95 protein-coding genes, 4 tRNA genes, 2 pseudogenes and 1 riboswitch are annotated in these 104,810 nt (G+C 56.9%); of the genes and pseudogenes, 57 read left to right on the top strand and 44 right to left on the bottom strand.

Going from position 1 to position 104,810, the window contains the following annotated elements; all coding sequences use genetic code 11:
* The 4 genes from rpmA to ACIQYF_RS12410 form a co-directional block, all read left to right on the top strand.
* Positions 1–270, top strand: a 270-nt coding sequence (gene rpmA, locus ACIQYF_RS12425) for a 50S ribosomal protein L27 (RefSeq protein WP_402861621.1), incomplete at its 5' end; no start/stop codon positions are given.
* Positions 271–467: 197 nt separating this feature from the next.
* A complete protein-coding gene (cgtA, locus tag ACIQYF_RS12420) occupies positions 468–1,694 on the top strand; it encodes an Obg family GTPase CgtA (protein ID WP_402861618.1) in 1,227 nt (408 codons plus the stop codon).
* A gap of 124 nt (positions 1,695–1,818) precedes the next feature.
* Entirely contained in the window at positions 1,819–2,937 is a 1,119-nt protein-coding gene (proB, locus tag ACIQYF_RS12415) for a glutamate 5-kinase (RefSeq protein WP_402861952.1), read from the top strand.
* A 14-nt stretch (positions 2,938–2,951) separates the two neighbouring features.
* Complete coding sequence (locus tag ACIQYF_RS12410) at positions 2,952–3,413, top strand: CreA family protein (RefSeq protein WP_402861615.1); 462 nt, start codon at positions 2,952–2,954, stop codon at positions 3,411–3,413.
* A gap of 174 nt (positions 3,414–3,587) precedes the next feature.
* Here the strand turns inward: ACIQYF_RS12410 and rpsT are convergent, their stop codons facing one another.
* Positions 3,588–3,866, bottom strand: coding sequence for a 30S ribosomal protein S20 (gene rpsT / locus ACIQYF_RS12405; protein ID WP_003443902.1), 279 nt, complete (start codon positions 3,864–3,866; stop codon positions 3,588–3,590).
* A gap of 250 nt (positions 3,867–4,116) precedes the next feature.
* Between rpsT and murJ the strand changes: the two genes are divergently transcribed.
* The 6 genes from murJ (at position 4,117) to ispH (ending at position 11,506) form a co-directional block, all read left to right on the top strand.
* The gene (gene murJ, locus ACIQYF_RS12400) at positions 4,117–5,655 is read left to right on the top strand and encodes a murein biosynthesis integral membrane protein MurJ (protein ID WP_402861611.1); all 1,539 of its coding nucleotides are present in this window, start codon (positions 4,117–4,119) and stop codon (positions 5,653–5,655) included.
* Between the two features lie 118 nt (positions 5,656–5,773).
* Complete coding sequence (ribF, locus tag ACIQYF_RS12395; RefSeq protein WP_402861608.1) at positions 5,774–6,724, top strand: bifunctional riboflavin kinase/FAD synthetase; 951 nt, start codon at positions 5,774–5,776, stop codon at positions 6,722–6,724.
* Positions 6,721–9,552, top strand: a complete 2,832-nt coding sequence (gene ileS / locus ACIQYF_RS12390; protein WP_402861605.1) for an isoleucine--tRNA ligase — start codon at positions 6,721–6,723, stop codon at positions 9,550–9,552. The genes ribF and ileS overlap by 4 nt, the downstream gene beginning before the upstream one ends.
* The gene (gene lspA, locus ACIQYF_RS12385; RefSeq protein WP_402861602.1) at positions 9,545–10,063 is read left to right on the top strand and encodes a signal peptidase II; all 519 of its coding nucleotides are present in this window, start codon (positions 9,545–9,547) and stop codon (positions 10,061–10,063) included. The genes ileS and lspA overlap by 8 nt, the downstream gene beginning before the upstream one ends.
* Entirely contained in the window at positions 10,056–10,493 is a 438-nt protein-coding gene (gene fkpB / locus ACIQYF_RS12380; protein WP_402861599.1) for an FKBP-type peptidyl-prolyl cis-trans isomerase, read from the top strand. Before lspA ends, fkpB begins: the two co-directional genes overlap by 8 nt.
* A gap of 65 nt (positions 10,494–10,558) precedes the next feature.
* The gene (gene ispH / locus ACIQYF_RS12375; RefSeq protein ID WP_402861596.1) at positions 10,559–11,506 is read left to right on the top strand and encodes a 4-hydroxy-3-methylbut-2-enyl diphosphate reductase; all 948 of its coding nucleotides are present in this window, start codon (positions 10,559–10,561) and stop codon (positions 11,504–11,506) included.
* Here ispH and ACIQYF_RS12370 read toward each other — a convergent pair.
* Positions 11,503–12,048 (bottom strand): GspH/FimT family pseudopilin, encoded by a 546-nt coding sequence (locus ACIQYF_RS12370; protein WP_402861593.1) that lies wholly within the window; start codon positions 12,046–12,048, stop codon positions 11,503–11,505. The genes ispH and ACIQYF_RS12370 overlap by 4 nt on opposite strands.
* Positions 12,049–12,275: 227 nt before the next feature.
* Here ACIQYF_RS12370 and pilV point away from each other — a divergent pair, with 227 nt between their 5' ends.
* The 5 genes and pseudogenes from pilV (at position 12,276) to thiO (ending at position 15,512) form a co-directional block, all read left to right on the top strand.
* Positions 12,276–12,728 carry a type IV pilus modification protein PilV gene (gene pilV, locus ACIQYF_RS12365; RefSeq protein ID WP_402861590.1) on the top strand — a complete coding sequence of 151 codons (453 nt, stop codon included), beginning with the start codon at positions 12,276–12,278 and terminating at the stop codon, positions 12,726–12,728.
* Complete coding sequence (locus ACIQYF_RS12360) at positions 12,725–13,420, top strand: PilW family protein (RefSeq protein ID WP_402861587.1); 696 nt, start codon at positions 12,725–12,727, stop codon at positions 13,418–13,420. Before pilV ends, ACIQYF_RS12360 begins: the two co-directional genes overlap by 4 nt.
* A gap of 7 nt (positions 13,421–13,427) precedes the next feature.
* A complete protein-coding gene (locus ACIQYF_RS12355; RefSeq protein WP_402861584.1) occupies positions 13,428–13,967 on the top strand; it encodes a PilX N-terminal domain-containing pilus assembly protein in 540 nt (179 codons plus the stop codon).
* Positions 13,968–13,977: 10 nt separating this feature from the next.
* Positions 13,978–14,378 (top strand): annotated as a pseudogene (locus ACIQYF_RS12350) (type IV pilin protein).
* 33 nt (positions 14,379–14,411) lie between these two features.
* Complete coding sequence (gene thiO / locus ACIQYF_RS12345) at positions 14,412–15,512, top strand: glycine oxidase ThiO (protein WP_402861581.1); 1,101 nt, start codon at positions 14,412–14,414, stop codon at positions 15,510–15,512.
* 221 nt (positions 15,513–15,733) lie between these two features.
* Here the strand turns inward: thiO and ACIQYF_RS12340 are convergent, their stop codons facing one another.
* Both ACIQYF_RS12340 and ACIQYF_RS12335 read right to left on the bottom strand, forming a co-directional pair.
* Positions 15,734–15,964, bottom strand: a complete 231-nt coding sequence (locus ACIQYF_RS12340) for a PP0621 family protein (RefSeq protein ID WP_402861578.1) — start codon at positions 15,962–15,964, stop codon at positions 15,734–15,736.
* Between the two features lie 118 nt (positions 15,965–16,082).
* Positions 16,083–17,096, bottom strand: a complete 1,014-nt coding sequence (locus ACIQYF_RS12335) for an outer membrane protein assembly factor BamD (RefSeq protein WP_402861575.1) — start codon at positions 17,094–17,096, stop codon at positions 16,083–16,085.
* 148 nt (positions 17,097–17,244) lie between these two features.
* Here ACIQYF_RS12335 and rluD point away from each other — a divergent pair, with 148 nt between their 5' ends.
* The 7 genes from rluD to ACIQYF_RS12300 all read left to right on the top strand — a co-directional run bounded on the left by rluD (position 17,245) and on the right by ACIQYF_RS12300 (position 22,346).
* Complete coding sequence (gene rluD / locus ACIQYF_RS12330; RefSeq protein WP_402861571.1) at positions 17,245–18,207, top strand: 23S rRNA pseudouridine(1911/1915/1917) synthase RluD; 963 nt, start codon at positions 17,245–17,247, stop codon at positions 18,205–18,207.
* Positions 18,204–18,938, top strand: a complete 735-nt coding sequence (gene pgeF, locus ACIQYF_RS12325; RefSeq protein WP_402861568.1) for a peptidoglycan editing factor PgeF — start codon at positions 18,204–18,206, stop codon at positions 18,936–18,938. The genes rluD and pgeF overlap by 4 nt, the downstream gene beginning before the upstream one ends.
* 120 nt (positions 18,939–19,058) lie before the next feature.
* Complete coding sequence (clpB, locus tag ACIQYF_RS12320) at positions 19,059–21,626, top strand: ATP-dependent chaperone ClpB (RefSeq protein ID WP_402861565.1); 2,568 nt, start codon at positions 19,059–19,061, stop codon at positions 21,624–21,626.
* A gap of 307 nt (positions 21,627–21,933) precedes the next feature.
* Positions 21,934–22,009, top strand: a tRNA-Asn gene (locus ACIQYF_RS12315).
* A 9-nt stretch (positions 22,010–22,018) separates the two neighbouring features.
* Positions 22,019–22,095, top strand: a tRNA-Pro gene (locus ACIQYF_RS12310).
* Between the two features lie 5 nt (positions 22,096–22,100).
* A tRNA-Lys gene (locus tag ACIQYF_RS12305) sits at positions 22,101–22,176 on the top strand.
* 93 nt (positions 22,177–22,269) lie between these two features.
* A tRNA-Pro gene (locus ACIQYF_RS12300) sits at positions 22,270–22,346 on the top strand.
* 134 nt (positions 22,347–22,480) lie between these two features.
* On the opposite strand, the gene ACIQYF_RS12295 is transcribed toward ACIQYF_RS12300, so the two are convergent.
* Complete coding sequence (locus ACIQYF_RS12295) at positions 22,481–24,010, bottom strand: amino acid permease (protein WP_402861562.1); 1,530 nt, start codon at positions 24,008–24,010, stop codon at positions 22,481–22,483.
* 24 nt (positions 24,011–24,034) lie between these two features.
* A complete protein-coding gene (gene glsA / locus ACIQYF_RS12290) occupies positions 24,035–24,979 on the bottom strand; it encodes a glutaminase A (RefSeq protein ID WP_402861559.1) in 945 nt (314 codons plus the stop codon).
* 173 nt (positions 24,980–25,152) lie between these two features.
* On the opposite strand from glsA, the gene ACIQYF_RS12285 reads away from it, so the two are divergent.
* On the top strand, positions 25,153–26,550 hold the full coding sequence (locus ACIQYF_RS12285) for a glutamate decarboxylase (protein ID WP_402861556.1): 1,398 nt from the start codon (positions 25,153–25,155) through the stop codon (positions 26,548–26,550).
* A 34-nt stretch (positions 26,551–26,584) separates the two neighbouring features.
* Here ACIQYF_RS12285 and ACIQYF_RS12280 read toward each other — a convergent pair whose 3' ends face one another.
* From ACIQYF_RS12280 to ACIQYF_RS12265, 4 genes are all read right to left on the bottom strand, one after another.
* The gene (locus ACIQYF_RS12280) at positions 26,585–27,886 is read right to left on the bottom strand and encodes an NAD(P)/FAD-dependent oxidoreductase (RefSeq protein WP_402861553.1); all 1,302 of its coding nucleotides are present in this window, start codon (positions 27,884–27,886) and stop codon (positions 26,585–26,587) included.
* A gap of 286 nt (positions 27,887–28,172) precedes the next feature.
* A complete protein-coding gene (locus ACIQYF_RS12275) occupies positions 28,173–28,802 on the bottom strand; it encodes a DUF1780 domain-containing protein (protein WP_402861550.1) in 630 nt (209 codons plus the stop codon).
* A gap of 67 nt (positions 28,803–28,869) precedes the next feature.
* Positions 28,870–29,850 carry a Bug family tripartite tricarboxylate transporter substrate binding protein gene (locus ACIQYF_RS12270; RefSeq protein ID WP_402861547.1) on the bottom strand — a complete coding sequence of 327 codons (981 nt, stop codon included), beginning with the start codon at positions 29,848–29,850 and terminating at the stop codon, positions 28,870–28,872.
* Positions 29,851–29,899: 49 nt separating this feature from the next.
* Positions 29,900–31,183 carry an OprD family porin gene (locus ACIQYF_RS12265; RefSeq protein WP_402861544.1) on the bottom strand — a complete coding sequence of 428 codons (1,284 nt, stop codon included), beginning with the start codon at positions 31,181–31,183 and terminating at the stop codon, positions 29,900–29,902.
* Between the two features lie 249 nt (positions 31,184–31,432).
* On the opposite strand from ACIQYF_RS12265, the gene ACIQYF_RS12260 reads away from it, so the two are divergent.
* Positions 31,433–31,558 (top strand): hypothetical protein, encoded by a 126-nt coding sequence (locus ACIQYF_RS12260; RefSeq protein WP_402861541.1) that lies wholly within the window; start codon positions 31,433–31,435, stop codon positions 31,556–31,558.
* A 125-nt stretch (positions 31,559–31,683) separates the two neighbouring features.
* Here ACIQYF_RS12260 and yacG read toward each other — a convergent pair whose 3' ends face one another.
* From yacG to ACIQYF_RS12240, 4 genes are read right to left on the bottom strand one after another with little or no spacing between them, the layout of a single operon-like run.
* The gene (gene yacG, locus ACIQYF_RS12255; RefSeq protein WP_402861538.1) at positions 31,684–31,887 is read right to left on the bottom strand and encodes a DNA gyrase inhibitor YacG; all 204 of its coding nucleotides are present in this window, start codon (positions 31,885–31,887) and stop codon (positions 31,684–31,686) included.
* Positions 31,884–32,507, bottom strand: a complete 624-nt coding sequence (gene coaE, locus ACIQYF_RS12250; protein ID WP_402861535.1) for a dephospho-CoA kinase — start codon at positions 32,505–32,507, stop codon at positions 31,884–31,886. Before coaE ends, yacG begins: the two co-directional genes overlap by 4 nt.
* Before the next feature lies 1 nt (position 32,508).
* Entirely contained in the window at positions 32,509–33,369 is an 861-nt protein-coding gene (locus tag ACIQYF_RS12245; protein ID WP_402861532.1) for a prepilin peptidase, read from the bottom strand.
* A 2-nt stretch (positions 33,370–33,371) separates the two neighbouring features.
* Positions 33,372–34,589, bottom strand: a complete 1,218-nt coding sequence (locus ACIQYF_RS12240; RefSeq protein WP_402861529.1) for a type II secretion system F family protein — start codon at positions 34,587–34,589, stop codon at positions 33,372–33,374.
* Between the two features lie 221 nt (positions 34,590–34,810).
* Here ACIQYF_RS12240 and ACIQYF_RS12235 point away from each other — a divergent pair, with 221 nt between their 5' ends.
* The 3 genes from ACIQYF_RS12235 to ACIQYF_RS12225 all read left to right on the top strand — a co-directional run bounded on the left by ACIQYF_RS12235 (position 34,811) and on the right by ACIQYF_RS12225 (position 37,328).
* Positions 34,811–35,215, top strand: a complete 405-nt coding sequence (locus ACIQYF_RS12235; protein ID WP_402861526.1) for a prepilin-type N-terminal cleavage/methylation domain-containing protein — start codon at positions 34,811–34,813, stop codon at positions 35,213–35,215.
* Positions 35,216–35,346: 131 nt separating this feature from the next.
* Positions 35,347–36,843, top strand: coding sequence for an AlkA N-terminal domain-containing protein (locus ACIQYF_RS12230; RefSeq protein WP_402861523.1), 1,497 nt, complete (start codon positions 35,347–35,349; stop codon positions 36,841–36,843).
* A complete protein-coding gene (locus tag ACIQYF_RS12225) occupies positions 36,840–37,328 on the top strand; it encodes a methylated-DNA--[protein]-cysteine S-methyltransferase (RefSeq protein WP_402861520.1) in 489 nt (162 codons plus the stop codon). Before ACIQYF_RS12230 ends, ACIQYF_RS12225 begins: the two co-directional genes overlap by 4 nt.
* Here ACIQYF_RS12225 and nadC read toward each other — a convergent pair.
* Entirely contained in the window at positions 37,325–38,173 is an 849-nt protein-coding gene (nadC, locus tag ACIQYF_RS12220; RefSeq protein ID WP_402861517.1) for a carboxylating nicotinate-nucleotide diphosphorylase, read from the bottom strand. The genes ACIQYF_RS12225 and nadC overlap by 4 nt on opposite strands.
* A gap of 352 nt (positions 38,174–38,525) precedes the next feature.
* Between nadC and ACIQYF_RS12215 the strand changes: the two genes are divergently transcribed.
* From ACIQYF_RS12215 to ampE, 3 genes are all read left to right on the top strand, one after another.
* Positions 38,526–40,016, top strand: coding sequence for a DUF1631 family protein (locus ACIQYF_RS12215; RefSeq protein ID WP_402861514.1), 1,491 nt, complete (start codon positions 38,526–38,528; stop codon positions 40,014–40,016).
* 93 nt (positions 40,017–40,109) lie between these two features.
* Positions 40,110–40,673, top strand: coding sequence for a 1,6-anhydro-N-acetylmuramyl-L-alanine amidase AmpD (gene ampD / locus ACIQYF_RS12210; RefSeq protein WP_402861511.1), 564 nt, complete (start codon positions 40,110–40,112; stop codon positions 40,671–40,673).
* Positions 40,670–41,506, top strand: a complete 837-nt coding sequence (ampE, locus tag ACIQYF_RS12205) for a regulatory signaling modulator protein AmpE (RefSeq protein ID WP_402861508.1) — start codon at positions 40,670–40,672, stop codon at positions 41,504–41,506. The genes ampD and ampE overlap by 4 nt, the downstream gene beginning before the upstream one ends.
* 45 nt (positions 41,507–41,551) lie before the next feature.
* Here the strand turns inward: ampE and ACIQYF_RS12200 are convergent, their stop codons facing one another.
* Together ACIQYF_RS12200 and cra are read right to left on the bottom strand one after the other, a co-directional pair.
* Complete coding sequence (locus ACIQYF_RS12200) at positions 41,552–42,337, bottom strand: TatD family hydrolase (RefSeq protein ID WP_402861505.1); 786 nt, start codon at positions 42,335–42,337, stop codon at positions 41,552–41,554.
* 2 nt (positions 42,338–42,339) lie between these two features.
* Positions 42,340–43,338: a catabolite repressor/activator gene (gene cra / locus ACIQYF_RS12195; protein ID WP_402861502.1), complete on the bottom strand. Its 999-nt coding sequence runs from the start codon at positions 43,336–43,338 to the stop codon at positions 42,340–42,342.
* Positions 43,339–43,678: 340 nt separating this feature from the next.
* Between cra and ptsP the strand changes: the two genes are divergently transcribed.
* From ptsP to ACIQYF_RS12180, 3 genes are read left to right on the top strand one after another with little or no spacing between them, the layout of a single operon-like run.
* On the top strand, positions 43,679–46,543 hold the full coding sequence (gene ptsP, locus ACIQYF_RS12190) for a phosphoenolpyruvate--protein phosphotransferase (RefSeq protein ID WP_402861499.1): 2,865 nt from the start codon (positions 43,679–43,681) through the stop codon (positions 46,541–46,543).
* On the top strand, positions 46,543–47,487 hold the full coding sequence (gene pfkB, locus ACIQYF_RS12185; protein ID WP_402861496.1) for a 1-phosphofructokinase: 945 nt from the start codon (positions 46,543–46,545) through the stop codon (positions 47,485–47,487). The genes ptsP and pfkB overlap by 1 nt, the downstream gene beginning before the upstream one ends.
* An 11-nt stretch (positions 47,488–47,498) precedes the next feature.
* Positions 47,499–49,235, top strand: coding sequence for a PTS fructose-like transporter subunit IIB (locus ACIQYF_RS12180; protein ID WP_402861493.1), 1,737 nt, complete (start codon positions 47,499–47,501; stop codon positions 49,233–49,235).
* Between the two features lie 135 nt (positions 49,236–49,370).
* On the opposite strand, the gene ACIQYF_RS12175 is transcribed toward ACIQYF_RS12180, so the two are convergent.
* Positions 49,371–51,908: a PepSY domain-containing protein gene (locus tag ACIQYF_RS12175; protein WP_402861490.1), complete on the bottom strand. Its 2,538-nt coding sequence runs from the start codon at positions 51,906–51,908 to the stop codon at positions 49,371–49,373.
* A 208-nt stretch (positions 51,909–52,116) separates the two neighbouring features.
* Complete coding sequence (locus ACIQYF_RS12170; RefSeq protein WP_402861487.1) at positions 52,117–54,402, bottom strand: TonB-dependent receptor; 2,286 nt, start codon at positions 54,400–54,402, stop codon at positions 52,117–52,119.
* A 219-nt stretch (positions 54,403–54,621) separates the two neighbouring features.
* Here ACIQYF_RS12170 and ACIQYF_RS12165 point away from each other — a divergent pair, with 219 nt between their 5' ends.
* From ACIQYF_RS12165 to ACIQYF_RS12150, 4 genes are all read left to right on the top strand, one after another.
* Positions 54,622–55,302, top strand: a complete 681-nt coding sequence (locus ACIQYF_RS12165; protein WP_402861484.1) for a Fe2+-dependent dioxygenase — start codon at positions 54,622–54,624, stop codon at positions 55,300–55,302.
* 3 nt (positions 55,303–55,305) lie between these two features.
* Complete coding sequence (locus ACIQYF_RS12160; protein ID WP_402861481.1) at positions 55,306–56,067, top strand: tetratricopeptide repeat protein; 762 nt, start codon at positions 55,306–55,308, stop codon at positions 56,065–56,067.
* Between the two features lie 181 nt (positions 56,068–56,248).
* Complete coding sequence (locus ACIQYF_RS12155; protein ID WP_402861478.1) at positions 56,249–57,466, top strand: alpha-xenorhabdolysin family binary toxin subunit A; 1,218 nt, start codon at positions 56,249–56,251, stop codon at positions 57,464–57,466.
* Positions 57,467–57,484: 18 nt separating this feature from the next.
* The gene (locus tag ACIQYF_RS12150; RefSeq protein WP_402861475.1) at positions 57,485–58,396 is read left to right on the top strand and encodes an alpha-xenorhabdolysin family binary toxin subunit B; all 912 of its coding nucleotides are present in this window, start codon (positions 57,485–57,487) and stop codon (positions 58,394–58,396) included.
* Positions 58,397–58,591: 195 nt separating this feature from the next.
* On the opposite strand, the gene ACIQYF_RS12145 is transcribed toward ACIQYF_RS12150, so the two are convergent.
* From ACIQYF_RS12145 to ACIQYF_RS12125, 5 genes are all read right to left on the bottom strand, one after another.
* On the bottom strand, positions 58,592–59,755 hold the full coding sequence (locus tag ACIQYF_RS12145; RefSeq protein WP_402861472.1) for a type III PLP-dependent enzyme: 1,164 nt from the start codon (positions 59,753–59,755) through the stop codon (positions 58,592–58,594).
* A 521-nt stretch (positions 59,756–60,276) separates the two neighbouring features.
* Positions 60,277–61,434 (bottom strand): betaine/proline/choline family ABC transporter ATP-binding protein, encoded by a 1,158-nt coding sequence (locus ACIQYF_RS12140; protein WP_019823916.1) that lies wholly within the window; start codon positions 61,432–61,434, stop codon positions 60,277–60,279.
* The gene (locus ACIQYF_RS12135; RefSeq protein WP_402861468.1) at positions 61,431–62,084 is read right to left on the bottom strand and encodes an ABC transporter permease; all 654 of its coding nucleotides are present in this window, start codon (positions 62,082–62,084) and stop codon (positions 61,431–61,433) included. Before ACIQYF_RS12135 ends, ACIQYF_RS12140 begins: the two co-directional genes overlap by 4 nt.
* Before the next feature lie 9 nt (positions 62,085–62,093).
* Positions 62,094–62,987, bottom strand: coding sequence for a glycine betaine ABC transporter substrate-binding protein (locus tag ACIQYF_RS12130; RefSeq protein ID WP_402861465.1), 894 nt, complete (start codon positions 62,985–62,987; stop codon positions 62,094–62,096).
* A gap of 24 nt (positions 62,988–63,011) precedes the next feature.
* A complete protein-coding gene (locus tag ACIQYF_RS12125; RefSeq protein WP_402861462.1) occupies positions 63,012–63,728 on the bottom strand; it encodes an ABC transporter permease in 717 nt (238 codons plus the stop codon).
* Positions 63,729–64,065: 337 nt separating this feature from the next.
* Between ACIQYF_RS12125 and ACIQYF_RS12120 the strand changes: the two genes are divergently transcribed.
* Positions 64,066–65,649: a peptide chain release factor 3 gene (locus ACIQYF_RS12120; protein WP_402861459.1), complete on the top strand. Its 1,584-nt coding sequence runs from the start codon at positions 64,066–64,068 to the stop codon at positions 65,647–65,649.
* A 204-nt stretch (positions 65,650–65,853) separates the two neighbouring features.
* Positions 65,854–66,126 (top strand): hypothetical protein, encoded by a 273-nt coding sequence (locus tag ACIQYF_RS12115; RefSeq protein WP_402861456.1) that lies wholly within the window; start codon positions 65,854–65,856, stop codon positions 66,124–66,126.
* Between the two features lie 64 nt (positions 66,127–66,190).
* On the opposite strand, the gene ACIQYF_RS12110 is transcribed toward ACIQYF_RS12115, so the two are convergent.
* From ACIQYF_RS12110 to ACIQYF_RS12070, 9 genes are all read right to left on the bottom strand, one after another.
* Positions 66,191–67,165 (bottom strand): peptide ABC transporter ATP-binding protein, encoded by a 975-nt coding sequence (locus ACIQYF_RS12110; protein WP_402861453.1) that lies wholly within the window; start codon positions 67,163–67,165, stop codon positions 66,191–66,193.
* Positions 67,165–68,133 carry an ABC transporter ATP-binding protein gene (locus ACIQYF_RS12105; protein WP_402861450.1) on the bottom strand — a complete coding sequence of 323 codons (969 nt, stop codon included), beginning with the start codon at positions 68,131–68,133 and terminating at the stop codon, positions 67,165–67,167. Before ACIQYF_RS12105 ends, ACIQYF_RS12110 begins: the two co-directional genes overlap by 1 nt.
* Positions 68,134–68,143: 10 nt before the next feature.
* Positions 68,144–69,055, bottom strand: a complete 912-nt coding sequence (locus tag ACIQYF_RS12100; RefSeq protein WP_402861447.1) for an ABC transporter permease subunit — start codon at positions 69,053–69,055, stop codon at positions 68,144–68,146.
* Positions 69,056–69,065: 10 nt separating this feature from the next.
* Positions 69,066–70,076 carry an ABC transporter permease subunit gene (locus ACIQYF_RS12095; protein ID WP_402861444.1) on the bottom strand — a complete coding sequence of 337 codons (1,011 nt, stop codon included), beginning with the start codon at positions 70,074–70,076 and terminating at the stop codon, positions 69,066–69,068.
* 75 nt (positions 70,077–70,151) lie between these two features.
* Positions 70,152–71,747, bottom strand: coding sequence for an ABC transporter substrate-binding protein (locus ACIQYF_RS12090; RefSeq protein WP_402861441.1), 1,596 nt, complete (start codon positions 71,745–71,747; stop codon positions 70,152–70,154).
* An 88-nt stretch (positions 71,748–71,835) separates the two neighbouring features.
* A complete protein-coding gene (locus tag ACIQYF_RS12085) occupies positions 71,836–73,203 on the bottom strand; it encodes an OprD family porin (protein WP_402861438.1) in 1,368 nt (455 codons plus the stop codon).
* A gap of 148 nt (positions 73,204–73,351) precedes the next feature.
* Positions 73,352–74,950, bottom strand: a complete 1,599-nt coding sequence (locus ACIQYF_RS12080; RefSeq protein ID WP_402861435.1) for an ABC transporter substrate-binding protein — start codon at positions 74,948–74,950, stop codon at positions 73,352–73,354.
* Positions 74,951–75,242: 292 nt separating this feature from the next.
* Positions 75,243–76,868 carry an ABC transporter substrate-binding protein gene (locus ACIQYF_RS12075; RefSeq protein WP_402861432.1) on the bottom strand — a complete coding sequence of 542 codons (1,626 nt, stop codon included), beginning with the start codon at positions 76,866–76,868 and terminating at the stop codon, positions 75,243–75,245.
* 381 nt (positions 76,869–77,249) lie between these two features.
* Positions 77,250–77,966: an SIMPL domain-containing protein gene (locus ACIQYF_RS12070; protein ID WP_402861429.1), complete on the bottom strand. Its 717-nt coding sequence runs from the start codon at positions 77,964–77,966 to the stop codon at positions 77,250–77,252.
* Positions 77,967–78,292: 326 nt separating this feature from the next.
* On the opposite strand from ACIQYF_RS12070, the gene ACIQYF_RS12065 reads away from it, so the two are divergent.
* The 3 genes from ACIQYF_RS12065 to ACIQYF_RS12055 all read left to right on the top strand — a co-directional run bounded on the left by ACIQYF_RS12065 (position 78,293) and on the right by ACIQYF_RS12055 (position 81,964).
* Positions 78,293–79,555: an ATP-binding protein gene (locus ACIQYF_RS12065; RefSeq protein ID WP_402861426.1), complete on the top strand. Its 1,263-nt coding sequence runs from the start codon at positions 78,293–78,295 to the stop codon at positions 79,553–79,555.
* A complete protein-coding gene (locus tag ACIQYF_RS12060) occupies positions 79,548–80,108 on the top strand; it encodes a response regulator transcription factor (RefSeq protein WP_402861423.1) in 561 nt (186 codons plus the stop codon). The genes ACIQYF_RS12065 and ACIQYF_RS12060 overlap by 8 nt, the downstream gene beginning before the upstream one ends.
* 140 nt (positions 80,109–80,248) lie before the next feature.
* Positions 80,249–81,964, top strand: coding sequence for an ABC transporter ATP-binding protein/permease (locus tag ACIQYF_RS12055; RefSeq protein WP_402861420.1), 1,716 nt, complete (start codon positions 80,249–80,251; stop codon positions 81,962–81,964).
* 41 nt (positions 81,965–82,005) lie between these two features.
* Here ACIQYF_RS12055 and ACIQYF_RS12050 read toward each other — a convergent pair whose 3' ends face one another.
* Positions 82,006–82,419 carry a hypothetical protein gene (locus ACIQYF_RS12050; protein ID WP_402861417.1) on the bottom strand — a complete coding sequence of 138 codons (414 nt, stop codon included), beginning with the start codon at positions 82,417–82,419 and terminating at the stop codon, positions 82,006–82,008.
* Between the two features lie 485 nt (positions 82,420–82,904).
* Here ACIQYF_RS12050 and ACIQYF_RS12045 point away from each other — a divergent pair, with 485 nt between their 5' ends.
* The 3 genes from ACIQYF_RS12045 to ACIQYF_RS12035 all read left to right on the top strand — a co-directional run bounded on the left by ACIQYF_RS12045 (position 82,905) and on the right by ACIQYF_RS12035 (position 84,370).
* On the top strand, positions 82,905–83,399 hold the full coding sequence (locus ACIQYF_RS12045; protein ID WP_402861414.1) for a hypothetical protein: 495 nt from the start codon (positions 82,905–82,907) through the stop codon (positions 83,397–83,399).
* A 51-nt stretch (positions 83,400–83,450) separates the two neighbouring features.
* Positions 83,451–83,738, top strand: a complete 288-nt coding sequence (locus ACIQYF_RS12040) for a PA4642 family protein (RefSeq protein WP_402861411.1) — start codon at positions 83,451–83,453, stop codon at positions 83,736–83,738.
* Between the two features lie 179 nt (positions 83,739–83,917).
* On the top strand, positions 83,918–84,370 hold the full coding sequence (locus tag ACIQYF_RS12035; RefSeq protein WP_402861408.1) for a hypothetical protein: 453 nt from the start codon (positions 83,918–83,920) through the stop codon (positions 84,368–84,370).
* Positions 84,371–84,452: 82 nt separating this feature from the next.
* On the opposite strand, the gene mqo is transcribed toward ACIQYF_RS12035, so the two are convergent.
* Positions 84,453–85,961, bottom strand: a complete 1,509-nt coding sequence (mqo, locus tag ACIQYF_RS12030) for a malate dehydrogenase (quinone) (protein WP_402861405.1) — start codon at positions 85,959–85,961, stop codon at positions 84,453–84,455.
* A 704-nt stretch (positions 85,962–86,665) separates the two neighbouring features.
* Positions 86,666–86,899 (bottom strand): hypothetical protein, encoded by a 234-nt coding sequence (locus ACIQYF_RS12025; RefSeq protein ID WP_402861402.1) that lies wholly within the window; start codon positions 86,897–86,899, stop codon positions 86,666–86,668.
* A 158-nt stretch (positions 86,900–87,057) separates the two neighbouring features.
* Between ACIQYF_RS12025 and ACIQYF_RS12020 the strand changes: the two genes are divergently transcribed.
* Positions 87,058–87,642 (top strand): YajG family lipoprotein, encoded by a 585-nt coding sequence (locus tag ACIQYF_RS12020; RefSeq protein ID WP_402861399.1) that lies wholly within the window; start codon positions 87,058–87,060, stop codon positions 87,640–87,642.
* A 60-nt stretch (positions 87,643–87,702) separates the two neighbouring features.
* On the opposite strand, the gene ACIQYF_RS12015 is transcribed toward ACIQYF_RS12020, so the two are convergent.
* Positions 87,703–87,909, bottom strand: coding sequence for a hypothetical protein (locus tag ACIQYF_RS12015; protein ID WP_019408559.1), 207 nt, complete (start codon positions 87,907–87,909; stop codon positions 87,703–87,705).
* A gap of 110 nt (positions 87,910–88,019) precedes the next feature.
* Complete coding sequence (locus tag ACIQYF_RS12010) at positions 88,020–89,186, bottom strand: 1-acyl-sn-glycerol-3-phosphate acyltransferase (protein WP_402861395.1); 1,167 nt, start codon at positions 89,184–89,186, stop codon at positions 88,020–88,022.
* A 103-nt stretch (positions 89,187–89,289) separates the two neighbouring features.
* On the opposite strand from ACIQYF_RS12010, the gene ACIQYF_RS12005 reads away from it, so the two are divergent.
* Genes ACIQYF_RS12005 through ACIQYF_RS11990 form a run of 4 tightly spaced genes read left to right on the top strand, consistent with a single transcriptional unit; the run spans position 89,290 to position 91,276 of the window.
* Positions 89,290–89,472: a CPXCG motif-containing cysteine-rich protein gene (locus tag ACIQYF_RS12005; RefSeq protein ID WP_402861392.1), complete on the top strand. Its 183-nt coding sequence runs from the start codon at positions 89,290–89,292 to the stop codon at positions 89,470–89,472.
* Positions 89,473–89,484: 12 nt separating this feature from the next.
* Positions 89,485–89,745 (top strand): putative signal transducing protein, encoded by a 261-nt coding sequence (locus ACIQYF_RS12000; protein ID WP_402861389.1) that lies wholly within the window; start codon positions 89,485–89,487, stop codon positions 89,743–89,745.
* Positions 89,746–89,793: 48 nt separating this feature from the next.
* The gene (locus tag ACIQYF_RS11995) at positions 89,794–90,420 is read left to right on the top strand and encodes an SOS response-associated peptidase (protein WP_402861386.1); all 627 of its coding nucleotides are present in this window, start codon (positions 89,794–89,796) and stop codon (positions 90,418–90,420) included.
* 34 nt (positions 90,421–90,454) lie between these two features.
* Positions 90,455–91,276 carry a M48 family metallopeptidase gene (locus ACIQYF_RS11990; RefSeq protein ID WP_402861383.1) on the top strand — a complete coding sequence of 274 codons (822 nt, stop codon included), beginning with the start codon at positions 90,455–90,457 and terminating at the stop codon, positions 91,274–91,276.
* Positions 91,277–91,338: 62 nt separating this feature from the next.
* Here the strand turns inward: ACIQYF_RS11990 and ACIQYF_RS11985 are convergent, their stop codons facing one another.
* The 3 genes from ACIQYF_RS11985 to ACIQYF_RS11975 all read right to left on the bottom strand — a co-directional run bounded on the left by ACIQYF_RS11985 (position 91,339) and on the right by ACIQYF_RS11975 (position 94,180).
* The gene (locus ACIQYF_RS11985) at positions 91,339–91,923 is read right to left on the bottom strand and encodes a TMEM165/GDT1 family protein (RefSeq protein ID WP_402861949.1); all 585 of its coding nucleotides are present in this window, start codon (positions 91,921–91,923) and stop codon (positions 91,339–91,341) included.
* 92 nt (positions 91,924–92,015) lie between these two features.
* Positions 92,016–92,135: riboswitch (yybP-ykoY riboswitch) on the bottom strand.
* A gap of 50 nt (positions 92,136–92,185) precedes the next feature.
* The gene (locus ACIQYF_RS11980) at positions 92,186–93,184 is read right to left on the bottom strand and encodes a methyltransferase (RefSeq protein ID WP_402861380.1); all 999 of its coding nucleotides are present in this window, start codon (positions 93,182–93,184) and stop codon (positions 92,186–92,188) included.
* Positions 93,185–93,214: 30 nt separating this feature from the next.
* Positions 93,215–94,180, bottom strand: a complete 966-nt coding sequence (locus ACIQYF_RS11975; protein ID WP_402861377.1) for a 2-hydroxyacid dehydrogenase — start codon at positions 94,178–94,180, stop codon at positions 93,215–93,217.
* An 80-nt stretch (positions 94,181–94,260) separates the two neighbouring features.
* On the opposite strand from ACIQYF_RS11975, the gene ACIQYF_RS11970 reads away from it, so the two are divergent.
* From ACIQYF_RS11970 to ACIQYF_RS11960, 3 genes are all read left to right on the top strand, one after another.
* Entirely contained in the window at positions 94,261–94,890 is a 630-nt protein-coding gene (locus ACIQYF_RS11970) for a LysE family translocator (RefSeq protein WP_402861374.1), read from the top strand.
* A gap of 156 nt (positions 94,891–95,046) precedes the next feature.
* Positions 95,047–96,813 (top strand): DUF1302 domain-containing protein, encoded by a 1,767-nt coding sequence (locus tag ACIQYF_RS11965; RefSeq protein ID WP_402861371.1) that lies wholly within the window; start codon positions 95,047–95,049, stop codon positions 96,811–96,813.
* A 282-nt stretch (positions 96,814–97,095) separates the two neighbouring features.
* A complete protein-coding gene (locus ACIQYF_RS11960) occupies positions 97,096–97,812 on the top strand; it encodes an OmpA family protein (RefSeq protein ID WP_402861368.1) in 717 nt (238 codons plus the stop codon).
* A gap of 101 nt (positions 97,813–97,913) precedes the next feature.
* On the opposite strand, the gene ACIQYF_RS11955 is transcribed toward ACIQYF_RS11960, so the two are convergent.
* A complete protein-coding gene (locus ACIQYF_RS11955; RefSeq protein WP_402861365.1) occupies positions 97,914–98,348 on the bottom strand; it encodes a YhcB family protein in 435 nt (144 codons plus the stop codon).
* A gap of 139 nt (positions 98,349–98,487) precedes the next feature.
* On the opposite strand from ACIQYF_RS11955, the gene ACIQYF_RS11950 reads away from it, so the two are divergent.
* From ACIQYF_RS11950 to zapE, 3 genes are all read left to right on the top strand, one after another.
* Complete coding sequence (locus tag ACIQYF_RS11950) at positions 98,488–99,123, top strand: alpha/beta hydrolase (protein ID WP_402861362.1); 636 nt, start codon at positions 98,488–98,490, stop codon at positions 99,121–99,123.
* A gap of 24 nt (positions 99,124–99,147) precedes the next feature.
* Positions 99,148–100,503: a tryptophan--tRNA ligase gene (locus ACIQYF_RS11945; RefSeq protein WP_402861359.1), complete on the top strand. Its 1,356-nt coding sequence runs from the start codon at positions 99,148–99,150 to the stop codon at positions 100,501–100,503.
* Positions 100,504–100,594: 91 nt separating this feature from the next.
* Positions 100,595–101,689 (top strand): cell division protein ZapE, encoded by a 1,095-nt coding sequence (gene zapE / locus ACIQYF_RS11940; RefSeq protein WP_402861356.1) that lies wholly within the window; start codon positions 100,595–100,597, stop codon positions 101,687–101,689.
* A 110-nt stretch (positions 101,690–101,799) separates the two neighbouring features.
* On the opposite strand, the gene ACIQYF_RS11935 is transcribed toward zapE, so the two are convergent.
* Together ACIQYF_RS11935 and ACIQYF_RS11930 are read right to left on the bottom strand one after the other, a co-directional pair.
* The gene (locus ACIQYF_RS11935; protein WP_402861946.1) at positions 101,800–102,696 is read right to left on the bottom strand and encodes a GlxA family transcriptional regulator; all 897 of its coding nucleotides are present in this window, start codon (positions 102,694–102,696) and stop codon (positions 101,800–101,802) included.
* 441 nt (positions 102,697–103,137) lie between these two features.
* On the bottom strand, positions 103,138–104,178 hold the full coding sequence (locus ACIQYF_RS11930; protein WP_402861353.1) for an NADP(H)-dependent aldo-keto reductase: 1,041 nt from the start codon (positions 104,176–104,178) through the stop codon (positions 103,138–103,140).
* A 246-nt stretch (positions 104,179–104,424) separates the two neighbouring features.
* On the opposite strand from ACIQYF_RS11930, the pseudogene rplM reads away from it, so the two are divergent.
* Positions 104,425–104,739: pseudogene (rplM, locus tag ACIQYF_RS11925) on the top strand (50S ribosomal protein L13); the annotation flags it as partial.
* Positions 104,740–104,810: the final 71 nt, after the last annotated feature.

Raw genomic sequence — 104,810 nt, 5'->3', positions numbered from 1 at the left:
CACAAAAAAGCTGGTGGTAGTACCCGTAACGGTCGCGACTCAGAAGCCAAACGCCTTGGCGTGAAGATGTATGGCGGCCAGGCTATCATTCCGGGCAACATCATCGTGCGTCAGCGCGGCACCCAATTCCACGCTGGCTACGGCGTTGGTATGGGCAAGGATCACACCCTGTTCGCGAAAGTGGAAGGCGTGATCAAGTTCCAGGTTAAGGGCGCCTTCGGTCGCCGCTACGTAAGCATCGTTCCGAAGACTGAAGTCGTCGCAGCGTAAAAGCTTGGTAGCTGGAAGAGCCCTGTCTTGCGACGGGGCTTTTTCGTTTGTGGGGTGAGTCTCTTGCAAAACTGTTTGTATGGGCTGTTGGCGCTGGATTTAACGGTCGTTGATTGAGGTCGCTGCGCTCATTTTTGCAAGAGTCTTATGTCTTGGTTTTTATCGGCTCGTCCTGATGACGAGAGGCGTGTTTTGTTATGAAGTTTGTAGATGAAGTATCGATCAAAGTAAAAGCAGGCGACGGTGGTAACGGTTGCATGAGTTTCCGTCGTGAGAAGTTCATCGAAAATGGTGGTCCGAACGGTGGTGATGGTGGTGATGGCGGCTCGATCTACATGATCGCCGACGAAAACCTCAATACCCTGGTTGATTACCGCTACACCCGTCACTTTGACGCGCAGCGTGGTTCTAACGGTGGCAGCACTGATTGCACGGGTCGCAAGGGTGAAGACCTGGTTCTGCGTGTGCCGGTCGGCACCACGGTGATTGACGCCGGTACGCAAGAAGTCATTGGTGACCTGACGAAAGCGGGCCAGCGTTTGCTGGTGGTGCATGGCGGCTGGCACGGCTTGGGTAACACTCGCTTCAAATCCAGCACCAACCGTGCTCCACGCCAGACCACTCCGGGCAAGCCGGGTGAGCAGCGTGATCTCAAGCTGGAATTGAAAGTGCTGGCAGACGTGGGTCTGCTGGGCTTGCCGAACGCAGGCAAAAGTACCTTTATTCGTGCGGTATCTGCAGCCAAGCCAAAAGTGGCGGATTACCCGTTCACGACCTTGGTGCCAAACCTGGGTGTAGTCAGTGTCGACCGCTGGAAGAGCTTCGTGATTGCCGACATTCCGGGCTTGATCGAAGGTGCTTCGGATGGCGCGGGTCTGGGGATTCGCTTCCTCAAGCACTTGGCGCGTACTCGCTTGCTGTTGCACCTCGTGGACATGGCGCCTGTTGAGGGCACTGACAGCGCTGCTGATACCGCTGAAGTCATCGTTAACGAACTGACCAAATTCAGTCCTGCATTGGCTGAGCGTGATCGTTGGTTGGTGCTGAACAAGTGCGATTCGTTGCCGCAGGAAGAGCACGACGCTCGCGTTAAGGAAGTGGTTGATCGTCTTGAGTGGACCGGTCCTGTGTACGTGATTTCGGCGATTGCCAAAATCGGTACCGACAAGCTGTGCCACGACATCATGCGCTATCTTGAAGATCGTGCTGACCGTCTGGCCAATGACCCGGCTTATAAAGAAGAGTTGGCCGAGCTTGATCAGCGTATCGAAGACGAAGCGCGTGCACAGCTGCAAGCGCTGGATGATCAGCGTGCCCTGCGTCGCAGCGGCGTGAAGAGCGTCCACGACATCGGTGATGATGATTGGGACGAAGAAGATGTTGATGACGAAGATGGTCCGGAAATCATTTACGTCCGCGACTGATTCGTTGCAGTAAACTACAGCGCCGCTCAATTGAGCGGCGTTTTGGTATCTGTGAAACGGTAATCAAGAATAAATCCATGGGTGGCGCTCGGTCGCGCTGCTCTCAGGCATAGGTTGGATGATGATGCGGAGCAAGGTGACAGGTGCGCAGCGTTGGGTCGTTAAGATCGGCAGTGCATTGCTGACGGCGGATGGCAAGGGCCTGGATCGAGCAGCAATGGGTGTTTGGGTTGAGCAGATGGTGGCCTTGCATGAGGCGGGCGTCGAGTTGGTGCTGGTGTCTTCGGGGGCAGTTGCCGCCGGGATGAGTCGCTTGGGCTGGTCGGTTCGGCCCAGTGCGATGCACGAACTGCAAGCGGCGGCTGCCATCGGTCAGATGGGCTTGGTGCAGGCCTGGGAGTCGAGCTTTGCTGAGCACTCGCGGCACACGGCGCAGATTCTGCTGACTCATGATGACCTGTCTGATCGCAAGCGTTACCTCAATGCCCGTAGCACCTTGCGTACTCTGGTTGAGCTGGGTGTGATCCCTGTTATCAATGAGAATGACACTGTGGTCACCGATGAAATTCGTTTTGGTGATAACGATACGTTGGCGGCGCTGGTGGCTAACCTGGTCGAGGCTGACTTGTTGGTGATCCTGACTGACCGCGACGGCATGTTTGATGCTGACCCGCGTAACAACCCCGATGCCAGGATGATCTACGAAGCGCGTGCTGATGATCCGGCGCTGGATGCGGTCGCGGGCGGGACGGGCGGTGCGCTCGGTCGTGGCGGCATGCAGACCAAGTTGCGTGCGGCGCGCCTGGCTGCGCGTTCAGGGGCGCATACAATTATCGTCGGCGGTCGTCTGGAGCGTGTGCTGGATCGCCTGAAGGCGGGTGAGCGTCTTGGGACGTTGCTGTCGCCTGAGCGTGGCATGTTGGCAGCGCGCAAGCAGTGGCTGGCTGGGCACTTGCAGACTCGCGGCACCTTGGTGCTGGATGATGGCGCCGTGACTGCGTTGTCTCAAGGGCACAAAAGCTTGTTGCCCGTTGGTGTCAAGTCGGTGCAAGGCGGCTTCCGTCGTGGCGAGATGGTGGTGTGTGTGGCACCGGACGGGCGGGAAATTGCCCGTGGCCTGGCCAACTACAGTGCTGCTGAGGCGCAAAAAATCATTGGGCAATCGTCAGAAGCGATTGTCAGTTTGCTGGGTTACATGGCGGAGCCTGAACTGGTTCATCGCGATAACCTGATTCTGGTTTGAAACTGAGGTGTTGCATGCGCTTGATAAGCGGTCTGTTGGGTTTGATCTTGGCGGTGCCATTGCTGGCCTCTGCCGAGGAAATTGGCACGGTCTCGACCGTGTTCAAATTTGTTGGGCCGAACGACCGCATTGTGGTCGAGGCGTTTGATGATCCTAAGGTTGAAGGCGTGACCTGTTACTTGTCGCGTGCCAAGACTGGCGGCATGAAAGGTGGCTTGGGTTTGGCTGAAGATCGCGCGGAGGCTTCTCTGGCGTGCCGCCAGACCGGCCCGATCACGTTTAAGGGTGACTTGAAGGATGGTGAGGAGGTGTTCAAGGAGCGTACCTCGTTGGTCTTCAAAACCATGCAGGTTGTACGATTCCTCGACAAGAAGCGCAATACGCTGGTGTACCTGGTGTATAGCGACCGCCTGATCGAAGGCGGCCCGCAGAATGCGGTGACCGCCATTCCGATTCTGCCGTGGCCGCAGCAGTAATAGGGCTTAATAAAAAGCTGCGACGGGCTCGTCCCGATCGCAGCTTTTTTATGCGTGTGGGGTAGTGCTTTTGTAGTCGTTGCTTCGGAGCGGCTGCGGCTGTTGTTGTGTTGTCATTAAATCGCAGGCAATAAAAAACCGACCCTGAGGTCGGTTTTTTAAAAAGCTTATCGCTTAAGCAGCAGTCGCAAGGTTCAACGCCTTGACGTGGCCATTCAGGCGGCTCTTATGACGAGCGGCTTTGTTCTTGTGGATGATGCCTTTATCGGCCATACGGTCGATAACAGGAACAGCCAGAACATAAGCAGCTTGAGCTTTAGCAGCGTCTTTTGCGTCGATGGCTTTTACTACATTCTTGATGTAGGTACGAACCATGGAACGCAGGCTGGCGTTGTGGCTGCGACGCTTCTCAGCCTGTTTTGCACGTTTTTTGGCGGAAGGTGTGTTGGCCACCGTCGAGCTCCTCGAAAGACTTTTGGGAATTAACAAACAAAATAGGCCGCGAATCATGCCGATGACGACAACTCTTGTCAAGGGCGATTGATACGATCCGCTGAGTGGTTGATCGAGGGAGACGGGAGATTTATTTCCGGCGCTTGACCTGTAAACTCGCGAGCTTGGCTCTGTGCTGTTGCGGCGCGCAGTATCGCATAAGTGGGCGCTTTGTACGCCTGCTCTTTCTCTTAAGGCAAAAACTCTTTCAATGAATTTGCTCAAATCGTTAGCTGCCGTCAGCTCTATCACCATGATTTCAAGGGTTTTGGGCTTTGTACGCGACACCATTATTGCGCGCACGTTTGGCGCCGGAATGGCTACGGATGCGTTCTTTATTGCGTTTAAATTACCCAATCTGCTGCGTCGTATTTTCGCCGAGGGCGCGTTTTCTCAAGCTTTTGTACCGATTTTAGCTGAATACAAAAGCCAGCAAGGTGAAGAGGCAACGCGCACATTTGTGGCTTACGTCGCCGGCTTGCTGACCTTGGTGCTGGCAATCGTAACGATTCTGGGGATGCTTGCCGCGCCTTGGGTGATCTGGGCCACAGCGCCGGGGTTTGCCACCACCCCGGAGAAATTCCAGCTCACCTCCGGCATGTTGCGGGTGACCTTTCCTTATATATTGCTGATCTCCTTGTCATCGCTGGCGGGGGCCATCCTCAATACCTGGAACCGCTTCTCGGTGCCAGCGTTTGTGCCGACGTTACTTAACGTCAGCATGATCATTTTTACCCTGTTCCTGACCCCCTACTTTGACCCGCCTGTCATGGCGTTGGGTTGGGCGGTGCTGGCCGGTGGCTTGGCGCAATTGCTGTTTCAACTGCCGCACCTGAAAAAAATCGGGATGCTGGTGCTGCCGCGCCTCAATCTGCGTGATACAGGCGTTTGGCGAGTGATGAAACAGATGCTGCCAGCCATTCTGGGGGTCTCGGTCAGTCAGATTTCCCTGATCATCAACACGATTTTTGCCTCTTTTCTGGTGGCCGGATCGGTGTCATGGATGTACTACGCAGACCGTTTGATGGAGTTGCCGTCGGGCGTGCTGGGCGTGGCGTTGGGCACAATCCTGCTGCCGACGCTGTCCAAGACCTACGCCAGTAAAGACCGCCAGGAGTACTCAAGGATTCTCGATTGGGGGCTGCGCCTGTGCTTTGTGCTGGTGTTGCCGTGTGCACTGGCCTTGGCGATTCTGGCTGAGCCGCTGACCGTGTCGCTGTTTCAGTACGGTGAGTTCAGTGCGCTGGATGCGGCCATGACCCAGCGCGCGCTGGTGGCGTACTCGGTGGGGTTGCTCGGGCTGATTCTGATCAAAGTGCTGGCGCCCGGTTTTTATGCCCAGCAAAACATCCGCACGCCCGTAAAAATTGCAGTGTTCACCTTGGTAGTCACGCAATTGCTCAACCTGGTTTTTATTGTGCCGTTGCAGCATGCGGGCCTGGCCTTGGCCATTAGCGTCGGCGCGTGTATCAACGCCGGTCTGTTGTTCTGGCAGTTGCACAAGCAGAAGCTGTATATCCCCCAGCCGGGCTGGACCCCGTACCTGTTCAAGTTGGTGCTGGCGGTCGCCGTGATGTCGGCGGTATTGATTGGGTTGATGCAGCTGATGCCAGCGTGGGATCACGGCCATATGCTTGAGCGCTTTATGCGTCTGGGTGGTTTGGTTGTCGCGGGGGTGCTGGCTTATTTCGGCATGTTATTGCTGTTGGGCTTGCGTTTGAAGGATTTCGCCCGCAAGTCTCTGATGTAAGGAAAATTGCGGTCAAACGTCGATTTTGTCGATTTGACCTGATTTGCCTTGCGCTGTTGCCTGTCGTCACGGGCTGGGTGTGGTTATAATCGGCCACTTTATGATCAAGAAGCGCGTTATGCAGCTGGTTCGAGGCCTTCACAATCTGCGGCCCCAACATCGGGGCTGTGTCGCCACTATTGGCAACTTTGACGGTGTACACCGTGGTCACCAGGCAATTCTGGAGCGACTGCGTGAACGTGCACTGGAGTTGGGCGTGCCCAGCTGCGTGGTGATTTTTGAGCCGCAGCCGCGCGAATTCTTTGCCCCCGAGACCGCCCCGGCGCGTCTGGCTCGCCTGCGCGACAAGCTGCAGCTGTTGGCTGACGCAGGGGTTGATCGGGTGCTGTGCCTGGCGTTCAATCAACGCTTGTGCAAACTCAGCGCTGCCGAATTCGTCGACACGATTCTGGTCGACGGCCTCGGTGTGAAACACCTGGAGGTCGGTGACGATTTCCGTTTTGGTTGCGACCGGGTGGGTGATTTTGACTTCCTGCAACAAGCGGGCGTCATGCAGGACTTTACCGTCGAAGCTGCGCAAACCGTTGAGCTTGATGGCGTTCGCATCAGCAGCACGAAGGTGCGTGATGCCTTGGCCAGCGCTGATTTCTCCTTGGCAGAACGTTTGCTGGGGCGTCCGTTTCAAATCGCGGGCCGGGTATTGCACGGCCAAAAACTGGCGCGCCAGTTGGGCACGCCAACGGCCAATATCCAGCTGAAGCGACGTCGTGTTCCGTTGACGGGTGTGTACCTGGTCAGCGTTGAGATTGACGGAAAAACCTGGCCCGGTGTCGCTAATATTGGCGTCCGGCCGACCGTAGCAGGAGATGGCAACGCCCATCTTGAAGTACATCTATTGGATTTCGCTGGCGATTTGTACGGCCAGCGTTTGACCGTGGCATTCCACCACAAGCTGCGTGATGAGCAGCGTTTTGCCTCTCTGGAGGCGCTCAAGACGGCGATCAATGCGGACGTCGCCGCCGCCCGAGCCTTTTGGCTGGGTCAACCGCTTAAAAAGAGCCTGAAATGACCGACTACAAAGCCACGCTAAACCTTCCGGACACAGCCTTCCCAATGAAGGCCGGCCTGCCACAGCGCGAACCGCAAATTTTGCAGCGCTGGGACAGCATTGGCCTGTACGGGAAGTTGCGCGAGATTGGCAAGGATCGTCCGAAGTTCGTACTTCACGACGGTCCTCCATACGCCAACGGCACGATTCACATCGGTCATGCGCTCAACAAAATCCTGAAAGACATGATCGTGCGTTCGAAAACCCTGTCGGGTTTCGATGCGCCGTACGTGCCGGGCTGGGACTGCCACGGCCTGCCGATTGAGCACAAGGTTGAAGTGACTCACGGTAAAAACCTGCCAGCGGATAAAACCCGCGAGCTGTGCCGTGCGTACGCAACCGAGCAGATCGAAGGCCAGAAGTCCGAGTTCATCCGTCTGGGTGTACTGGGCGACTTTGCCAACCCGTACAAAACCATGGACTTCAAAAACGAAGCCGGTGAAATCCGCGCTTTGGCTGAAATCGTCAAAGGCGGTTTCGTGTTTAAAGGCTTGAAGCCTGTGAACTGGTGTTTCGACTGCGGTTCGGCCCTGGCTGAAGCAGAAGTCGAGTATCAGGACAAAAAGTCTGCGGCCATCGACGTTGCCTTCCCGGTTGCAGATGAAGCCAAGCTGGCCGAAGCCTTTGGCCTGGCAGCGCTGAGCAAACCGGCATCGATCGTGATCTGGACCACCACCCCGTGGACCATCCCGGCTAACCAGGCGCTTAACGTGCACCCGGAATTCACCTACGCGCTGGTCGACGTGGGCGACAAACTGTTGGTGCTGGCAGAAGAGCTGGTCGAATCCAGTCTGGCCCGTTACAACCTGCAAGGTTCAGTGATCGCGACCACCACCGGTTCGGCACTGGAACTGATCAACTTCCGTCATCCGTTCTACGATCGTCTGTCGCCTGTGTATCTGGCTGAGTACGTTGAACTGGGCGCGGGCACTGGCGTGGTTCACTCCGCACCGGCTTACGGCGTTGACGACTTCGTGACATGCAAAGCCTATGGCATGGTCAACGACGACATTATCAACCCGGTTCAAAGCAACGGTGTGTATGTGCCGTCATTGGAATTCTTCGGTGGCCAGTTCATCTGGAAGGCCAACCAGAGCATCATCGACAAGCTGATCGAAGTCGGCGCGCTGATGTTCACCGAAACCATCAACCACAGCTACATGCACTGCTGGCGCCACAAAACGCCGCTGATCTACCGTGCTACCGCGCAGTGGTTTATCGGCATGGATAAAGAGCCGACGACTGGCGACACCTTGCGGACTCGCGCACTTCAGGCGATCGAAGACACTCAGTTCGTTCCGGCCTGGGGCCAGGCGCGCCTGCACTCGATGATCGCCAACCGTCCTGACTGGTGCATCTCGCGTCAGCGTAACTGGGGCGTGCCAATTCCGTTCTTCCTGCACAAGGAAAGCGGTGAGCTGCACCCTCGTACCGTCGAGATGATGGAAGAAGTGGCCAAGCGCGTTGAAGTCGATGGCATCGAAGCTTGGTTCAAAATGGACGCTGCCGAGTTGCTGGGCGACGAAGCTCCGCTGTACGACAAAATTAGCGACACCCTGGACGTGTGGTTCGACTCCGGTACGACGCATTGGCACGTGCTGCGCGGTTCGCACCCGATGGGTCACGAGACCGGCCCGCGCGCCGATCTGTACCTCGAGGGTTCCGACCAGCACCGTGGCTGGTTCCACTCTTCGTTGCTGACCGGCTGCGCCATTGACAACCACGCGCCGTACCGCGAACTGCTGACTCACGGTTTCACCGTGGATGAAGCTGGTCGCAAAATGTCCAAATCGTTGGGCAACGTGATTGCACCGCAAAAGGTCAACGACACTCTGGGCGCTGACATCATGCGTCTGTGGGTGGCTTCGACCGACTACTCGGGCGAAATCGCGGTGTCTGACCAGATCCTGCAACGCAGTGCAGACGCCTATCGGCGTATCCGTAACACCGCGCGCTTCCTGCTTTCCAACCTGACCGGTTTCAACCCGGCCACTGACCTGCTGCCTGCCGATGAAATGCTGGCACTGGACCGTTGGGCTGTAGACCGTGCATTGCTGCTGCAACGTGAGCTGGAACTGCATTACGGCGAATACCGCTTCTGGAACGTGTACTCCAAAGTGCACAACTTCTGCGTGCAGGAGCTGGGTGGTTTCTACCTCGACATCATCAAGGACCGTCAGTACACCACTGGCGCCGACAGCAAGGCCCGTCGTTCGTGCCAGACCGCGCTGTTCCATATCTGCGAAGCACTGGTGCGCTGGATCGCTCCGATCCTGGCTTTCACCGCCGACGAACTGTGGCAATACCTGCCGGGCGAGCGTAACGAATCTGTCATGCTCAACACCTGGTATGAAGGCCTGAGCGAGTTGCCGGAAGGCACCGAGCTGGACCGCGCCTACTGGGAGCGGATCATGGCGGTCAAGGTTGCGGTTAACAAAGAGATGGAAAACCTGCGCGCGGCCAAAGCCATTGGCGGCAACTTGCAGGCTGAAGTCACCTTGTTTGCCGAAGATGACCTGGCAACCGATCTGTCCAAGCTGAGCAACGAACTGCGCTTTGTACTGATTACCTCGACCGCCAGCGTCGCGCCATTTGCGCAAGCGCCGGCTGATGCCGTGGTCACTGAAGTCGCTGGCCTCAAGCTCAAAGTGGTCAAGTCGGCCTACGCCAAGTGCGCACGCTGCTGGCATTGCCGTGAAGACGTCGGCGTGAACCCGGAGCATCCGCAAATCTGCGGTCGTTGCGTCGACAACATCAGCGGCACCGGCGAGGTACGTCACTATGCCTAATACCAGCACTGCCGGGCGCTTCGGGCGCCTGGGCTGGCTCTGGTTGACTGTGCTGGTCCTGGTCATTGACCTGACCAGCAAGGTCTATTTCGACAACGCGTTGCAGATGTACCAGCAGATCGTGATCATCCCCGATCTGTTCAGCTGGACGCTGGCTTACAACACGGGCGCAGCCTTCAGTTTTTTGGCTGACAGTGCTGGCTGGCAACGTTGGCTTTTCGCCGTGATCGCGATAGTGGTCAGTACGGTGTTGATTGTCTGGCTCAAGCGCCTTGGACGTAATGACACGTGGTTGGCAATTGCGCTGGCGCTGATTTTGGGCGGTGCATTGGGCAACCTGTATGACCGCATTGTTTATGGTCATGTCGTTGATTTCATTCTGGTGCATTGGCAAAACCGCTGGTATTTCCCTGCCTTCAACTTCGCCGACAGCGCGATTTGTGTTGGTGCTGTGATGCTGGCACTGGATATGTTTAAAAGTAAAAAGTCTGGAGAACCGGCTCATGACTGAGCAACGTATTGGCCAGAACACGGAAGTCACTCTGCATTTCGCTTTGCGCCTGGAGAATGGCGACACCGTCGACAGCACGTTCGACAAATCCCCGGCCACCTTCAAGGTGGGTGATGGCAGCCTGTTGCCTGGTTTTGAAGCCGCTTTGTTCGGCTTCAAGGCGGGCGACAAACGCACGCTGGAGATCCTTCCAGAAAACGCGTTCGGCCAGCCTAACCCGCAAAACGTGCAGATTATTGCTCGTTCGCAGTTCAAAGACATGGACTTGTCCGAAGGCTTGCTGGTGATCTTCAATGACGCGGCCAACACCGAGCTGCCGGGTGTGGTCAAAGCGTTTGACGACGAACAAGTGACCATCGATTTCAACCATCCATTGTCAGGTAAAACCCTGACCTTCGACGTAGAAATCAAAGACGTTAAAGCGCTGTAGTTCAGTGCCCGGCGCGTGCCGGGCCTGATTGGCACTATTTTTCTGCACGACCCACGAGGCCTAGCATGCATATCAAACTCGCCAACCCCCGTGGCTTCTGCGCTGGGGTGGACCGAGCGATTGAAATCGTCAATCGCGCTCTGGAAGTCTTCGGTCCGCCTATCTATGTTCGCCACGAAGTGGTGCACAACAAATTTGTCGTTGAAGACCTGCGCTCCCGTGGCGCGATCTTTGTCGAAGAGCTTGATCAAGTACCGGATGATGTCATTGTTATTTTCAGTGCTCATGGCGTGTCCCAGGCTGTGCGTACCGAAGCAGCGGGCCGCGGGCTTAAAGTGTTCGATGCCACCTGTCCGCTGGTGACCAAGGTGCACATCGAAGTCGCGCGTTACAGCCGTGACGGTCGTGAGTGCATCCTGATTGGCCACGCCGGTCACCCGGAAGTGGAAGGCACCATGGGCCAGTACGACGGCAGTAATGGTGGTGCTATTTACTTGGTCGAAGACGAAAAAGATGTCGCCAATCTGCGCGTCAACAACCCGGAAAAACTGGCGTTTGTGACCCAGACCACGTTGTCGATGGACGACACCAGCCGTGTGATCGACGCGCTGCGCTCGCGCTTCCCGGCCATTGGCGGCCCGCGCAAGGATGACATCTGCTACGCCACGCAAAACCGTCAGGACGCGGTCAAGCAACTGGCCGACGAGTCCGATGTGGTATTGGTCGTGGGCAGTCCGAACAGCTCCAACTCCAACCGTTTGCGTGAGCTGGCCGAGCGCATGGCCACGCCTGCCTACCTGATCGATGGTGCCGAAGACCTGCAAAAAAGCTGGTTCGACGGTGTCGAGCGCATTGGTATCACGGCAGGGGCTTCGGCGCCTGAAGTGCTGGTGCGTGGAGTGATTCAGCAGTTGCACGCTTGGGGTGCCACCGGCGCAGACGAGCTGGCTGGTCGCGAAGAGAACATTACGTTCTCCATGCCTAAAGAACTGCGCGTTCGCTCTCTGATTTAAGCCAGGCCGCACAGCGCCTGCGCAGCCTGATCGCTGCGCAGGCTAATGCGGCCACTCTTGGCGAGCACCACCTGGTAGTGGCTCAGCGCGGTTTCGGTTTGGCAAATATGCAGTGTCCCCGCCTGAAATGCCCCCGCGCTTAATAACGGTTCACCCAGCGGGTTAAACCGAACGTAATGTTTGACCGGCGTATTACCGGCAATCGGTATATGCGTGTTGCCTTGCTTTTCGGCCAATACCGGGTTGCTCTGATCGAGATGGCCCTTGCCACTCACGTCCAGAATAATCCGCCAGCCTTTTCCCCAGTCTTCGCCCAGTGCATGCACCACCACATACTGATGCCGTATCAATGCCTCAGTCCGCGCGTTGCGCAGACTGTTGGTTAATTGCTCGGCCGTTACCTGGCGTCGCTGCTGCTCAACCAAAGCGTTGTAAGCCGGGCCTGCAAATTGAGCGGTAATTGCAACAATCGCTAGCGTAAACAGCAACTGGATAAGGCCTATACCTTGTTGATACACGGCGTCCTCCCTGGACGTATCCATGCGCAATCCTTGCGCTTCAAGAGGTATAGCGCATCTGTCGGGTGGTCATCCCCGGCAACTGTTTCATCCTATTTAGGCCGTAATGCGAGGTTTTAGCGCACTCAGGCAAGTGAAGAATCCATCCGTTTTACCAGCCTGTTCCTACAGGTGGGGCGTGCCTGCAGCGCTAGGCTTTTGGCATGTCGGCACAGGACGTGCCGTTGAATGAATGCCAGGGAGAGGCGCACATGATTCGATCCGATAAAAACCTGCAGAACGGAATGACCTTGATCGAGGTGCTGGTCGCGGCGGTCATTCTGGCGAGTGGATTGTTAGGCGCAGCAGCGGTACAGCTGAATGCACTCAAACACACCGACAGTGCATTGATGACCACACAGGCCAGCTTTATTGCCTACGCCATGCTGGACCGGATTCGCGCCAATGCCGCCGCCGATTACAGCTTCTCCGGCAGTGGCGGTATAGGCCTGAGCAGTGCGCTGGGCCAGGACTTGAGTGATTTCAAGCGCGACATTCGTCAGTTCGGGGGGGAAAGTGCCAATGGCCGCATCGCTATCAGCGGGCGTCAGGTTGCTATCACCCTGGAGTGGGACGACTCGCGCGCCAGCAAGGAAGCGGGCTTTCTTCAAACCTTCACTCTGACCAGCCAGCTTTCGGCTGATGCCACGCAAGGGGCGTCATGAAACACTCGAATGCTGGATTTGGCCTGACAGAACTCATGCTCGCGTTGGCGTTAGGGGTGTTATTGGTGTTGGGTGCCACTCAGGTGTTCTTGGGCGCGCGCCAGACTTACCTCGCGCAGTATTCCGCTGCGGTTGCGCAAGAAGACGCGCGTTTTGTATTGAGCAAAATCGCCCAGGAAATTCGAATGGTGGGCATGTTCGGCTGCATTGCGCCCGACAGCATTATCGATGCGCCCTTGGTTTTTACAACGCCCATCTCCTGGCAAGGGGCGGCAGGCTCAAGGTCGTGGAGGTTTATCAGTGCGGATGTTGGGCCGCAGGGGACAAAGCCCGATTGGACCGTGGTGTCTGACTGCACACGCTCTGCGCAGGCTTATGCAGGGCAGCATCTGCCTTTGGCGCCTGGCGAGACAGGCTTTGCACTGCGGCGCATCATTTACTGGTTTGAAAATGGGCAGTTGAAAACAGGGACTGGCAAAACGGTACTGCTGGACAACGTAGCGGCGTTTGACGTGAGTTTTGGTATGGCCAGTTCAGCTGCAGGGCAGTCGGTTCAACGTTACGAGGAGAGCCCTGTCAGTTTGGCCAGTATTCGCAGCGTGAAAATTGCACTGACGTTGCAAGACCCCAAGGCGCGAATCAGGGATCAGTCTTACCACGTGGTTGTCGCACTGCGTAATCGTCTGGGGTAGGTGACTGATGAGTAGTTTTGCGCGCAAGCAATCAGGCATGGCGCTAGTGGTTTGCCTGACCTTTCTGTTGTTACTCAGCCTGATCGGACTTTCTTCTCTACAGAGTGCCGTTCAACAAGAAAAAATGGCCGGCAGCGTCTGGCTGGCCAACCAGTCATTGCAAGCGGGCGAAACAGGGCTGCGGCTGGGCGAATCTCAGGTACAGGTTGAGTGGTCGGGACTATTTGCCTGCAACACCGTTGCTCGGTGCATGCCGCCGTTATCTGCCCGCACTCAAATTTCGCCTGGGCTTGACCCGGTCTCTGGAGTGCTCTGGCGTGGGGGCACTGATGGGTTGTACGGCCTCCAGAGTTTGGGGGTCGGCCTAACGCCCGCTCACTTGCCGGGTATTGCGTCTGCCCATTTATACCGAATTACCGCCGTTGGTCTGCGCGGGCCATCGCGTACTGTGCTTGAGAGCATTTATGCGCGCTACCCGCCGCTGGGCAACGAAGAGGAACCCATACGCCAGCAGTTTCGAAGAATCATGTGGCGGCAAATACAGTGAGGATGGCTGAATGTATCGATTTGGAGCAGGTTTCACGTTGCTGGAGCTCATGATCGTGGTTTCGATCATCGGTTTCCTTGGCGCTTTCGTGTATCCGATGTATAGCGACTCGATGAAGCGCAGCCATCGCGCTCAAATCGTTATGTTGTTGTCGGAGCAATCCCAAAGTCTTGAGCGTTTTTATACAAAAAAGGTTTATACAGGGGGGCGGAAAATATCAGCCGGGGTAATCAGCACTACCTGATTACCCATGCGCTCGCCGATCAGGCCTTTTTGCTAACGGCCACACGTAAAGAAGGCTCGACAATGGCCGGCGACGCCTGTGGCAACTACACGTTGAGCCACACAGGCCTGGCAGCCAATACAGATGCCGCTCCGGACCTGACAGTGCAGCAGTGTTGGGGGCGCTAACGATTAATTTTCATTTTTGAGCTGAGTTGATAGATGGCTAAGCAACAACGAGTGGTAATTGTAGGCGGTGGTGTTATTGGGTTGCTGACGGCATTTAACCTCGCGGCAGAGGTTGAACATGTGGTGTTGCTGGATCGCAGCGGCGTTGGGCAGGAGTCCTCATGGGCGGGTGGCGGGATTGTTTCGCCACTCTACCCTTGGCGTTACAGTCCAGCAGTCACCGCGCTGGCCCATTGGTCGCAGGATTTTTATCCACAGTTGGCTGAGCAACTGTTTACCACTACCCATGTGGATCCAGAGGTACACACCACCGGTTTGTACTGGTTAGACCTTGAAGACGAAGAGCAAGCGCTGGCGTGGGCTCAGCGCGAAGGTCGACCACTGAGTTCTGTTGAAATTTCGGCCGTTGAACGGGCTGTACCGGTATTGGGCGGTGGCTACTCGCAGGCGATCTATATGGCTGATGTGGCCAACGTGCGTAATCCGCGCCTCGTAAAATCGTTGAAAGCCGCGCTGCAAGCCATGCCGAATGTCACGATCCATGAGCAATGCGAAGTTCAGGGGTTTGTCCGCGAGGGTAATAAAATTGCCGGTGTAAATACTGCACAAGGTGAGATTCGCGGTCATCACGTGGTGTTGTCGGCTGGCGCGTGGAGTGGTGAGTTGCTGGCTGGGCTGGGAATTGAACTGCCGGTGGCGCCTGTTAAAGGGCAGATGATTTTGTACAAGTGTGCGTCTGATTTCTTGTCGTGCATGGTCTTGGCAAAAGGCCGCTATGCGATTCCGCGCCGCGACGGGCATATCTTGATTGGCAGCACACTTGAGCACGAAGGCTTCGACAAATCCCCGACAGATGTCGCCCTGGAGAGCCTTAAAGCTTCGGCAATAGAACTTATCCCGGCCTTGGCAGATGCTGAAGTGGTGGGGCATTGGGCGGGCTTGCGGCCTGGCTCCCCGGAAGGTATTCCGTACATTGGCCGGGTTTCAGGCTATGACGGATTGTGGCTCAACTGCGGGCACTACCGTAACGGTCTGGTACTGGCTCCGGCGTCTTGCCAGTTGTTCGCTGACTTGCTGCTGGGGCGTGAACCGATCATTGACCCGGCGCCTTATGCGCCCGCGGGACGGATTTGATTGCCAGGGTAGAAAGTCATCTTTAACGCTGGCTTAAAGGTGCGCGAACACTTGAAGCCTGTATGAGCGAGCCTGCCTCTCGATCTTTTAACGATCAAAAGATCGCGAGGCAAGCTCGCTCCTACAAGATCCGCTTTCACTTAAATGAACAGCATTGCGCTCTTGTAAGGGGGCATGTTCGCTTAAATAGGGCGTCGAGCATCTATCTGGCCACAGAGACGCTAAGCCCGAGGCTTTGGCCCTTGCTCCAAGTGCTCTTGGCTGCAAAACCAATCTTGTTGTCTGCTGAGTGCGCGATCACGCGGTAAATGGACGCCACAATGGACGCAACGCACCATTGGCTGCGCGCCAGGATCAACCGGTTTTTTGGTTGCCTGAATGCTGGCTTTGTATTTGCGCCAAAACCACACGCCCGCAGCAATCAGTGCAGCCCAGATCAGTAAACGAAGCATGGTTATCCGCTATTCAAGAAAAGATGAGCCAGTTTAGCCAAGGACTTGGCGGGCGCACAGCAACAAATCACAGACCAAAAAAAGAGCTCCGAAGAGCTCTTTTTGCAGGGCTGAACAATCAGTCGAACAAGCCCAGGGTCATGTAGCTGAACCAGGAGCGGCTTTTGCCTTCTGCCTCAGGTGCTTCGATGATGTTGCCATCAGCATCTTTAGGCTTGAGCTCTGCCGGAATGGCATCCTTGGCATCTTGATATTGCTTCTGGATGTCCAGGTTGGCGCGGGTTTCGCCCGGTGGCAGCGGTGTGCTGGACTCGATCAGGCCCAGGGTGGCCTTGCTCAGCCACGAGCGGTTGTCCGCATCGGAAACCTGTGGCACGAACTGACCATCAACCAGGCTAGGGTGGTTCGGGTAGTTGGTTTTCAACACTTCGAGGCTGGTTTCGGCCAGTTGGTCGAGGTGCATGCGCTGGTAGGCCTCAACCATTACCGCCAGGCCGTCACCGACCGAAGGGGTTTCCTGGAAGTTTTCAACCACATAACGACCACGGTTGGCCGCCGCTACGTAAGCCTGACGGGTCAGGTAGTAATCGGCTACATGGATTTCATACGATGCCAGCAGGTTGCGCAGGTAAATCATGCGTTGCTTGGCATCAGGTGCGTAACGGCTATTAGGGAAGCGGCTGGTGAGCTGGGCGAACTCGTTATACGAGTCACGTGCAGCGCCAGGGTCGCGCTTGGTCATGTCCAGCGGCAGGAAGCGCGCCAACAGGCCAACGTCCTGGTCAAACGAGGTCAGGCCCTTGAGGTAATAGGCGTAGTCGACGTTTGGATGCTGCGGGTGCAGACGAATGAAGCGCTCGGCTGCGGACTTGGCAGCCTCTGGTTCAGAGTTCTTGTAGTTGGCGTAGATCAGTTCGAGCTGGGCCTGGTCGGCATAGCGACCGAACGGATAGCGCGACTCTAGAGCCTTCAGTTTGGCGGTAGCACTGGTATAGCTGTGGTTATCCAGGTCGGCCTGCGCCTGCTGGTACAGCTCGACTTCGCTCAAGTTTTCGTCAACGACTTCTTTTGTCGACGAGCAAGCGGCGGTCAATGCGAGGATGGCGATCAGCAGCAGGTGTCTCACTTGCATGGCGGCTTGCGTCCCTATGACGGCCGCTGTCTTGGGCGGGTCCGTCCTGTTATGATGAGCGCCCCGTGAAAAGCCTCGGGGCAAAAGACGCCGTATTTAACCACAAGCGCGCAGCCGAAACCAAAGGCTTGGCGCGGTCCTGATGAGCATGTCCGAGAAAATTCAACTTCGCGAAGAGGTGCCGTCCGAACTGGGTGGCCAACGCCTCGATCAAGTCGCTGCACAATTATTCGCTGAGCACTCGCGCTCGCGCCTTTCCGCCTGGATCAAAGACGGCCGCCTGACAGTGGACGGAGCCGTTATCCGCCCCCGTGACATCGTGCACGGTGGTGCCATCCTGGAGCTGACTGCAGAGCAGGAAGCCCAGGGTGAATGGGTCGCCCAAGACATTCCCCTGGATATCGTTTACGAAGACGATGACATCCTGGTGATCAACAAGCCCGCGGGCCTGGTGGTTCATCCGGCTGCCGGGCATGCTGACGGTACTTTGCTCAATGCCTTGCTGCACCACGTGCCGGACATCGTCAATGTGCCGCGTGCGGGGATCGTGCATCGCCTCGATAAAGACACCACTGGTCTGATGGTGGTCGCCAAGACCATCCAGGCGCAGACACAACTGGTTACTCAGTTGCAGAGTCGCAGTGTCAGCCGTATCTATGAATGCATTGTGATCGGTGTCGTTACCGCCGGGGGCAAGATCAACGCGCCCATCGGCCGTCACGGCCAGCAGCGCCAGCGCATGGCGGTCATGGAAGGCGGCAAGCAGGCGGTGAGTCATTACCGCGTGCTTGAACGTTTCCGTTCCCACACCCATGTGCGGGTCAAGCTGGAAACCGGGCGAACGCACCAGATTCGTGTGCATATGTCGCACATTAACTTCCCGTTGGTCGGAGACCCTGCCTACGGCGGTCGCTTCCGTATCCCGCCGGCGGCCAGTGTGACCATGATCGAATCCCTTAAAAACTTCCCGCGTCAGGCTTTGCATGCGCGCTTCCTCGAGTTGGACCATCCGACGACCGGTAAGCGCATGAGCTGGGAATCGCCACTTCCGGACGATTTTGTCTGGTTGCTGACGCTACTCAAGCAAGACCGTGAGGCTTTCATCGGATGAACACCTTCCTGATTCCTGACTGGCCTGCGCCGGCAGGCGTCAGGGCCTGTGTGACCACCCGTGCGGGCGGCGTCAGTCTGGCGCCGTTCGACAGCTTCAATCTGGGCGACCATGTGGGCGACGACCGCCTCGCCGTTGCACATAACCGCCAACGCTTGACCCATATTTTTGACGTGCAACCCGCTTGGCTCAGCCAGGTTCACGGGGTTGTGGTCGCACCTGCCAATCCTCAACACATCGGCGAAGCTGACGCGAGCTGGACGGCAACGCCCGGCATTGCCTGCACGGTGATGACGGCCGACTGTTTGCCAGCGCTGTTCTGTGATCGTGCGGGCACGCGTGTCGCGGCAGCCCATGCCGGTTGGCGCGGGCTGGCGGCTGGCGTGCTTGAAGCGGCCGCGCAAAGCCTCAATGTTGAGCCTCAAGACATCCTGGTCTGGCTTGGCCCGGCCATTGGCCCCAAGGCCTTCGAAGTCGGGCGTGAGGTACGGGGCGTCTTTGTAGACGATCTACCCCAGGCGGCTGCGGCATTTGTTCCCAGCGTCAATGAAGGCCGCTATATGGCCGATATCTATGAACTGGCGCGCCTGCGCCTGGCCCGTTTCGGCATCACTGCGGTTTATGGCGGTGGCTTTTGCACCGTCACCGATCCGCGGTTCTTCTCCTACCGGCGCAGTCCTCGTACTGGCCGTTTCGCATCACTGATCTGGATCGAACCCCCGGCCAGTTGACTTGCATCATTTTCTCTACGCTTGAAACTTTCGAAGTCGCCCGCATCTACTAAGGTATCTGGCAGGTTTCTTCATTCAGGAGTTTCCATCCCTCCGGCCTGCTCATAAGGAAGGTGACTAATGCGTATAGATAGATTAACCAGCAAGTTGCAATTGGCGTTGTCCGATGCTCAGTCATTGGCCGTCGGTCTTGACCATCCGGCCATTGAACCGGCGCACTTGATGCAGGCATTGCTGGAACAGCAGGGCGGTTCGATCAAGCCACTGCTGATGCAAGTGGGTTTTGATGTAAATAGCCTGCGTAAAGAACTGACCAAAGAGCTGGACCAGCTGCCTAAAATTCAGAATCCGACCGGCGACGTGAATATGTCGCAGGATTTGGCGCGTCTGTTGAATCAGGCGGATCGTTTGGCGCAGCAAAAAGGCGACCAGTACATCACCAGTGAAGTGGTCTTGCTGGCCGCGATGGACGATAACAGCAAGCTGGGCAAATTGTTGCTGGGGCAGGGCGTGAGCAAAAAAGCCCTGGAAAATGCCATCAATAACTTGCGCGGTGGCGAAGCGGTCAATGACCCCAACGTCGAAGAGTCGCGTCAGGCGCTGGATAAATACACCATCGACCTGACCAAGCGCGCCGAAGAAGGCAAGCTCGACCCGGTGATTGGGCGTGACGATGAAATTCGTCGCACCATTCAGGTCTTGCAGCGCCGCACCAAAAACAACCCGGTACTGATCGGTGAGCCTGGTGTGGGTAAAACGGCGATTGCCGAAGGTCTGGCGCAACGGATCATTAATGGCGAAGTGCCGGATGGTCTGAAAGGCAAGCGCTTGCTGTCGCTGGACATTGGTGCGCTGATTGCGGGTGCCAAGTTCCGGGGTGAGTTCGAAGAGCGTCTGAAAGCGGTGCTTAACGAGCTGTCGAAACAGGAAGGGCAAGTGATCCTGTTTATCGACGAACTGCACGTTATGGTCGGTGCCGGTAAAGGTGAGGGCGCCATGGATGCGGGCAACATGCTCAAACCAGCTCTGGCCCGAGGCGAGCTGCATTGTGTCGGTGCGACCACGCTCAACGAATACCGCCAATATATAGAGAAGGACGCAGCGCTTGAGCGCCGTTTCCAGAAAGTGCTGGTCGATGAGCCGAGCGAAGAAGACACCATTGCGATTTTGCGAGGGTTGAAAGAGCGTTATGAAGTGCACCACAAGGTGGCGATCACCGACGGTGCGATCATTGCGGCGGTCAAACTCAGCCATCGCTACATCACCGATCGGCAGTTGCCTGACAAGGCGATCGACCTGATGGACGAAGCGGCCAGCCGCATCCGTATGGAGATCGATTCCAAGCCGGAAGTACTGGATCGTCTTGAGCGCCGCTTGATTCAACTGAAGGTTGAAGCCCAGGCGCTGAAGAAAGAAGAAGATGAGGCGGCGAAAAAACGTCTCGAGAAATTGCAGGAAGAAATCGAGCGCCATGAGCGCGAGTATTCCGACCTGGAAGAAATCTGGACCTCGGAAAAAGCCGAAGTGCAGGGTTCTGCCCAGATCCAGCAAAAGATCGAGCAGGCTCGCCAAGAACTTGAAGTGGCACGCCGCAGCGGCAACCTCAACCGCATGGCCGAGTTGCAGTATGGGGTGATTCCCGATCTGGAGCGCAGCCTGCAAATGGTCGACGAGCACAGCAACAAAACTGAGAACCAGTTGTTGCGCAGCAAAGTGACCGAAGAGGAGATCGCCGAAGTCGTTTCGAAGTGGACCGGTATTCCGGTGTCGAAAATGCTCGAAGGCGAGCGCGACAAGCTGATGAAGATGGAAAGCTTGCTGCATGAACGCGTCATTGGTCAGGACGAGGCCGTGGTGGCCGTGTCCAACGCCGTCCGCCGTTCTCGTGCAGGCTTGAGTGACCCGAATCGCCCAAGCGGCTCGTTCATGTTCCTGGGCCCAACCGGTGTGGGTAAAACCGAGTTGTGCAAGGCGCTGGCCGAGTTCCTCTTTGATACTGAAGAGGCGATGGTACGGATCGACATGTCCGAGTTCATGGAGAAACATTCCGTGGCTCGACTGATTGGTGCGCCACCAGGCTATGTGGGCTACGAAGAAGGCGGTTACTTGACCGAAGCAGTACGGCGTAAGCCTTACTCGGTGATTCTGCTGGATGAAGTCGAGAAGGCTCATCCGGATGTGTTCAACGTGTTGCTGCAAGTGCTTGAAGACGGTCGTTTGACTGACAGCCATGGCCGCACAGTGGACTTCCGCAACACAGTGATTGTGATGACCTCCAACCTGGGCTCTGCACAGATCCAGGAACTGGTAGGCGATCGCGAAGCACAACGCGCTGCGGTGATGGATGCGGTGAGTACGCACTTCCGTCCGGAGTTTGTGAACCGGATTGATGAAGTCGTGATCTTCGAACCTCTGGCTCGTGATCAGATCGCTGGCATTGCCGAGATCCAATTGGGCCGTCTGCGCAGCCGTCTGGCTGAGCGTGACCTGAGCCTTGAACTGAGTCAGGAGGCGTTGGACAAGTTGATCGCTGTGGGTTACGACCCGGTATATGGCGCACGGCCACTCAAACGTGCGATCCAGCGCTGGATCGAAAACCCTCTGGCACAACTGATTCTGTCGGGTCAGTTCTTGCCGGGCACAACGGTTGTAGCCACCGTGAAAGACGACGAAATCGTCTTCGCATAAGGCTCAAGTACCGTGTTTTAAGGAAGGCCTCGCTTTGCGAGGCCTTTTTTTATTTAGGGTGTTGATCTATAAGGAAAACGCTTGTAAGATGCGCCCCGCAGTAAGTCACCCGCAACGGCAACTTGGCCCAAACCAAGAAGCCCGCTAGAAGAGCTAAATCATTGTCTTCTAACGAAAAATAAGGGTTGACAAGGGTTTGAAAGGTTGTAAAATGGCCCGCCTCAGAGACGCCAACGCAGCGATGCGATGAAGTCAAAGAGTATTGCAAAGATGTAAAGCAACATTGTTTCAGATTGAAATATGTAGTTCCGCGATAGCTCAGTTGGTAGAGCAAATGACTGTTAATCATTGGGTCCCTGGTTCGAGTCCAGGTCGTGGAGCCATTTTCAAGCCGGGGTATAGCGCAGTCCGGTAGCGCGCCTGCTTTGGGAGCAGGATGTCAGGAGTTCGAATCCCCTTACCCCGACCATTTTTGGGTCGTTAGCTCAGTTGGTAGAGCAGTTGGCTTTTAACCAATTGGTCGTAGGTTCGAATCCCACACGACCCACCATTTTTGGCTCCAGTTCGCTGGGGTTAGATCTTAAGATCAGAGGCCAAAAGCGCTGATCGCAGAAGGCGCCTCTTGAAGGTGTCTTTTTTTTACCGGGGTATAGCGCAGTCCGGTAGCGCGCCTGCTTTGGGAGCAGGATGTCAGGAGTTCGAATCCCCTTACCCCGACCATTTTCTGCCCAGCAGTAATGGGTGTGAAAATTAGGCACTGATGACAATTGCATCAGAGGCCATTAAAAAAAGCGTCCTTCGGGACGCTTTTTTTATGCCTGTTGAAAACCTCACTCACCGCGACTACATACCCATCAAGCCTTCGCTGCCTTGGCGTCTGCGTCCTGTAGATCCTGCAACGCTGCTGAATATTGATCGGCCTGCGCTTTAGGCACCATCTGCCATGATGGTTTGCGCACTGCATAGAAGATGAAAGGCGGTACGCCCGCAATCACCAGTCCGAGCAGCAAAGTCCCCGCATATTCAAAAAAAGGCATGCTGCTGAAGTTGTTTGGCGGGATAAAACCAAAGATCAGCGCCACGCAGGTCGAGAACAGCCCCAAGAAACACCATCCATGCAGGCCTTTGAGTACATAGCCGCGTTTTACGTCGGGCTGGGTTTTACGCAGCTTCATGGCGGCCAGGAACATAAAGACGTAAATGATCAGGTACATCAGCGCAGCCATCGCGCTGATCATCCAGAAAGCATCCGAGACGTTGTCGATGAAGATGTAAATCGTCGAGAGCAAGGTGACGATAATGGCCTGCAAATACAGAATGTTTTTCTGCACGCCTTTGCTGTTCACTTCTTGCAGCACCGGTGGAAGCATCCCGGCCTTGCCGACAAATAACAGGCCTGTAGATGGCCCTGCCGTCCAGGCCAGCACTCCACCCAGAGCGCCGATGATTAACAAAATAGCCATGATCGACGTTGCCCACGGCATATTGAAACCTTCAAAGAAGGCCGCATACGCCTGAATGACCCCTGCGGTGAGGCTGGTCGAGTCCGCCGGTACCACCAGCGAAATCGCCACGGTTGGTGGAATAAACACCAGCAGAATCATGAAAAAGGCCAAGAGAATCGCGCGCGGCATTTCTTTTTGCGGGTTGCGCAATTCGCGGGCGTGAATGGCGTTCATTTCGATACCGGCAAACGCCAGAAAGTTACTCACAATCAACACCAGGCCGGTAATGACCCCGGTAAATTCCCGCCACATGTCCGAGTGCAGGTTATGCGGGCCCGCTTTAACGGTGGAGTGGGTATCGAAAATAGCCGGAATCAAGGCATCCAGAGTCAATGGCGCGGCGGATTTGTGCCCCAATACTAGCCAGGCCACACCCAGCAGTACCAGCAGCGCAGCCGGTAATGCGGTCCCTAGCAGCATGAACCATGACGTCAGTTTTGACAGTGCACTGAGTCCGTTAAGCGCGACAAACGTTGATAGCCAATACAGGACGATGATCACTGCTGCCGTAAAGACACCGCTTTTGGCCAGTTCAGGGTTGATCAGATACGCCATGGTGCTCGCCGCAAACCCTAGAACAATGGGGTACCACACCACGACTTGTACCCACATGAACCACATGATGAAAAAGCCGGGGCGATCTCCGTAGGCTTGCCTTACCCAGCCATAGATCCCACCGTTCCAGCCTGTGCCCAGTTCAGAGGCAACCAGCGAAACCGGAATGAAAAACAACAGTGCCGGGATCACATACAAAAAAATCGAACCCAGGCCATAAACAGCCATGGTCGGCAGTGAACGAATACTGGCCACAGCGGCAACCATCATGAAACAGATAGTGAGCCATGACATGTAAGTTTTAGCTTTGCTGGTGGTAGCCATAAGCGCCTCCCTTAATCTTCCTGATTAGTGCAGCAGGCTCAAATTGAGCGTGCGGCTGAGGTGTTCGGCGGCTAATTGGCCACGAACACTATTACCTGCCACATCCAGTGGCGGAGCGAAGGCGGCGATGGCGCACACGCCTGGGACGACGGCGAGAATACCGCCACCGACCCCGCTTTTGCCGGGCAAGCCGACTTTGTAATACCAGTCACCTGTGGTGTCATAAAGTCCGTTTAATGTCATTTCGGCCAAAATAGGTGCCACGTTTTTAGCCTGTACCACGCGTTTTCCGGTGACAGGGTTTACGCCGCCGTTGGCCAGCGTCACCCCCATGGTCACTAAGTCTTGGCAGGTAATCGACACCGAGCATTGGCGCGTGTAAACGGCGCACACCTCCATGGGGTCGGCGTACATGTAGCCATAGCTCTGCAACAACCAGGCAATGCCGCGGTTGTGTTGATTACTGGACGCTTCGGACTTGTACACCTCTTCGTTAACGCCCAATTCGCGCCCGGCAAAAGCGTTATAAGTCGATTGGATTTGTTCCCAGCGTGTTTGCGCGTTCTCGGCTGCCAGCAGGCTCACGGTGGCCATTGCCCCAGCGTTTACAAACGGATTGAGCGGTCGACCCTTGTGCAATTCCAGGGCGACCACTGAATTGAAGGGTTCCCCGGTTGGGTCGCAACCAATCTTGCTGCGCAGCACCTGCGGGCCGATTTCATCGAGCACATGGGCCAGGGTAAAAACTTTGGAAATCGACTCGATGGCAAAGGCGTAGTCGGTGTCTCCCACCTCGGCATGGGTGCCATCGCAAAACATGATGCTAATGCCGAATAAATGGGAAGGCACCGAGGCCAAATAGGGGATGTAGCTGGCGTTTTTGCCGTGCTGATTGTTGGCGAAACGTTGCAGTGCTTCGTCCAGCGCCTGTTTCACACTGTCATCGACAGTCGTGGGTTTTCGCTTCATTACGCTCGCTCCATGAGTGCTGTGTAGGAATGGAGACTATAGATCGTAAAAATAACGCTGAACGAAAATCGCACAGCAAACCTCAACGGGTTGTCTATGCTCGCTGGGTTGAAGTCGAGCCAGCAGGAGGCGGTCGGCTTGGCTGTGTTGTTCATTACTCAAGGAGAGCTCTCATGGCACTGCATCGCATTAAGCGTCACGGCGCAACCGACCCGGTCTTTGGTTCATCCGCCCTGGATCACGCCGCAGCGACCAAGTTATTCCCCCAGGCCGAGCAGTCGGCACGTGAGGTTTACCAGTTGGTTCACGACGAACTGTATCTGGACGGCAACTCGCGCCAGAACCTCGCCACCTTCTGCCAGACTTGGGCGGAAGACGAGGTTCACAAGCTGATGGACCTGTCGATCGACAAGAACATGATCGACAAAGATGAGTACCCACAATCAGCAGAGCTGGAAAATCGTTGCGTGCATATGCTGGCGGACTTGTGGCATTCCCCGGATGCGGCGAGCACATTGGGCACGTCCACGGTGGGGTCCAGCGAAGCGTGCATGCTGGGTGGCTTGGCAGCGCTCTGGCGCTGGCGTGCCGTGCGAAAAGCCGCCGGCAAATCGACATCAACCCCAAACATGGTGTGTGGTCCCGTGCAGGTGTGCTGGCATAAATTCGCCCGCTATTGGGATGTCGAAATTCGTGAAGTGCCGATGTCGCAAGGGCATTGGTTCATGACCCCGGAAGACCTCGACGGCCGGGTCGATGAGAACACCATCGTGGTGGTGCCGACCTTTGGCCAAACCTTCACTGGTTTGTATGAAACCGTAAAACCGCTGTCAGACGCACTCGATGAGCTGGAAAAACGCACGGGCCTGAGCGTGGATATTCATGTCGACGGTGCAAGCGGTGCATTTCTGGCGCCTTTTTGCGCGCCCGATGTGCTGTGGGACTTCCGTGTTGATCGGGTCAAATCCATCAGCACGTCCGGTCACAAATTCGGCTTGGCACCCTTGGGTGCTGGCTGGGTGATATGGCGTGATGCGAAAGAACTGCCAGAAGGACTGATTTTCCACGTGAACTACCTGGGCGGCGATATGCCAACTTTCGCCCTGAACTTTTCGCGTCCGGCGGGGCAGATTATTTCCCAGTACTACAACTTTTTGCGTCTGGGGCGTGAGGGATATGAGCGTATTCACTCGCAGTGCTACGAAACTGCGCAGTTCTTAGCGCGTGAACTGGTCAAGATCGGCCCGTTTGAAATGCTCTTCAATGGTGATCCGCAATTGGGCATTCCGGCGCTGACCTGGCGTTTGAAACCAGATGCGAAAACCAATTACTCGCTCTATGACCTGGCTGATCGTCTGCGTATCCGCGGCTGGCTGGTACCGGCCTATAGCCTGCCTGCGAATGTTGAAAACGTAGTGGTTCAGCGGATTTTGGTGAAGCAGGGCATGTCGATCGACATGGCGAAGTTGCTGCTTGAAGATTTCGCGCGGGACATCAAATTCCTCGAAGAACATCAGCCCCACGGCTTCAAAGGCCGCGAGGCTGAGGCGGGGAATCACGCCGGGCGTTAAGCTTGCGCCAACTGCTACAAGGTGCGCCCAGGGGTTAGTGCAGTTTCAGACGCGGCTCGGTGCCGCGTCCGATCCTGCTGCCGAGCATCAGCATCAGCGTGCGGAATGTTCCGTACAGCGCCATCTGGTGCATGCGGTACAGCGAAATGTAGAACATCCGCGCCAACCACCCTTCCAGCATGACGGTGCCCATCAGACTGCCCATCAAGTTACCCACAGCCGAAAAGCTCGACAGCGAAATCAGCGAGCCGTAATCGCGGTAGTGGTAGTCAGGTAACTGCGATTGGCCTTCAAGTCGCAATTTAAGCGATTTGGCCAGTAACGAAGCTTGTTGGTGAGCTGCTTGTGCACGAGGGGGAACCATTTTGTCTGTGCCAGGTTGCGGGCATGCTGCGCAATCGCCAAAGGCAAAAATGTTTTCGTCGCGGGTGCTTTGCAGGCTAGGGCGTACCACCAATTGGTTGATGCGGTTGGTTTCCAGCCCTGCCAGATCCTTAAGGAACCCCGGCGCACGTATCCCGGCGGCCCATACTTTCAAGCTGGCCGGGATCACTTTGCCGTCGGCGGTGATCAAGCTGTCGGCCGTGACTTCACTGACTGCGGAGTTGGTCAGCACCGTCACCCCAAGCTTCTCCAGGGTTTTATGCACAGGCCCGCCAATACGCTCAGGCAAGGCAGGCAGCACCCTAGGCCCCGCTTCGATCAGCGTGATGTGCATATTTTCAGGCTTGATGCGGTCAAGGCCGTAAGCGGCGAGTTCGTGAGCGGCGTTGTGCAATTCGGCGGCCAGCTCGACACCGGTCGCACCGGCCCCCACGATTGCCACGCTAATGGTCTCGACTGCATCGGTTTGCCCAGCATGCGCACGCAGGTAGTGGTTGAGCAATTGTTGATGAAAACGCTCAGCCTGTTTGCGGGTGTCCAGAAACAGGCAATGCTCAGCCGCGCCCTTGGTGCCGAAATCATTGGTCGTACTGCCCACCGCAATGACTAGCGTGTCGTAGCTCAGCTCGCGCGCAGGCACCAGCTCTTGCCCATTTTCGTCGAGGGTTGCCGACAGTGAGATCTTTTTCAGCTCACGGTCCAATCCGCTCATGCGCCCCAGCTGGAATTCGAAGTGATTCCATTTGGCCTGAGCGACATAATTGAGCTCGTCTTCCGACGAGTTCAGCGAGCCGGCTGCGACTTCATGCAACAGCGGTTTCCAGATGTGGGTCAAGTTGGCGTCGACCAGCGTGACGCTGGCTTTAGCGCGTTTGCCCAGGGTTTTGCCCAGGCGGGTCGCCAACTCCAAACCGCCAGCGCCGCCGCCGACGATCACAATACGATGGGTCATAGGTATCACTCACAAGGCTTAAAAAAATCAGTGCATGAGTTACCCGAGCGAGCGCAAGGCAGCTCAAAGCGTCGGATAACTTAGAAATTGGCATGCTGCTCATCATCTGGTTTCAGGTGGCAGGGCATAGAATTGTTGCCTCGTCAGATAGACGTAGCAGGATGAGTGAAAGCTACAGCATTAGATCCATCGGAATCAAAGCCAGAATAACGCTTGAGGCCCAAAGCTTCGACGCGCAGTTTGTCGGGTAGACGAACGAGGTCGTTTTCAATTAACCCCTCTGGCTTCACAGGCTGATGCCCACATCGAAAATAATGCTGCGGCCCAGGTTGTTGCGCAGAAAGTCCGGCGCATCTGGCTGTGCAAACAAGACGCGGGCAAAAGTCGGCCCCACCAGTGACAACGAGCGCCAGCCTTGACGTAAATATTCGGTTGGCGGTGGGAAATGGCTGTTCAGGTCCAGCACTTCACGTTTAAGGCTGGAAAAAGCAATGATGTCCAGTTGCCCCAAATCGATGTCGCGCTCTTGGTAGTTCTTGGTCTTCTTATGTAGCGTGGGGCCCAGGCGTTGCAGCAGTTTGCTGGCCGGAATCCGTTTGGGCCGTGCTTCGCGGCGCACCAGTTGGCTCAGCGAATAGGCGCTGCGACGGCGCTGGAGTTCTTCTCGCCACTCATCATTCAGGCGCCGTCCTTCATCCAGCACAAAAAAAACTTCAAAGCGCGCATCGCCAAACAATACGTCGGGCGGCTCCTGACTGGCCTGCATGAAGTCTTCGGTGTGATATGGGATGTTTAAACCCTGAAGCAGGCGCTGGCATACCCAACGTTCCCGCTCCCATTTGCGGGCATTGGATAGAAAGGCATTGGCTTGTTCGGCCTGTATCGTGAGCAGGCGCAGGTAATCAGAGTCATCCATGTACGCAGCTTAGGCGTGCGTCAGCGCTCGCGCGACTTCAATTCGCTGATTTCAAGGTCGAGTTGAATCAGTTGGGGCGGTTGAGATCCTTTATCAGCCGTTTGTAATTCGCCACATTTTGCTTCACATACGTATCCAAGGCTTCGCCGGTGAGGGCAAAAGGCAGCAACTTGCGTTCGGCTCGAAGGGTGGTGAAGGCTGGCGAAGCCAGTTGCTTATCGAACGTCTCTTTCCACCAGATGTAATCTTCTTCGCTCACGCCGGGGCCAAGGTAGAAACCCCGGACCACCGGGCAGACGATGTCGTAGCCCTGTTCTCTGGCGGTAGGGATGTCTTTCATTTCGGGGGCGTTCAGCCGGTTTTCAGAGAACACTGCGAGCAGGCGCATTTGACCATTGAGCACATAGGGCATGGATTCGAAAACGTCGGTGCTGCTGACCTGAATGTACTCACCGAGCAAGGCGGTGGCGATTTCACCACCGCCTTCCAAAGCGATGTTGCGCAAGTCTTGTATCTGGATGCCGGCGGCCTTGGCAATTAATGCTGCCTGTAACCAGTCGTGGCTGCCAGCGGTGCCACTGGTGCCAAACAAGACTTGGCGCGGGTTCTTTTTCAGTGCGTTGACCAGGTCATCGAGGTTTTTGTACGGCGAGTCGCTTTTGACCGCAATTGCGCCATAACTTTTGCCCACCGCCGCGACCCAGCGCACCGCGCTTTCATCAAAGCGTCCAAACTTGCCTTGCGCGAGGCTCAATAAAGAGCCGCTTGACCAGGCGACCAGCGTGCCGGGCTCGGCATTGCGCTGCGCAACGATCGTGTTGTAGGTGACTGCTCCGACCCCGCCGGGCAGGTAGGTCACCCGCATCGGTTCGCTCAACACCTGACTGTCAGCTAGAGCACTCTTGACCAACTGGCACGTCAAGTCGCCGCCACCCCCAGGAGCGCCCGGAACAATGCATTCCGGATGAGAAGGGGCGGCGGCGAACACGGGTGTTGCCATCAACATACCAATGGCCGCTTGAGCGAAACGATGTGGGGACAAAAACATGGCGGTCTCTCTTAAGCATTATGTTTTTCAGGCACACCGCTTTTCATCATCACCAGATGCGAAGCGTGTAACTCACCAGCAACCTGACTTCATCGGCATCACGGGCAAAGTCTGAGCGATACGTGGCATTACGCAGTCTTAGCGCAACGTTTTTCAACGCTCCGCTCTGAACCACGTACTTGATTTCACTGTTGCGCTCCCACTCTTTGCCGGTGCTGCCATTTTTTAGCTTCACATGGTCGCCACTTACATAACGGCTCATGAAGCTCAGTCCAGGAATGCCCTGCGCGGCGAAATCGTAGTCGTAGCGTGCTTGCCACGATCGTTCCTGAGCGCCCGCAAAGTCATTGATCTGCACGAAGTTGACCAGATAAGGGTCGCTGCCATCGACATAAGGGAATGCCGTGTCACCGGACATGTGCTGGTAAGCCGCGCTGAGCTTATGGCCATTGAGGCCAAAACCAATCATGCCGTTGAGCGAGGTGTTATCGATTTTTCCGCCGCGTGCCTGGCCTTGATCATCACTGAAGGCGGCTCGCAGATCACTGGTGAACGTGCCTGGGCCCAGTTTTTGCGCCGAGGTCAACCCCACAAAATGCTGGCGGTAAACGTCGTCGAGTTGGGCAAAGTAGTAGCTGGCGAGGGTTTTTGCGCCGAGTGTGTAGCTCAGGCCCGCTGTGTCGAAATGCTTGCCAGCTGCGTTACCGAGAAAGCGACTGTTCTTGTTGTTCAGGGCGATGTCTTCCCAGTGGGTAGAATCGCGATCCTTGACCTTGTCCAGGCGTGCGCCGGTGAGCGTCAGGTCCTTGACCTCCGTTGATGTCAGCAGGCCACCCTCAAACGTTTGCGGCAGGATGCGTCCGTCGTTGGGTTTGAGAGTGGGCAATTGCGGGATCAATGTGCCGACTTTTAACTCGGTCGCAGAGACCTTTACCTTGGCGCTTACACCCAGTTTTGAATACTCGTTCACTGCGCGACCGTCATGACCTGTCGGTAAAAGGCCCGTACCCGTGCGGTCCGGGCTAGAGTCAAGCTTCACCCCGAGCATGCCCAAGGCATCGACGCCAAATCCGACGACACCGTCGGTATAGCCCGACTCAACGTTGAGCATGAAACCTTGCGCCCACTCGTCTCGTCGCGACTGCTGCGCGCTGGTGCCATCGCGAAAATCGCGGTTGAAATACATGTTGCGCGTTTCGAGGGTTGCGCTGCTGTCTTCGAAGAAAGCGGCGTAGCCACAAGGGGTGAATCCAACGAGTGCACTGGCAAGCGCTGTGGATTTCAGGCGCAGGGTACGGGCAGGCGCAATGGCCTGAGGGAGCATGAGTGGCATCTTAGGGATCCAATATTGTTCTTATAATTGCCGAAAACACAGCGAGGTGTTTTTCGGTGGTGCTGCAGGGTGTGTGGTTCACCACATCGGCCCTTAGGCGATGCTAAGACCCTGACCTTTCGATAACCTTTCAATATGTTTCATTATCGATACGGCTTCATCTGGGCTGATACTTTCAGGCGTTAAGCTTTCTGGGTGTTTGCCTGAGCAGCCACGCGGTCCCAAACGGGTGACAAGGAGGGTTGGCATATGATCGGCGCCCAGGTGTTATCGGCGCACACGTTGCTGATTGGCTGGCTGCTGTATGTGCCTGCGGTACTGTGGACCATCTGGCGAATGCTGTGCACGTATGGTCGAACGGGCACAGCCGCATAACCCCTTTGTGTACAGGGTAGCCGTTGCCAAAGGCTGCGATCAGGGGCGAAGGCCTTGGCTTTTGAAAAAGCCCGACCTTAGCGGGCTCAATCGCAGCCTGCGGCAGCGGCTACAGGAGGTTGTGGTTAATGCCGAGTGTCTGGCAACTCGCCTGAAAACAAATCATCTTCAGCGTCCGGGCTGACCGGAATTTTGTGTTCTTCGCTGGCCCAGGCGCCCAAGTCAATCAGCTTGCAACGGTCCGAGCAGAAAGGCCGGAACGTGCTGGTTGCACTCCATTCCACTGCGTCGCCACAGGTGGGGCAGTCTACGATCATCGGTTTGCTCATGGTTGGCCTCCGCACAACGTTAAATAAAAGTGATGCAGACGCTCAACTTCGGTTTTAAGCGTCTTTAAGTCGGTGTCGTTTACCAGCACGTCATCAGCATGGCGCAGACGTTCTTCTCGGCTGGCCTGGGCGTTGAGGATAGCCTGCACTTGCGCTTCACTGGTGTTGTCACGCAGCAGTGTTCGCTGCACTTGCAAGGCTTGCGGCGCATCGATTACCAGCACTCGCCGGGTTGTCGCGTATTGGCCGGACTCGATCAGCAATGGTGATACCAAAATGGCGTAGGGCGATTGAGCCTGAGCCAGATTGTGAGCGATCTCCTCGCGGATCAGCGGGTGCAGCAACGCTTCAAGCCAGCGGCGCTGTTGCGGGTCACTGAAGATCAGGCTACGCAACGCGCCACGATCAAGTTGCCCGTCGGCCTGGAGCACGCCATCGCCGAAGTGTTGCGCGATTTTGGCCAGCGCCGGGCGCCCCGGTTCAACTACCCAGCGCGCTGCATGATCGGCGTCCACTACGTGAACACCCAAGGTGGCAAAGTGCTCGGCAGCGGCACTTTTGCCGCTGCCGATACCGCCGGTCAGGCCGAGAATCCAGGGTTTGGAAGATGAGGTATTCATTTCAAACCGAAAGCTGCCAATAGAAGTCGGTTATTTGACCACCCCAGAGCAATGCAATCCAGCCAGCAATTGCCAGATAGGGTGCAAAGGGGATGGGCGTTGAGGTCTGCGCCCGGCGCAAGCCCAAGAGGCTCAACCCCACAAGGGCGCCCAGCAGTGATGAGAGGACGACGGTCAACGGCAAAATCGCGACGCCGCCCCATGCCCCGAGCATGGCCAGCAGCTTGAAGTCGCCGTAGCCCATGCCGTCCTTGCCGGTGAACAGTTTGAACAGCCAGAAAATGCCCCACAGGCAGGCATAGCCAAGCGCTGCGCCCCACACGGCTTGGGGCAGGCTGGTGAACGTATCGACACTGTTGAGCAGCAACCCCAGCCAGAGCAACGGCAGCACCAACACATCGGGCACGATTTGATGTTTAAGGTCGATCAGGCAAATGCCGAGCAATCCCCAGGTCAGCACCAGCATCCAGCCCGCCTGTGCGCTAAAGCCCAAATCCCAGGCAATAAACGCCGACAGCAACCCGCACGTCAGTTCGGTGGCGGGGTAACCCGCACTAATAGCGGTTTTGCAGTGCGAGCACTTGCCGCGCAGCAGCAGATAGCTCAGTAACGGAATGTTCTCCCAAGGCCGCAATTGATGCTGACAATGCGGGCAATGGGAGCGGGGCAGCATCAAGTTATACACAGGGCCCTGGGTCGGAGCGGGCAGTTCAAGCAGTTCACGGGCCTGTGCCTGCCAGTCCTGTTCGAGCATCCTGGGCAGGCGCCACGCCAGCACATTGATAAAGCTGCCCACCAGCAGGCCAAGCACCAGGGCGCAGGCGATAAGGGCGCCGGGCTGAAGGGTTAAAAAATCAATCATGCTCAAATCACTTGGCCCAGTTTGAATATCGGTAAATACATGGCAATCACCAGCCCACCCACCATGACGCCCAGAACGGCCATGATTGCCGGTTCCATTAACGTTGTCAGGTTGTCGACCAGGTTGTCGACCTCGTTCTCATAATAGGTGGCAACGTGATTTAGCATGTCGTCCAATGTGCCGGATTCTTCGCCAATTGCTGTCATCTGAATCGCCATGCCCGGAAACACCCCGGCGGCGCTCATCGCGACATGGATCTGGCTACCGGTTGCCACGTGTTGCCTGAGCTGTTGCACGGCCTCTCTGTACACGTTATTGCCCGTAGCACCGGCCACGGCATTCAAGGCGTCGAGCAACGGAACCCCGGCGGCAATCGTTGTGGATAACGTGCGGGCAAATCGGGCGATGGCTGACAAGTGCAGCAGCAGGCCGATTAACGGCAGTTTCAGCAGCCAGCGATCGAGGCGATGACGCAGGGATTGAGAATGTTTATAGCGCTGTCGAAAGCTGATAAACATCAGGCAAACACCGCCGAACATCCACAAGCCGTATTGCGTCAGCCATTCGGACAAGGCAATCACGCCTAAGGTGAACACCGGCAGTTGGGCGTCAAATGAGCTGAAAATACCCTGGAATTGCGGCACCACTTCAATCAGCAAAATAGCGCTGACCAGCAGTGCTACCAGCAATACGGCCACGGGGTAGGTCATGGCCTTTTTGATTTTCTTTTTCAGCACTTCGGTTTTTTCTGTGTAGGTCGCTACTCGTTGTAGCAACACATCCAGAGCCCCGGCCTGTTCGCCGGCTTCGATGAGGTTGCAAAACAGCGCGTCGAAGTGAGCCGGTTTTTTACGCAGTGCCGACGCCAGGTTGATGCCAGCACTGATGTCTTGTTTAAGCTCGGTCACCAATTGGCGCATCGCGGGATGCTCGAAGCCATTGGCTATCACCTCAAGGGCTTGTAGCAATGGGATTCCGGCTTTGATCAAGGTCGCCAGCTGGCGAGTAAACAGTGAGATTTCCAGCGCTTTGACCGATTTCCCCGGGCGTGGCTCGCGGCCATCACACCGCTGGATTTTACCTGCGGTAATACCTTGGCGACGCAGTTGAACCCGGATCATGGCGTGGCTGTCGGCGGTGAGCTCACCCCTGACATGAGCGCCGTTGAAGTCAGTGCCTTCCCAGCGATAAATACTGGTTTTAAAGGTCTGTGTTGCCATGCTTTTGTCCTTGAAGAGCCGAGCACTCTGTTGTGCTTTGGGCTCCAAAGCGTAGATGCCATGCCCCATGAACTGCTTACCGGAAGGTTTCCAAAGGTGTCCACTGTGCAGTTGTGGAGCATCCGCCCGCTAACCTTGATAGCCTGTGCGCACTTTTTGGCCGCTCAGCATGGTTTTGGCGTCTGGCCGCTGGGCCACGTCCCACTTTTTGGAGACTTCACGTGAAACAACAACACGGCTTCACCCTGATCGAAATGATGATCGTGGTTGCGATCATTGGCTTGATCGCCTCGTTCGCACTCCCGGCGTATCACGAGCACACCATGAAGGTCCGTTTTGCCGAGCTGAACACCCTCAGTAGCCCCTACAAAACGGCGGTAGCCCTGTGCTACAGCGAGAGCAATGATTTGAGCGTCTGCGATGCCGGTACCCACGGTATTGCGGCCCCGGCCGAGCCTACCGACAATCTGGCGGGCATGACGGTGATCGATGGTGTGATCAGCATGACCGGCACCGAGGCAGCGGGTGGTTGGACCAGCGTCTTGACCCCGGCGTTGGGCGGCTCGGGCAGCACGCTGGTGTGGACGCAAACCGGTACCTGCCTGGAAAGCGGGGCCTGTAAATAACTGTATTGACGCCAACATTGTGTAGCCGCAGCCCATCGCAGCCTGCGGCAGCGGCTACAGGTTCATCTGCGCCGACATTGACGTCCGAAAATGGCGAGAACTGGCAAAAGTGCGGTGCTATTCTCGGCCCCATGAGCACCCATGACAGCCTCTTCTCGCCCAGCACCGCCGCCTGCGAAATCGCCCGTTTAAGCCGCGATGCGCGGTTTGACGGGGTGTTTTTTACCGCCGTTCTCAGTACGCGAATCTACTGCCGGCCCGTATGCCCGGCGCGCCCGCCCAAAGCCGAGAACGTGGTGTATTACCCCAGCGCAGCTGCCGCTCAAGCCCAAGGCTTCCGGCCCTGCTTGCGTTGTCGGCCCGAGTTGGCGCCAGGCAATCAGCTGTGGTTGCACGGTGAGCATTTGGTATCGCGGGCGCTGAAGCTTATTAATGAAGGTTATCTGGCCGATCATTCACTTGAGGAACTGGCCGAGCGCATGCACATCGGTGCCCGGCAGTTGCGCCGCTTGTTCGTCCAGCACCTGGGTGCACCGCCCATCGCGGTGCATGCCACCCAGCGCTTACTGTTTGCCAAACAGTTGCTGACCGAAACAGACCTGTCGATCACCGAAGTGGCAATGGCGTCAGGCTTTCGCAGCTTGCGGCGTTTCAATTCGGCGTTTGCCGAGGCCAATCATGCTGAGCCTCGGGCTTTCAGACGCAGCCCCAAAGCGCGGGCGAACAAGGCGCTGGTACTGCGTTTGGGGTATCGCCCGCCGTATGACTTCAAGGCGCTGCTGGGTTTTTTGCAGACTCGGGCCTTGCCCGGTATCGAACAGGTTGACGCTCATGGCTATCAGCGGGTGTTTGGCGACCCGGTGGCACCCGCATGGCTGCGGGTCAGCGAGTGGCCGGGCGAGCAGCACGCGCTGCAACTGGAATTGTTAAATGTGCCTCCGAGCCAAATGCTCAGCGTAGTCACACGGATTCGGCGGATGTTTGATCTGGATGCCGACCCGCTGGCCATCGCTCAGACCTTAAGTGTCAGCCCGTTACTGGCGCCTGTCATCGAACGCTATCCGGGCCTGCGTCTTCCGGGTGGCTGGGACGGCTTTGAAGTTGCTGTGCGTGCGGTGCTGGGTCAGCAAGTCAGCGTTGCAGCGGCGCGCACCCTGGCCAGTCGCATCGTGCAGCGCCATGGCATTGCGATTGAGCCGGTTGCAGGCCAGGGTTTGAATCGGTTGTTCCCCGGCCCCGAGCAATTGGCTGGCGCGGACATGGGGCAAATGGGCATCACTCAGGCTCGGATCGACACCCTTCAAGGCATTGCCCGTGCTTTGCTTGACGGGCGTGTGGATTTTGCCCTCGAACAACCGCTGCAAACCTTTATCAGTCGTTGGGTGCTGTTGCCGGGAATCGGTGACTGGACTGCGCATTACATCGCCATGCGCGTACTCAAACACCCTGATGCTTTTCCGGCAGCCGATTTGATTCTGCGCCGCGCAGCCAACCCCCTCGGTATGCCAATGACCACCAAGGCCCTGCAAACACTGGCCCAAAGCTGGCGCCCGTGGCGAGCCTATTCCGTGATGTATTTATGGCGTGCAGCCAGCGACTCGGCGGCTGCACGCAAGGAGTCGACATGATGCAGATTTACTACGACCAAATGCCATCACCCATTGGCCCGCTGTTTTTGGTGGCCGATGATGAAGGCTTGCGCGAAATACGTTTCGAGCTGGAGCGTCGTAAACATGCTCCGCTCGAAGGCTGGGAGCATTCGCCGCAAAAGCTGGCGCCTGTACGCCGTCAGCTTGAAGAGTATTTTGCGGGCGTTCGCCAGACGTTTGACCTGCCGCTCAAGCCGTTGGGCACCGAGTTTCAGCGATCGGTATGGCAAGCACTGACGACCATTCCCTATGCGGTCACCACGAGCTACGGCCAGTTATCGCAACAGATCGAGCGACCCAAGGCCTCGCGTGCGGTAGGCGCTGCGAATGGACGCAACCCGATCCCGATTATCATCCCGTGCCATCGGGTGATCGGCAGCAATGGCACCCTGACCGGTTTTGCAGGCGGCCTGGCAGCCAAGCAATGGCTGTTGGCGATGGAGGCAGCTTGCAGCGCTAGCTAGATACTTAAGCGCATCGACAAATCCACCGCTCTGACATCTTTGGTCATGGCGCCAATCGATATGTAGTCCACACCGGTTTCGGCAATCGGGCGCAAGGTGGATTCGTTGATCCCGCCGCTGGCTTCCAGCTTGGCTTTGCCAGCGTTGAGACGCACCGCTTCGCGCATGTCGTCCATGCTCAACTCGTCGAGCATGATGATGTCTGCGCCCGCATCCAGCGCTTCCTTTAGTTCACTCAGGCTTTCGACTTCGACCTCCACCGGCTTGCCGGGGGCGATCTTGTGCGCGGCACTGATGGCTTGGGCGATACCGCCGCAGGCCGCGATATGGTTTTCCTTGATCAAAAACGCATCGTACAAACCAATGCGGTGGTTATGGCAACCGCCACAGGTCACGGCATATTTTTGCGCCAAACGCAGACCCGGTAGGGTTTTGCGGGTATCGAGCAACTTGACCTGAGTGTCTGCGACTTTGTCGGCCAGCGACTGTGCGTGCGTCGCAACGCCAGACAACATTTGCAAGAAGTTGAGGGCGCTGCGTTCACCGCTGAGCAGCGAGCGAGCCGGGCCTTCAAGGTGAAACAGTATTTGGTTGGGGCTCACGCGCTCACCATCGACGACTTGCCAGTGCACGGCAACCCGAGGGTCCAACTGGCGGAAGACTGCATCGACCCACGCGGTACCGCTGATCACGGCAGCCTCGCGAGTGATGATTGTGGCTTTGGCCAGACGTTCGGCCGGAATCAGTCGTGCAGTGATGTCGCCGCTGCCAATGTCTTCGGCTAACGCGCGGCGCACGTTGGCTTCGATTTCGGCAGTGAGGTCGGCCAGATGTAAATTCGGCATAACGCGCTCCACAAACAAAGTGCAGCGATTATATGTCTATGCCGCCGCCGAACCCAAGGTGCGCCTTGCAGTGCCAGTAAATGCCCTAACTGTGCGGCTTTTGGCACTTTCAGTATTAAATGGTCCACTCATTCAATGAAATGGAGAGTGCGACTGGTACAAACGACATCTTTTAAAAGATAATCCGCCTTCTATTTGGCGTCATAGCTTTGACGCATGAGTGATGTTCTGATTTCGAACCGCTGGCGAGTGTGCACAACACTTGCCAGTTGCTGTGGGTGAACGCCGGATATGACTGCTTGGTCACGCGTTGCTCAGTTACCAGCGAAGAAAACCATTACGGGAGGCCAGGATGCAAAACGACGGGAAAGGGGGGGCTGGACACAAGGCCTCTACAGAGTTGGCGTTACACTCGCCGCTCACCCGCCTGCCTGTCATCCTGTTGCAGGTGCATGACAAAGCTGCGCAAAAGCTCAAGAGCGACTTGCACGTATTGTTCGACAACGCTGATGAAACGTTGTTTGAAATGGCCGACAAGGCCCAGAGCAACGCCGAGCAAAGCCTGTTTTTCGAAGCCATGCGTGATGTGCGGCTCAAGCGTAAAAACATTGAGCGCGGGTTTCTTGAGCGACTGTTTCACGCCTTTCTCAACTTGACCCAACCCGATTCCAGCGAACGCTCACTGCCTGGCTGTGCACCTGTCCAGAATACGTTTTCGCTGATGAGCATTGATTTTGAGCGCGATCAAGTGATTAACGCGATGGTGGCTCAAGTGCTGTCACGTGACCAGCTGGCCCTCTGCCAATTGAGCACTCGCCTCAACACCTTGAGCTGGGTGGCCCTTGATGAGCACAACAACCCGCTGGGCCCGGCGATGCTTTGTGAGTACTTTTTGCAGATTGAGCGTGATCAGGGCGTCGACCTCAAGGTCAAACTGATCATGTTGCAACTGTTCGAGAAATACCTGCTCAGCCAAACCTCGCAACTGTATGCCGAGGCCAACCAATTGTTAATGGCAACAGGTGTGCTGCCCAACCTGTCGAACATGATCTCGTGCTGTCACTCAAACACCGCGGCCCGTGTACAGGCATCAGGCGTGGCGGGCGAAGACGCGAGCCATCTGGTCGGGCAGTTATTTGACTACATCGGAGGGGACCATAACCTTGCGCCTGCGCTGAAGTTGCTGATCGCACAGTTGCAAGAGCCGATGCTCAAAATTGCTCAGCTAGACCCTAACTTCTTCAGTAGCGACAGCCATCCTGCCCGCTGCTTGTTGAACGTTATTGCCGATGCCGCTATTGGCTGGGACGACAGCATCGATGTTCACAGCGACCCGGTCTATCAACAGATTGAGGGGGTGGTGCAGCAACTGGTGCGTTGTGCATGTACCAACACTCCAGAGTGGCTGGAAGACCTGTTGCATGACTTCTTGCGATTTACCCACGCCGAGCGGGGGCGTATCGAGCAGTTCGAGCATCGCACCCGAGCCCGCGAGCAACTGCGCGCGAATAAGGCGCGCGCTCTGCAGGCCGGGCAACAGGCGTTGGTGGATGAGCAAGACCACTTGGGGTTGCTGCTGGTCAGTCAGTTGCGTATCGGTACCTGGATCGAACTCAAGGAAGACCAGACATGCAAGCTGCGTTGCAAGCTGATTGCGATTTTTGAGCCAGAAGGTCGGCATATTTTTGTTAACCGAGATGGGCTTAAAGTCGTCGAAAAGAGCCGATCTGACTTGATTGGTCAACTGCGCAGCGGGACGATTCTGCTGCTTGATGACCGCTTGCTGTTCGACCGTGCCCTGGCGTCGGTGATCGGCAGCATGGGCCAATACAACGCACATTGAGCCAGTTGATCGCCCGACCGGGCAGATAGCTCCCCAAGGTTGTGCTCGGCGCGGCATACTGGCCCCTTTCGATCGAGCCGTTGAGGAGGCTGAATGCAACTGGACCCCGCAAACGGCTGGTGCCAAGGCGTGCGCCATCGCCCTTCACCCAACTTCAATACGCGCCCTGATGGCGAAATATCCCTGTTGGTTATCCATAACATCAGCTTGCCTCCCGGCCAGTTTGGTACCGGCAAGGTGCAGGCTTTTTTCCAGAACACGCTCGATGCCTCAGAACATCCTTACTTCGAAGGCATCCGTGAGCTAAAGGTCAGTGCGCACTTTCTGATTGAACGTGACGGCGAAATCACTCAATTTGTCTCCTGTCTTGACCGCGCCTGGCATGCGGGAGTTTCGAGTTTTGAGGGCCGCGAGACGTGTAATGATTTTTCGCTGGGCATAGAACTTGAAGGCACCGATGAACTGCCGTTCAGCGATGCGCAGTATCAGTCGCTGATTGCCTTGACCCGGCAATTGCAGGCGGCTTACCCGTCGATTACGCCACACAGGATCTGCGGTCATAGCGACATCGCGCCGGGGCGCAAGACGGATCCGGGCCCGGCTTTTGACTGGATGCGTTTTCGTGACGCATTGCAGCACACAGGAGATAAGCAATGAGTTTTGTGGTGTTACTGCTGGCGCTTCTGGTCGAGAAATTTTCGGCCTTCCGCCAGCGTCTTCAGTGTGATGGCGGTTGGTTGCGTGAACTTCACAAACTGGAAAGCAGCCCCAAGCTAGGAAGCAAACCATGGTGGGTGTTGACCCTCCTGATTGTGTTTCCGGTGGCCGTTCTCGGTTTGTTGCTGTGGGTGCTGGAGCCGGTGGCGTATGGCCTGCTGGTATTGCCCGTGCACCTGCTGGTAGTGATTTACAGCTTGGGCCGGGGTGATCTGCTTGCCGGGCTTGGGCCGATTCGTGATGCCTGGCGCCGTGGAGACCTGCAGGCCGGTGCGCATGTGGCTGAACGTGACATTGGTGTGAGCGCTGACAGTGGCGAACAACTGCTTGAGAGGGTGCAAAGCCATTTGTTGTGGCAGGCCTATCAGAGTTTCTTTGCGGTGATCTTTTGGTACTTCCTGCTGGGTCCGGTTGCAGCCTTGAGCTATCGCTTGCTGGCGCTGGCCGCAGAACAGGGTAAAAACCCGGAATTGGTCGAACGAGCGCAGCAACTGCGGCATGCCTTTGACTGGTTACCGGTGCGCTTGCTGGCGGCAAGCTTTGCGTTTGTGGGCAACTTTGCGGCGGTCAGCCGGGTGATGCTGCACGAACTGTTGAGCTGGGACATCAGCGCCGAACAGCTCATCAATAAAGCCGGGTGTGCGGCGGCAGAAATTCCGCCACCGCAGGTCGGTCCGCAAGGTGTTGTCAGCTTGGACACCCTGTGGGCATTGCTGCTGCGCGCGGCAGTGCTGTGGTACGCCGGGTTTGCAGTGTGGACGTTGTTGCTGTAACCCACGCCGGCGCTGCAGGAGCGAGGCAAGTTCGTTCCTGCAGGCTCATGGGTTTTTCCAGCCAAACAACTCACACGCATTCGCCGTGCTGGCCTTGGCCAAATCCTCGGGACTTATCCCCATCACCTGCGCCAACGCTTCGCCAATCGCCGGCAAATGCTCCGGACTGTTGCGCTGGTTGGGGTACATGAACGGCGCCATGTCAGGCGAGTCGGTTTCCAGCACGAGGGTGTCCAGCGGCAACTCGGCAATTACCTTGCGCAAGCGCAATGCCTGCGGCCAGGTCGCCGCCCCTCCAAGACCCAGTTTGAATCCCAACTTTATATATTCGCGAGCCTCTTCCCGGCTGCCCGCAAATGCATGAACGATCCCGCCGCGCTGTAGCCGAAAACGCTTCAACGTGGCAATCACTGGCGCATGGCTGCGTCGAACATGGAGCAAGGCGGGGAGGTTAGCCTCGGCTGCCAGTTTCAGCTGAGCTTCAAACACCTGCTGTTGGCTTTCACGGTCCAGCTCCGGCAAAAAGTAGTCGAGGCCGATTTCGCCTACCGCGCACAGTTGCGGATGGCCAGCCAGACGGTCCAGCCATTGCCCCAGTTCAACCACGTGTTCAGCACGATGCTGATCAAGGTACACCGGGTGTAATCCGAAAGCGGCATAGAGCTGGCTGTCTGTCTGGACCAGATCCCACAGTCGCTGCCAATTAGGCTGATACACCCCCAGCACCACCATCTGCTTGACCCCCAGCGCCCGACTGCGCGCCAGTAATGCGCGGCGGTCTGGGTCAAAGTCCGGGAAGTCGAGGTGGGTATGGGTGTCTATCAGGTGCATTTTCAGGTGGCCTGATGAATGCGCTGTTTAAAGGTTCGGGCGATCGCCTGGATACCCGGCTCGTAGCGCTGTTCTTCAATGGCCGCCAAGGCCAGGTCCAGCGCCTTTTCGGCGATTAACTGATGCTGCTGGCCCATGGCATTCACCGGCAACGGCAAAAAGTCTAGCAACTGGGTGTCACCAAACGTGGCCAAGCGCCGAGGCGGCGTCTGATCCGGGTGATCCAGCAACGCATCAAACATGCCTTGCAGCAACACGTAGGAGGTGGTGACCAGCGCTTCAGGAAAATGCCCCAGGCGTGCCAGCAACTCATCAATGATGCGTCGGCCACATTCGCGGCTGAAGGCGGCACCGTGCTCGATCAGGACGTCGCCCTCAAAACCTTCGAGTGCCTGCTTGAAGCCTGCGGCCCGTGCCTGGCTGACGCTCAGCTCCGGGCGGGCGCCGATCAGGGCAATTTGCTGCGGCAGTGGCTGCAACAGGCTGCGGGTCAGTTGCAGACTGGCTTCGCAGTCATCGCTGATAACCGAGCAAAAACGGGTAGGCTCCAGGGTCCGGTCAATCGCAATGATCGGCATGCCCAGGTCTTGCAACTGGCGGTAGCTGTCATCTTCAGGCGGCAAGCAACTGGCCACAAACAACGCATCGCAACGGCGTGCACGAAACAGCTTGAGTAACTGGCGCTCGCTGTCTGGTGCGTCATCAGAGCTGGCGATCAGCAGTTGATAGCCGCGGGCGCGAGCCCCTTGTTCGAGTTGCTTGGCGATGCGCGCATAACTGGGGTTTTCGAGGTCCGGCAGGATAAACCCCAGCGTGCGGGTGTGCCGGCTGCGTAGCCCGGCGGCTTGCGGGTTGGGGGTAAAACCATGTTCCTCGACGACAGCGCGTACGCGCTCGACCGTGCGGCTGCTGATGCGCTGCTGCTCGGCCTTGCCATTGATGACATAGCTGGCGGTTGTCACCGAAACACCGGCCAGTTGTGCAATATCACTGAGCTTCACGCCGAAAATTCCTTATTTTTTGTAGTACATGTCGACATTCTGGCCAATCCTAACCGATAAAGGCAGTGGATCATCGTCTGCCTTGTAGTCACTGTATTTTTTTGCAACATCGCCCACTTGACATCGATCAAAGCGACCGGTTGGGCTTCAAGCGCGAGCGATTATGCAGTAACGTGCCGTTCATACTTGATTAAACGTTTCAGCTTACGTGTTTTAAGGAGCTTTCCTACGACAGCATGTGCTTGCCACACCTCTGCTGTTCCACTTCGTGGGGAGCGACCTAAGCTGACTTAATTCAAAACAATACCGAACGCCCTTGAGCGTCGGAAAAGGAGAACGCATGCTCGAGCTCACCATAGAGCAGATATCCATGGGCCAAACGGCTGTGGATAAATCTGCAGCGTTGCAACTGCTGGCCGACAAACTGGTTGCCGATGGCTTGGTGGCCGAAGGTTATCTGAATGGCTTGCAAGCGCGTGAGGCTCAGGGTTCAACCTTTTTGGGTCAAGGTATTGCCATTCCTCATGGCACCCCAGAAACCCGGGACTTGGTGTACGCCACGGGTGTGCGCTTGTTGCAATTTCCGCAAGGCGTGGACTGGGGCGATGGCCAAATCGTGTACTTGGCGATTGGCATCGCGGCCAAGTCCGACGAGCACCTGCGTTTATTGCAGCTGCTGACCCGTGCACTGGGTGAAACCGATCTGGGCGAAGCCCTGCGGCGTGCCAGTTCGGCCGAGGCCTTGCTCAAACTGCTGCAAGGCGCACCGCAAGAATTGGCGCTGGACGCTCAGATGATTGGTCTTGGCGTGTCAGCTGATGACTTCGAAGAGCTGGTTTGGCGAGGTGCGCGCCTGTTGCGTCAGGCTGACTGCGTGAGCAACGGCTTTGCCGCCGTACTGCAACAAGTGGAAGCACTGCCGCTGGGCGATGGCCTGTGGTGGCTGCACAGCGAACAAACGGTCAAGCGTCCGGGGCTGGCGTTTGTCACGCCCGACAAACCGATTCGTTATTTGGGCCAGCCGCTCAGCGGTTTGTTCTGTCTGGCCAGTCTGGGCGAAGCCCATCAAGCCCTGCTCGAACGCTTGTGCGCACTGTTGATTGAAGGGCGCGGCCAAGAGTTAGGGCGTGCCACCAGCCGACGTGCGGTGCTTGAAGCACTGGGTGGCGAATTACCGGCAGACTGGCCGAGTGCGCGCATTACTTTGGCTAATGCCCACGGTTTGCACGCACGTCCGGCGAAAATTCTCGCGCAATTGGCCAAACGTTTTGACGGCGACATTCGCGTCAGAATCCTCGACGGCCAAGAGTCGAGCGCGGTGTCGGCCAAGAGCTTGAGCAAACTGCTCAGCCTGGGCGTGCGTCGTGGCCAGGTGCTGGAATTTGTCGCCGAGCCGACGATTGCCAATGACGCTTTGCCAGCGATTCTGGCCGCCGTCGAACAAGGCCTGGGCGAAGAAGTCGAGCCGTTGCCACTCGTGGTCGAGGCGGCACCTGAAGTGGCAGAAATTGCCACTGTGTTGACTGCCCCGGCGGCGGGTAGTGTGCTTCAAGCGATCCCGGCGGCGCCCGGCATCGCCATCGGCCCGGCGCATATTCAAGTGCTGCAAGTGTTCGACTACCCGCTGCGTGGCGAGTCTTCGGCGGTCGAGCGTGAGCGTCTGCAACAAGCTGTGGGTGAGGTGCGACAGGACATCGAAGGGCTGATCCGGCGCAGTCAGTCCAAGGCCATCCGCGAGATTTTTATCACCCACCAGGAAATGCTCGACGACCCGGAGTTGACCGACGAAGTCGATTCGCGCCTTAAGCAGGGCGAGAGCGCAGAAGCCGCGTGGATGGCGGTCATCGAAGCCGCTGCCCGTCAGCAGGAATCGTTGCAGGACGCCTTGCTGGCCGAACGTGCGGCGGACCTGCGTGACATCGGTCGACGGGTGCTGGCGCAGTTGTGCGGCGTCCAAACGCTGGCCGAACCTGACCAGCCTTACGTGCTGGTGATGGACGAAGTGGGCCCCTCTGATGTGGCGCGTCTGGACCCGGCACGGGTCGCGGGCATCCTGACGGCACGGGGCGGGGCGACCGCTCACAGTGCCATCGTCGCCCGCGCCTTGGGTATTCCGGCCTTGGTCGGTGCCGGGGATGGTGTGCTGTTGCTGGCCCCGGGTACTCCATTGCTGATCGACGGCCAGCGCGGCCGTTTGCACGTGGCGCCTGATGCGCAGGCCTTGCAGCACGCGACTGACGAACGCGATAGCCGTGAAAAGCGCTTATTGGCTGCCTCCGAGTTGCGCCATCAACCCGCCGTGACCCTGGACGGGCATGCGGTTGAAGTGTTCGCCAATATCGGGGAAAGCAAAGGCGTAGCGGCTGCGGTCGAACAGGGGGCGCAAGGTATTGGCCTGCTGCGCACCGAGCTGATCTTCATGGCCCACTCCCAGGCACCGGACGAAGCCACTCAGGAAGCCGAGTACCGTCGCGTACTCAACGGTCTGCAGGGACGGCCTTTGGTGGTGCGCACGCTGGACGTGGGCGGCGACAAACCATTGCCATACTGGCCGATCGAGAAAGAAGAAAACCCGTTTCTCGGTGTACGCGGCATTCGCCTGACGTTGCAACGCCCGCACGTGATGGAAAGCCAGTTGCGGGCCTTGCTGCGCTCGGCTGACAACCGTCCGCTGCGCATCATGTTCCCGATGGTGGGCAGCGTAGCCGAGTGGCGTGCTGCGCGGGACATGACCGAACGGCTGCGTCTGGAAATTCCGGTGGCTGACTTGCAACTGGGGATCATGATCGAAGTGCCGTCCGCCGCCTTGCTGGCGCCGGTGCTGGCCAGGGAAGTCGACTTTTTCAGCGTCGGCACCAACGATTTGACCCAATACACGCTGGCGATCGACCGTGGCCACCCGACCCTGTCGGCTCAGGCAGACGGCCTGCACCCGGCAGTCTTGCAACTGATCGACATCACCGTGCGCGCGGCCCATGCCCACGGCAAATGGGTCGGTGTGTGCGGCGAGCTGGCGGCAGATCCGCTGGCTGTGCCGGTTCTGGTAGGCCTTGGCGTGGATGAACTCAGCGTTTCGGCACGCAGCATTCCCGAGGTCAAGGCACGGGTGCGCGAGCTCAGCATGGAGCGTCTAAAAACCCTGGCCGAACAGGCCCTGAGCGTCGGCAGCCCAGACGAAGTTCGTGCATTGGTGGAGGCGCTCTAATGGCCAAGATTTTAACGATTACCCTAAACCCGGCCTTGGACTTGACCGTGCGCTTGCCGCAGTTGGAGCCCGGTGAAGTCAATCGCAGCCAAGCGTTGCAGACCCATGCGGCCGGCAAGGGCGTGAACGTTGCCCAGGTGCTGGCTGACCTGGGGCACAAGGTGACGGTGAGTGGATTTTTGGGGCAAGACAATCAACAAGCGTTTAACGCCTTGTTTGCGCGACGTGGTTTTGCCGATGCGTTTATTCGCGTGCCCGGCGAAACCCGCAGCAACATCAAACTTGCAGAAGATGACGGTCGAGTCACTGACATCAACGGTCCGGGGCCGCATGTCAGTGATCTGGCGCAACAGGCGCTACTCGACAAACTCGATCAAATTGCCGCCAGCCATGACGCGGTCGTGGTGGCAGGCAGCTTGCCGCGAGGCATCAGTGCGCAGTGGTTGCGCGAATTGGTGCTGCGCCTCAAGGCCCTCGGCCTGAAAGTGATTCTGGACACCAGCGGTGAGGCCTTGAAAGAAGGCCTGAGCGCTGGACCGTGGTTGGTCAAGCCGAATGCCGAAGAGCTCAGCGAAGCGCTGGGTAGCCCTGTGGACAGTGTGGCGTCCCAAGTAGCCGCGGCCACTCACTTACAGACCCTAGGGATTTCCCATGTCGTGGTTTCTCACGGTGCTGACGGCGTGAACTGGTTCAGTCGTGGGGCTCAAACCTTACAGGCACAGCCGCCCAGAGTGCGCGTGGCAAGCACCGTCGGGGCAGGGGATTCGCTGCTGGCCGGCATGGTGCATGGCTTGATCAGCGGTCACAGCCCGGAACAGACCTTGCGCACCGCGACCGCTATTGCGGCAATGGCGGTCACCCAAATCGGCTTTGGCATCAGTGACGCCATACAGTTAACGACGCTTGAAAACGGCGTCGACGTACGCGCCCTGACAAAAGAATAAGAGGGATACACATGAAATTAGCCATTGTGACGGGCTGCCCTAACGGCATGGTGACCAGCATACTGTGTGCCCGCTTACTTGATGCTGCCGCGCAGCGTCAGGGTTGGAGCACCAGCGTTGAAGTGCACGACCCCAACCACCCGGAACGTCAGTTGTCCAAGGCAACTATCGATGAAGCCGAATGGGTGCTGCTGGTCAGCAGCACGCCGCTGGACATGCAGCGCTTTATCGGCAAACGGGTTTTTCAGAGCACCCCGGCCCAAGCCCTGCAAGACGTCGAAGCAGTATTGCTGCGGGGAGTGAAAGAGGCCCAGGTGTATACCGCGCCCAGCGTTTCAGCTGAGGTCGCAGCGGCCGGGCATGTGCCAAAAATCGTTGCGATCACGGCGTGTCCGACAGGCGTGGCGCACACCTTTATGGCGGCCGAAGCCTTGCAGCAGGCGGCCAAGCGGTTGGGTTACCTGTTGCAGGTCGAAACCCAGGGCTCTGTCGGCGCGCGCAACCCGTTGAGCGCGCAGGCTATCAGCGAGGCTGATGTTGTGCTGTTGGCCGCCGATATTGAAGTACCGACCGAACGTTTTGCAGGCAAGAAGATATACCGCTGCGGCACCGGCATTGCGCTCAAGCAGGCTGAAGCCACCTTGAAAAAGGCCTTGAGTGAAGGCCGGCAAGAGTCGGCGGCATCAGGCGGCCCGGCCCCGGCCAGGCAAGAAAAAACCGGCGTGTATAAACACTTGCTGACGGGCGTGTCGTTCATGCTGCCGATGGTGGTGGCCGGTGGTTTGCTGATTGCCTTGTCCTTTGTGTTTGGCATTACCGCCTATAAAGAGCCGGGCACCTTGGCCGCCGCCCTGATGCAAATCGGTGGCGATGCGGCGTTCAAATTGATGGTGCCGTTGCTGGCGGGTTACATCGCTTACTCGATTGCCGACCGTCCGGGACTGGCGCCTGGGATGATTGGCGGCTTGCTGGCGAGCACCTTGGGGGCCGGGTTTATTGGCGGGATCATTGCCGGCTTTATTGCCGGTTACTGTGCCAAAGCGATCAATCGTTACGCGCGGTTGCCGCAAAGCCTTGAAGCGTTGAAACCGATTCTGATCATCCCGTTGTTTGCCAGCCTGTTTACCGGGCTGGTCATGATCTATGTGGTCGGCAAGCCTGTGGCCGGGATGCTCGAAGGCCTGACCCACTTCCTTGACAGCATGGGCACCACCAACGCGATTTTGCTGGGTGTGTTGCTGGGCGGCATGATGTGCGTCGACCTGGGCGGACCGATCAACAAAGCGGCTTATGCGTTTTCGGTGGGTTTGCTGGCTTCGCAAAGTTATGCACCGATGGCCGCGACCATGGCAGCGGGCATGGTGCCGCCGATTGGGCTGGGCATTGCGACGTTGATTGCGCGGCGCAAATTCGCCCAGACCGAGCGTGAGGCGGGTAAAGCTGCGTTGGTGCTGGGGCTGTGTTTTATTTCCGAAGGCGCGATTCCGTTTGCGGCCAAAGACCCGTTGCGGGTGATCCCGGCGAGCATCGTCGGTGGCGCGCTGACCGGTGCATTGTCGATGTACTTTGGCTGCAAACTGATGGCGCCGCACGGTGGGTTGTTTGTGCTGTTGATTCCGAATGCCATCAACCATGCGCTGTTGTACTTGCTGGCGATTGTGGCGGGCAGTGTGTTGACGGCGGTGGTCTATGCCGTGATCAAACGCCCGGAGCCGGTGGATATGGCGCTGGAAACAGCCAAGGCTTAAAACGCTGCTCTCACCCTTCGGGAGAGGGGCGGGGTGAGGGCGCTTCTAACGTGTGAAGGGGTGATGGGCCGGATTCAGGATAGTGGCTGCGGCCAGTAAGGCCGCAGTTGAAGCGTTAAGCGATTTGCCTGGCCCCTAATACACATCCCGGCGATAACGCCCTTGCTCAATCAGCCGTTCCACTGCCTCAGCACCGAGCATTTCAATCAGCACCTGATCCACACCCGACGCCATGCCTTTCAAGCTGCCGCAGATATAGATAGCCGCGCCGTCGGCCAGCCAGCGTTGTACTTCATCCGCCGATTCACGCAGGCGATCCTGAACATAAACCTTGTGCGCCTGATCCCGTGAAAACGCCAGGTCCAGCCGTGTCAAATCGCCACTGGCCAACCAGCCTTGTAGTTCATCGCGGCAATAGAAGTCGTGCTCAGCATTGCGTTCGCCAAAGAACAACCAGTTTGGCTGTTGGCCTTGGGCAATTCGCGCCTTGAGCAAGCTGCGCAAACCCGCGAGCCCTGTGCCATTGCCCAGCAAAATCAACGGGCAAGGCTCGGCTGGCAGGTGGAAGCCGCTGTTGCGCCGCACACGCAAGCTGATAGCGGCACCCAGCGGCGCATGCTCCGTCAGCCAGCCCGAACCCAGGCCCAGGCTGCCGTCGGGATGACGCTCTTGGCGCACGATCAGTTGCAGCACGCCGTCTTGGGGGAGGGAGGCGATGGAGTATTCGCGCATGTTCAGCGGGATCAAGGCATCGACCAGCGCTTGGGCGTGCAAGCCCACCAGATGCCCGCGATTCTCTGGCAACTGGCGGCTGTCCAGGGCCTGAGCGAGGGTTTCTTGCAGGCCATCAAGGTGGACGAGGGTATCTGCCGATAACCCCAATCCATCAAGCACGTGTTCGACCGCCCACGCCGATTGCCTTGGCATGACTTCAACCAGATCACCGGCCTGCCAGGTGTGGCTGGTATCGGGCGCGCTGAGTCCCAGCAGGTAAACCCCGGAACCGCTGCTGCCAGGGTTTAGCAGTTGGCGCTGTTCGAGGGTCCAGTTGTTGTAGCTCGGGGCTTGCCAGTTGGCGCTGGGTACACCCCCCGTGAGTTGGCTCAGTTGTTGTTGCCAATGATGCAGCGCTTCAGGGTCGCCGCTGTCGACGTGTACCGGGGCAAACAACGACTGTGCGCCGCGCTCGCTCAGCCATTGTTGGATGCGGGTCGCAAAGCCGCAAAAATGCGGGTATTGGCGATCGCCCAAGGCCAGAACCGAGTATTTGAGCGTGTGCAAGCCCAGCGGTTGGCCAAGTATTTTGCGTTCAAAGCCCCTTGCACTGTCAGGCGCTTCGCCGTCACCAAAGGTGCTGACCACAAACAAGGCATGGTTGGCCTGCTGCAAATCGTCTTCGCTGACGGCTGCCAGCGGCTGGACTCGCACTGGCAAGCCAGCTGCCTGCAATTGCCCGGCGGTTTGCCAGGCCAGTTGTTCGGCAAAACCACTTTGGCTGGCAAAGCCGATCAACCAGGACGGTGCATCGCTGCTGGCTGCGGTAAAGCGCTGGCGCGCCTGTTTGGCGTGACGCTTTTTACGTCGGCGGTCTAGGTACAGTAGCCAGCCCGTAATAAAGAACAACGGCATGGTCAGGCTGGCGATGGTCACCACAACACGCCCGGTAATACCCCAGTAGCTGCCGGTGTGCAGGGCGTAGATACTGGTCAGCAATTGTGCCTTGTAGCTCTTGTCGTTATAGCGTTCGACCTTTTTTACAGCGCCGGTAGCCGGGTCGAGCATGATCTGGTTGAAAGCGCGCTCGTGAGGTGAGCTTTTCAATAGATAGAAGACGGTCGCAGGCTGGCCGGCAGCCGGCGGCATGCGCACGTTGTACATGCTCAGGTCTGGCCCGGCAGTTTTTTGGATACTGGCCCAGATCGCATCATAGTCAGCGACTGGCGCTGCACCTGCAGCACCCGGCGCGCCGCCGCGTCCGCCCTTGCGTTGCTCTGCTCGTGGGTTGTCCGAGAAGAGTTTTTGCAGGCCCTGGTTGTACCACTCGTATGACCAGGACAAGCCCGTCAGTGCCGACATCAGATAGACGATCAGGCACCAGGTGCCTGCCACTGAGTGCAGGTCCCAATTAAAGCTGCGGCCTTTTTTCGCCCAGTCCAGGGTCAACCAGACGCGCCAGTTCAGCGCGTTGCGCGGCCAGCGCAGGTACAGACCCGAGAGGCAGAAAAACAGCAGCATCAGGGTACAAGCCCCGGTGATCTGGCGGCCGGTGTCGCCGATGGCCAGAAAACGGTGCAGTTGCAGCATCAGATTAAAGAAGCCCAATCCACTGACGTCGCCCTGATAGTCTCCGGTGTACGGGTCGACATAACGCAACTGGCCGCGCCGCTCACCGGGTGGCGGGGTGAAAAAAACCCGTGAGGCGCTGTCACTGTCGACGCCGACCCAGAGCATGGCCACTCGTTTGCCTTCAGTGGCTTCGACCTTGCGTACCAGTTCAGCAGGGGGCAGTACGCCACTGTCGCTTTTCTCGACCTTGAGTACGGTGGGGTTGAGCAAGTCGAGCAACTCGTCCTGAAAGGACACGGTCGCGCCAGTTATCCCCATCAAGGCCAGGATCAACCCTGCGGTTATCCCGAAAAACCAGTGCAGCTGGAACAGGGTTTTCTTAAACACGACGACCGCCTTGCTCGCTCAGTTGAATGCTTCGCGGCGCATTATGCCGCGTACGTCTTTTTTACACACAAAAGCCCCGGCCACTGAATGGTCGGGGCTCTGTCGTCAATTGTGGGAGCTGACTTGCCAGCGATACCCGCCGCGCGCTTACCGCGAAACCGCACGGATGTAATCGTTAGCAAGCCAACACCCACAGCTGACCTTCGTTTTAGAAATGGAAGCTGGTGGTCAACAAGGCTGTACGACCCGCCGCCTGGCTGGCGAAGTGCGAGGCGTAGGCTTTGTCGTAGTAGGTTTTGTCGGTCAGGTTTTGCACGTTCAGTTGCAGGTCGATGTTTTTGGTCAGCTTGTAGCTGGCCATCGCGTCGTAGCGAGTGTAAGACGGCACATAAACCGTGTTAGCCGTGTCGCCATACACTTTGTCCACATAGTACGCACCGCCGCCGATGGTCAGCTTTGGCATCACCTCATAGGTGGTCCACAGGCTGAAGCTGTTTTTCGGGGTGTTGGGCATTTCGTTGCCTTTGTCCGAACCTGCGCTCACCACACCGTTGCGACCTTTGAGGCCCGAATCCACCAGCTCGCTTTTCAGGTAGCTGTAGCCTGCAAACACTTGCCACTTGTCAGTGATTTTTCCGCTGGCAGACAGCTCGATACCGTCTACGCGGGACTCACCGGCGTTTTGGTAGGTGAAAGCGTCAGTCAGCACGCGGGTGTTTTTCTTCTCGGTACGGAATACAGCAGCGGTCAAGGACAGACGCTCATTAAACACGTCCCACTTGGTGCCCAGTTCGTAGTTAACGGTTTCTTCAGGCTTGAGGTCGCTAACGCTGTTGGTAGTCACCAGCGGGTTACCTTCTGCGCCTTCGCCTACCAGTGCACCTGGCGGCGTCGCCGAGGTGGCGTAAGAGAGGTAAACGCTACCGTTATCTAATGGCTTCCATACCAGGCCAGCCTGCCAGTTGAAGAAGTTGCTGTTGTTTTCAGCTTTGCTTCTGCCGGACGCAGCGTTGGTGTTGGCGGTTACATCAAACTGGTCGTAGCGCAGGCCAGCATTCAACAACCACTTGGGATCGAGCTCGATGGTATCGAACACGTAGGCAGCTTTGGTCACGCCAATCGTGTTGGTGCCGTTGTAGTTGCGATCAGTGGTGCCGATCCACTGGTCACTTGGGTTCGGGTTGGACAGCGAGGTGCACTGGCCGCCGCTGTTGCCAACTTTGTCCGGGGTGCAATTGGGATTGCTGTTCGGGGTCACGGTATAGCCGCTGGCGCGGGTTTCTTCGCGAGTGAACTCAATACCCGTGGAGTAGGTGTTTTTGAAACCCATCACGTTGAAGTTGCCAAACAGGTCGGTCTGGTTGGTAGTGGTTTCGGTGGTCGAGACACGGGTGTTGGCGCGGCGCCATACGGTGCCGTACTGGTTGACGTTGTGTTGGCTGTCGTCCGGCTGGGTGAGGATGTAGTCCTGACCGGTGTTGCCATGACGAAAGGTGTTCTTCACCGTCATCGAGTCGCTCAGATCGTGTTCGAACGAAATGGTGCTGATGTCGGCGCGTGTTTTGCGGAAGTCACGGTCTTTGAGGCCGTAGAAGTTGCTGCTGTTGCCGCCATCATCTGGCTTGTCGTGTTCGTGAACCGCTGTTTTAGAGCTGTTGCTGTAGCCGTATGGAATGCCCGAGTCCGGTAGGTCGTTGCTTTCCAGATGGTAGTAGCTGAGGTTCAGGCGGGTTTCAGTGCCCAGGCCGAAAGTCAGCGACGGCGCAACGCCCCAGCGGTCGTAGTTGATCGATTGGCGACCGGCAACGTTTTGCTCATGGCTCATCAGGTTCAACCGGAACGCTGCGGTGTCCAGGAACTGACGGTTAATGTCCACGGTGTAGCGGCGGGTCTGGTCCGAGCCGTAAGTGAACCCGCCGTTGAGGAAGTCACCCAGCTTTGGGGTCTTGCTCACCAGGTTCAAGCTACCGCCCGCCGAACCACGGCCACCGAAGGACGAATTCGGGCCTTTACTGACCTCGATGGATTCAATGTCGAAAATTTCGCGGGTCTGGCCGCCCGCATCGCGCACGCCATCCAGGTAGGTGTCGCCCTGGGCGTCAAAGCCACGGATGAAAGGACGGTCGCCTTGCGGGTTGCCGCCTTCGCCAGCGCCGAATGTCACGCCCGGAACAGTGCGCAGTGCGTCCTGCAGCGAAGTGGCTGCGGTGTCTTGCAGCACTTGTTGAGGGATCACGGTCACGGAGCGCGGGGTGTCGACCAGTGGTGCAGTGTACTTTTGCGAGCTGCCTTTGTCGGTCTGATAAGACTGCTGGGTTTGCTCGCCTGAGACCGTGGTCGCGCCAAGAGAAATACTGTTGCCCTGCGCTTTGCTTTCAGTGCTTTCGGCGGCTTGAGCCAGATGCCCAGCCGAAGTTGCAGTCATTGCAACACCGATGGCCGAAGCCAGCAAACGCGGTGAACTGACCGGTATTTTTATGAGTTGGCGCGACATTTGAAAATTCCTTCCCCCAGAATTTGAGCCGCGAAATATAGTGCAAACAATTCTGTGTATCAATTGAGAGGGATTACTATTCGCGCGAAATTTACAATCTTTACAATTTGGTTTTACGGTTTTTTCACCGTCGTTCGTCTCCGGGGTTCTTAACAAGGTTTTACATAACCAATAAGAATCAATACCATCGGCATCCTTTTCCTAATCAGGTATCGCGCCATGCTGCTGCATATTCCCGGCTTGTTCTCCCGTGAAGAAGTGCAGCGCATTCGCGAGGCGCTGACGCAGACGCAATGGGCCGACGGCAAAATCACTGCCGGGTTCCAGTCCGCCAAGGCCAAGCACAACCTGCAATTGCCCGAAGGCCATCCGCTCGCCAAAGAGATTGGCGCGGCGATGATTGACCGGCTGTGGAAAAACCCGCTGTTCATGTCGGCCGCCTTGCCGCACAAAGTCTTCCCGCCGTTGGTGAACTGCTACACCGGGGGCGGCAGTTTCGATTTTCATATCGACAATGCCGTGCGCCAGCCCAAAGGCAGTCAGGAGCGAGTGCGAACGGATTTGTCAGCGACCCTGTTTTTCAGCGATCCCGAGGACTATGACGGCGGCGAATTAGTGATTCAGGACACGTACGGCGTGCAGCAGGTCAAGTTCCCGGCGGGCGATATGGTGCTGTACCCCGGCACCAGTTTGCACAAGGTCAACGCCGTCACCCGTGGTGCCCGTTTTGCGTCGTTCTTCTGGACCCAAAGCCTGGTGCGTGAAGACAGCCAGCGTACCTTGCTGTTTGAGATGGACAGCGCGATTCAGCAACTGACCCGCGACGTGCCCGATCATCCCGCACTGGTGCAACTCACGGGCACCTATCACAACCTGTTGCGTCGCTGGGTTGAGGTGTAAGTCATGAGCTTCCAGTTACGACGTGAAGAAGTGCTCGATGGCGAGCAACTCAAAGCCATGCTCGCGCAAAACCCGGCGCGTGCAGCACAGGCCATTTTGATGGCCGCCAAGCACGGCATCGTTGAAGGCCAAGCGTTACTGGGGCAGATTCTGCTCGATGGACGGGGCATTGAGCGCGATGTTGCGTTGGCCTTTCGCTGGTTTGGCATCGCGGCCGAGGGCGGCCATCTAATGGCGCGCAATATGCTGGGGCGTTGCCTTGAACATGGCTGGGGTTGCACGGCTGACGCGCGGGCGGCAGCGACCCATTACCGGCTTGCTGCAGAGGCCGGGCTGGATTGGGGGCTCTACAACTACGCCAACTTGCTGGCCACGGGGCGCGGTGTCGAACAGGATCATGGCGCAGCCTTCAGCCTCTATTTAGCAGCCGCGCAGAGCGGGCACGCCAAATCGATGAATCTGGTGGGGCGTTATCTGGAAGTGGGCGTGCATTGTGCTCGCGATTATGAAGCGGCCTGCCTCTGGTATAAGCGCTCGGCGCAGGGTGGCGATTTCCGCGGTCAGTTCAGTTACGCATCGGTTCTGCTTGAGGCGGGTAACGTTGACCTGGCTGTGCAGTGGTTTCGACGCGCCCTCCACGAAGGGAACCTGAATTTCTTGCGCGTGGGTTATCAAACATTACTGCATGCCCAGCCGGTGGAAGTGCGTGAACTTAGCACTGAATATAAAAAACGCATCGATGAGTTGTCAGTGAATGTGACTTGAAAGAGTCAGTGTGTGCCGTGTTTGTGTTTTTTTGATAGCGCGAGAGCGCTTTTTGTTGTTAGGGTGATTTCCTTTTTTGTACTGCTGATTTCTTACGAGCTTGAATCTTTTTTCCGGTTGAGTTAATTATTTTAAAGGCTAGCCTGTTAAAGGTGAGTTAAACATAAATAAGGAGCTAAGCATGGATGCTTTGACATTAAAAAGTACAGCAGGAAGTGTTGATGATTTAAGTGTGCGTGATGCGGCGCGTGATGTGCCATTGAGTTATTTTGGTATTATTTCGGGTGTAGAAGAAACCGCCATCGACCGCACGGATTTAGGTTTTTTGATTCGTGCTGAAGATATTCATAATGTGCGGCGTTATGTGAGGGAGTCCAAAGTGTTGGCCCTCACCCTGGCCAATGTCAGGAAATACCTAGGTTATAACAAAATCAACATTCCTGAATTGGAGCCCGAGAGTATTTTAGATTTTAACAAGCGTGTGAAAGTGCATGCGGATAAGTGGGAAGGAGTCGAAGATACCACTAAAGAATTAGCCAGAAAGCTAGACGTTTTTTCCACAGACTTTATAACCGTTGGTGACACTATTCTTCGGCTGGTGAGTGATATAAAAATTGGCCGAAGATTGACCGGTACGTTGCGTGATCTTACGGAGCAAGAGCGAATAAGCATGCGGGGCATGTTGTTGGGTGACGACCGGGCTGGTGTGGTTGAAGCGTTGAACCATTACCTCAATGCGGCACTTGAAAAAACCAATTCATTTATTGTTGCGGTGAGAGAAGTTGAAGGGCGGGCAGCCGATTTTGAACATGAATTGACAGATTATCTAATTCCGATGCTTAGCGTGAAACTCCAGGCGCATAAGCAGTCGGGTCGTAAAGACCAGCGAGATAATTTGATTGATGATATACGGGTGTTGGATGAGCAAATCACTTCTCTGGCAGAGGCTTATAAACAACAAGTAGGGCACGCTTTTACCGGGATGATTTTTGGGGTGTTTGGACTGGTTGTGACAGGCGGCATATTTGGCGCTCAGGCTGAAAATACCCGTAAGGAGAAAAACAAGTTAGTGGCTCAAAGAAATGAGCTGAGAATAAAGGTAAAAGATTTCGACCGCATGGCCCTTCTCCTGGATACCTTTCAGCAGCAATTTTCTGACTTGCATGGTCGCATGCTGTCCGCTGAGGTTGGCGCCAAACAGTTAGCGCAAGTATGGGGCTATATCCATAGCTATCTCGAAGAGGCCAAAACCGAGCTTCAAAGCATCGACACGATGGAAAAGCTGCACATATTTGCGTTGGATTTTTCGTTGGTATTAAATCCCTGGCGAGAAATTAAAGGGTATTCGGCGCAAATTTCGAATGCGTTCAATAAATTAATACAAGCTAATAAAAATTGATGAATAAGGAGCTGTCTTGTGAATGGAATTACTCGGTTGAGCCTCTATCCGTTTGTCGATAGCGGCGTTATTAAAAAATCATTGCGATCGTTCGATCAAGCCGCGCTAGGGAACCAGTTTTCGTTTATTCCGAATTTTCAGGAGCGTGTGGTCAGTGCCAGGACACTTCTTAGGAAGAATGCCCGTACTGTGGCCTCGGAAATAGTAGCGATCGAGGTGGCGCTGTCAAATTTTGGTTTGAATGATATTGCTGCACAGTGGGAAGAAATCTGCCATTCCACTTCACTGGCCGAACCCATAAGAAAAAATGCGTTGGCAGCCCTGATAGACGTCTGCAAAAAGCGCTTAATCAATATTATGACGAAGGTGGAGAGAGTACAGCTCTCGGTCAAACTTCTGAATGATGAGATAAGGGCACTGACACTTGAGCATTTTTCCAATGCGCTTGTGGAGTACGACGCCAGCAGGCTTGAGGGATTTTTACTGCGAGATAGCCGGCTGGTGAGCGAACGAGATGAATTGCTGCTGGATAAGCAAGCGCTTGAAGAAGCGAGTGTCTTGCTAGGGACTCACTTCTGGATTGATCAGGCGAAAGACTTATTGCCCACGCCTGCTGAGCTTGAAGTGTTGGTATCGACGGCAGTTGTTCCTAAAGTCGATGCACAGCTGATTGGTGTGGTCCTCGGGCGTTTGAGTAAATACGTTGACTTGTTCGGGAGCGTAGCCAAGCGCGCCTCCCTCACACAGGCAATTGTTAATGTGTCGATTAAAATTGCGGACAATGCCCAAGCGCGCAAAGACAATAACAGCAAGGTTCAGGAGCTGAAGGAACGAAAGGAAAAAATGGATGCTTACGAAGGGCTATTGCTTGCCAAAACCAATTGGTTGAGCAACTCACTCTTGTTTCAGAATGCCTGGCAATCTTCTTGAAAAACTCTGCTCTTGTGATGTCCCCCGTAGGTGGGGATATAGAGAGTTTCAGGTCTCATATTGTTGGTTTTAAAGAAATTACTCGACGCATGAGTGCGTAAATGTCCACGTGAATACAGCATTTAAATAGCGTGTTGTTACGTTAACGGTTGCGCCCAGTAGCAAATCTACCGGGCGCAATTGTCAAGGGCTGTATTACAGGTAGAACGATTTCAACGGCGGGAAGCCATTGAACTCAACGGCGCTGTAGCTGGTGGTGTAGGCACCGGTCGACAACCAGTACAGACGATCACCGATGGCCAGGTTCAGTGGCAGGCCGTACTTGTAGTTCTCGTACATGATGTCGGCGCTGTCACAGGTCGGGCCGGCGATGACCACTTCTTCCATCTCGCCTTTCTTTTCAGTCCAGATCGGGAACTTGATGGCTTCGTCCATGGTTTCGATCAGGCCAGAGAATTTGCCCACATCGGTATACACCCAACGCTCGACGGCGGTGCGTGATTTACGTGCGACCAACACCACTTCACTGACCAGGATCCCGGCGTTGGCGATCAATGAACGGCCCGGTTCCAGAATGATTTCTGGCAGGTCGTCACCAAAGTCTTCTTTCAGGAAACGAATGATTTCTTCGGCGTAGGTTTCCAGGCTGTTGGTGCGGGTAATGTAGTTGGCTGGGAAGCCGCCGCCCATGTTGATCAGCTTGAGGACGATGCCGTCTTCTTCTTTGAGGCGCTCGAAGATCACTTTGACTTTGGCGATGGCAGCGTCCCACACGCTGATGTCACGTTGCTGCGAACCCACGTGGAACGAGATGCCGTAAGGCACCAGGCCCAGGTCGCGGGCCAGAATCAGCAGGTCCATGGCCATGTCGGTCTGGCAGCCGAATTTACGGGACAGAGGCCAGTCAGCCGTGGTCGAGCCTTCGGTCAGAATCCGCACGTAGATTTTCGCGCCCGGTGCCGCCTTGGCGATGTTGCGCAGGTCAGCTTCGGAGTCGGTGGAGAACAGGCGCACGCCTTTCTCGTAGAAGTAGCGAATGTCTTTGGATTTTTTGATGGTGTTGCCGTAGCTGATGCGATCCGGGCTAACGCCTTGGGCCATCACTTTGTCCAGCTCGTAGATCGAGGCGATGTCGAAGCTCGAGCCTTTGTCGCGCAGCAGGTTGATGATTTCGACGGCCGGGTTGGCCTTGACCGCGTAATACACCTTGGCGAATTCGAAGCCAGCACGCAGGTCGTCGTAAGCCTTGCTGATCATGGCGGTGTCGATCACCACGAACGGGGTTTCCTGGGTGTCAGCGAACGCTTTCATTTTTTGAAAGGTTTCGCGCGCGTAATAGTCTTCGATCTGAATCGACATGCGTAGGGACTCCTAGTGGCAAACGTCATAAATAAATGGGCGCAACTGAACATCCTCCGTATCCCCACTTTGGTTCGCCTACTTCCCAAGGCATGTCCGCCGAAAGCAAATAAGGTAAATGGACCTTGCTGTCTCGTCGTCAGTACTTGAGCCGGATGGATCGTTTCCAGCATGGATGTTCGGCGCGAACTTTAGGGTGTGAGTGCGTTGAGATCAACAAAAAATGTCGCGTTTTTGTACGCGTTCGTCGTGGGCACATCGACAGCTATTTAAGTAACCGACCTTTGTGACACTGAGGCGTTCGCGCGCAGGGCATTTGCGGGGGAGGTAAGGGGGGCAAGCAGTACAACCGAGTCGCCAGTATCGCGATAAAGCCGACTTCCACAGGGGCTTTTGCCTGGCTTGAATTGAATGACATCACACAGACCTTGTGGGAGCGTGACTTGCCCGCGATAGCCTCTACGCGGGCAAGCAGCACGCCCGAGTTACACGCATCGCGAGCAAGCCCGCTCTCAGAGCCGTTACGCCAAGGCGATATCCGCCGGCGATACAATGCTGGTCTTGGCCCCGCGGGAGCGGCCCGAGCTCAGGTATGCAGCAATCGACTCTTGCGTCACTTCACCCTGGAACACACGCTCGGGGTCCATGACCGGCAACCACGAACGGTTGAACTCATACATGCGCGACAGCAGGATGCGCAAATGTTCATCCGAGGCAGCAGTGGCGGTGAACTCGCGCAGGTACTGGCCGCACGTACCGGTCTGGCGGTGCAAGTCGCGACGACGCACATAGCCCAGGGCCTTGTTATCGGCGCATGTTACGACGACATACCGACGGTCGAGTTCGTCCATCAGTTCCAGTGCTTCAGCCACCGGCGTTTCAGGGCTAACCGACGGCGCGTTGTCCGCGGCGTCTTCTGCCTTAACCAGCAGCAGGCGCTTGAGCGTGCTGTCCTGGCCCACGAAGTTGCTGACAAAGTCGTCGGCCGGGTGGGCGAGCAGGGTGTCCGGATGATCCATCTGCAACAACTTGCCGCCACGGAAGATCGCAATCTTGTCGCCCAGCTTGATGGCTTCGTCGATGTCGTGGCTGACCATGATCACGGTCTTGTTCAGTGCCCGCTGCATCTCGAAGAATTCGTTCTGGATCATCTCGCGGTTGATCGGGTCAACGGCGCCAAAGGGTTCGTCCATTAATAGCAACGGTGCGTCAGCGGCCAAGGCACGAATCACGCCGATCCGTTGTTGCTGACCGCCCGATAACTCTCGCGGATAACGGTTGAGATACTGCTTGGGCTCAAGCTTGATCATGCTCATCAGTTCGCGGGCGCGGTCATGGCACTTTTGCTTGTCCCAGCCCAACAGACGTGGAACGACGGTGATGTTCTCCTCGATGGTCATGTTCGGGAACAGACCGATCTGCTGGATCACATAACCGATATTGCGACGCAGGGTGACCGGGTCGAGGTCAGTGGTGTCTTCGCCGTTGATCAAAATCTTGCCGGAGGTCGGCTTGATCAGGCGGTTGATCATTTTCAGCGTGGTGCTTTTGCCGCAACCCGAAGGCCCGAGGAACACACAGATTTCGCCTTCATTGACGGTCAGGCTCACCGAGTCCACGGCCTTTACGTCTTTGCCGTTACTTTGGAACGTTTTGCTGAGGTTTTGAAGTTCGATCATTTGAGCAGTCCTTTTGGAGTCAGCGAGCGTTGCAGCCATTGCAGAAGCAGGTCAGCGATGATGGCCAGAATACTGACCAACACGGCGCCAACGATCAGCATCGACATGTCGCTACGGCTGATTGCAGCAAGAATAAGTACACCCAGACCGCCAGCACCGATGGTGGCGGCGATGGTCATGACGCCGATGTTCATCACGACGGCTGTGCGCACGCCGGCGAGAATCACAGGCACCGCGATGGGCAGTTCAACCATGCGCAGGCGCTGGCTGAAGGTCATGCCGATGCCGCGTGCCGCTTCGCGAATACCCGGTTCCACGCCGGTGAGGGCGAGGAAGGTGTTGCGCATGATGGGCAGCAGTGAATAAAGGAACACTGCAGTGATGGCGGGCATCGGGCCCAGGCCTTGGCCGAATTTGGAGTAAAACGGCAGCAGCAGGCCAAACAGGGCAATGGACGGAATGGTCAGCAGCACGGTGGCGCTGGCTTGCAGCGGGCCGGCCAGTGACGGGAAGCGTGTCATCAGTACACCCAACGGCACGCCGATCAGGATCGCCAGAATCACGGCGATGCCGACCAGGCTGATGTGTTGCAGGGTCAGATGTAAGACTAGCGACCAGTCCATATGGGAAAAGGCGTTTAAAAATTCCATGTCTTTTCCTTAGTTAAGTGGATGCTGGCGCAGGAAATCTGCGGCCACCGTGGAGGGGCTTTCGTGGTCGACGTCGACCCGTGCGTTGAGTTGGCGCATGGTTTCGTCGTCAAACAGATCGGCCAGCGGCTTGAGCAGGCCTTCGAGGTTCGGGTGCTGATCCAGATAGGCTTTACGTACCACCGGGGCTGCGGTGTAGTCCGGGAAGTACTGCTTGTCGTCTTCCAGCAGCTTGAGGTTGAAAGCGTTCATGCGTCCGTCAGTGGTGTACACCAGACCGGCAAACACCTGGCCATTTTTCAGTGCGGTATAGACCAGCCCTGCGTCCATCTGGCGAATGTTATTGCGGGTCAGGTCCATGTCGTACAGCTTGACCATGCCCTGCAAGCCGTCGGAGCGATTGGCGAATTCGGTGTCCAGTGCCACCAGCGCCCCTTTGTTTTTCGGGTCACGCAGCGCCTTGTCCAGGTCGCTGATGCTGTTGATGTCCGGAAACGCCTGCGCCACGTTTTGTGGCAGTGCCAGCGCATAGGTGTTGCTGAACTTGGACGGGTGCAGCCAGATCAGGCCCTGTTTCGCGTCGACTTCCTTGACGCGGTCGTAGGCGTGATCTTTGTCGAGCTTCTCCGTGATGTGGTTGTAGGCCACCAGCGAGACACCGGTGTACTCCCACACCATGTCCAGTTGCCCGGACCCCTGCGCGGAACGTGCCAGGCTGCTGCCCAGCCCGCCTGTAACCTGAGCGTTGTAGCCCTTGCTATTGAGGTATTGCGAGGTGATTTCAGCGAGCAGGGTTTGCTCGGTAAACACGCGCGCCCCGATGCGGATCAAGGGTTTTTCAGCGGCTTGGGCAATTCCCGCGCACAGCAGGATGCAGCCTAATAAAAAGCTAATTTTCTTCATGGTTATTCCTTTGCTCAGCCGGACCTATGCAGGTCGCAGACCGCGTTCCAGCCAGCGGCGGCTGATGAGTATCACCAGACCGTCGAGCAGCAATGCCAATAGCGCGGTGCACGCTGCGCCAAGGATTAATTGCGGCTGATTGTTAAGGGCGATGCCAGGGAAAATCAGGCTGCCCAGACTGTTGGCGCCGATCAGGAACGCCAGCGGTGCAGTACCGACGTTGATCGCCAGAGCCACTCGCACACCGCCCATGATGATGGGCACGGCATTGGGCAGTTCGACCCGCCAAAGTACCTGGCGCGGGGTCATGCCGATGCCGACGGCGGCTTCCTTGAGTGAACCCTGAACGTTTTTCAGGCCTTCGTAGGTGTTGCGCACAATGGGCAGCAACGAGGCGAGAAACAGGGCGAAGATGGCAGGCCCGCTGCCGATCCCCAGAAAGCCCAGGGCAATGGCCAGTACCGCCAGCGGTGGCACGGTGTTACCGACGTTGAAGACCTGCATGAAGCGTTCCGCACGTCCGGCCATATTCGGTCGGCTGAGGAAAATGCCAGCGGGTATCCCTACAAGGAGGGCGGCAAGCATTGAAGCGAGTACGAGGTACAGGTGGGCTTGCAGGTAGAACAACAAATCATCTTGATAGTGTTCGATAGTGCTGATGCCGATCCAATGGACCAACAGGGCCAGGAGGGCGGCAACAGCCACGCATCCTACAAGCCCTTTTCCATAGCGATTTGCCACAGACGGACTCCTTTTTTTCAGTCGGCGGACACATTCGCGTGTAGCAAGGCCATTTCTGGCTGCCGGCAATGTGTTCGCGAAGAGCAACAAGTGGGTGCGAAAAACGCCTCCATCACCTGTCATTAGCGCAGCCTCGTCAGGCTAACTTGCTGATATTTCAGCCCCTGACGGTTTGTCGTATCAGGAGAGTGGACGCCTCCACTGCGCAAAAGGTTCACATTTTTTACGGCACATTGCCACCCTTGTCCGACGAGCCAGGGTACCAACGGTGGCTGTACAGCCCTGATTTGGGCTATAATCCGCGCCCTTTTTTGAATCAATCGTCAGGCGATTTCCCATGACCCAACAGGCCGCCGAAGTCGCGAAACGCCGCACTTTCGCAATTATTTCCCACCCCGATGCGGGTAAGACCACCATCACCGAAAAGCTCTTGCTGATGGGTAAGGCGATTGCTGTCGCCGGTACGGTGAAATCGCGAAAGTCCGACCGCCATGCCACCTCCGACTGGATGGAAATGGAGAAACAACGGGGTATTTCGATTACCACGTCGGTCATGCAGTTCCCGTATCGCGACCACATGATCAACCTGCTCGACACCCCGGGCCACGAAGACTTCTCGGAAGATACCTACCGCACATTGACTGCGGTCGACTCGGCCCTGATGGTGCTCGATGGCGGTAAAGGGGTTGAGCCGCGGACCATCGCTCTGATGGACGTGTGCCGTCTGCGTGACACGCCTATCGTCAGCTTCATCAACAAACTCGACCGCGATATTCGCGACCCGATCGAATTGCTGGACGAAATCGAAGCGGTCCTCAAGATCAAGGCAGCGCCGATCACCTGGCCGATTGGCTGCTACCGCGACTTCAAGGGTGTTTATCACCTGGCTGACGACTACATCATCGTCTATACCGCGGGTCACGGTCATGAACGTACTGACGTCAAAATCATCGAAAAACTCGATTCTGACGAAGCCCGCGCCCACTTGGGTGACGAGTACGATCGCTTTGTCGATCAGCTGGAACTGGTTCAAGGCGCCTGCCACGAGTTCAACCAGCAGGAATTCCTTGATGGCCAACTGACTCCGGTGTTCTTCGGTACGGCGCTGGGCAACTTTGGGGTCGATCACGTGCTCGATGCCGTGGTCAATTGGGCGCCCAAGCCGTTGGCCCGCGTGGCCAATGAGCGAACGGTTGAGCCGGTAGAAGAGAAGTTCAGCGGTTTCGTGTTCAAGATCCAGGCGAACATGGACCCTAAACACCGCGACCGTATTGCCTTTATGCGCATTTGCTCGGGCAAGTACGAAAAGGGCATGAAAATGCGCCACGTCCGTACCGGCAAAGACGTGCGTATCGGCGATGCGCTGACGTTCTTCTCCTCCGAGCGTGAGCAGCTTGAAGAAGCCTTTGCGGGCGACATCATCGGTTTGCATAACCATGGCACCATCCAGATCGGTGACACGTTCACTGAAGGTGAGAGCCTGAGCTTCACCGGTATCCCGCACTTCGCCCCGGAACTGTTCCGTCGCGTGCGTCTGCGCGACCCGCTCAAGTCCAAGCAACTGCGTCAGGGCTTGCAGCAACTGGCCGAAGAAGGCGCCACACAGGTGTTCTTCCCGGAGCGCAGCAACGACATCATCCTGGGTGCTGTGGGTGTTCTCCAATTCGACGTTGTCGCGAGTCGCCTGAAAGAAGAATACAAAGTGGAATGCTCCTACGAGCCGATCACCGTGTATTCGGCGCGCTGGATTGACTGCGACGATAAAAAGAAGATGGAAGATTTCCGCGTCAAAGCGGTGGAAAACCTGGCCGTGGACGGCGGCGGTCACTTGACCTACCTGGCCCCGACTCGCGTCAACCTCGCACTGATGGAAGAGCGCTGGCCAGACGTGAGCTTCCGCGCTACGCGTGAGCATCACTAAGGGCACAGGCCTGACGTACAAAAAAGCGAAGCCCTTGGGCTTCGCTTTTTTTTGCGTTGCACCTGCTGTGGTTGCTTGCGAATGCAAAGTTTGGTCGGTGGATTAGTCCAAAAGGGTCTATGGCAGCCTGCAGGTTTGTGGAAAAAGTGCCCCGGGCGGGCTAGCGTTAAATCGTCTCTTTCTCAGCACAGGATGGAATTTGCCATGAGGATTTTTCAACGCATTGTGTTGTTTCTGAAGGTGCTGGTGCTGCTGACGGTGAGTGCGTCAACGGCATGGGCAAGTAGTGCGCCGACGAATGCCGGGGCTGGGGTTGCGGCCACGGGGCCATTTGGGTCAGCCACGCATGGGGTTTACCTGTTGGCAGCCGAGAAATCGGGTGATGACAGTGGTTCTGGCGGTGATGATGACGGCGGCGCGGACGGTGGCGGCGATGACAGCGGCGATGACGGTGACGAAGGCGATAGCCAGACGTAGTCATTGAATAAAATGCCAAACCTGTGGGAGCTGCCGCAGCCTGCGGCAGCTCCCACAGGGAGGGTTAGCTCTGCAAGAATTGCTCGGCGTGATGGCAAGCCACTTGACGGTTATCGAGCAGGCGCAAGTCCGGCTCGTGGGTGATGCACAGCTCGGTCGCATACGGGCAGCGCTTGTGGAAGGCGCAACCTGAGGGCGGGTTCAGCGGGTTGGGCAACTCGCCGACAATTTTGATTTTCGGCTTGAGCGGGTCCGGGTGGATGGTCGGGGTCGCTGACAATAGCGCCTGGGTGTAGGGGTGCAGCGGTCGGGTGTAGATCTCTTCTTTTGGGCCCATTTCCACCGGGCGGCCCAGGTACATCACCAGCACGTCATCAGCCACGTGCCGCACTACCGCCAGGTTGTGTGAGATGAAGACGTAGGCGGTGTTGAATTCCTGCTGCATGTCCATGAACAGATTGAGCACCTGCGCTTGAATCGACACGTCGAGCGCGGAAGTCGGTTCGTCCGCCACCAGCACTTTGGGTTGCAGCATCATCGCCCGTGCCAGGGCGATGCGTTGACGTTGCCCCCCCGAGAACATGTGCGGGTAGCGGTGGTAATGCTCCGGGCGCAAGCCGACCTGTTTCATCATGGCCTGGACTTTTTCGCGGCGTTCGCTGGCGCTCAGCTGGGTGTTGATCAGCAGCGGCTCTGCCAACTGATCCCCGACCTTTTGCCGAGGATTGAGCGAGGCGTAAGGGCTCTGGAAGACCATCTGCACGTCTTTGCGCAGTTGTTTGCGCTCAGTTTTGTTGGCCCCTGCGACTTCTTGCCCGGCGATTTTCAATGAGCCGGACGAAGGCTCTTCGATCAGGGTCAGGGCGCGGGCCAAGGTGGATTTGCCACAGCCTGATTCGCCCACCACGGCCAGGGTTTTTCCGGCTTGCAGTTCAAACGATACGCCGTTGAGGGCGCGCACCAGTGCGTGACCCTTGAACAGGCCGCGGGACACTTCGTAATGACGGGTTAGGTCGCGGGCAGTAAGAACAACAGTCATTACGCCACCTCCTGATTCAAGGGGAAGAAGCAGCGCACCTGGCTATGGGCTTTGGGGAAAAGGGCCGGGCGTTCTTGGCGGCAGCTGTCTTGCACGTACGGGCAGCGCGGTGACAGCAGGCAACCTTGCGGGCGGTCGTAACGGCCCGGCACGATGCCGGGCAAGGTCGCCAGACGCGCAGCACCCATGCTGTGTTCCGGGATTGCGGCCAGTAGCGCTTCGCTATAGGGGTGAGCGGGCACATCGAACAGTTCGGGCACCTGGCCCACTTCGACCGCCTGGCCGGCATACATCACGCATACCCGCTGTGCGGTTTCAGCCACCACGGCCAAATCGTGGGTGATAAGCACCAGCCCCATGTTCTGTTCGCGTTGCAGGTTGAGCAGCAAGTCCATGATCTGGGCTTGAATGGTCACGTCCAGTGCGGTGGTCGGTTCGTCGGCGATCAGCAGTTTGGGTTCGCCGGCAATCGCCATGGCAATTGCCACACGCTGGCTCATGCCGCCCGACAGTTGGTGCGGATAGGCCTCTATGCGACTGGCGGCGCCGGGGATTTCTACTATTTCCAGCAGTTCGATGGCGCGTTTGCGAGCGTCTTTTTTTGACATGTTGAGGTGCAGGCGCAGCACTTCTTCAATCTGGAAGCCCACGGTGTAACTGGGGTTCAGCGCGGTCATCGGGTCTTGAAAGACCATCGCCATGTCTTTGCCAACAATTTGTCGACGTTGGCGCGGGCTAAGGGTGAGCATGTTTTTACCGTCAAAATTCAGCGCGTCGGCGGTGACGATGCCGGGGTGCTCGACCAGGCCCATCAACGCCATCATGGTCACGGATTTGCCGGACCCCGATTCGCCGACGATGGCCAGCACTTCGCCTTTATCCACAGACAGGCTCAAACCATCGACCACCGGCACGGCATTGGCGTCGCCAAAACGAACGTTGAGATTCTTGATTTCTAGCAGTGACATGGGAATCTCCTCAGGCGGCGTTCTTGAGTTTCGGGTCCAGCGCATCGCGCAGCCCGTCACCCATCAGGTTGATTGCCAGCACGCTGAGCAAAATGGTCAAGCCGGGCAGGCTCACGACCCACCACGCACGTTCAATGTAGTCCCGGGCCGAGGCCAGCATGGTGCCCCATTCAGGCGTTGGCGGTTGTACGCCCAAGCCTAGAAAGCCCAGGGCGGCCGCGTCGAGAATCGCCGAGGAAAAGCTCAGCGTGGCCTGTACGATCAACGGCGCCATGCAGTTGGGCAGCACGGTGATGAACATCAGGCGCGGCAAGCTGGCACCGGCCAAGCGAGCAGCCGTGACGTAGTCGCGGTTCAGTTCGCCCATCACCGCCGCGCGGGTCAGGCGTACGTAGGACGGAAGCGAGACCACGGCAATCGCGATCACGGTGTTGATCAGGCCAGGGCCCAGGATGGCGACAATCGCCACCGCCAGCAGCAGCGATGGCAGGGCCAGCATGATGTCCATTAAGCGCATGATGCCGGGGCCAAGGAGGCGCGGGAAAAACCCGGCAAACAGCCCCAGAATCACGCCCGGGATCAACGAAATAACCACGGATGACAAGCCGATCAGCATCGACAGGCGCGAACCTGCAATCAGCCGCGACAGCATGTCCCGGCCCAACTCGTCGGTGCCCAGCAGAAACTGCCAATTGCCGCCTTCAAGCCAAACCGGCGGGGTCAGCAGGAAGTCGCGGTATTGCTCGCTCGGGTTATGCGGTGCGACCCAGGGGGCAAAAATCGCGCAGAACACGATGATGCTCATGAAGATCAGGCCGGCCACTGCGCCTTTGTTTTTGGCGAAGGCCTGCCAGAACTCTTTGTACGGGGATGGATAAAGCAGGCTTTGATCCACTTCAGTCGCGTTGGTAGATGTGCTCATGGTCAGGATCTCAGCGCTGGTGACGGATGCGTGGGTTGGCAAGGCCGTAGAGGATGTCCACCACGAAGTTGACCAGAATCACCAGGCAGGCGATTAGCAGGATGCCGTTTTGCACCACGGGATAGTCCCGGGCGCCAATGGCTTCGATCAGCCATTTACCAATTCCAGGCCACGAGAAGATGGTTTCGGTGAGTACGGCCCCCCCAAGCAGGGTGCCGACTTGTAGGCCGATCACCGTTAGCACCGGGATCAGCGCATTGCGCAGGCCGTGCACGAAGACCACGCGTGCTGGCGACAGGCCTTTGGCTCGGGCGGTGCGGATGTAGTCTTCGCGCAGCACTTCGAGCATGGATGAACGGGTCATCCGGGCAATCACCGCCAGCGGGATGGTGCCGAGCACGATGGCTGGAAGAATCATGTGGTGCAGCGCGTCCCAAAAGGCCTCGGGCTGGTCGCTGAGCAGGGTATCAATGAGCATGAAGCCGGTCTTGGGCTCGATGTCGTAGAGCAGGTCGATACGTCCGGTCACCGGGGTCCAGCCCAGTCCGACGGAGAAGAACATGATCAGGATCAGAGCCCACCAGAAGATCGGCATGGAGTAACCCGCGAGCGATAACCCCATAACCCCGTGGTCAAACAATGAGCCTCGCTTGAGCGCCGCAATAACCCCGGCCAGCAGCCCGAGAATGCCTGCAAACAACAGGGCGAACATTGCCAGTTCAAGGGTGGCTGGGAACAGCACGGTAAACTCGCGCCACACGCTCTCACGTGTGCGCAACGACTCTCCCAGGTCGCCGTGGGCAAGCTTGCCGATGTAGTCAAAATACTGCTCGTACAGCGGTTTGTTCAGGCCCAGGCGCTCCATGGCCTGGGCGTGCATTTCAGGGTCTACCCGACGCTCACCCATCATGACTTCGACCGGATCGCCGGGGATCATGCGAATCAGGGCGAAGGTCAGCAAGGTGATGCCGAAGAAAGTGGGGATCAACAACCCCACTCGGCGGGCAATAAAACTAAACATCGTGTGGTGTACCTCATCAGCCGTTTAGGCAAGTCCGCCATTGCCCGGGTGAGCGCTGGCGGGTTTCTTATTTTTCTACTTCACCTGGGTAGTGGCGAAATTGTTATTGGTCAAAGGGCTTAGGGTGTAGCCCTCGACGTTTTTGCGCATGGCTGTAAAGAGCATAGGGTGTGCGACGTTTATCCAGGGTTGTTCGTTATGGAATATCACCTGTGCTTGTTCATAGAGTGCAGCCCGTTCTTTGGGTTCACTGATGTTACGGGCTTTGGTGATCAAGTCTTCGAAGGCTTTGTTGCACCAGCGTGCATAGTTCTCGCCGTTTTTGGCGGCGTCACAACTCAGCAGCGGGGTCAGGAAGTTGTCCGGGTCGCCGTTGTCGCCGCCCCAACCGGTGGACACCAGGTCATGCTCGCCGGCTTTGGAGCGCTTAAGCATTTCACCCCACTCCATGACCCTGATGTCGAGTTTGAGCCCGATTTTTGCCAGGTCCGATTGCAGTAACTGAGCCCCTAGCATCGGGTTGGGGTTGGTCGGGCCGCCGCCGTTGCGGGTGAACAAGGTGAAAGTCGTGCCTTCGGGTACACCGGCTTCCTTGAGCAGGTCGCGTGCTTTGTTTAGATCTCGTGGCGGACTTTGCAGTGTTGTGTTGTACCCCAGCATAGTCGGCGGGTAGGGATTGATGGCCAACAAGGCATTGCCTTCGCCGTGCACGCTGTTCAGGTACGTTTGTTTGTCAAAGGCGATGTCGATGGCCTGCCGCACTCGCACATCGCTGAGGTATTTGTGGCTCGTGTTCATGGCGATGTAGCTGGTCATCAGGGCGGCCAGTTCATCGACCTTGAGGTTGGGGTCTTTACGAATGTTGGAGACTTCATCGGGTTTTGGGTACAGCGCGACCTGGCATTCGTTGGCCCTGAGCTTTTGCAGGCGTACGTTGCTGTCGGTGGTCACGGCGAAAATCAGGTTGTCAGTCGGCGGCTTACCACGGAAATAGTCCGGGTTGGCTTTGAAGCGCACCTGGGCGTCTTTGTTGTAACGCACGAAAATGAACGGGCCGGTGCCAATCGGCTGGCTGTTCAGCTCGGCCGTTTTGCCGGCCTTGAGCAGTTGATCCGCGTACTCGGCGGAGTAAATCGAAGTAAACGGCATGGCCACATCGCGCAAAAATGGCGATTCGGCGTGGTTGAGCGTGATTTTGACGGTCATGTCGTCAACTTTTTCAACGCTCTTGAGCAGGTCTTTGAAGCCCATGCTTTCAAAATAAGGAAAACCGACCAGCGAGAGAGCGTGCCATGGGTGATTCGGGTCCAGTTGGCGCTGAAAGCTCCAGACCACATCGTCCGCGTTAAGGGGGCGGGTCGGTTTGAAGTAATCGGTGGTGTGAAACTTGACCCCGGGGCGCAGGTAAAACGTGTATTGGAGGCCATCGGGGCTGATGTCCCAGCGTTCAGCCAGGGCGGGCTCAACATCGGTGGTGCCCGGCTTGAAGTCGACGAGGCGGTTAAGGATGGTTTCGGCCGAAGCGTCGGCCGTCACAGCGGTGGTGTATTGAACAATGTCGAACCCTTCAGGGCTGGCTTCAGTGCAAACCACCAGGTTTTTGGCGTTAACACTCACGGCAGCACTGAGCAGTGCTGCGGCAAGGGCGGTGCGCAGTAGGTTTGGTTTCATGGCTACCCTCTCCTGATTGGTTGAGTCTTGGAAGCACTGCGGTAGGCGCATAGAACCTGCCGCAGTACTGTTGAGTATTAAGAGTCGCTTACAGAATATTGAACGGTATGGTCGTTACCAGACGGAACTCGTTGATGCTGCCGTCAGACTGGTTGCTGCTGGCACGGTGTGTGGTGTAAGTCGCGCGGATGGCCGTAGCTTTCAGTGGACCGCTTTGGACTGCATAGGATGTGCCAATGCTGTATTCCGAATGTTTTTCGCCATTCATGTTGCGCACATCATAGGCGGTGCCTTTGTAGTGGGTGCCGTCAATGTCCCATCCTCGTGCGTGGTAGGCGTTGAAAGCGAGCCCGGGGATACCGTATTGCGCCATATTGATGCTGTACGCCAATTGCAGAGACTTCTCGTTCGGGCCGTTAAAGTCCGAGAGCAAGGAGTGGGCCAGGTGAATGCCGTTGGTTTCGTGCAGGTAGTCGAAGTACTCGTCGCCGATGACCTGTTGGTACGACAAACTCACGGTGTGGGCCTGGTGGGTCAGGCCCAATGCCAGGCTGTAGGCGTCGTTGTTGATCTCGCCCATGGCTTTTTTGCCGGTGTCGAGGGTCTTGTAGTAGTTGAAGTTGGTGTTCAGGCCCAGCACGGCATTGTCGCCCCAGTCATGCACGGCACCGAAGTAGTACTGGTTCCAGAAGTCTTCAACGTGGGTGGCAAACAGTGAGGTTTTCAGGCTTTTGAAGGGTTGATAGTTAAGGCCCGCGACGCTGGCGCGATCAGTTTCTATCCCCAAGGCGCCATATTCACTGCGGAACTTGCTCAAGCCTTGTTCGGTGCGCGGCGATACACGGTCAAACGATCCGGCGTCGAAGCTCAGGTTGGTGAACTCTTCGCTGCGCAGTCCCACCCCTTGGAAGCTTGAAGGCAGCGAACGGTTACCGATCACATCGAGGGTCGGGCTGCTGAAATTCTGTCGGCCTACGGTCAGTGTGGTGTTGGAAGCTCGTGCCTTGATGTTCGCCAGCCCCAGCTTGCTCCACTGGCCAACGGCGTCGCCGTCGTTGTGGCTGAGGGTGCGGTTGTTGTTGCCGGCGATGTGCTTGACGTCGCGATCCAGTGCGATGGCATTGTAGGCCGCTACTTGAGTGCTGAAGCCAACGGTACCCTGGGTGAAGCCCGAGTTGAAATCAAGAATGGTGCCTTGCGTCCAGTTGATCCGGCGTGGGGTCGTTTTGGTGGTGCCATGGTCGTTGTAGGTGAACTGACCGCCTCGGCGTTTGAGTTCATTGGCGTACCAGTTGCGTGTGGTGCCGCTTAAGGTGCTGCCTTCTACAAAACCGTCGGATTTGCTTTGCTCGCTGGCGTCAGACTTGAGTTCAATGCCCATAAATTCGTCGGCATAGGGCATTGTTGAGAGGCTGCTGATAGCCAGGGTTAACAGCGCGCTGTGTGTAAGTTTCATGGTTGAGGCTCCTGTGCTTTTTTATTGCTGTTTTTGTTAGCGAAGCGGCGGTGTGGCTACGTGTGGAGCGTTGCGATCGTTTGCTTGGGCAAAGCCTCGGCGGGCCACCGTGGGGCGGCCTGCTGATGCACACGTGATTAAGGGTTTTTCAATCGTCGAGGCTGACGCCCGAGAAGGCATTGCGGCCAAAGGGGCTGACTTGGAAGCCCTGCACCTTGATGCTTAAAGGTTGATTGACCGTTGAGTGGGCAATCGGAGTGATCGGGATTTTTTGCTTGAGCAACTGTTGGGCTTGTTTGTACAAGACCGTTCGCTGGTCGCGGTCTGTGATGGTTTTGGCTTTTTTGATCAGTGTGTCGTAGGCCTTGTCGCACCACATGGAGTAGTTATTGCCGCCAATGGCATCACAGCTGTACAGCGTTCCGAGCCAGTTGTCGGGGTCGCCGTTGTCCCCGGTCCAGCCGATCAGGGTGATGTCATGTTCGCCATTTTTGGTGCGTTTGACGTACTCGCCCCACTCATAGCTCACGATATTGACCTTGAGCCCGATCTTGCCCCAATCGGATTGCAGCATCTGCGCCATGAGTTTGGCGTTAGGGTTGTACGGACGCTGCACGGGCATGGCCCACAAGGTGATTTCTGTTCCTTCTTTCACCCCGGCCGCCTGAAGCAGTTCTTTGGCTTTTTCAGGGTCGTAAGGTGCGTCGACCACGGTGTCGTCATAAGACCACTGCGTGGGCGGCATCGCATTGACCGCTTTCTGCCCGGCGCCTTGATACACCGCCTTGAGAATGGCGTCTTTATTGACGGCCATGTCCAGAGCCTGACGTACCTGCAGTTGGCCGAGTGGAGGGTGCTGGACGTTGTAAGCGATATACCCCAGGTTGAAACCTGGCTTTTCAATGACCTGAAGTTTTGGATCGGCTTTGAGCCCGGCCACATCGGCCGGGCGTGGGTTTAGCGTGACCTGGCACTCGTTTTTGCGCAGCTTTTGCATGCGGGTCGAGGGGTCGACGTTGATTGAAAAAATCAGGCTGTCGAGTTTGACCTGACTGGGGTCCCAATACGCCTTGTTGGCGACATAACGGATGCTCGAGTCTTTTTGATAGCGCAGGAATACATAGGGGCCGGTCCCAATCGGTTGTTGGTTGATGTCGCCGGGCTCGCCTGCTTTGAGCAGTTGATCGGCATATTCGGCCGAGAGTATGGAAGCAAAGCTCATGGCCAGATTTTGAATAAATGCCGCGTCCACCGAATTGAGCGTCATCACCACAGTCATCGGGTTGGTTTTTTCGATGCTGGCGATATTTTTGTTAAGGCTCATGCCACTGAAATAGGGGAACTCGGTGGGGTAGGCCTTGCGAAAGGGATGCTCGGGGTCAAGCATGCGGTTGAAGGTGAATAAAACGTCATCGGCGTTAAAGTCGCGGGTCGGGGTAAACCACTTTGTAGTGTGAAACTTCACCCCTTCGCGTAGGTGGAAGGTGTAGGTCAAGCCGTCTTCGGAAACCTCCCAGCGTGTTGCCAGTGCGGGGCCTACAGCCGTACCGCCTTTTTCAAACTCGGCAAGGCGGTTGTAGATGGGTTCTGCGGCATCGTTATCGGTGGCCGCGGTGTATTGCGCCGTATCAAAACCAGCAGGGCTGCCTTCGGAGCAAAACACCAGGCTTTTGGCAGCGTGCGTGAGAGGGCTGCCGGCAAGTGCACCGGCGCTTATCAAGGCAGATAAAACCAGAGATTTACGCATCGCTATCCCTATCCTTCTTATTGTTTTTGAGTTCTGAATGCGCGCGCCTTATGAGTCGTGCGCGCGTTCGGAGCATTGAAAGCATCAGCCAAGCGGGGCAATGGCCGGCTGGGGTTAGACGTTAGAGGGGAAGAGGCGCGTGAGTAAATGCGCTGGGGCTGACAAAGCTGTAGGAAGCGTCTGAGAGTCCTATAGCTTCTGCTGTAGTACGAAGTGGCTTAAATATGAAGGGGTTTTCTGAGGGGGATTAGAGCAAGTGAATGCGGCGTCGTAGCCGCATTCACGGGGGGGCTTATTTGTCGATGCTGACACCGTAGAAAGACATCAGGCCCAGTGGGCTGATCTTGAAGCCTTCGACGTTTTTGCGCATCGGTTGATACACCGTCGAGTGGGCGATCGGTGTCATGGGTACCTGGCTTTTGAGCAGGTGCTGAGCTTGTTGGTAGAGCTCGGTGCGCTTGGCAACGTCGGTCGTGTTTTTAGCCGCTTTAACCAGCTTGTCGAACTCTGGGTTGCACCACTTGGAGAAGTTGTTGCCTGCTATCGCGTCGCAACCGAACAAGGTGCCGAGCCAGTTGTCGGGGTCACCGTTGTCGCCGCTCCAGCCAATCAGCATTGCGCCGTTTTCACCGCCTTTGGAACGCTTGATGTATTCACCCCACTCGTAAGTCACGATCTTGGCCTTGATACCGATTTTGCTCCAGTCCGATTGCAGCATTTCAGCCATCAGCTTGGCGTTCGGGTTGTACGGGCGTTGAACCGGCATGGCCCACAACGTGATTTCGGTTCCTTCCTTGATCCCGGCTTCCTTGAGCAGTTGCTTGGCTTTTTCGGGGTCGTAGGGCGCATCTTTGATGGTGTCGTCATACGACCATTGGGTGGGCGGCATGGCGTTAACTGCTAATTGGCCCGCGCCCTGATACACCGTATCAATGATTTGCTGCTTGTTTACGGCCATGTCCAGCGCCTGGCGAACCTTGAGCTGAGCCATTGGGTTGGGCTCGTCGCTACCTTTGATCTTGTCCATCACGTTGTAAGCGATGTAGCCGAGGTTGAAGCCCGCCTGGCTTGGCATCTTCAGGTTTGGATCTTCTTTGAGGGCTTTGAGATCGGCTGGGCGAGGGTAAAGCGTGATCTGGCATTCGTTCTTTTTCAGTTTTTGCATCCGCACCGACGGGTCGGTGGTGATGGCGAAAATCAGGTTGTCAATTTTGACGTCTTCAGGCTTCCAGTAGTCCTTGTTGCCGGTGTAGCGGATGTTCGAGTCTTTTTGGTAGCTCTTGAACACGAACGGGCCAGTACCGATTGGCTTTTGGTTGATGTCGGAAGGTTTGCCTTCCTTGAGCAGCTTGTCGGCGTACTCGGCGGACTCGATGGATGCAAAGTGCATCGCCATGTTCTGAATAAAGGCTGCGTCGACAGAGTTCAGGATGAATTTGACGGTTCTGTCGTCGACTTTTTCCACCTTGGCGATGTTTTTATCCATGCCCATGTCGGTGAAGTAAGGGAACTCGGTCGGGTAGGCCTTTCGGAACGGCATGTCTTTGTCGAGCATGCGATTGAAGGTGAAGAGCACGTCGTCGGCATTAAAGTTGCGGGTAGGGGTGAAGTACGGCGTGGTGTGGAACTTGACCCCGTCACGCAGATGGAAAGTGTAGGTCAGGTTGTCCGGTGAAATATCCCAGCTCGTGGCCAGCCCTGGAATGACCTGGGTGCTGCCGCGTTCAAATTCGCTTAGGCGGTTATAGATCGTTTCGGCTGAAGCATCGAAGTCCGTACCAGTGGTGTACTGGCCCGGGTCAAAACCGGCTGGGCTGCCTTCTGAGCAGTACACCAGATTGGTTGCTGCGTGGGCGAAAGGTGCGCTTGCTAGCAGGCTGGCGCCTACCAGAAACGGAATGACCGCGTGTTTAAACATGGAGACCTCATTATTTTTTTCATTGTTGGTGCGAGGGCGACCTTGTGAGTCGACGCCTCAGGACTTATGCGCACCCATATAGCCCATGCAATGCGCACAGGGCGATCCTCGGTGAAGCTGAATCTTTTGTAAGCACATACTGGGCCATCATTGACGACCCAATTGATTGCGTGTGATTCGACCGATTTAAAGTCGATTAGTGCTGGCATCGGGCGCGGGTGTTACTTATCAAGGCTCTTGTCGAGAAAAGATGTCGGCAAATGAGTGTTTGAAGTGTAGGACTTATCCGTTTTTTAGCTTTTGTGCCGGCAAAGGCAAAGATCAGGCACAAAAAAGCCCCTGCAGCGCTGGGCTGCAAGGGCTTGGCTCAAGCCGTTTTACTTAAGGCATTTGCACTTCAATCACGCCGTCAGCACTCATGCTGATCTCGCTGGTACCGGCCTCGACTTCAGGTGTCGGCGCGGAGTCCATCGCCGGGGCGCTAGTTTTCATCATCATCGCGCTGCGCAGGTACGGTTGTGGATAGCCATTGCTGTTGAGGTTCAGGTTGATGATTTTGTAACCCGTGCCGCCCAGGGCGTCGGTGGCCAGTTGAGCACGGGCCTTGAACGCATTGACCGCGTCTTTGAGCAGGGCGTCTTCGCTGGTTTTGCGGGTGTCATTACCCACAGTGAATTGCATATTGCCCATTTTCAGGGTTTGCATCAGATCGCCGGTGAGTTTGGACAAGGCCGCAAAATCGGTGCTTTCCAGGCGCAATTCGGCGCGCTCACGCCAGCCGGTGATCTTTTGGGTTTTGTTGTCGTAAATCGGGTAGCTGTTACGGTTGCCCTGGCGCAGGGTGACTGCTTTAACGGGCTTGGCCTCGCCAATGGCTTTGTTCATGACCGTTGTGACCTCGGCTGCCAGCTTGGCCGAATCAGTGTTTTGCGCCTCGGTGTACAGCGTCACGATCATCAAATCGCGCGGCACTTCCTGACTGGCTTCTGCGCGCAGCGAGACCTGATTGTAATTAACCCCTTCGGCAAGGGCTGGCAGGCTGGCGAGTGCTCCTATGCTTAGGGTCAGAAGGGCTGCAGTGCGCTGAAACGTAAACATAAAAGCTCCTTGGATGAGGTCAGCAAGACTTATAAGACTCCAGTGGCCAGCATTCAGTTCGCTCAGTTACATTTTCAGTACAACTATAGAGAGAGGCGTCCCTAACTTCTGTCGGGGCGAGCTTTTAAAAGATCAAAAGATCGCGAGACAAGCTTGCGCCTGCCGAGTCCGCTTTCGCTTATGTGGGCAGCATTGCACGCTACAGAAGGGCTTTTAGCGTTCTTTCAGAAAAACGCACTGTGGCCCATTGCCGCACTTTTGCCTGCCAGGGCGTCAGCTTGGTTATACTCCGTACCGTCCGCCTGGAGCACTCATCAGGAGAGCTCATGCTCGCCCCCGTTCAGTTATTGTCAGCAACCCGTCAGAACCTCTGGCGTCTTACGTTTATCCGCATGTTGGTGCTGGTCGCGCAAGCGGGCTCAGTGGGCATCGCCTATGGGTTCGATCTGCTGCCGCTGCCTTGGTTTCAGCTGTGCCTGACCTTGGGATTTTCTGTGCTGTTGTGCGCGTTTACCGTCATTCGCTTGCGCACCACATGGCCGGTCACTGAGCTTGAATATGCGTTGCAACTGGCTTGCGACCTGTTTATCCACAGCGCCTTGTTGTACTTCTCGGGGGGCTCGGCCAACCCCTTCGTGTCTTATTACCTGGTACCTTTGACCATTGCCGCAGTGACGCTGCCGTGGCGCTATTCAGTTATTTTGACCAGCATTGCGCTGGCGCTTTACACGTCGCTGCTGCTGCAGTTTTACCCGGTCGATGCTGCACCGTTCTTCCGCGAAAAACTGCAGATTTACGGCATGTGGCTAAGCTTTGCGCTGTCTGCCGCTGTCATTACCTTCTTCGCCGCCAAAATGGGTGAAGAACTGCGCCGCCAGGAAGAGCTGCGTGCCTTGCGCCGCGAAGAGGGCCTGCGTGACCAGCAGTTGCTGGCCGTTGCCACACAAGCAGCCGGTGCCGCTCATGAACTGGGCACGCCACTGTCGACCATGAGCGTGTTGCTCAAGGAAATTCGCCGCGATCACCTCGATCCCGAGCTGCAAGACGACCTGAGCGTGTTGCAGGACCAGGTCAAGCTGTGCAAGGAAACCTTGCAGCAACTGGTGCGGGCTGCTGAGGCCAATCGACGTCTGGCCATTGAAGAGCAAGAGGTTACCGACTGGCTGAATGAAGCGTTAAACCGCTGGCATTTGATGCGCCCTGAAGCGACTTATCGCTTTCAGTGCCTGGGGCACGCGCCCATTCCGCGCCTGGCGCCACCGCCGGATTTGACCCAAGCGCTGCTTAATTTGCTGAACAATGCCGCAGACGCCTGTCCGGAAGGGCTGGAGGTGACTGTGGATTGGGATGCGGTTGATCTGACCATCAGTATTCGTGACCACGGTGCGGGTGTGCCGTTGGCCATCGCTGAACAAATCGGCAAACCTTTTTTTACCACCAAAGGCAAAGGCTTCGGCCTGGGCCTATTCTTGAGCAAAGCCAGCGTGACACGCGCAGGCGGCTCGGTAAAACTCTACAGTCATGAGGATGGCGGCACGCTCACCGAGCTGCGCCTGCCACGTGTCGCCCGAGGAAACGAAAATGAGTGAAGAAATTCAGGTCGAAGGCGAAGAACTGCCGCATTTGCTGCTAGTGGATGACGACGCGACGTTTACCCGAGTCATGGCTCGCGCCATGGCCCGACGCGGGTTCCGCGTCAGTACTGCCAGCTCGGCCGAAGAAGGGTTGATCCTGGCTCAGCAGGACCTGCCTGATTTCGCCGCGCTGGACCTGAAAATGGAGGGCGACTCGGGTTTGGTCCTGCTACCCAAATTGCTGGAATTGGACCCGGAAATGCGCGTGGTGATCCTGACCGGTTATTCGAGCATCGCCACGGCGGTTGAGGCGATCAAGCGTGGCGCCTGCAACTACCTGTGCAAACCTGCCGATGCTGACGATGTGGTCGCAGCCTTGCTGTCCCAGCATGCCGACCTTGAGACGCTGGTACCGGATAACCCCATGTCGGTAGACCGCCTGCAGTGGGAACACATCCAGCGCGTGTTGAGTGAACATGAGGGCAATATCTCCGCGACCGCTCGCGCACTGGGCATGCATCGGCGTACCTTGCAGCGCAAGTTGCAGAAGCGTCCGGTCCGTCGCTGAACACAAGCTGTCGCCATTTCGTTACAACTTGCAACGCAATGGCGACAAACCCTAGTCTGTATTAAGACGTTTCAGTGCGTCGTGCGCCGATCGTCCTGATCGGCTCGCAGGTTGCTCTTTCCTCCTACCGAGCCTGAATGATGAGTCAGAACGCTGAGCCTTCTGTTGTGAATGATGCTGTGCGCGCAGATTTCATCCCTCGTGTCTGGGGGTTGATAACGCCTTACTGGCGCAGTGAAGAGCGGGCCAAGGCCTGGCTGCTGTTGATCGCAGTGATTGCCTTGTCGCTGGTCAGCGTGGGTATTTCGGTGTGGATCAACCATTGGTACAAAGACTTCTACAACGCTCTGGAGAAAAAGGACGGCGCGGCCTTCTGGAGCCTGATCGGTTACTTCGGACTCATTGCGGCGGCGGGTATTGTGGGGGCGGTGTACCGGCTATACCTGACCCAGATGCTGACCATTCGCTGGCGTCGCTGGCTCACCGAGCAACACTTCGCCCGCTGGCTGGCGCATAAAAACTACTACCAGTTGGAGCAGGGCGGTTACACCGACAACCCTGACCAACGTATCAGCGAAGACCTTAATGCGTTCACGGACAACACCCTGACCCTGGGGCTGGGCCTGATTCGTACCGTGGTCAGCTTGGTCTCGTTTTCGGTCATCTTGTGGGGCGTCTCTGGCAGTATCGACGTATTGGGCATCACCATCCCCGGCTATATGTTCTGGTGCGCGCTGCTGTATGCCGCGGTGGGCAGTTGGCTGGCGCATTTGATCGGTCGACGCTTGATTGTTTTGAGCAACCAACAACAACGGTTCGAAGCTGATCTGCGTTTTTCAATGGTACGGGTCCGTGAGAACGCTGAAAGCATTGCTTTGTACAACGGCGAATCGAATGAGCATGAGCGCCTGAGCACCCGTTTCAACCGGGTGTGGCAAAATTTCTGGACGCAGATGAAGGTGACGAAGCGCCTGACCTTTTTCACGGCCGGCTATTCGCAAATCGCCATTATCTTTCCGTTTATCGTCGCCGCGCCGCGCTACTTCGCGGGCAAGATCGAGTTGGGCGAGCTGATGCAAATCAACTCGGCTTTCGGCAATGTGCAAGAGAACTTCAGTTGGTTTATTGACGCCTACGTCACCCTGGCTTCATGGCGGGCGACCTGCGATCGTCTGCTGAGCTTTAGTCAGGCGATGACCGACAACGAACAGCGCCAACCGGCGATTGATGTACAGGCCCAGGGCGATGCGTTGAAGCTCAATGACCTGAACCTGGATTTAGCAGATGGCCGCGCTTTGTTGCATGGGGCCAACTTGCAAGTGGCCGCGGGTGATCGAGTGATGCTGCGCGGGCGTTCCGGCAGCGGTAAAAGTACATTGCTGCGGGCGATGGGTGGCCTGTGGCCGCAGGGGGGCGGGGCGATTCGCCTGCCTCAAGAGCGCGCACTGTTCTTGCCGCAAAAGCCCTATTTGCCGATAGGTACCTTGCGTGACGCGCTGAGTTATCCACAGGTCAGTGAGACCTATACCTCTGAGCGTTATGCAGAAGTGCTGCGCACCTGTCGCCTGGAGCATTTGATTCCCAAACTCGACGAGGTCAATCACTGGCAGCGTGTGCTGTCGGGTGGAGAGCAGCAGCGGTTGGCCTTTGCCCGTGCGCTGTTGTATCGCCCGCAGTGGCTGTACATGGATGAGGCAACGTCAGCGATGGACGAAGAAGATGAGGCGATGCTGTATCAGGCACTGATTGATCAATTGCCGGGGCTGAGTATTGTCAGCGTGGGGCATCGCAGCAGTCTGGCCCGCTTCCATCCGCGCCTTGTGCGCATAGACGCGGGCCAGTTGGTGGCTCAGTAACTGGTCGCTGCAGTGACATTGTTTGACGAGCCTGGGGCATATTATTCAGCCAGCTTGAGTCCAAGGGTTTTTGACGTTTTGGGGGCTGCCAGGTTGACGACGTAATAGATGTCCACGCGCGCATAGTTTTCGGGATCGAAAAGCGCCATGGTGATTTCCCAGGTCGCTTTTTTGGCCTTTGCTTCTGCCTCCGTGAGGGTGTGCGTGAACGTCCAGTTATTCGCTTTGCTGCCGTCCGCTCGAATGAACTGCAGATGTTGATCCAGTGCATGACCGGCTGCCATTTGCGGGTAGCTGATGCTGATGATCACGAATGCGTCGCCACCCTTGTAGTGAAGGGTGTGGTCGATCAGGAAGGGCGCAACAGGCGCTGGCAAGGTGCCTGCATCTAATTTATGTGAGCTCTTGCTGAGGTCTCTTTGGGTGATTGGGTGTGCAGGAGGAGTGTTGGGCATGATCGATTCCTGTCGATATAAAAGAGTTTTTTTGCACGGTTGGGCAGGTGCGCGTCTGCCCAACTGATTGCTGACCTGCTGTTGTTGCGCTAGCGGACCTTTCTTGCCGCCTGCTCATGGACCTGAAAGCAGAAAACTAAATAATCGTGGATACACACGTGGGTTGAAACGCACCTCGAAATGGCTCTGACCGGGGGGCGTTCCCAATGAAAGCGTTTTGTGTGGCAGGCGGGGAGCTGGTGCTGGCAAAGCCTGTTTAGGCAGGCGCTGAGGAACCCGTGTCGGTTTTGCGGCGAGAGTTTGCTGGCCATGACATTTCCGAGTGAGTGGTGAGACATTTCGCAAACCGCTTTGGGTGAAGCATGACCTGCATTTATCCACGTTTATGAACGTTGCACAGCCTGTCAGAAATGACAGTAATGACGACCGGTCATGCTTGGCACAGGCACATGCTAGAGTGCCGCTCTAGTCTTTCGGAGCCGGTCATGAGCCGCTTACTTATTTGTGTTGCCCCGTTTCTATTGCTGGCGAGCTTGCCCTTGGCGGCAGCTCCGACCGTTACTGCGCCTTTGCATGCGCAGTTCTTGCCGGCCGATGACTTGCAGTTGCGTGCCGAAAAGCCTGAGCAACAGCAATTGATGATGGTGACCACCTACTCGGTGGTGGTGGGCAGTCAGCGTCAATCTAATCAACAGCCGATCCCGGTTACGTTTCCGCTGCTGGTGCGTTTGAAAGGCAAGCCAATGAGTCAGGGGGCCACGGTGCGAGAGGTGCTGATTTCATTCGATGGCGAGAGCAAGAGCCTGAAAAAGCCTGCATTTGACAGCCAGACCAAAACCCTGACGCTGTCGTACCCGTTGTCTCAGTACCGGGTCGTGATGGATTTGCTGCGTAACGATACTGTCTATTGCCAGTTTTTGACCTATGCCAATGGCCATATTTGGGCGGACCTGCACACCGGCAGCGTGCGCGCGCGCTGAGCCTTGGGTAAACTGCGGCCCTCGTGAAGTATCAGCAGGCTGGAGTCGGACATGCGTAAAGATAAGAAGCAGTTGATTGGTGATGAGATCGGCGACGAGCAGATCAAGTTGTTCCTGGACTTTGAGCCTGTGGACGCTACTTCGCCTTCGCATCACAAACTGATCAAAGCCTATCGCGGGCTGCGTATCGACGATTTCGGTCGTTTCCTGACCTTCTTCAAAGAAGCCGGTTACGACCTCGATGGCAAAGACGCGCATGGCCTGACGTTCGTTGAGGTCATCAAAGATCAACGCCATGCCGACGAGTACATCGAACTCATCGAAGCTGCGCGCGGCTGATCCCTTGTAGGAGCTGGCGCAGGTCGCGGCAGCTCCTACACATGTGCACAGGCACCCATTAAGACACTTCCCACACAACCTGCGTAATTTGCGACGGGGTGCTTTTGTGTGGGCGAACGATACTCAAGCGTGCCCATAAGGATGGTGGTGCAGCCTTTTAACTTGAATGGAATCGAATAATGAACCGCACACTAGGTGTTTTGAATCGATTGTTTTTGGCGCTTGTATGGGCTGCTCTGGCTTCTACGGCGCTGGCGGCCGATGAAGTACTGGAGGTCGAGGTGTTTAATGCGACCGCTCAGGCCATTTCACCGGGGGATGATTTTGGCTGGCTGGAAAGCCCTGAAAACAGTGGGTATGACTTTGTAATTGGCCCTCAGGCCAGTCAGGAACTGCTGTATTACTTGCCCAAGTCCAGGGGCACCGAGACGTTCACTTATCGCCAGGGCGAGCAGGCGTGCCTTTTTGGTTTTGGTCATCTGACACCGGGTGCTGGCAATCTCAATCGCTGGGCTCAGGCCAAGTCGACGGGGGCGCTGCCGGTTGCGTGTGCAGCTGAGTTGATTGCAATACCCGACGATGATGAGTTTGTAAGCCATGGCGGCTCGCGGGTGATGTTTACCATGGGCTAGGGTCTGTTCCTGCACTCGACAAAAAGCCCCTGACCCAAACGGGCAGGGGCTTTGAGTGGCGTATCAATACCCGAAGGCAATGTTACGCGAGGTGGGTCTCAGCTGTTTTTGGCTCTATCAGTTCCAGCAACTCGGAGTTGCGGGTGCTGATTTCTCGGTAGAGCTCGGCGTCAGTTTCCAGGACCTTTTCCCGTGCCGGGAAGATTTCCTTGAGCTTGGCTGCCCACTCACCGGTGGCTTTTTGCGCAAAGCAGCGCTCAATCAGGTCGAGCATGATCGAAACGGTCACCGAGGCACCAGGCGAGGCACCCAACAGAGCGGCCAGGGAGCCGTCTTTGGCTGCAACCAGTTCGGTACCGAATTGCAACACGCCGCCTTTTTTCGGGTCTTTCTTGATGATCTGAACCCGTTGGCCTGCCACTTCCAGACGCCAGTCTTCAGCTTTGGCCTGCGGGTAGAAGCGACGCAGCGACTCAAGGCGTTGTTCCATCGACTGACGCACTTCGCTGACCAGGTATTTGGTCAGATCCATGTTGTCCCGCGCAACGGCGAGCATTGGCCCGATGTTGCTCAGACGGATCGACATCGGCAGGTCAAGGAACGAGCCGTGCTTGAGGAACTTGGTAGTGAAGCCTGCGTAAGGTCCGAACAGCAGGGACTTTTTGCCATCAACGACACGGGTGTCCAAGTGTGGAACCGACATCGGCGGTGAGCCCACGGCAGCCTGGCTGTAGACCTTGGCCTGGTGTTGCTTGACCACTTCTGGGTTGTCGCAGCGCAACCACTGACCGCTGACCGGGAAGCCGCCGTAACCTTTGCTTTCTTCGATGCCAGACGCTTGTAGCAGCGGCAAGGCCGCGCCACCCGCGCCCAGGAATACGAACTTGGCATCAACATGGCGGGTGTTGCCGCTGTTGATGTCTTTAATGCTCACGGTCCAGCCGCTGCCGTTGCGCTTAAGTCCGGTGACCTTTTTGCTGTATTTGATCTGAGTGTCAGCAGCGCTGCCCAAGTGATTGAGCAATTGTTTGGTCAAGGCGCCGAAGTTGACGTCAGTACCGTGCATGACACGGGTGGCCGAGATGTGCTGGTCCGCTGGGCGCCCCGGCATCATCAGAGGCATCCACTCGGTCATCTTGGCTTTGTCTTCGGTGTATTCCATGTCGGCAAACGCATGGTGCTGGCTCAGCACTTCAAAGCGTTTTTTCAGGAAGGACACGCCTTTCTCGCCTTCGACATAGCTCAGATGAGGCACTGGGCTGATGAAGGATTTGCACGAACCGAAGGTGCCTTTTTGGGCCAGATAGGCCCAAAACTGTTTCGACACTTCGAACTGGGCATTGATGTGCACCGCTTTTTTGATATCGATCGAACCATCCGCCGCTTGCGGGGTGTAGTTCAATTCGCACAAGCCAGCGTGGCCGGTACCTGCGTTGTTCCACGGGTTGGAACTCTCCGCAGCCCCCGAATCCATCTGCTCAACAACTTCCAGCGTCATACCAGGATCGAGTTCTTTGAGCAGCACGGCGAGGGTGGCACTCATGATGCCGGCTCCAACCAGTACTACATCGACTGCTTCGTTATGCGCCATTAACGCGTCTCCAAAATCTACGGCACCAAATTGACGGCATAGCTGTCAGGTGTACCCGGGCATGTATCAGATAAGGCCTCAGGTCACGCATGACAAGGATCGCCATGTCCGATTCTTCGCAATTCCTTGCAACTTCAGCGGACGCCACCAGCCGGGCCTTCAAGGTTCATATGAACGCATTTCAGTGCTCGGGAGGCAATTCGACTTAAGGTCAAGAGCGTCCGATTGTGCAACCAAATCCGTAAGCGGACAGGCTTTCAGTCTCGAGCTGTGGAGCCGAGGTTGTTCCTGCTTGGTGAGGTTGTTTCAGACACTAATGGTGCATGTTCAGACGCAAAACTTTTCATTTGCTCGCCACACTCTTGTGAAGTTGTGAAAACCCGTTTTTTTCACGCTCTCTTGAAGACGTGAACCTCAAAAAAGGGCTGTCACGTACTGGCACCTGCGTATAAGCATCGCAGCGGCCGAGCAAAATGACAGCTCTGGCAGATCGTGCAACGGCGGACTCAGGTAATAAACAGCAAGCTCGCCAGCTTCACATGATCTGTGTGGGCGGCTCTCTGTGGGCAGTGCGGGGGAGCTAATACAAGTGCATTAGCGATGCTGCGAAGCCCGATCAGGAGACGTCCTTATAATCGGGGGGAGATTGTAGCGAAGAAACGCGAGCAATTGATGCTGTTAAATGACTTTTATTGGTCTGCCAGTCAAAGGCCTAACAGCGGTAGCACCGCCAAACGGGGCCCACGCGCAGGGATACGGGCGCTTGCCGGTAGTACCTGGTGCAACCAGTTGAGGCGAATTTCTTTAATTTCGACCCAGTGGTTGCCGACCGGCGGTTGTTTGCACTGCTTGAACGCCTGGCAGCGCCCGGTTGAATCCAGTCGTGCGAAGCAGCGATGCGGTTGCAAAAACGAGAATAACGACCCTGTACTTTTCATGCGCAGCACCTGTTGATTCAGTAAGCCGAACCTTACGTGCTGGACGTGACATGCCGATGTATTGGCTGTGACAGCGCGGTGACAGCAAGCGGCTATTTCCAAGGGCCGCCGCACCGCTATACTGGCGCCCTGTTTTACCCAGTCCTGGAGAGATGAGCATGTTGCAACGCCTGTTGTTCGGTTTGATTACTGTGACCAGTTTGACTCTGGTCGGCTGCGCCCACAGCCCGCAACAACTCAGCCCGCAACCCAAGCTGACCAAGCAACTCGCGCCTGTCGGCCGTGGCCAGCCAGTGGTTGTGCGCGTGGTGGATGGTCGTCCGTCACCGACCCTGGGGACCCGTGGTGGCATGTACCCTGAAACCAGCGCGATCAGCGTCAGCGGGGCTGATGTGATTCCAAAGCTGCAAGCTCAAGCCGAAGCGGCTGTGCGCTTGCTGGGCTACACGCCAACCACGAATGCGATGAACGCACCACAGTTGACGGTTACCTTGGCCGATCTGAAATATCAGTCGCCCAAAGACACCATGTACGTCACTGAGGCGACCATCGGCGCGACCTTCCGTTCTGATGTGAAGAACGGCGGCCGTAGCTACACCGGTCGTTATGCTGCCTCGCTGGATCAGCGTTTTGGCATGGCGCCGAATCAGGAAACCAACACCAAGCTGGTGAGCGACGTGTTGAGCGATGCCCTGACCCGCGTATTTGAAGACCCGTCGGTCGGCCGTTTGCTCGGCGAGTAAGGGCGGATCAACCAAAAAGCCCGAACTCAGCGAGTTCGGGCTTTTTTGTGTGCAAAGGGTTTAGGCCGCTTCGGCATACACTTCAAGACGGCTAACGCCAGTGAACAGGTCAAGTTCTGGCAAATCGGCGTGGGTGTGGCCGCTCAGGGCGCAGTAGACCAGCCAGTGGCGGTCTTGAACGTTGAATGCCAAACCCTCGATGAGTGCCTGTTGTTCGTCGCTGGGAGCGATCAGATAGAGGCGATCCTGGTTTTCAGCGTGCAGCATGACAAGCTCCGTGTCGGTGTCGAGGGGCCACAGAGTGGCCTCTGGACATGACGATACGGTGACAGGAAAAATTAATCGGATTGAGTGTGATCCTGTGGGAGCTGGCAATGTTACAACGCCAGCCCAGCCTTGATTCGGTACTGGTTGCGCACCGGCATGGCGTATTGCAGCACCAGGTACGGGCGGTGCTCGACAGGGCAGGCGTCGAGACGGCGTTGCCATTCTTGCTGGGCCTTGGCCAATTCTTCGGTCGGGAATACCTCGGCGGCGCTCGGAACCTGTAATTGCGGGTCGGCATCGCTCCACTGTGCATAGGCTAGGTAATGGGCCGGGAACAGGCGGTAGCCACTGAGGATATGGCGATCCATTTCGGCTGCCAGCAATTTGCTGTCTTCGAATAACTCGGTAATCGGCGCTGCAAAGTTCACGTGAACGCGGCCTTTGTAGCCGGTGATGCCATTGGCAATGCTGGTGTCGTCTTCGCCCGGCGCCTTGCTGTACGTACCAGTGGTGGCGCGGATGTAAAGCTCGCGAGCCTTGTCCTGATCGCACGGGTCGTATTCGTAACTGATCGACACCGGGGTCATGTTCAGCGACTTGACCACCTCGGCGAAGGGTTCGTCTTTACGGCTCATGTGAAACATTTTCAGGATGGCCGAGTCGGTACGATCATCCCCGTCTTTGGCGCGGCCTTCGGCTTGAGCGATCCAGATTGACTGGCCGTCGCTGCGAATCGAATGGTTGATGTACGCCGACAACAGTTGATACGCCGCCAGTTTTTCGCGGCGGCCGGTGATCGAGCGGTGCACGATAAAGCTCTTGTTCAGTCGCATCAGATCGCTGACAAAGGGCTTTTGCAGCAGGTTGTCGCCGATTGCGATGCGCGGTGTCGGCAAACCCGCGTGGTACACGGCATAGTTGACGAAGGCCGGGTCCATCACGATGTCGCGGTGGTTGGCCAGAAACAGATAGGCAGTGCCCGACTTTAAGTGCTCAACGCCGGTGTACGTTACGCCATCAGTGGCATGTTCGATGGTGCGGTCGACGTACACTTCGACCTTGTCCTGCAAGGTCGCAACTGATGTTACGCTCGCGAATTCTTTGCGCAGGCGGTGCGCTATAAGGGGTTTTAACAGCCAGCCGAAGGCGCCAGCCAGGCGCGGGAAGCGAAAGTGGGTCAGGATATCTAGAAACGCCTTGTCGCTGAGCAGCCGGGCCAGCACTGCTGGGACTTCGGCGTCGTTGTAAGGTCGGATGGTATCGAATTCGCCCATCATGCTCTCTTGTTGGAAACGGCTAGGGTTAGTACACAGGGCAGGACAACAATTAGCCCTGCAAATAGACCGGCGATTATACGCACAAGTCACTCTGGAGACCGCGATGCTTGAAACTGAACCCTATGATTGCCCTTATTGCGGTGAACCTGCCGAGGCTGTGCTCGACCTCTCGGGGGGCGATCAGCAGTACATTGAAGATTGCCCCGTGTGTTGCCGACCTATTGTGTTCACGCTCCAGACAGACGGTCATGAGTGGATGCTCGATGTGCAAAGTGAAAACGAGTAGCAGGTGAGCCTGATGCAACGAATCTACGAGCCAGAAAACCTGATGGAAGCCGAGTTGTTGCTGGGCATGCTGGCCAGTGAAGGGGTCAAGGCCTGTTTGCAGGGGCGTGATCTGATTGGCGGGACGGGCGAGCTGCCAGCAATGGGGCTATTGGGTTTGGCAGTGGACAATGAGCAGGCGCGATACGCGCGAGAGTTGATCGATGCGTACAATGGCGCGTCGCCGATGGCAGACGATGAGCTCGACAGTTTCCCCGATGTGCTGGACTGCTGAGCGCCGCGGCCTTTTTACTGCCTTTATTCAGAAGAGTTGTGCTGCCCCATGTGTGGACGTTTTGCCCTGTTTCGCTGGAACCCTGCGTTTGCAGCCTTGCCAGGATTTCCGGCTGACCAACAGGCCCAGTGGAACATTTCACCCAACGACTCCGTATTGATTATGCGCGCCGGTGCCGAGCCCGGTCAGCGTGAGCTGGCGCGTGCACGCTGGGGGCTGACCCCGCCGTGGCTGACCGATCTGTCGAAAACCCCGGCTCACGCCCGCGCCGAAACCCTGGTCGAGCAGCCGATGTTCCGCGACGCCTTTCGCCAGCGCCGCTGCCTGATTCCGGCCAACGGTTTTTATGAATGGCGTGGCACCACGCGCAAACGTCCGTTTTGGCTGACGCCGGGTGAGGGCGCTTCGCTGTTTTTCGCGGGAATCTGGGAGGCTTACCCGGTTGAAGGGCATGTCTGGTTGAGCACCGCCGTCGTCACCCAGGCTGCCGCCAGTCAGCGTCGTCCGCTGATTCTGGATGAGGCCGGTCAACAGGCCTGGCTCGACCCACAAACCCCGCTGCATGTTTTGCAGGCGCTGCTTGCCAGCCCGCAATTACCGCTGCGCGAACGGCCATTGGCCAATCTGGTCAATGACCCCAAACTCAATGCGCCCGAGTGCCTGACGCCGGGTTGAGATACGATGCGCGCCATCTATAGGGAGACTCATGATGGGTAAGTTAGCAGTAGTGTGCGCACTGGGCGCAGGCGTGTTGCTCAGTGGCTGCCAGGCAGTCAACACCACCCGTGGTGGCGCGGTGGGAGTTGAGCGCAAGCAGTACATGTTCAGCATGCTGTCGAGTCAGCAAGTTGACCAAATGTACGCACAGTCGTACCAAGAGACCGTCAGCACGGCTAACGCCAAGGGCGAACTGGACAAGACCAGCGCCAACGCCAAGCGTTTGCAGGCCATTGCCAACCGCCTGATTGCCCAGGCCCCGGTTTTTCGCCCCGATGCTGCTCAATGGAACTGGGAGGTCAATCTGATCAAGAGTGACGAACTCAACGCCAACTGCGGGCCTGGCGGCAAGATCATTTTCTACAGTGGCATCATCGACCAGCTCAAGCTCAGCGACGACGAAATCGCTGCGGTCATGGGGCATGAAATCGCTCACGCCTTGCGTGAACACGGGCGCGAGTCCATGTCCAAGGCGTATGGCATCGAGATCGCCAAACAGGGCGCGGGCGCGCTGTTAGGGTTGGGGCAGGACAGCCTGCAACTGGCAGATACTGTGGTCAACTACAGCCTCACGTTGCCCAACAGCCGCAGCAATGAGAATGAAGCTGACCTGATTGGCCTGGAGTTGGCGGCACGTGCGGGATACAACCCGAATGCGGCGATTACGCTGTGGCAGAAAATGGGTCAGGTCTCGCAAAGCGCACCGCCTGAATTCATGAGCACTCACCCGGCTTCCAGCAGCCGGATTGCCTCGCTGGAAGCGGCGATTCCCAAGGTAATGCCGCTGTATCAACAGGCTCCGAAAACTCAGTAACGGCTGGCTCTCTCCCTCTAACTCTGTGAGAGGGAGAGAGCCGATTTCAAGTCCAGCGATAACTACACCCAGCCGCTCGTCACCATCGCCTTGTACACGGCCACGATGGCCAATACGAAGAACGCAGTGGCTGCCAGTCGGCGAATCAGGGTCAGCGGCAGTTTGTCTGCGGCAAAGTTGCCCGCCAATACGACCGGCACGTTGGCAATCAGCATGCCTAGGGTGGTACCGATAATCACCAGCCACAGATCCGGGTACTGCGCGGCCAGCATTACCGTCGCGACTTGGGTCTTGTCGCCAATTTCGGCAATAAAGAATGTGATCAGTGTGGTGACGAAAGGACCGTACTTGCGTGCAGTGCTGGCTTCGTCGTCGTCCATTTTGTCCGGGACCAGGGTCCACAGCGCCGTGGCGGTAAAGCTCGCGGCGAGTATCCAGTGGAGCATCATATCGGTGAAGAACGTACTGAACCAGGCGCCCACAGCACCCGCTGCTGCATGGTTGGCGAGGGTCGCCACCACGATGCCGGCGATGATCGGCCAAGGCTTGCGAAAGCGAGCCGCCAGGATGAGTGCGAGCAGTTGCGTCTTGTCGCCGATTTCGGCCAAGGCAACGATTGCGGTAGGAACGAGTAAGGAATCGAGCATCATCAGGTAATTTTCCAGGGGCGGGTCGACACGGCTATGACACGTACAGCCTCCCCGCCCCGGGTAAGGTGTTCGTGTCATAGGTCTTGTCAAACCCTGGTCCGTCTGGGCGGACGCCTGGGTCGCATGCACCATGGTCTGTTGACCAAGTATGTTGACGCATGCCGGATGAGCTTAAGGCTCAAGGGAGACTACTCCCCTAGGACGGAGCGGATTCTGCCTAGGCAAATCCGATCCGGCAAGTCCTGTTTTTCAAAGGGTGTTAACGACGCTTGGCGCTGTAGATCCGAAAGCCTTGCCCTTCGGCCTTGATAGCACAGTGCCCGAATTGCTCCTCGATCAGCGGCTGGTACCGTAGGAAACTATTGGCTACAAGGCGCAGTTCGCCACCTGTTTTCAGATGTTTCACGGCTTTTTTCAGCAAGTTTTCGGTGGCGTGATAGTCGGTGTGAACGCCTACATGGAACGGCGGGTTGCTCAAAATGGTATTCAACCCCATCGGCGCTGCGTCGATTCCGTCGCCGGTAATGACGTCCGCTTCCAAACCGTTGGCCGCCAGTGTCAAACGGCTGCTGGCGGTGGCAAAGGCATCGACATCAAGCAAAGTGACGCTGTTATGCGGATAACGGCGTTTGACGGCTGCCCCCAGGACGCCAGCGCCACATCCGAAATCCAGCACGTGACCACTGGGCAGTTTGTCCAGGTGGTCAAGCAGCAAGGCGCTGCCGCGATCCAGGCGGCCGTGGCTGAAAACGCCTGGCAGGCTGACCACTTTCAGCGGGCCTTCGGCCAGATCCAGTTCATAGTGCTGCGCCAATTGCTCAAGCACTGGCGCGGCGGGGGCGTTTTCCACGGTGACTTGCCACAGTTGGCAATGCCGCGCGCTGTCGAGCTTGCGCGGCTTGCCTAATGGGATGAGTTGTTTGGACGCGCCTTCGATCCCGCCTTTCTTTTCACCGACCAAAAATACATCGGCGCCCGGCAAGCGAGCGGCCACGGCCTTGAGCACGTAATCGCTGAGTTCCTTGGACTTGGGCAGAAAAACCACCGCAGTATCGAAGGCCCGGTCCGGGATTTCGACGCCAAAATGCACGCGCCCGGCAAAGCGGGCGTCGAGCGCCGCTTGATCGCCTGCGTGCCAGCACCAGCCGTGGGCGTTCGGTAACTCGCTGAGCAATTCATCAGCCGGCAAACCGACCAACAGTACCGAGCCTTGAAAGTAGTCAGGCTGACGAAGCAGCACTTCACTGCGCGGATCCATAATCTGCTCCTCAAAAAGGGGCGCAGTCTATCAACTGACGACCCGCAGCGCTGTACCGTTGAAGAACGCCTGGGCGTTTTGCGTGAGTTGAGCGACGATTCGCTGCCGCGCCTCGCGGCTGCCCCAGGCGCTGTGCGGGGTGATGATCAGGCGCGCAATGCCTGCGGCCAGCAGCGGGTTGCCGTCGCGTGGCGGCTCTACGCTTAGCACGTCGGTGGCAGCGCCGCCCAAATGACCGCTGCGCAAGGCATCGGCCAGCGCCTGTTCGTCAATTATGCCGCCGCGTGCGGTGTTCACCACAAACGCGCCGGGCTTGAGCAGCGCCAGTTCACGGGCACCGATAAAGTTACGGGTGTGTTCGTTGAGCGGGCAGTGAAAGGTCAGGGCATCGACCTGCGGCAACAGTTCGTCCACCGGCAGGCGGTCGGGGCGGGCTGGACGACCTGGGATCTGCCCGATCAAGACGCGCATGCCGAAGGCTTCGGCCAGTTTGGCCACAGCGCTGCCCAGTTCACCGTGGCCAAACAGGCCAAGGGTTTTGCCTTCCAGTTCGACAATCGGGAAGTCCAGCAGGCAGAACTGTTTAGCCTGTTGCCATTGGCCTTCAGTTACTGCTTTTTGATAGTCGATCAGCCGCGTGGCCAGTGCCAGCAGCAGGCTCAAGGTGTGCTGCGCCACCGATGGCGTGCCATAACCCTGACAGTTGGCGACGGTGATTCCCTGGGCGCGGGCGGCTTCAAGGTCGACATTGTTGGTGCCGGTGGCAGCCACCAGAATCAGCTTGAGGTCGGGGCTGGCGGCGAGGGTTGCAGCGTTGAGCATGATTTTATTGCTGATGACGACGCTGGCGCCCTGCACGCGTTCGACCACGTTGTCGGGCGTGGTGTCCGAGAACAGCAGCAACTCGCTGAACAGGCTGCGCAGAGGGCTGAGGTCGAGGTCGCCCAGATCCAGGGATTGGTGATCAAGGAACACGGCGCGGTGAGTATTCGTCATCAACTGTACCTTTTGTGCTGTCGAGTGAAGGCGTAATGTGGCGAGCCTAACAGAAGAAACAATTTGTAATGGAGCCGTGCATGTACTGGACAGAATTTTTGACCGTTGCCCTGATTCACTTGCTGGCGGTGGCCAGCCCAGGCCCGGATTTCGCCGTGGTGGTACGCGAAAGTGTGACCCATGGTCGTCGTGCTGGCATTTTTACTGCCTTCGGCGTGGGCACGGCAATTTTTGTGCATGTGGGTTATTCGTTGCTGGGTATCGGGATCATTGTGTCGCAGTCGATTGTGCTGTTTAACGCCCTAAAGTGGCTGGCCGCGGCTTATTTGCTGTACATCGGGATCAAGGCGTTGCGGGCCAAACCGGCAGATCCGGCTGGCGCGACGGCAGCGCTGCCAGTGGGTGAGCGAACGGCGCGCGGGGCATTCACGGCGGGTTTCGTGACCAATGGTCTGAATCCAAAAGCAACGCTGTTCTTCCTGTCGTTGTTCACTGTAGTGATCAATCCGCACACGCCGCTGACGATTCAAGCAGGTTACGGCGTGTACCTCGCAGTGGCGACTGGCGTGTGGTTTTGCATGGTGGCCATGTTGTTCAGCCATCAGCGCGTACGTACCGGTTTTGCGCGCATGGGCCATTGGTTTGACCGCACCATGGGCGCGGTGCTGGTGGCGCTGGGCGTGAAACTGGCCTTTACCGAGATGCATTGATCGACCTTTGACCTTGCTCGCGATCGGTTGAGCGTTCAAAAGATCGCGAGCGAGCCCGCGCTCGCAGTAAGGCGATTGATCGCGGGTCATCTTGTCAAATTCTGGTTTTCCTTCATCCTTGCGAGCTTATTGCAGCGTGCGCACGGAGAAGTATCGATGTCCTCAGTTAACCGGTTCTGGAGCCGAGCCAAACTGCCATTGGCAGTCAGCCTCGTCTCGGCGCTCGCCGGGCCCGCCTGGGGCGTTAGCTTTAACATCGGTGAGGTCGAAGGTCAGTTGGATTCCGAGCTGTCCATCGGCGCCAGTTGGTCCACTGCCAAGGCGGATCACAACCTGATTGGCGCCAACAATGGCGGCAAAGGCCAATCCCAGATCTCCGACGATGGCCGCCTGAACTTCAAGCGCGGCGAGACCTTTTCGAAAATATTTACTGGCGTACACGGCCTGGAGCTGAAATACGGCGACAGCGGCCTCTATGTGCGCGGCAAGTACTGGTACGACTTCGAACTGCAAGACGACAGCCGTCCTTTTAAACCCATCAGTGACAGCGGTCGCCGGGCATCCGCCCAGTCTGCGGGCACGCAACTGCTGGACGCGTTCGTCTATCACAACTACGCGATTGGCGATCAGCCGGGCGCTGTGCGCTTGGGTAAGCAAGTGGTCAGTTGGGGCGAGAGTGAGTTTATCGGCGGCGGGATCAATGCCATTAACCCCACAGATGTTTCCGCTTATCGACGGCCGGGCACTGACATCAAAGACGGCCTGGTGCCAGTCAATCTGTTCTATGTCTCGCAAAACCTGACCGATAACGTCTCGGCCGAGGCGTTTTACCAGCTCGACTGGGAGCAGTCCGACGCCGATAACTGCGGGACGTTCTTCTCGCAATCCGACGTGATTGCCGACGGTTGCAGCGGCAATTACAGGGTGATGAGCAAACGCTCGGCGCTGGATGTGGCCGATCTGGCGGCGCTGACCTCGGCGGGCGTCGATGTGAATGGCGAAGGTGTGTTGGTGCGCCGAGGGTCTGACCGCGATGCGCGCAACAGCGGGCAGTTTGGCCTGGCCATGCACTATATGTTTGAACCGCTGGACACTGAATTCGGCGCGTTCTTTATGAACTACCACAGCCGTGACCCGATCATCAGTGGTCGCGCGGCGTCGCAGTCGGTGTACAACGCGGTTTCAGGGGCGGGCAGTCTGGCGCCGATGATTGTAGCCGGCAATTCCAGCTACTACGTTGAGTACCCGGAAGATATTCGCCTGTACGGGCTGAGCTTCAAGACCACGTTATCCTCAGGCACGACCTGGAAGGGTGAGCTGAGCTACCGGCCCAATGCGCCGGTGCAACTCAACAGCAATGACTTGCTCTACGCCAACGTGACATTGCTGCCTGGGCTTGCCGATGCGTCCCCCTTGAGCGTTACGCCGGGTGCTGATTCGCAAGGGTTTCGACGTAAAGAGATCAGCCAGTTTCAGACTTCGCTGACGCATATCTTCGACAATGCCATGGGCGCAGATCGACTGACGCTGATTGGCGAAGTGGGCGTCACGCATGTGGCGGGGCTTGAGGGCAACACTGACCTGCGTTACGGACGCGACCCGGTGTTTGGGTCTGCCGGTAATGACGGTTTTACCACCGCCAATGCCTGGGGCTACCGCGGGCGAGCGGTGTGGGAATACAAGAAGGTGTTCTCGGGCCTTGACCTGAAGCCCAATCTGGCCTGGTCGCATGACGTCAGCGGCTACTCGCCGGGGCCTGACAACACCTTTGAAGAAGGTCGCAAGGCGATCACTTTGGGTATTGATGCCGAATACGAAAACACCTATATCAGCAGCCTGTCGTATACCAATTTCTTCGGGGGACGCTACAACACGCTCAGTGACCGCGATTTTATGGCGCTGAGCGTGGGGGTTAAATTCTGAGTGGGTTTATTAATTGCGGTGACCGTTTAAGTCGGGAATGCGTGATGTCTTGCCTGTACGTTCCGGTCAGCAATAAAACCTCTAAAAAGTAAACGGCAGGCCAGCGGTGCTGCGGCCTGCCAGGGCATCCTGATTTGTGGGCTGGCAATCAAGCGACTATCTTTTGCGGAGTGAGAATATAAGCGGGCCAAGGAATTTTTACCGTTGCCCGCGTTCCAACGCCCTACAGAGGTCTATTGGCAGAGACCTTTGCCCCCAGAAAGATTGATCAGGAGCTTCACCATGTTCACCTCGCGTCGTTTGATTATTGCTGCAAGTGCGATTGCCTTGTTAGCCGGCTGCGCCTCACCGAACCCGTATAGCAACCAAGGGCAGGGTTCTTCGGGGATGAGTAAAACAGCCACTTACGGTGGTCTGGGGGCCTTGGCGGGTGCTGTTGCAGGTGCTGCCATCGACCATAACAACCGTGGCAAGGGCGCTTTGATTGGCGCCGCCGTGGCGGGTCTGGGGGCTGCGGGTTATGGCTACTACGCGGACAAGCAAGAAGCTGCGTTGCGTGCCAGCATGGCCAATACTGGGGTTGAAGTTCAGCGCCAGGGCGACAACATTACCCTGGTGATGCCGGGCAACATTACGTTCGCGACCAGCTCTGCGAACATCGCGCCAAGCTTCTATCAGCCGCTCAACAGTCTTGCCAACTCGCTGAAACAGTTGAATAACCAGCAGCAGATTCAAATCGTGGGTTACACCGATAGCACCGGTAGTCTCGCTTTCAATGAACAGTTGTCGCGCCAGCGTGCGCAAAGCGTCGCGACGTATCTGACATCTCAGGGTGTCAGCAGTCAGTACCTGTCGGTCATCGGTAAAGGCCCGGCAGATCCGATTGCCAGCAATGCCACTCCAGACGGTCGCGCTCAGAATCGCCGTGTACAGATTACTCTGATGCCTATCCCGGGTATGAATTACCAGCAACAAGGTCAGGTTCAGCAGTACCCGTAATGTGCCAGATGTAGTCGCCGTCTTCGGCAGCGGCACCCACAAAAAAGCCCTGCGCTCATTGCTGATCGCGGGGCTTTTTGTTTAGCGCTTTGCCGGATGAATTACTTCTTCAGGCCGTAATGCTCGTCGAGCATGCCGGGGGCGTCCGGGGTTTTTGGGGCGTAATCCTTTGGTGGCTCGGCGCTGTGCGGCGGAGTCAGGCGCTCGCGGTGCGGTTGTGGCGCGTCAGAGTGCAGTGCAGCCAGCAGGCGTTGGCGAGTTTGCTCGTCCAGGGCCAATTGGTTGGCGCCCTCGGCGAGGTGGTCTTGCACCTCCTGGTAGCTCTGAGTGAGTTTTTTAACCAGCGTGGCAGTGCTGTTGAAGTGGGTGACCACTTCACTTTGATAATTATCAAAACGTTCCTGGATGTCGTCCAACTGACGCTGCGTGCGGCTAGGCGCAGCGTTTGGCAGCAGACGGGCAATCAGAAAACCAATAGCGACACCGGCAACCAGGGCGAGAGTCGGTAACAACCAAATCAAGAGCGAGTGTTCCACGAGTCCTTCCTCTATAAACGGCTTTGCTTTACGTTAACGGCTCGGACCTGCGCTGTATACCGCGATGCACTCGCAAATATGTCAGACAGAATCTATCAGCTAGACGTGTCGACCCACTTTGAGGTCACGGAGTTCCTTCTTGCTTACCCGCGAAACCCCTGTAGTGATTGATGGCCCGGTGGGCCAATTGGAAGCTTTATACCTGGATTCTGCTGAGCCGCGCGGCCTTGCGCTGCTGTGCCATCCCAACCCGGTTCAGGGTGGGACGATGATGAATAAAGTGGTGTCGACCTTGCAGCGCACTGCTCGCGATGCTGGTCTGATTACGTTGCGATTTAATTACCGCGGCGTCGGCACCAGTGCCGGGAGCCACGATATGGGCACCGGCGAAGTCGATGATGCGCTGGCGGCCGCAGATTGGCTTCGCGCCCGGCATCCTGAATTGCCGCTGACGCTGCTCGGTTTTTCATTCGGTGGTTTTGTCGCGGCAAGCCTGGCCGGCCGACTTGAGGCCCAGGGAGAAAGCCTGTCGCGGTTGTTCATGGTGGCGCCAGCCGTGATGCGTTTGCGTGACGAAGACGCGCTGCCGCAGACTTGCCCGATCACGGTGATTCAGCCCGAAACTGACGAAGTGATTGATCCACAGCTGGTCTACGACTGGTCAAACAATCTCTCGCGCCCCCATGAGCTGCTGAAAGTGGCAGAATGCGGACACTTTTTTCACGGCAAGCTGCCTGAACTCAAAGAGTTGGTAGCGCCACGCCTTTCGAATTGATTGCAGCCTGATAAGCGATTAGCCATGACCACTCGTACTCGTATCCTCACCGGTATCACCACCACCGGTACACCGCACTTGGGCAACTACGCCGGGGCCATTCGCCCGGCAATTGTTGCCAGTCGTGACAGCAATGCCGACTCGTTTTACTTTTTGGCTGACTATCACGCCCTGATCAAATGTGATGACCCGCAGCGCATTCAGCGTTCGCGTCAGGAAATCGCAGCGACCTGGCTGGCGGCCGGTCTGGATGTCGAGCGTGTGACGTTCTATCGCCAATCAGACATCCCGGAGATCCCTGAACTGACGTGGCTGCTGACCTGTGTGGCGGCCAAGGGCCTGCTCAACCGGGCGCATGCTTACAAGGCCTCGGTCGACAAGAATCTGGAAAATGGCGAAGACCCGGATGCGGGTATCTCCATGGGCCTGTACAGCTACCCGGTATTGATGGCGGCGGACATTTTGATGTTCAACGCGCACAAGGTGCCGGTCGGTCGCGACCAAATCCAGCACGTTGAAATGGCCCGTGACATTGGTCAGCGCTTCAACCACTTGTTCGGCAATGGCAGAGAGTTCTTCGCCATGCCTGAAGCCTTGATCGAAGAAAGCGTGGCCACCTTGCCGGGTCTTGATGGTCGCAAGATGTCGAAAAGTTACGACAACACCATTCCGTTGTTCAGCAGCGCCAAAGACATGAAAAGCGCGATTTCGCGGATCGTGACCGACTCCCGCGCGCCGGGCGAGGCCAAGGATCCTGACAATTCGCATCTGTTTACCTTGTATCAGGCGTTCTCGACGCCTGAGCAGTCTGCACAGTTGCGCAGCGAGTTACTGCAAGGCTTGGGCTGGGGTGAGGCTAAAGAGCGTCTGTTCAAGCTGCTGGACGCAGAGTTGGGCGAGGCCCGCGAGCGTTACCAAGACTTGATGTCGCGCCCTGGCGACATGGAAGACATTCTGCAGGCCGGTGCCCTAAAGGCGCGTGCAACCGCGACGCCGTTCTTGGCCGAGCTGCGTGAGGCTGTTGGCCTGCGTTCGTTCGTGAGTGCCGTGCAGGCCCCTGCATCGATCAAGAAGAAAGCCGCCAAAGGCCCGCGCTTTGTCAGCTTCCGTGACGAAGACGGCAGTTTCCGCTTCCGCCTGTTGGCCGCCGATGGTGAACAACTGCTGTTGTCGCGCACCTTTGCCGATGGCAAAACCGCAGGCCAGGTGACCAAGCAACTGCAATCCGGCGAAGCGCTGGATGTGCGTGTTGATGGCTTGAGCTTCAGCGTTTGGCTGCAAGATGAGTGCGTTGCAGACAGCCCGGCATTTGCCGATGACGCAGCGCGTGATACGGCAATCGAAGCACTGCGGCTGGCATTGGTGCCCGCCCTAGACTGAGAAAGTGCGACGTTTCGTCTCAGGTTTGATTGCCATTCCCCAGGGCCGTCGCTACAGTGACGGCCCGTTTTTGTTGCCTTGCTAACGAATTATGACGCCTCTAGAACGATATCAAGTTGATCTGAAACGCCCGGACTTCTTCCACGATGCCGCGCAGGAAAACGCTGTGCGCCATTTGCAGCGTCTTTATGACGACCTGGTTGCAGCTTCGCAGAGCAAGCCTGGTTTGCTGGGCAAGCTGTTTGGCAAAAAAGAGCAGGCGCCCGTCAAAGGCTTGTATTTCTGGGGCGGTGTTGGCCGGGGCAAGACTTATCTGGTCGATACGTTCTTTGATGCGCTGCCGTTCAAGCAGAAGGTGCGTACGCACTTCCACCGCTTTATGAAGCGTGTGCACGAAGAAATGCGCACACTAAATGGCGAAAAGAACCCGCTGACCATCATTGCCAAGCGTTTTGCTGATGAGGCGCGGGTGATTTGTTTCGACGAATTCTTCGTGTCGGACATTACCGACGCCATGATTCTCGGCACCCTGATGGAAGAGCTGTTCAAAAACGGCGTCACCCTGGTTGCCACCTCCAATATCGTGCCAGACGGTCTGTATAAAGATGGTCTGCAACGTGCGCGCTTCTTGCCGGCGATTGCGCTGATCAAGCAGAACACCGAGATCGTCAACGTCGACAGTGGCGTTGACTATCGCTTGCGCCATCTGGAGCAAGCCGAACTGTTCCACTTCCCGCTCAACGAAGCCTCCGAAGCGAGCCTGCGCGAGAGCTTTAAAGCGCTGACGCACAACTCCACCCGAGCGGTTGAGAACGATGATCTGGTCATTGAAAACCGGACCATTCGTGCGCTTCGCACCTGCGATGATGTGGCCTGGTTTGATTTTCGTGAGTTGTGTGACGGCCCGCGCAGCCAGAACGACTACATTGAACTTGGCAAGATCTTCAACGCTGTGATCCTTAGCGGTGTTGAGCAAATGGACGTTAAAACTGACGACATTGCCCGTCGCTTTATCAACATGGTCGACGAGTTCTATGACCGTGGCGTCAAGCTGATCATTTCGGCTGAAGTGGAGCTCAAGGATCTCTACAAAGGGGGGCGTCTGAACTTCGAGTTCCAGCGTACCTTGAGTCGTTTGCTTGAGATGCAGTCCCACGAATACCTGACACGCGCCCACAAGCCGTAGTCGAGCGCGTGTCCTCTGTAGGAGCGTGCGTGCCTCGCGATCTTTTGATCGTTTAAAAGATCACGAGCAAGCTCGCTCCCACAGTCGTTGGTTAAGTTTGCCTGCGCAGATTACGCCGCTTGCTGAAACTGTTGCCGGTACTGGTTGGGTGACAACTCAGTGTGCTGGCGAAATAGCCGTGCAAAGAAACTGGCGTCGTCGTAACCCACGTCATAGCTGATGGTCTTGATGCTCTTGCGGGTTGCTGACAACAAGCCTTTGGCTGTTTCTATGCGCAGCCGCTGCAGGTAGTGCAGGGGCTTGTCCCCTGTGGCGATCTGGAAGCGGCGCATGAAGTTGCGGATGCTCATGCCGTGTTCGCGAGCCACATCTTCGAAGCGAAACTTGTCGGCAAAGTGCTCTTCGAGCCAATGCTGAATCTGCAAAATGATCACGTCTTGATGCAGCTTTTGTCCGCCGAAGCCAATGCGCCCCGGTGAGTAGTTGCGCTGCACCTCATACAAAATGTCGCGGGCCACGGCCTGGGCGATATTGGCGCCGCAGAAGCGCTCAATCAAATAGATATAGAGGTCACAGGCCGAAGTCGGACCGCCAGCGCAATACAGGTTGTCGGCGTCGGTGAGGTGTTTGTCTTGATTGAGGTGCACCTGCGGGAAACGTTCGGCAAAGGTGTTGAAAAAGCGCCAGTAGGTGGTGGCTTCTTTGCCGTTGAGCAACCCGGCTTCGGCCAGCCAGAACACCCCGGTGGCTTCTGCGCAGAGCACTGCACCGCGTGCATGTTGCTCGCGCAGCCACGGCATGATTTGCGGGTAGCGCTGGCAGAGGGTGTCAAAGTCGTCCCAGAAGGCCGGGAGGATGATGATGTCCGTGTCTTCAAGGCCGCCATCGACCGCAAGCATGACATGACTGAAGCTGTTGACGGGCTGGCCGTCCGGGCTGACGAGTCGGGTTTCAAAGCTGGCGTTGAGCCCTTGGCCTAGTTGCTTGCCGTGGCGCAGGCTGGCCAGATGAAAAAAATCCTTGGCTTGCATCAGGGTCGAGGCGAACACTCGATCGATGGCCAGAATGCTGACGCGCCGCAAGGGCGTGGAGAGTTGGTTAGACATGATTTGATTATTCTTATAGGTGAAATTGGTCAACTTACGGCTGGATCGTCTTATGTTTTCTCCTGTGTGTCTAGGGTCTGTTCCCGTTTCATTACAGTCGCGACGAAAGCCCGCGTGGTGCAGGGCAAGGCGCGAGAAGCGTAGTTTGGTTGTTCCCAATAAGCTTCGAGTAACGCCGCCCAGCGACGCGGCTTGCAATGAAGCGGGAACAGACCCTGGGGGCTTCAATAAGCCTGTAGCCGCCGCTGCCAAAGGCTGAGAAGGGCTGCAAAGCAGCCCGTTATCGGCAAGTCACTGCGGACTTTTATCGCAGCTTTCGACAGCGGTCAGAGGGTTTGGTCGTTAAGGCGCCGGGTTTGGCTGGTCCTTGTGAATGGCTTCAATGCCGGCTAGCACATCATCCGAGAGCTTCAGATCAAGGCTTGCGATGTTGCTTTTCAGCTGTTGCATCGTGGTCGCGCCGATGATGTTGCTGGTCACGAAAGGCTGTTGGTTGACATATGCCAAGGCCATTTGCGCAGGATCCAGCCCATGCTCGCGTGCCAGTGCGACATAACGTTCGCTGGCCGCCACGGCTTGTGGGTTTGAGTAGCGCGAAAAGCGGCTGAAAAGGCTCAGGCGGCCTTTTGGTGGGCGGGCGCCGCTCTCGTACTTGCCCGTCAGCATGCCGAACGCCAGGGGCGAGTAGGCGAGCAGCCCGCATTGTTCGCGAATGGCGATTTCGGCTAGGCCGACTTCAAAGCTGCGATTGAGCAGGTTGTAGGGGTTCTGGATCGAGACTGCGCGCGGCCAGCCACGGCTATCGGCCAGTTGCAGGAATTTCATCGTCGCCCAAGGGGTTTCGTTGGACAGGCCGATGTGGCGGATTTTGCCGGCTTTGACCTGTTCGTCCAGTGCTTCGAGGGTTTCTTCCAGTGGGGTAAAGTCTTCTTCTGCGTTGTGTGTGTAGCCCAGTTGACCGAAGAAATTGGTGCTGCGCTCCGGCCAGTGCAGTTGGTAAAGGTCGATCCAGTCGGTTTGCAGGCGTTTGAGGCTGGCATCCAGCGCTTGCACGATGTGGGCGCGGTTGTGCTTGAGGTGGCCGTCACGGATGTGGTCGATGCCGTTGCCCGGTCCGGCAATCTTGCTGGCCAGTACCCAATCGGCACGGTCGCCGCGGGCCTTGAACCAGTTGCCGATGTAGCGCTCGGTGCTGGCGTAGGTTTCAGCCTTGGGCGGCACCGGGTACATTTCGGCAGTGTCGATGAAGTTGATCCCGGCGTTTTTGGCGTATTCGATTTGCCCGAAGGCTTCGTCCTGGGTGTTTTGCTCGCCCCAGGTCATGGTTCCAAGGGCAATTGCACTTACTTTCAGGTTGCTGCGGCCAAGCGGGCGGTAGTCCATCGGTCACTCCTTCGGGTAAAGAATCATAAAAGCAGGTTGTAATTTTTTGTGCAATCTGGATAATCATCGACCTCTTTCTGCAGTGGAAGTGATGCGCCGCCTGCCGAAGAATCTTGCCGTTGAACGGACGCGCTGACCCGAGCCCCCGATAGCGTCTGTATCCGGCTGCCTTTGACTTGTCAAAGTACGCACTATTCAGTAAGATCCGACGACTAATTTACAGTGCTGCCCCTGAGGCTATAAAGAATGAAAACTTTTACTGCTAAACCAGAAACAGTAAAGCGCGACTGGTTTGTCGTCGACGCTGCTGGTCAGACCCTGGGTCGTCTGGCCACCGAGATCGCGAGCCGTCTGCGTGGCAAGCACAAGCCTGAATTCACTCCGCACGTTGACACCGGTGACTACATCGTAGTTATCAATGCTGAGCAGATTCGTGTCACTGGTGCTAAGACCTCTGACAAAATGTACTACTCTCACTCCGGTTTCCCGGGCGGGATTAAGTCGATCAACTTCGAAAAGCTGATCGCCAAAGCTCCTGAGCGCGTGATCGAGACCGCGGTTCTTCGGTCGAAGGTGACAAGCGTTTGCTGCTGCAAATCTTCTCTGAGAACCTGATGGGGCCGGTGTTCTTC

The sequence above is a fragment of the Pseudomonas sp. NPDC096917 genome (assembly GCF_044762555.1).
Taxonomy (GTDB): domain Bacteria; phylum Pseudomonadota; class Gammaproteobacteria; order Pseudomonadales; family Pseudomonadaceae; genus Aquipseudomonas.
The sequence above is the reverse complement of the archived record's forward strand: the minus strand, read 5'-3'. Positions and strand labels throughout refer to the sequence as shown.

Excerpts from the sequence above, each read along its gene's own strand:
- ACIQYF_RS12045 (WP_402861414.1), top strand. The coding sequence starts at position 82,905 with ATGAGCCGCTTACTTATTTGTGTTGCCCCGTTTCTATTGCTGGCGAGC.
- ACIQYF_RS12240 (WP_402861529.1), bottom strand. The coding sequence starts at position 34,589 with ATGGCAACACAGACCTTTAAAACCAGTATTTATCGCTGGGAAGGCACT.
- thiO (WP_402861581.1), top strand. The coding sequence starts at position 14,412 with ATGGCTAAGCAACAACGAGTGGTAATTGTAGGCGGTGGTGTTATTGGG.
- ACIQYF_RS12180 (WP_402861493.1), top strand. The coding sequence starts at position 47,499 with ATGAAATTAGCCATTGTGACGGGCTGCCCTAACGGCATGGTGACCAGC.
- ACIQYF_RS12145 (WP_402861472.1), bottom strand. The coding sequence starts at position 59,755 with ATGTCGATTCAGATCGAAGACTATTACGCGCGCGAAACCTTTCAAAAA.
- lspA (WP_402861602.1), top strand. The coding sequence starts at position 9,545 with ATGCCTAATACCAGCACTGCCGGGCGCTTCGGGCGCCTGGGCTGGCTC.
- ACIQYF_RS12050 (WP_402861417.1), bottom strand. The coding sequence starts at position 82,419 with ATGCCCAACACTCCTCCTGCACACCCAATCACCCAAAGAGACCTCAGC.
- ACIQYF_RS12020 (WP_402861399.1), top strand. The coding sequence starts at position 87,058 with ATGTTGCAACGCCTGTTGTTCGGTTTGATTACTGTGACCAGTTTGACT.
- ACIQYF_RS12105 (WP_402861450.1), bottom strand. The coding sequence starts at position 68,133 with ATGTCACTGCTAGAAATCAAGAATCTCAACGTTCGTTTTGGCGACGCC.
- ACIQYF_RS12010 (WP_402861395.1), bottom strand. The coding sequence starts at position 89,186 with ATGATGGGCGAATTCGATACCATCCGACCTTACAACGACGCCGAAGTC.
- ACIQYF_RS12090 (WP_402861441.1), bottom strand. The coding sequence starts at position 71,747 with ATGAAACCAAACCTACTGCGCACCGCCCTTGCCGCAGCACTGCTCAGT.
- pilV (WP_402861590.1), top strand. The coding sequence starts at position 12,276 with ATGATTCGATCCGATAAAAACCTGCAGAACGGAATGACCTTGATCGAG.
- ACIQYF_RS12335 (WP_402861575.1), bottom strand. The coding sequence starts at position 17,096 with ATGCAAGTGAGACACCTGCTGCTGATCGCCATCCTCGCATTGACCGCC.
- pgeF (WP_402861568.1), top strand. The coding sequence starts at position 18,204 with ATGAACACCTTCCTGATTCCTGACTGGCCTGCGCCGGCAGGCGTCAGG.
- ACIQYF_RS12170 (WP_402861487.1), bottom strand. The coding sequence starts at position 54,402 with ATGTCGCGCCAACTCATAAAAATACCGGTCAGTTCACCGCGTTTGCTG.
- ACIQYF_RS11945 (WP_402861359.1), top strand. The coding sequence starts at position 99,148 with ATGACCACTCGTACTCGTATCCTCACCGGTATCACCACCACCGGTACA.
- ACIQYF_RS12120 (WP_402861459.1), top strand. The coding sequence starts at position 64,066 with ATGACCCAACAGGCCGCCGAAGTCGCGAAACGCCGCACTTTCGCAATT.
- ACIQYF_RS12370 (WP_402861593.1), bottom strand. The coding sequence starts at position 12,048 with ATGGATACGTCCAGGGAGGACGCCGTGTATCAACAAGGTATAGGCCTT.
- zapE (WP_402861356.1), top strand. The coding sequence starts at position 100,595 with ATGACGCCTCTAGAACGATATCAAGTTGATCTGAAACGCCCGGACTTC.
- ACIQYF_RS11995 (WP_402861386.1), top strand. The coding sequence starts at position 89,794 with ATGTGTGGACGTTTTGCCCTGTTTCGCTGGAACCCTGCGTTTGCAGCC.
- ACIQYF_RS11970 (WP_402861374.1), top strand. The coding sequence starts at position 94,261 with ATGTACTGGACAGAATTTTTGACCGTTGCCCTGATTCACTTGCTGGCG.
- fkpB (WP_402861599.1), top strand. The coding sequence starts at position 10,056 with ATGACTGAGCAACGTATTGGCCAGAACACGGAAGTCACTCTGCATTTC.
- ACIQYF_RS12215 (WP_402861514.1), top strand. The coding sequence starts at position 38,526 with ATGCAAAACGACGGGAAAGGGGGGGCTGGACACAAGGCCTCTACAGAG.
- pfkB (WP_402861496.1), top strand. The coding sequence starts at position 46,543 with ATGGCCAAGATTTTAACGATTACCCTAAACCCGGCCTTGGACTTGACC.
- ACIQYF_RS12025 (WP_402861402.1), bottom strand. The coding sequence starts at position 86,899 with ATGAAAAGTACAGGGTCGTTATTCTCGTTTTTGCAACCGCATCGCTGC.
- ACIQYF_RS12065 (WP_402861426.1), top strand. The coding sequence starts at position 78,293 with ATGCTCGCCCCCGTTCAGTTATTGTCAGCAACCCGTCAGAACCTCTGG.
- ACIQYF_RS12140 (WP_019823916.1), bottom strand. The coding sequence starts at position 61,434 with ATGATCGAACTTCAAAACCTCAGCAAAACGTTCCAAAGTAACGGCAAA.
- ACIQYF_RS12100 (WP_402861447.1), bottom strand. The coding sequence starts at position 69,055 with ATGAGCACATCTACCAACGCGACTGAAGTGGATCAAAGCCTGCTTTAT.
- ACIQYF_RS12260 (WP_402861541.1), top strand. The coding sequence starts at position 31,433 with ATGATCGGCGCCCAGGTGTTATCGGCGCACACGTTGCTGATTGGCTGG.
- clpB (WP_402861565.1), top strand. The coding sequence starts at position 19,059 with ATGCGTATAGATAGATTAACCAGCAAGTTGCAATTGGCGTTGTCCGAT.
- ACIQYF_RS12055 (WP_402861420.1), top strand. The coding sequence starts at position 80,249 with ATGAGTCAGAACGCTGAGCCTTCTGTTGTGAATGATGCTGTGCGCGCA.
- ACIQYF_RS12130 (WP_402861465.1), bottom strand. The coding sequence starts at position 62,987 with ATGAAGAAAATTAGCTTTTTATTAGGCTGCATCCTGCTGTGCGCGGGA.
- ACIQYF_RS11975 (WP_402861377.1), bottom strand. The coding sequence starts at position 94,180 with ATGACGAATACTCACCGCGCCGTGTTCCTTGATCACCAATCCCTGGAT.
- ACIQYF_RS12035 (WP_402861408.1), top strand. The coding sequence starts at position 83,918 with ATGAACCGCACACTAGGTGTTTTGAATCGATTGTTTTTGGCGCTTGTA.
- ampD (WP_402861511.1), top strand. The coding sequence starts at position 40,110 with ATGCAACTGGACCCCGCAAACGGCTGGTGCCAAGGCGTGCGCCATCGC.
- ACIQYF_RS12015 (WP_019408559.1), bottom strand. The coding sequence starts at position 87,909 with ATGCTGCACGCTGAAAACCAGGATCGCCTCTATCTGATCGCTCCCAGC.
- ACIQYF_RS12095 (WP_402861444.1), bottom strand. The coding sequence starts at position 70,076 with ATGTTTAGTTTTATTGCCCGCCGAGTGGGGTTGTTGATCCCCACTTTC.
- ACIQYF_RS12075 (WP_402861432.1), bottom strand. The coding sequence starts at position 76,868 with ATGTTTAAACACGCGGTCATTCCGTTTCTGGTAGGCGCCAGCCTGCTA.
- ACIQYF_RS12070 (WP_402861429.1), bottom strand. The coding sequence starts at position 77,966 with ATGTTTACGTTTCAGCGCACTGCAGCCCTTCTGACCCTAAGCATAGGA.
- ACIQYF_RS12200 (WP_402861505.1), bottom strand. The coding sequence starts at position 42,337 with ATGCACCTGATAGACACCCATACCCACCTCGACTTCCCGGACTTTGAC.
- ileS (WP_402861605.1), top strand. The coding sequence starts at position 6,721 with ATGACCGACTACAAAGCCACGCTAAACCTTCCGGACACAGCCTTCCCA.
- cgtA (WP_402861618.1), top strand. The coding sequence starts at position 468 with ATGAAGTTTGTAGATGAAGTATCGATCAAAGTAAAAGCAGGCGACGGT.
- ACIQYF_RS11980 (WP_402861380.1), bottom strand. The coding sequence starts at position 93,184 with ATGGATCCGCGCAGTGAAGTGCTGCTTCGTCAGCCTGACTACTTTCAA.
- ampE (WP_402861508.1), top strand. The coding sequence starts at position 40,670 with ATGAGTTTTGTGGTGTTACTGCTGGCGCTTCTGGTCGAGAAATTTTCG.
- ACIQYF_RS12005 (WP_402861392.1), top strand. The coding sequence starts at position 89,290 with ATGCTTGAAACTGAACCCTATGATTGCCCTTATTGCGGTGAACCTGCC.
- glsA (WP_402861559.1), bottom strand. The coding sequence starts at position 24,979 with ATGAAGCGAAAACCCACGACTGTCGATGACAGTGTGAAACAGGCGCTG.
- ACIQYF_RS11930 (WP_402861353.1), bottom strand. The coding sequence starts at position 104,178 with ATGGACTACCGCCCGCTTGGCCGCAGCAACCTGAAAGTAAGTGCAATT.
- ribF (WP_402861608.1), top strand. The coding sequence starts at position 5,774 with ATGCAGCTGGTTCGAGGCCTTCACAATCTGCGGCCCCAACATCGGGGC.
- ACIQYF_RS12085 (WP_402861438.1), bottom strand. The coding sequence starts at position 73,203 with ATGAAACTTACACACAGCGCGCTGTTAACCCTGGCTATCAGCAGCCTC.
- ACIQYF_RS12410 (WP_402861615.1), top strand. The coding sequence starts at position 2,952 with ATGCGCTTGATAAGCGGTCTGTTGGGTTTGATCTTGGCGGTGCCATTG.
- rluD (WP_402861571.1), top strand. The coding sequence starts at position 17,245 with ATGTCCGAGAAAATTCAACTTCGCGAAGAGGTGCCGTCCGAACTGGGT.
- ACIQYF_RS12355 (WP_402861584.1), top strand. The coding sequence starts at position 13,428 with ATGAGTAGTTTTGCGCGCAAGCAATCAGGCATGGCGCTAGTGGTTTGC.
- proB (WP_402861952.1), top strand. The coding sequence starts at position 1,819 with ATGCGGAGCAAGGTGACAGGTGCGCAGCGTTGGGTCGTTAAGATCGGC.
- ACIQYF_RS11960 (WP_402861368.1), top strand. The coding sequence starts at position 97,096 with ATGTTCACCTCGCGTCGTTTGATTATTGCTGCAAGTGCGATTGCCTTG.
- murJ (WP_402861611.1), top strand. The coding sequence starts at position 4,117 with ATGAATTTGCTCAAATCGTTAGCTGCCGTCAGCTCTATCACCATGATT.
- ACIQYF_RS12040 (WP_402861411.1), top strand. The coding sequence starts at position 83,451 with ATGCGTAAAGATAAGAAGCAGTTGATTGGTGATGAGATCGGCGACGAG.
- ACIQYF_RS12115 (WP_402861456.1), top strand. The coding sequence starts at position 65,854 with ATGAGGATTTTTCAACGCATTGTGTTGTTTCTGAAGGTGCTGGTGCTG.
- ACIQYF_RS12340 (WP_402861578.1), bottom strand. The coding sequence starts at position 15,964 with ATGCTTCGTTTACTGATCTGGGCTGCACTGATTGCTGCGGGCGTGTGG.
- ACIQYF_RS12295 (WP_402861562.1), bottom strand. The coding sequence starts at position 24,010 with ATGGCTACCACCAGCAAAGCTAAAACTTACATGTCATGGCTCACTATC.
- ACIQYF_RS12110 (WP_402861453.1), bottom strand. The coding sequence starts at position 67,165 with ATGACTGTTGTTCTTACTGCCCGCGACCTAACCCGTCATTACGAAGTG.
- ACIQYF_RS12245 (WP_402861532.1), bottom strand. The coding sequence starts at position 33,369 with ATGATTGATTTTTTAACCCTTCAGCCCGGCGCCCTTATCGCCTGCGCC.
- ACIQYF_RS12160 (WP_402861481.1), top strand. The coding sequence starts at position 55,306 with ATGAGCTTCCAGTTACGACGTGAAGAAGTGCTCGATGGCGAGCAACTC.
- ACIQYF_RS12275 (WP_402861550.1), bottom strand. The coding sequence starts at position 28,802 with ATGGATGACTCTGATTACCTGCGCCTGCTCACGATACAGGCCGAACAA.
- ACIQYF_RS12000 (WP_402861389.1), top strand. The coding sequence starts at position 89,485 with ATGCAACGAATCTACGAGCCAGAAAACCTGATGGAAGCCGAGTTGTTG.
- ACIQYF_RS12225 (WP_402861520.1), top strand. The coding sequence starts at position 36,840 with ATGATGCAGATTTACTACGACCAAATGCCATCACCCATTGGCCCGCTG.
- ptsP (WP_402861499.1), top strand. The coding sequence starts at position 43,679 with ATGCTCGAGCTCACCATAGAGCAGATATCCATGGGCCAAACGGCTGTG.
- ACIQYF_RS11990 (WP_402861383.1), top strand. The coding sequence starts at position 90,455 with ATGGGTAAGTTAGCAGTAGTGTGCGCACTGGGCGCAGGCGTGTTGCTC.
- ispH (WP_402861596.1), top strand. The coding sequence starts at position 10,559 with ATGCATATCAAACTCGCCAACCCCCGTGGCTTCTGCGCTGGGGTGGAC.
- ACIQYF_RS12080 (WP_402861435.1), bottom strand. The coding sequence starts at position 74,950 with ATGCGTAAATCTCTGGTTTTATCTGCCTTGATAAGCGCCGGTGCACTT.
- ACIQYF_RS12280 (WP_402861553.1), bottom strand. The coding sequence starts at position 27,886 with ATGACCCATCGTATTGTGATCGTCGGCGGCGGCGCTGGCGGTTTGGAG.
- ACIQYF_RS12285 (WP_402861556.1), top strand. The coding sequence starts at position 25,153 with ATGGCACTGCATCGCATTAAGCGTCACGGCGCAACCGACCCGGTCTTT.
- ACIQYF_RS12165 (WP_402861484.1), top strand. The coding sequence starts at position 54,622 with ATGCTGCTGCATATTCCCGGCTTGTTCTCCCGTGAAGAAGTGCAGCGC.
- ACIQYF_RS12155 (WP_402861478.1), top strand. The coding sequence starts at position 56,249 with ATGGATGCTTTGACATTAAAAAGTACAGCAGGAAGTGTTGATGATTTA.
- ACIQYF_RS11965 (WP_402861371.1), top strand. The coding sequence starts at position 95,047 with ATGTCCTCAGTTAACCGGTTCTGGAGCCGAGCCAAACTGCCATTGGCA.
- coaE (WP_402861535.1), bottom strand. The coding sequence starts at position 32,507 with ATGAATACCTCATCTTCCAAACCCTGGATTCTCGGCCTGACCGGCGGT.
- ACIQYF_RS11985 (WP_402861949.1), bottom strand. The coding sequence starts at position 91,923 with ATGCTCGATTCCTTACTCGTTCCTACCGCAATCGTTGCCTTGGCCGAA.
- ACIQYF_RS12360 (WP_402861587.1), top strand. The coding sequence starts at position 12,725 with ATGAAACACTCGAATGCTGGATTTGGCCTGACAGAACTCATGCTCGCG.
- ACIQYF_RS12230 (WP_402861523.1), top strand. The coding sequence starts at position 35,347 with ATGAGCACCCATGACAGCCTCTTCTCGCCCAGCACCGCCGCCTGCGAA.
- ACIQYF_RS12265 (WP_402861544.1), bottom strand. The coding sequence starts at position 31,183 with ATGCCACTCATGCTCCCTCAGGCCATTGCGCCTGCCCGTACCCTGCGC.
- ACIQYF_RS12270 (WP_402861547.1), bottom strand. The coding sequence starts at position 29,850 with ATGTTTTTGTCCCCACATCGTTTCGCTCAAGCGGCCATTGGTATGTTG.
- yacG (WP_402861538.1), bottom strand. The coding sequence starts at position 31,887 with ATGAGCAAACCGATGATCGTAGACTGCCCCACCTGTGGCGACGCAGTG.
- nadC (WP_402861517.1), bottom strand. The coding sequence starts at position 38,173 with ATGCCGAATTTACATCTGGCCGACCTCACTGCCGAAATCGAAGCCAAC.
- mqo (WP_402861405.1), bottom strand. The coding sequence starts at position 85,961 with ATGGCGCATAACGAAGCAGTCGATGTAGTACTGGTTGGAGCCGGCATC.
- ACIQYF_RS12060 (WP_402861423.1), top strand. The coding sequence starts at position 79,548 with ATGAGTGAAGAAATTCAGGTCGAAGGCGAAGAACTGCCGCATTTGCTG.
- ACIQYF_RS12135 (WP_402861468.1), bottom strand. The coding sequence starts at position 62,084 with ATGGAATTTTTAAACGCCTTTTCCCATATGGACTGGTCGCTAGTCTTA.